Raw genomic sequence first — 113,216 nt, forward strand, 5'->3', positions numbered from 1 at the left:
AACCGCGAGCGGATCGAGGACAACGCCTTCGCGCTGCTGTCCCTCCAGCAGCCGGTGGCCGGCGACCTGCGGATGATCGTCTCCGCGCTGCGGATGGTCAGCGAGCTCGAGCGGATGGGCGACCTGTCGGTCCACGTCGCCAAGATCGCCCGCCTCCGGGTCCCCAACGTGGCCGTGCCGGACGAGATCCGCCCCACCCTGGAGCGGATGGCCGAGGTGGCCGAGGACATGGTCCGCCGGGTGCACTCGATCATCCGCGACCGCGACGTCGAGGCCGCCATCGAGCTCGGCCGCGACGACGAGATCATGGACCAGCTCCGCCGCCGCTCCTTCGCCCAGCTGCTCAGCGACGACTGGTCGCACGGCGTCGAGGCGGCCGTCGACATCGCTCTGCTCGGCCGCTACTACGAGCGGATCGCCGACCACGCCGTGTCGGTGGCCAACCGGGTGGTCTTCGTCGTCACCGGCCAGCAGCTCAACCGCAACGACGACTGAGCGTCGTACGCCGGGTCGGCTGACCGGATTTCGACCCGCCGTCGCGACCTCGTTCCTCGGTCGCGGGCCCGCTCGATCTCGGTGAGGGTCGTCGGCGCGAGCGCCGACGACTCACCGACCCTGGTTGGCGACGGCTGCGGCCGCGGCCGCGGCGGCCTCGGGGTCGAGGTACTCGCCACCGGGGACGGTGGGGGCCAGCGACTCGTCGAGGCGGTAGACCAGCGGCATGCCGGTGGGGATGTTGAGCCCGGCGATGTCCTCGTCGGAGATCCCGTCGAGGTGCTTGACGAGGGCACGGAGGCTGTTGCCGTGCGCGGCGACGAGCACCGTCTTGTCCGCCTTGAGGTCGGGCACGATCTCGGCCTCCCAGTAGGGCAGGAAGCGGGCGATGACGTCCTTGAGGCACTCGGTGCGTGGCATCTCGGCGCCGAGGCCGGCGTAGCGGGGGTCGCCCACCTGGGAGTACTCGTCGTCGTCCTCGATGGGCGGCGGCGGGGTGTCGAAGGAGCGGCGCCAGAGCATGAACTGCTCCTCGCCGTACTCCTCGAGCGTCTGCTTCTTGTCCTTGCCCTGGAGGGCGCCGTAGTGGCGCTCGTTGAGCCGCCACGACCGCTTGACCGGGATCCAGTGGCGGTCGGCCGCGTCGAGCGAGAGGTGCGCGGTGGTGATCGCGCGGCGCTGGAGGGAGGTGTGCACGATGTCCGGGAGGAGCCCGGCCTCGACCAGCAGCTCACCGCCCCGCACCGCCTCGGCGCGGCCCTTGTCGGTGAGGTCGACGTCGACCCAGCCGGTGAAGAGATTCTTGGCGTTCCAGTCGCTCTCGCCGTGGCGGAGCAGGACCAGGGTGTACGTCATGGGTGGATCTCCTCCGTGCGGGGCGGGATCAGTGCGAGGACTCGGTCTCGGCGCTCTCCTCGACCGGGAGCGGCTCCCCGTCGAGACCCTCGAAGTAGCCGTGGTTGTCCACGACCGGGACCTCGACGACGGTGTTCTCGCCGTTGTCGAAGCCGAGGCTGACCTCGACGAAGTCACCGGCCTCGAACTCACCGGTGACCTGGATGTCGGCCGGCGGCTCGGCGAGGTTGACCAGCGCTCCGGGCGCGATCTCGACGGGCTCGAACTCGGCCGCCGTCACGTCGCCGCCCTCGGTGGCACCGAGCTCGGTGAACGTCGCCGGCTCGGTGGTCGAGTTGTTGGAGAGCGACGCGATGAAGGTGCCCGAGCCGGGCTCGGTGGACACGACCACGGCGCCCAGCACGTCGACGGCGCCGTCGCGGTTGTTGGCGCCGTTGGCGGGCGTGTAGTACCGGTCGGTGGCGTAGTCGAACCCGCACGACGTCAGGGCCGGCGCGGTGAGGGCCAGCGCGGCGGCGGTGAGCGCGAAGGAGCGTCGGAGCTGCATGGCGCACAGCCTAGCGCCGAGTCAGGTCAGGCCGACGGCCTGCCCGACAACCAGCATCGCGACGACCACCACACCGGTCAGGACGCTGGCCAGCACGAGGAGTCGCGGGGCGCCGGTGCGCAGCGCGATCCGCATCGGGAGGTGGCGCAGGCCGTCCTGGTGGTCCGGCACCAGCCCGGGCAGCGCCCGCAGCACGTGGACGCAGACGCCGAGCAGCGCGGCCAGCACGGTCATCGCCACGGTCGGGGGCGTGTCGCTGCCCTGGCCGTCCCACCCGCCGTACGCCAGGTAGGCGGGGTAGAGCGCGAACTGGACCGCCCACGGGAGCCACGACAGGACGCCACCGCGCAGCAGGCGGTTGCCGAGGAGGCCCACGACCACCGCGAGGAGGTAGGCGCCACCGGCGACGACCCCCGCGGACACGGAGAGGGGTACGACGAGCAGTGCCGCGCACAGGACGGTGAACCACACGGTCCCGGTCTCGAGCAGCCCCGCGGCCACCGGCTTGCCCGGCGTCTCGTGCCGTGCGTCGCGCTCCCGGTCGACCAGGTCGTTGTCCCAGCCGAGGATCGCCTGCCCGACCAGCACGGTGACTGCGACGAGGCCGATCTCGCGCAGCGGGCGCCCCGCCAGCGCCGCGGCGGCACCCATCGCGAGGGCCGTCAGCATCGCCTGCCGGGGGTGGGCGGCCCGCACCAGCAGCACCGGCAGGGTGCGGGCGAAGCGGGAGCCGCGACGGGCGGTCTCGGCCTGGGTCGACATGCCCCGAGTATCGGACACTTCGGCCGATCGGTGGGGACATCCGGACCGATCCGTGACCGTCGGGGAGGCCCGTCACGGGCCTCCCCGAGCCCGCCCACAGGGCGGCCCGCACCACACGATCCACAGTCTGTCAACCCCCGAGAGGGCCTCTGACCTGCACAAACGATGAGGGAGGTCCTCGGAACGCGTGTTAAGATGGTCACCTAGAAAGAGGGGTACAAGTACATGACTTTCACCGTCGGCGAAACGGTTGTCTACCCGAATCACGGGGCTGCTGTCATCGAGGAGATCGAGACGCGCACCATCAAGGGAGAGGACAGGGAATACCTGGTCCTCCGCATCGTGGCCCAGCAGGACCTCGTGGTCCGCGTCCCGGCCTGCAACCTCGACCTGGTCGGCGTCCGCGACGTCGTCGACAAGGAGGGCCTCGACCGCGTGTTCGACGTCCTCCGGGCCGCGCACGTGGAGGAGCCGACCAACTGGTCGCGCCGCTACAAGGCCAACCTCGAGAAGCTGCACTCCGGCGACGTCATGAAGGTGGCCGAGGTGGTCCGCGACCTGTGGCGCCGCGAGCGCGACCGCGGCCTGTCGGCCGGCGAGAAGCGGATGCTCGCGAAGGCCCGCCAGATCCTGGTCTCGGAGCTGGCCCTGGCCGAGCACACCAACGAGGACAAGGCCGAGGCCATCCTCGACGAGGTCCTCGCCTCCTGAGCAGGTCCTGACACACCTCTGACGAGGCCCCCGGCACACGCTGCCGGGGGCCTCGTCGCATGTCCGGGGCGGGGTCGCCGTGGAGCGGCCGGTGGTCCTACGGTGGACGCACCATGAGCGAGCACCCGTACGACGAGCGTGAGCTGCCCCCGGCCCTCGGCCTGGTGCTGGACGAGGGGCGCGGAGCCCTGCCCTACGCACTGATCCACGGTGAGGCGCTCGTCGCCTGTGCCGCGTGGGCCCTCGGTGACGCCGGGGTGACCCCTGTCGACGTGGGGGTCCCGTGGTCCAGCGTGCAGACCGCCGACGAGGCCGTGGTGCTGCACGACGCGCTCTGCCCGATGACGCCGGCCGCCTTCATCGCCGACTGCGTCGAGAGGTCGCTCGCGCACGACGCCGTCGTGGTCGCCGTCCGCCCCGTCACCGACACGGTCAAGCGCGTCGAGGGGGACCTGGTGGGCGAGACGGTGGACCGCGAGTCGCTGCTGGCCCCCTCGTCGCCGGTGGTGCTGCCGCCGTCGGTGGTCCGGGCCCTCGACGACTTCCCGGGCCACGACCTGGCCGCCATCGTGGCCCGCCTGCGCGAGCACCACGACGTCGAGACCGTCGAGGCGCCGCCGGAGGCCCGCCGGGTCACGTCCGCCGAGGAGATAGCGCTCCTCGAGGCGCTCACCGGTGAGGCCCCGCGACCCTTCTAGGGTCGCGCTGCGACGAGCCGGCCCGCGAGGGCGACGTCCTCGGGGAAGGTGATCTTGAGGTTGAGCGGGGTGCTCGGCACCGCCGCGACGTCGCCGCCCGCGTAGCGGACGAAGCACGCCGCGGTGTCCGTGCCCTCGAAGCCGTCGCCGGCCGCCGCGCCGTACGCCGCGAGGAGGGGGCCGGCGCGGAAGGCCTGCGGGGTCTGCACCGTCCCCAGCCGACCCTCGAGCCGGTCCAGGCCGGTCGTGAGCAGGCCCGGGGCGGGCACGACGGGGATCGCGCCGCCGTGCTCGCGGGCGGCCGCGACGGTGGTGGTGAGGAGGTCGCGACCGGCGAGGGGGCGGGCGCCGTCGTGGATCGCGACGACGTCGATCTCACCCCGCTCGATCTCGCGCGCGAGGACCCGCAGGGCGGCGTGCTCGGACCGGTGGCGGGTGTCGCCACCGGTGACGACGAGCACCTCGTGGTCGCCGAGGTGGGGCCCGAGGGCCTCGCCGACCGCGGCCTGCTCGCCGTCGCGCACCACCACGACCACGCGTCGTACGTCGTCGAGGGCGAGCGCGTCGCGCACCGACCAGGCGAGGACCGGGGCGTCGCCCAGCGGGAGCAGGACCTTGTTGACCTCGGCCCCGACACGGGTGCCGGAGCCGGCGGCGAGGATCACGACTGCGGCGGGCACGGGGTGATCGTGCGGCCCGTGAGGTCGTGAGGACAAGTTGACACGTCGGTGAAACAAACCGGCGGGGGCGCGAAACGTGGGCTGCCTAGCGTCCACGGCATCCGCTCGAGAACCCCCGAGGAGCCCCCGTGTCCACCACCACCGACACCGCCCCCACCGCCGTCGCCATCCCCCCGGTCCCGCCGCGCGGCGGGGTCACCATCGACGACTGGCACCCCGAGGACGAGGCGTTCTGGGAGTCGGTCGGCCGGCCCGTCGCCCGCCGCAACCTGATCTGGTCGATCTTCTCCGAGCACCTCGGCTTCTCCGTGTGGCTGCTCTGGTCGGTCAGCGCGGCGATGCTGCCGCGGATCGGCTTCGACTTCGCCGTCTCCCAGCTCTTCGTGCTGGTCGCGATCCCCAACCTGGTGGGCTCGCTGATCCGCCTGCCCTACACGTTCGCCGTGCCGAGGTTCGGTGGCCGCAACTGGACGGTCATCAGCGCCTCGCTGCTGTTGGTGCCGACGCTGCTCTTCGCGTGGGCGGTGCAGACGCCGGGGACGCCGTACTGGGCGTTCTGCCTGATCGCCGCGACCGCCGGCCTCGGGGGCGGCAACTTCGCCAGCTCGATGGCCAACATCAACTTCTTCTACCCGCTGCGCAAGAAGGGCACCGCGCTCGGCCTCAACGCCGCGGGCGGCAACATCGGCGTGGCGTTCATCCAGTTCTTCCTGCCGATCATCGTCGGCGGCGCCGGGATCTTCGGGCTGGTCCAGGCGAAGGACGAGCTGCACCTCGAGCGGGCCGGTTACGTCTACGCCGGGCTGGCGATCGTGGCCGCCGTCGCGGCCTGGCTCTTCATGAACAACCTCACCGGGGCCAAGTCGTCGCCGCGCGAGCAGCTCGCCGTGGTCCGCTACCACCACACGTGGGTGATGTCGTTCCTCTACATCGGCACCTTCGGCTCGTTCATCGGCTACTCCGCCGCAATGCCGCTGCTGATCAAGATCAACTTCTGGAACCAGCCCGTGCCCGAGGTCCCGGGGATCGGCATCAACTTCGCCTACTACGCCTTCCTCGGTGCGCTCGTGGGCTCGATCGCCCGACCGTTCGGCGGCTGGCTCGCCGACAAGTACGGCGGCGCCCGGGTGACCTTCTGGACCTTCGTGGCGATGATCGTCGGCACCCTGGCCGTGATCGTCACCCTGCGCCAGCTCACCCCGGTCCCGCCGTCCGAGGTCCCCGCCGACCCGAGCACGTTCGTCCACTCCGAGGCCACCCGGGCCGCGGTCGAGGCCAACTCGGCGATCTTCCCGTGGTTCCTCGCGGCGTTCCTCTTCGTCTTCGCCGCGACCGGCATCGGCAACGGCTCGACGTACCGGATGATCCCGCTCATCCTGCAGCGCCAGGCGGAGCACACCACGACCCCCGCGACCCGCCGGGCCGACATGGCGCGGGCCACCAAGGAGTCCTCGGCGGTCATCGGGATCGCCGGCGCGGTGGGCGCGATCGGCGGCTTCCTGATCCCGCTGACGTTCGGCTCACCCTGGGTGACGGACCCGGTCGAGGCGGTCAAGATGGCCTTCGGGGTGTTCACCGGGTTCTACGTCGCGTGCCTGGCGACCACCTGGTTCTTCTACACCCGTCGCGTCACCGTGGCCGGGCGGGCACCCGAGTTCGCCACCGCCGACGTCTGACCGGCCCCTCCACCCATCCCAGCCATCCCTCCGACCGATCCGGGGACACCGTGACCGACACCCACTGCCCCTACTGCTCGCTGCAGTGCGGCATGCGGCTGACCGGGCGTCGTACTCCCCAGGTCGAGGAGTGGCCGGAGTTCCCCGTCAACTCCGGGGCGCTCTGCCGCAAGGGGTGGAGCGCGGCCGGCCTGTACGGCGGTCGCGAGCGGCTCACCACCCCCCTCGTGCGGGACCGCGCGACGGGCGAGCTGAGCCCGGTCTCGTGGGAAGAGGCGCTCGACCTGGTGGCCGGCCGCCTCGCCGCACTACGCGCGGAGCGGGGCGCCGACTCGGTCGCGGTGTTCGGCGGGGGAGGGCTGACCAACGAGAAGGCCTACCAGCTCGGCAAGCTCGCCCGGGTCGCGCTCGGCACCTCCCAGATCGACTACAACGGCCGCTGGTGCATGTCGTCGGCGGCATCCGCCGGGATGCGTGCCTTCGGCCTGGACCGGGGCCTGCCGTTCCCGCTGGCCGACGTCGAGCAGGCCGACGTCGTCGTCCTCGTCGGCTCCAACCTGGCCGAGACCATGCCGCCGGCCGCGCGCCACCTCGACGCGCTCCGGGCCCGCGGCGGGCAGGTCGTGGTCATCGACCCGCGGCGTACGCCGACCGCGGACCGCGCCGACGTCTTCGTGCAGCCGGTGCCGGGGTCCGACCTCGCCCTGGCGCTCGGCGTGCTGCACCTGCTCGTGGCGGGCGGGACGGTCGACGAGGAGTACGTCGCCGCCCGCACCACCGGCTGGGCGGAGGTCCGCGAGTCGGTCACCGGCTGGTGGCCCGAGCGGGTCGAGCGGGTCACCGGGGTGCCCGCCGACGAGGTCCGGGCGCTGGCGGAGCTGCTGGCCGGCAAGCCCCGGGTCATGGTGCTGACCGCCCGCGGGGCCGAGCAGCACAGCACCGGCTCCGACACGGTGCTGGCGTGGATCAACGTGGCCCTCGCGCTCGGGATGCCGGGGACGCCGGGCGCGGGCTACGGCTGCCTCACCGGGCAGGGCAACGGCCAGGGCGGGCGCGAGCACGGCCAGAAGGCCGACCAGCTGCCCGGCTACCGGATGATCGACGACCCGGCCGCCCGGGCCCACGTGGCCGGCGTCTGGGGCGTCGACCCGGACTCGCTGCCGGGCAAGGGGCGCTCGGCGTACGAGCTGCTCGACGCGCTCGGGCAGCCCGACGGTCCGTCGGCGCTGCTGGTCTTCGGCTCCAACATCGTCGTCTCCGCGCCGCGGGCGACCCACGTGACCCAGCGGCTGGAGTCGCTGGACCTCCTCGTGGTCGCCGACATGGTGCTCTCCGAGACCGCGGCGCTGGCCGACGTGGTCCTGCCGGTCACCCAGTGGGCCGAGGAGACGGGCACCATGACCAACCTCGAGGGCCGGGTGATCCTGCGGCAACGGGCGATCAGCCCGCCCGCCGGCGTCCGCTCGGACCTGGACGTGATCGCGGGCCTGGCGTCGCGCCTGGGCTCGCCGGGTGTCTTCTCCACCGACCCCGAGGCCGTCTTCGAGGAGCTCGGCCGGGCGTCGGCCGGCGGGAAGGCCGACTACGCCGGGATCACCTACGACCGGATCCGCGACGAGCACGGCGTCTTCTGGCCGTGCCCCGAGCCGGGGCACCCGGGCACCCCGCGGATGTTCCTCGACGCCTTCGCCCACCCCGACGGCCGGGCGCGCTTCCTCGCCGTCGACCACCGCGGGCCCGCCGAGGTGCCGGACGCGGACTACCCGGTGCACCTCACGACCGGCCGGGTGCTCGCGCAGTACCAGTCCGGCGCCCAGACTCGGCGGGTCCGCGACCTGCCCGACACCGGGCCCTTCGTGGAGATCCACCCGATGCTCGCCGGACGGATCGGCGCCGTGGACGGCGAGCCCGTCACCGTGGCGACCCGGCGCGGCACGATGACCGCGCCGGCCCACGTGGTCGCCACCATCCGGCCGGACACCGTCTTCGTGCCCTTCCACTGGGTGGGGGCCAACCGGCTCACCAACGACGCGCTCGACCCCGCGTCCCGGATGCCGGAGTTCAAGGTGTGCGCGGCGGCGGTGAGCGCATGATCGAGGGCACGAGGGAGCGCCTGGTCGTCGTCGGGGGCGGGATGGCGGCCGTCCGGCTCGTGGAGGAGCTGTGCTCGCGCGGGTACGACGGCGCGGTCACCGTCCTCGCCGACGAGGACCACGCGCCGTACAACCGGATCCTGCTGTCGGCCGTCCTCGAGGGCACCCACGGCCCCGACGCACTGACGCTGCGTTCGGCCGCCTGGTTCGCCGACCGGGGCGTCGACCTGCGCCTCGGCGCCCGGGTGCTCGAGGTCGACCGCGACGCCGGTGAGGTGATGCTGGTCGACGGCGAGCGCCTCGGCTACGACCGGCTGGTGCTGGCCACGGGGTCCATCCCCACCCTGCCGCCGATCCGCGGGCTGGTGCGCCGCGACGGCTCGCTGCACCCCAAGGTCCACGCCTTCCGCTCGCTCGCCGACTGCCGGCGCCTCGACGACGTGGTCGCCCCCGGCCAGCGCGCGGTCGTGGTCGGCGGCGGCCTGCTCGGCCTCCAGGTCGCCCGGGCCCTCACGGTGCGCGGCGTGGAGACGGAGGTGGTCGAGGGCGCCCCGCACCTGTTGGCCTCCCAGCTCGGCGCCGCCGGCGGCCGGGTGCTGGCCCGCGACCTGCGCCGGCTCGGGACCGAGGTCTACACCGGGTCGCGGGCGGTCGCGATGACCGAGGAGGGGCTACGGCTCGACACCGGCTACGAGCTGGGTGCCGACCTCGTCGTGCTCACCGCCGGCGGTCGGCCCTCCACGGCGCTCGCGCGCCGGGCCGGCCTCATGGTCCGCCGCGGGATCGTCGTCGACTCCACGCTCGCCTCGGTCACCGACGACCGCATCCACGCCATCGGCGACTGCGCCGAGCACCGCAACCGCACCACGGGCTTCGTGCCGCCCGCCTGGGAGCAGGCCGGGGTGCTGGCCGCCGTGCTCTGTGGCGAGGACGCGGCGTACGACGGCTCGCGCAGCGTCGCCCGGCTGCGCGCCACCGGCCTCGACGTGGCCGTGCTCGGCGACCCCGAGCACGCGCAGGGCGAGGTCGTCGAGATGACGAACCCGATCGCCGGCTCGCACCGGACGCTCGTCGTGCACGGTGGCCGGATCGTCGCGGCCGCGCTCGTGGGAGACCTCTCGCGCGTCGGCCTCATCACCCAGCTCTACGACCGGGGCACGGTGCTCGGCCCCGACGAGCCCGGCCAGCTGCTGCTGGGGGAGCCGGCCTCGGCGCCGGTCAGCCTGCCCGACGACGCCGAGGTCTGCGCCTGCGCGGGGGTCAGCGCGGGGGCGATCCGCGCCTGCTCGTCCTACGCCGCGTGTCGCGAGACGACCCGGGCGACCACCGGGTGCGGCGGCTGCGAGCCCGTCGTACGACGCCTGCTCGGCGAGGACCTCGCGGTCCCGGTCGGCTGAGCGAGCACGACGAAGGCAGTTCATGCCCGGCGCCGGCCGCGCCGAGCGTGGACGGTGGATGACGGCCGGCGAACTGCCTTCAGTGTGCGCAGGGCGGTCAGTCCCGGGCGAGGGACTCGTCCTCGGGTGCCGACAGGGTGAGGACGGCACGCTCGACGTGCTCGTGCTCCTCGATCCGGGCGGTGACCGCGTGCAGGCGCCGGGCCACGGCGGGCTCGGGGTCGTCTCCGGCCAGGTCCACCGCCGCGATGAGCAGAACCTTGCCGGGGCCCACGAACTCGAGGTGGAGGAACGTCACCCGCTGCACGTCCGGGTCGTCCCGGAGGGCCTCGAGCCCGGCGGCGCGCATCTGCGGGGAGACGGCCTGCCCGACGAGGAAGTCCCGGTTGCGGCTGATGAGGAAGACGGCCACGCAGGCGAGGAGCACCCCGACGAGCACGGACCCGGCCGCGTCCCAACGGGCGTCACCGGTCGCCTGGTGCAGCCCGATCCCGCCCGCGGCGAGCACGATCCCGACGAGGGCGGCTGAGTCCTCGGCGTAGACGGCTCGCAGGGTCGGGTTGGAGGTGCGCGCGAGGTAGCGCAGCGGGTGCAGGCCGGCGACCCCGGCCGCGGAGCGGGTCTGGCGCCGGGCCTGGAGGAAGGACACGCCCTCGAGGACGAAGGCGAGCGCCAGCACGGCGTAGGCCCAGGTGTAATCGACCTCCTCGCCCCCGTCGCTCCAGCTCGTGATGCCGTGCCAGATCGACACGACGGCACCGGCCGTGAACAGCCCGAACGCCGCGAACATGGACCAGACGTAGGCCTCGCGCCCGTACCCCAGCGGGTGGGAGTCGTCGGCGTCCCGGCCCGCTCGTCGCTCGGCCACCAGGAGGAACACCTCGTTGCCGGCGTCGGACCACGAGTGGGCGGCCTCGGCGACCATCGACGCCGATCCGGTCACGACCGCCACGACCGACTTGGCGATCGCGATGAGGACGTTGGCGCCGAGGGCGACGAGCACGGTGAGCAGGCTCTCGCTCCCGGCGGACGATGCCGCGGTCTCGTCGGAGCCGGGCTCGCCCGTCACCGGCTCGGGGGTCGCGTTGGGGTGGGCCATGGAGCCAGTCTGTCCCCCGGGTGCCGTCGGCCGACGCGTCAGCGGCGGGTGGGGTGCGGCCGGCGAAGCGTGTCGGGGAGGAGCCGGGCGCCCGGACCCTGCTCGTCGACGATGTCCCCGGGGTTGGAGAAGGCGCAGCTGCGCAGGCTCAGGCACCCGCAGCCGATGCAGCCGTCGAGCCCGCTCTTGAGCCGCTCGAGGGCCGCGATCTGGTCGTCGAGGCGCTGTCGCCAGTGCTGTGAGATCCGGTGCCAGTCGGCCTTGGTGGGGTTCCTGTTGCCCGGGAGTCGGGAGAGCTCGTCCCGGATCTCGCCGATGGTGAGCCCCACGTTGGAGGCGGCCCGGATGAAGGCCAGCCGCCGCAGCACGCTGCGCTCGAAGCGCCGTTGGCCGCCGGAGGAGCGGTCCGCCTCGATCAGGCCCTCGGCCTCGTAGTAGCGGATCGCCGACGCCGCGAAGCCGCTGCGGCGGGTGATCTCGCCCATCGGGAGCAGGTCTCTGGGGTCCATCGCTTCACACCTCCAAACCTCAACCTCACGTGAGCATGACCTATCGTGCCACGGCCCCCGAGAGGAGTGTCGCCCCGAAGCGCACGTGGGCGAGCGCGCCGCGTGTCAGCGATGGCGGGACAGTCCCTCCAGCACGGCCCGCAGCGGCGGCCACTGGTCGCGCCCGCGGCGGGTCACGGCGTACGCCCGCAGGCGCGCGCCGGGATCGGCGAGCGGCACCACCGTGACGCCGTCCCGGGTGGTGCGACCGAGGGGGAGCAGGGCCAGGCCGAGCCGGGCCACGATCAGCCCCTCGACCAGGTCGAGGGAGTCGATGCGGTGCGCGACGCGCGGGGTGAAACCGGCCAGTGACGCCAGCGTGCGCAGCACCTCCTCGTCGGCGGTGTGCCGCGAGTTCACGATCCAGTCGCGGTCGGCGCAGGCCGCGAGGGGGAGCGGAGGCTCGTGGGACGGCATGCCCACGCCCCACTCGACCTGCCACAGGGGGACCACGTCGTACTCGGGTCGCCACGCGGCGGGTGCGATGTCGTAGTCGTAGACGAGCGCTAGGTCCACGTGGTCCCGGGCCAGGAGGTCGAACGCCTCGAGCGGCTCGTGCTCGTGCACCCGCACGTCGACGCCCGGGTGGCGCCGCCCCAGGTCCGCGACGGTCGGCAGCAGCGAGCGCTCGATCGCGGTCGCGAACCCCGCCGCGCGCAGGACGCCGGCGGGCTCGGCGGTCGGGTCGAGATCGAGCCGCGCGGCGTCCACCGCCGCCAGGATCGCCACGGCGTGCTCGGCCAGCCGGTGCCCGGCCGGGGTGAGGCGCACCCGCCGCCCGTCCGGCTCGACCAGGGCGGTGCCGGCCTCGCGGGCCAGGGCGGCGATGCCCTGGGAGACGCTCGAGGTGGACGTCCCCATCACGGCCGCCACCTCACCCATCGACCCCAGGCGGGAGAGCTCGAGCAGCAGCCGGAGCCGGCGGACGTCCATGGCGACATTGTGCTGGATCCGTGAACGATGTGTCACGAATTCTCACGTGGACGCACACGGTGGTGCGGGTGTCGACTGGTGCCATGACCTCGTCGCCCGCCCGCTCCGGTGCCTCCATGGCCGTGGCGTCCATGCTCTGCGTCCAGCTCGGCCTCGCCGCCTCCGTCGGTCTCATCGACGACGTGGGTGCGGCCGGCGCCGCCTGGCTCCGGCTCTTCTGGGCCGGCGTGCTGCTCCTCGTCATCGTCCGTCCGCGTCCCGCGCTCTTCGACCGGGAGGCGGTCCGGGCGAGCGTCGCCCTCGGGGTCGTGACCGCCGGGGTGACCCTGCTCTTCATGGCCGCGGTCGCCCGGCTGCCCCTCGGGACCGCCAGCGCCCTCGAGTTCCTGGGACCGCTCGGCGTCGCGATCGCCCGCAGCCACGGGATCGCCCGCGCGTGGGCGCTCGTGGCGGCGGTCGGGGTCCTCTGCCTGACCCAGCCGTGGGCCGGGACGGCCGACCCGGTGGGGGTCGCGTTCGCCCTCGCGGCCGCGGTCTGCTGGGCGGCGTACATCCTGCTCACCCAGAAGGTGGGCGACTCCGTCAACGGGATCGCCGGGCTCGCGATCTCCATGCCCGTCGCGGCCCTCGTCGCGACCGTGGTCGCCGGCCCCGGACTGGTCGGGCAGCTCACCCCGGAGCTGATGGTCGCCGGGCTCGGCCTCGCCATCCTCCTGCCCGTGGTGCCCTTCACCCTCGAGCTGCTGGCGCTGCGCCGCCTGACGACGGGGGCGTTCGGCACCCTGATGGCGCTCGAGCCGGCCTTCGCCCTGGTCATCGGGCTGGTCGTGCTCCACCAGGTCCCCAACCTGCTGGCCGTGGCGGGGATCGGGTTCGTCGTCGCGGCGGGCATCGGCGCCGAGCGCAGCGGGGCGCGCACGCCGGCCGCCGCGCCGGCAGCGTCCGGCGGCCCGGAGGGCGTCGGCGTGCCGACCCAGCTGTGAGGGACGTGAGTGAGGGTTTTCCTCCCTGAAACATGAGGTAACACCCACCACAACATCGCGAACCTAGCGTCGTGGCATGAGGCACACGCGCTCCACCCTCGTCGTCGTCGGCCACGGAATGGTCGGCCATCGTTTCGTCCAGGCTGCCATCGAGCGCGGCCTCACCGAGACCCACGACATCGTGGTGATCGGCGCTGAGCGTCGCCCGGCGTACGACCGCGTCGCCCTCACCAGCTTCTTCGCCGCGGAGAGCGCCGACGAGCTGTCGCTGCTGCCCGAGGGGGCGTACGACGACCCGCGCGTCACCCTGGTCCTCGACGCCGAGGTGACCGAGATCGACCGCGCCGGCCGTGCGATCACCTACGTGTCGCCGGCCCCCGGCAACGTCACCGAGCCGCTCACCAACCCCGGCCGCGTCGAGACGATCGCGTACGACGCGCTGGTGCTGGCCACCGGCGCCGCGCCGTTCGTCCCGCCGGTCGAGGGCCGCGACAAGGACGGCTGCTTCGTCTACCGCACCATCGAGGACCTCGAGGCCATCCGGACCGCCAGCGGGTCCGCCACCAGCGGGATCGTGATCGGCGGGGGACTGCTCGGGCTCGAGGCGGCCAACGCGCTCGTCCAGCTCGGCCTGGAGACCCACGTCGTGGAGATGGCGCCGCGGCTGATGCCCGTGCAGCTCGACGGCTCGGGTGGCGCCACCCTGGTCCGCCACATCGAGAAGCTCGGTGTCCGCGTCCACGCCGGCGTGCTCACCGAGGCCATCACCGGCGACGAGGCGGTGACCGGGCTGCGGGTGCGTCCCGCCGGGACCGAGGAGGGGGCCGAGACGACCACGGTCGACGCCCAGGTCGTGGTGTTCTCCGCCGGCATCCGCCCCCGGGACGCGATCGCCCGCGAGTGCGGCCTCGACCTCGCCGAGCGGGGCGGCGTGCTCGTCGACGAGCAGTGCCGGACCTCCGACCCCCACATCTTCGCCATCGGCGAGTGCGCCGCCCCGGGCGGGCGGATGTACGGCCTGGTCGCCCCCGGCTACGCGATGGCCGAGGTCGTCGTCGATGCCCTGCGCGAGGGCCCCGGCACCTTCACCGGTGCCGACATGTCCACCAAGCTCAAGCTGCTCGGCGTCGACGTGGCCAGCTTCGGCGACGCCTTCGCGACCACGCCCGACGCCCTGGAGCTCGTCTACTCCGACGCCGTCGCGGGCGTCTACAAGAAGCTCGTCGTGGCCGAGTCGGAGGACGGCACCTTCCGCCTCCTCGGCGGCATCCTGGTCGGCGACGCGTCGGCGTACGGCGTGCTGCGACCGCTCGTCGCGAGCGGCATCGCGCTCCCGGCCAACCCGGAGGAGCTGATCCTCCCGGCCAGCCGCGGGGGCGTGGAGCTCGGCATGCCCGACGAGGCGCAGGTCTGCTCGTGCAACGACGTCACCAAGGCGCAGATCGTCCACGCGGTTGCCGAGGACGGCTGCGAGACGGTGGCGGACGTCAAGAAGTGCACCCGCGCCGGCAGCACCTGCGGCAGCTGCGTGCCGCTGGTCAAGAACATCATCGAGGAGCACTTCGCCGCGGTCGGCAAGGTCGTCGACAAGGGCCTGTGCGAGCACTTCCGGCTCACCCGCCAGGAGCTCTTCGACGTGGTCGCGGTGCACGGCTACCGCCGCTTCGACGACATCGTCGAGGCGCACGGCACCGGGCGCGGCTGCGACGTCTGCAAGCCGGTCATCGCGAGCATCCTGGCCAGCCAGTTCAACGGACACGTGCTCGACACCGACAACCGCCAGCTCCAGGACACCAACGACGCCTACCTCGCCAACATCCAGCGCAACGGCACCTACTCGGTCGTCCCGCGCATCCCCGGCGGTGAGATCACCCCCGACAAGCTCATCGTGATCGGCGAGGTCGCCCGCGACTTCAACCTCTACACCAAGATCACCGGCGGCCAGCGGATCGACCTCTTCGGCGCCCGCATGGAGGAGCTGCCCGCGATCTGGCGCCGGCTCGTCGACGCCGGCTTCGAGTCCGGCCACGCCTACGGCAAGTCGCTGCGCACGGTGAAGTCGTGCGTCGGCTCCACCTGGTGCCGCTTCGGGGTCCAGGACAGCGTCGCCCTCGCGATCGCCCTCGAGCTCCGCTACCGCGGGCTCCGCAGCCCCCACAAGCTCAAGGGCGGCGTCAGCGGTTGTGCCCGCGAGTGCGCCGAGGCCCGCAGCAAGGACTTCGGGATCATCGCCACCGAGAAGGGCTGGAACCTGTACGTCGGCGGCAACGGCGGCGCCGTACCGGTCCACGCCCGGCTGCTGGCCGGCGACCTCGACACCGACACCCTGATCTCCTACCTCGACCGCTACCTCATGTACTACATCCGCACCGCCGACCGGCTCCAGCGGACCGCCGGCTGGGTCGACTCCCTCGAGGGCGGGCTCGACCGGGTGCGCGAGGTCGTCGTCGAGGACTCGCTCGGCCTCGGCGCCGAGCTCGAGGCCGAGATGGCGCGCCACGTCGGGTCCTACTTCGACGAGTGGAAGGCCACCCTCGAGGACCCGGCCAAGCTGTCGCGCTTCGTGTCGTTCGTCAACGCGCCGGACACCCCCGACCCGGCCATCTCCTTCACCGAGGAGCGTGGCCAGATCAAGCCGGCCGACAGCGAGGGCCCGGTCGTGCTCGGCGCCACGATCCCCGTCGGCGCCCCCGACGCGGCCCGGGTGTCGTGATGGGCGCCGAGTGGGAGCGGGTCTGCCCCGTCGACGACCTCGAGGTGGAGCGCGGCGTCACGGCGCTGGTGCACGGCCAGGCGATCGCGATCTTCCGCACCCACGACGACGAGATCCACGCGCTGGGCAACTACGACCCCTTCGCCCGCGCCTCGGTGCTGGCCCGGGGCATCGTCGGCACCCGCGCCGGGGTGCCGTTCGTGGCGAGCCCCATGCACAAGCACGCCTTCGACCTGCGGACCGGCCGCTGCCTCGACGACGAGACCCACAGCGTCCCCGTGTACGACGTCGTGGTCGAGGACGGCGTCGTCCTGGTCGGCCGCCGCAAGCAGGCCGTCGCGTGACGGTGCGTCCCCTGCTGTCCGAGCCCGCGGTGGACTCCTCGGTGACCCCCGAAGACGCTCCAGCCGGGAGCCCGCGACCTCTCGAGGGCTACCGGGTCGGCGTCACCGCCGCCCGCAAGGTGGACGAGCAGATCGCGCTGCTCGAGCGCCGCGGGGCGCGCGTCGAGTGGGCGCCGTCGCTCTCCCAGGACCCCAACCAGGTCGACGACGCCGAGCTGCGCGCGGCCACCGAGCGGTTGCTCGCCGAGCCGGTCGACATCTTCGTCGCGACCACCGGGATCGGCATGCGGACGTGGTTCGACGCCACGGAGGCATGGGGCCTCCACGACGCCCTCGTCGAGGCGATCGGGGCCGCCGAGGTGCTGGCCCGCGGGCCCAAGAGCGTCGGGGCGCTGCGGCGCCGCGGGATCCGCGAGCTGTGGTCGCCGGGCTCGGAGTGCTTCGAGGACGTGCTCGCGCACCTGCGGGGGCGCGACCTGCGTGGCCGGCGGATCGTCGTACAGGAGCACGGGCAGTCGCTGTCGATGGTGGCCCACGCGCTCCAGCGCCAGGGTGCGCGCGTCGAGGTGGTCACGGTCTACCGGGTGCAGAGCGCCGAGGACCCCGAGCCGATGTTCCGGATGGTCGACCTGATCGCGGACCGCGAGCTCGACGCCGTCACCTTCACCTCCGCTCCCGCGGTGGCCGCGCTGATGGAGGCGGCGGGTGTGACAGGGCGCCGCGACGAGGTGATCGCGGCCTGCCAGGCCGACGTCATCGCGGCCTGCGTCGGTCCGGTGACGGCCGCGGCGTTCGAGATGTGGGGGGTCCCGAGCATCACGCCCGAGCGGTCGCGGCTGGCGGCCATGATCAAGCTGCTCGAGACCGAGCTGCCGTCGCGCAAGGACGGGCTGTCGCTCGAGGTCGCCGACCACACCCTGCTCATGCACGGCGACCTGGTGCTGGTCGACGGGGTGGAGGTCCACCTCTCGCCCGCGCCCCTGGCCGTGCTGCACGCCCTGGTCGTCAACCCGGGGCACGTCGTCTCCCGCTCGGAGCTGCTCGCCGCCCTGCCCAGCGGCACCGCCGGGTCGGAGCACGCCGTCGAGATGGCGGTCGCCCGGCTGCGCGCCGCGCTGGGCACCCGGGTGGTGCAGACCGTGGTCAAGCGGGGCTACCGGCTCGCGGTCGGCTCGTGACCTCGCCGTGACCGTTTCGTGACCTCCGCGCCCGGACGTCGTACGGCTGGCATGTAACGCGCTGATGCACCAGCTCCACCGCCCGTCGGTGGGGTGCGGAGCGCTGGTAACAGCGCGTTACATGTGCAGGGAGGCGGCGGGTCGGCGGGTCGGCGGTGGGGAACCAGGTCGGCGTACAGCGATCCGGCCCTGCGGCCCTCGTTCCCCACCTGCCTGCCGCGACCGGTTGCGCGTGCTGGGGTGGGGCGACTGACCCGACGAGTGTGCGTGGATGCACCATCCGAGGTCGTCCGGAGGTGCATCCACGCACACTCGTGGCCACAGCCGGACACGGCCAGCCGTCGTACGCCGCGCGGCGAAGCGGCGGGATCGGCGTGGGGAACCAGATCGGCGTACGACGACGCGGCCCGGCAGCTTTCGTTCCCCACCCGCCCCCAGCGGCCCGCCGTCGTACGGCTCACATGTAACGCGCTGTTACGGGAGCTTCGCCACCCACCGGTGGGGTCCGGAGCACCCGTAACGGCGCGTTACAGCGGTGGCGGCGCGGCGGGCGTCACGCGCGCGGGGCCACCAGCGCGGTCGCGATGGCGGCGACGCCCTCACCGCGGCCGGTCAGCCCGAGACCGTCGGTGGTGGTCGCGGACACCGACACAGGCGCCCCGACGGCGGCGGTCAGGGCCGCCTCGGCGTCCGTACGCCGCGGGCCGAGCCGCGGCGCGTTGCCGACGACCTGCACCGCCACGTTGCCGATCTCGAAGCCGGCCGCGCGGACCCGGCGGGCCGCCTCGGCGAGCAGGGTGGCCCCGGAGGCACCGGCCCACTCGGGCTCCGAGGTGCCGAAGTGCGAACCGAGGTCGCCGATGCCCGCCGCGGAGAAGAGCGCGTCGCACGCCGCGTGCGCCGCCACGTCGGCGTCGGAGTGGCCCTCGAGGCCACGCGGCTCGTCCGGCCATGACAGTCCGGCCAGGTGCATCGGCACGCCCTCGACGAGGCGGTGGACGTCGGTGCCGATGCCGGTGCGCGGGAGGGTCACGGGGCCCATCATGCCGCCTGGTCGTCCGCCGACCTCCCGTGAGGCGCCGTCGGACAGAATGGCCCCATGAACCCCTCGTCGCGCCTGCCCTGGGCGCTTGCGGGCATCGTCACCGGCATCGCGGGCCTGGCGACGAGCTATGCCGTGGCGATGGTGCTCACGATCCGCGAGTCGCCCGTGGTGGCCGTCGCGGAGCTCGTCATCCGGCTCACCCCCGGGGCCCTCGCCGAGCAGGCGATCAGCCTCGTCGGCCAGCTCGACAAGCCGTTGCTGGTCGGGGGCATCGTGCTCTTCCTGCTGGCGATGTTCGCCCTGGCCGGACTGATGGCCCGCACGTCGTGGCTGAAGCCGCAGCTGGTGTGGCTCGGCCTGGCCACGGCCGGCGTCGTCGCGGTGCTGCTCCAGCGGGGCGCGGGCGGGGTCGACGTCCTCCCCGTCCTCGTCGGCCTCCTCACCTGGGTGGCGCTGCTCCCCGCACTCACCGCGCCGCTGCGGATGGGGGAGTCGCACCCCGAGCTGGAGTCACGCGAGCGGCGGGTCTTCCTCATGGTCGCCGGCGTGCTCGGCGTCGCCGCCGTGGGGGTCGCGGTCGCCGGCCGCGTCGTCGGCGCCGGTCGCCGGCACGTCATCGAGAGCCGGCGGCTGCTGCGCCTCGACGAGGTGACGCTCCCCGAGGTGCCGGCCGCTGTCTCGTCGGGACTGGCGGAGGTCACCCCGTGGCAGACGCCCAACGACGACTTCTACCTGATCCACACAGCCATCTCGGTGCCGGCGATCGAGCCCAAGGACTGGCGCCTGCGCATCCACGGGATGGTCGACCGCGAGCTGGTGCTCACCTACGACGACCTCATCGCCCGGGGGCTGACCGAGTCGTGGGTGACCCTCAACTGCGTCTCCAACGAGGTCGGCGGGGACCTGATCGGCAACGCCTGGTGGAGCGGCGTACGCGTCGCCGACCTGCTCCAGGAGGCGGGTGTCCGAGGGGATGCCGACTGCGTCCTCCAGACCTCGGAGGACGGGTGGAACTGCGCCACCCCGCTCACCGCCCTCACCGACGACCGCGGCGCGATGCTGGCCGTCGCCATGAACGGCCGGCCGCTGCCCATCGAGCACGGCTTCCCGGTCCGGACCGTGGTCCCGGGGCTCTACGGCTACGTCTCGGCGACCAAGTGGGTCGTCGACTACGAGGTGACGCGCTTCGGCGACGTCGCGGCCTTCTGGACCGAGCGCGGGTGGTCCGAGCTCGGGCCGGTCAAGATCGCCTCCCGCATAGACGTGCCCCGCTCGGGCGCCGACGTCGACCCGGGCACCCTCGACGTGGGTGGCATGGCCTGGAAGCAGCGCACCGGCATCGAGGCCGTCGAGATCGCCCTCGACGGCGGCGCCTGGGAGCGCGTCTCGCTGGCCGCCGCCCCCACCGAGGACACCTGGGTGCAGTGGTCCGGCACCGTCGACGTCACGCCCGGCGACCACACGCTGCGGGTGCGCGCGATCGGCAAGGACGGCGACGTGCAGACGGGCGCGATCGCGGACGTCGTACCCGACGGCGCGACGGGCTGGCACACCGTGGACTTCAGCGTCCGCGACGAGTGACGTGCGGCGTCAGCGGTTGATGACGTACGTCGTCCCGCCGCTGGCGTTGATCCAGATGTCCTCGAGCTGGTCGCGGTCGTAGACCCGGCGGACCGCCCCGTTGGTGGCCCCGGCGGGGTCGTTGACCACCACGTCGCCGTCGGCCTCGAAGCCCACGACCACCAGCAGGTGGCCGTTGCTGGACGAGATCGGGGCGCCGGTGAGCTGCCGGGCGCCGAACGCCACCGAGATCACCAGCGGGACGCCGGCCACGATGTAGTCCTCGGCCTCGCGCAGGTTGCGCAGCCGGGTGACGTAGGCGTCGCCGGTGGTGAGCGTCGCGGCGTACGCCGTGTTGAACGCCCAGTTGCCGGTGCCGCCGTAGCGGTGGTCGTAGACGAGCCGGGCGGTGTGGTCGACCTGCGGGTCCGCGTGCCCGGCCGTGACCGCGGGGAAGGGGCCGGGCTGGAGGCCGTAGTGGCCCAGCACCATCGCGGTGGAGGTGGGCGAGCACCAGGCCTCGCCGCCGCCTCCCCACTGCGGGTAGTGGCCGGAGTGGGTCATCTGGGAGTACGTCGGGACGTCGAGGACGGTGCCCGCCGCCGGGCCGGGCGCGGACGTGGGCGTGCTGCCGCGCGGCGCGATCGCGCTGGCGACGGCGCCGACGCGGTCGACGCGCACCAGCGGCTTGGTCGTGGCGCTGCGGTAGAGCGTCACCCGCACCTGCCACTGGGTGACCGGGGCTGCGGCGACCCAGGTGTCGACGTTGACCCGGCCGAGGTCGTCGGACTGCGAGGCCAGGGACTGGCGACGGACGGCCGGGTTGTCGAGGGCCCACTCGGCCATCGAGTCCCAGCTGGAGGTCCGGCCGTCGGCGGTGCGAGCCCGGACGGCGAACTTGACGACGCTGTCGCCGGTGGTGACGGCCTCCCACGACGGGATGAGCTCGGTGGCGCCGAAGCCGGGCGACGCCCAGGGGGAGGTCCAGCTGCCGGCCTGGTAGGCCCGGCCGTGCAGCTTGCCGGTGCGGGGCTTCTTGAGCAGCAGCGAGCCCTTGGCGGTGCGGACCCCGCGCATGGTGCCGGCGCGCCAGTCGCGGCCCCGGCTCCACGAGGTGTGCTGGATGCTGGAGGCGGCGCGACGCTCGGCAACGCCCTGAGCACCGGGCTCCGCGGCGGACACGGTCACCGGGGAGAGGGCGCCCGCGAGCAGGGCGAGCGCCGGGACGGCGAGGAGCGGACGTCGTACCAGGTAAGGGGCCACCCGACCACGCTAACCCGCAGATGCCCCACCTGTCCCACGAGTCACAGCGCCCGGTCGAATCGTTGTGTCGACGCGCCGCCCCTAGACTTGCCGGGTGAATCTGAGGCTCCACGACACTGCGACCCGCGAGGTCCGTGACTTCGTCCCCCTCGAGGAGGGGAGGGCGGGTATCTACGTCTGTGGACTCACCGTGCAGTCGGAGCCGCACGTCGGCCACGTGCGCTCGGCCGTCAACTTCGACGTGCTGCGCCGCTGGCTGACCGCGAGCGGCTACGACGTGCACTTCATCCGCAACGTCACGGACATCGACGACAAGATCCTCGCGAAGTCCGCCGAGCAGGGCCGCCCTTGGTACAACCTCGCCTACGCCATGCACGCCGAGCTCACCAAGGCGCTGGCCAGCATCAACGTGCTCCCGCCCACCTACGAGCCCGGCGCCACCGGCACGGTCCCGGAGATGGTCGAGCTCATCGAGACGCTCATCGAGCGCGGTCACGCGTACGCCGCGGAGGACGGGTCCGGCGACGTCTACTTCGACGTGCGCTCCTGGCCGTCGTACGGCGAGCTCACCCGGCAGGGCCTCGACGACATGGAGCCGGCGGAGGACGCGGACCCCCGCGGCAAGCGCGACCCCCGCGACTTCGCCCTGTGGAAGGGCTGGAAGACCACCGAGCCCGAGTCCGCCGCCTGGCCCGCCCCGTGGGGCCGCGGCCGTCCGGGCTGGCACATCGAGTGCTCGGCGATGGCCAGCAAGTACCTCGGCCCCGCCTTCGACATCCACGGCGGCGGCGTCGACCTGCGCTTCCCCCACCACGAGAACGAGCTGGCCCAGTCCCGCGCGGCGGGCAAGCCCTTCGCGTCGTACTGGATGCACAACGCCTGGATCACCACGGCCGGCGAGAAGATGAGCAAGTCGCTCGGCAACTCGCTGCTCGTGCCGTCGGTGCTGGAGCGGGTGCGTGGCATCGAGCTGCGGTTCTACATGGTGAGCGCGCACTACCGCTCCCACGTGGAGTTCAGCTTCGAGGCGCTCGACGAGGCGGCCACGTCGTTCCGGCGGATCGAGAACTACCTCGAGCGGGCGGCCGCGCTTCTCGGCGAGGTCCCCGCGAACGGCATCTGGTGCGCGGAGTTCGTCGCGGCCATGGACGACGACCTCGGGACTCCCGCGGCCGTCGCCGCGATCCACGACGTGGTCCGCGAGGGCAACAAGCTGCTCGCCGACGGTCCCTCCGACGCGCTGCGCGGCAACGCGGCCTCGGTGCGCGCCATGCTCGGCGTGCTCGGGCTCGACCCGGCCGACCCCGGCTGGTCCGACGGCAGCAGCGGCGCCGAGGCCGAGCAGCTGCGCGGCGCCGTCGACGTACTCATCACCGCACTGCTCGAGGACCGGGCCCAGGCACGCGCCGACAAGGACTGGGGTCGCGCCGACGCGATCCGGGACCGGATCAAGGCCGCCGGCATCGAGATCGAAGACACGCCCTCCGGGCCGAAGTGGAGCATCTGACATGCCAGGGATTTCGAGGCTCACAAGCTCGCACCTCAATCACCGAGAAGGACACTGACGTGCCAGGTAATAGCCAGCGCAAGGGCGCGATCCGCAAGACGGGCAAGGGCCCGACGGCCGGATCGGGCGGGCGCGTCAAGCGCGGCCTCGAGGGCAAGGGCCCCACGCCCAAGGCCAAGGACCGGCCGTACCACAAGGCCCACAAGGACGCGAAGCGCGCCGAGCGCTCCGGGCGCACCGAGACCACCCGTCCCAAGCGGCGTACGACGAAGTCGACCGAGGCCGAGTGGGTGGCCGGGCGCAACTCCGTCGTCGAGGCGCTGCGGGCCGGGATCCCGATCACGTCGGTGTACGTCGCCGAGGGCGCCGAGCGCGACGGCCGGCTGCGCGAGGCGTTCAAGATCGCCGCGGAGCAGGGCTACTCCATGATGGAGGTGACCCGTGGAGAGATGGACCGGATGACCGGTGGCGCGGTGCACCAGGGCCTCGCGGCCCGCCTGCCGTCCTACGAGTACGCCCACCCCGACGACCTCCTCGACCGTGCCGCCGAGATGGGCGAGAAGCCCCTCATCGTGGCCCTCGACTCGGTCACCGACCCGCGCAACCTCGGTGCCGTCATCCGGTCGGCGGCAGGCTTCGGCGCCCACGGCGTCCTGATCCCCGAGCGCCGGGCGGCCGGCATGACCGCGTCGGCGTGGAAGACCAGCGCCGGTGCCGCGGCCCGCATCCCGGTCGCGCAGACGGTCAACCTCACCCGACAGCTCAAGGCCTACCAGGACGCGGGCTGCATGGTGGTCGGCCTGGCCGCCGACGGCGACGTCGCGCTGCCCGACCTCGAGCTCGCCGACGGCCCGCTCGTCGTCGTCGTCGGCTCCGAGGGCAAGGGCCTGGGCCGCCTCGTGACCGAGACCTGCGACCAGCTCGTCTCGATCCCGATGGCCAACCAGCTGGAGTCGCTCAACGCGGGAGTGGCCGCGTCGGTGACGCTGTACTCGATCGCGCAGGCGCGCGCCCGGGCGTGAGTCGCACCCGCACCATCACCACCGTCGCCGTGGCGGTGGGCTGCCTCGTCGTCGCGGTGGTCGCGACGGTCACCCTGTTCCTCTCCGGGAGCAGGACGATCGTCGTGGCCAGCCACGACGCGACGGTGCAGCCGACCCTCGACGGGGACGTGGTGGTGCGCACCGGGCCGCTGCTGCCGGACGTACGCCGCCAGGGCGACGGGCCGGTCGGCGTCGAGCTCGTGCTCGGCAAGACCGAGGCCGGGTCCGCCGACGAGCTGATCGACCGCTACGCCTTCATCGCCAGCCAGCCCGAGGCGCAGGTGGCCAAGGTGGAGGCCGCGGTCCGGGACATCGCCCTGTCGGCGGCCATCCGCGGCCTCGGCATCGGCCTGGTGCCCCTCGCCGTCTGGCTGCTCCTCGGACCGCACCGGCGCGGCGAGCTCTTCCGCGGGCTGCGCACCCGCCGCGGCGCCGTGGCCGGGGTGCTCCTGGTGGCCCTGCCGCTCGCCCTCTGGCAGCCGTGGGACGGAGACGCGGAGACCCAGGAGGCCGAGCAGGACTGGATCCCGCTGGGCACCTTCCTCGGCGCGGCCGTGCCACTGCCCTCCGAGGCCGACGGCATCGAGGTCCGCACCGGCCCGACGACCACCCAGACCCGCCGCCTGATCGGCAGCGCGGTGAGCACCTACGACAAGAGCAAGGCGTTCTACGCCGAGGCGGCCGAGGCGGCCGCCGACCTCGAGCTGCGCCAGCCCGAGGAGGGCGAGACGGTGGCGCTGCTCGTCAGCGACCGCCACGACAACATCGGCATGGACCCGGTCGCCCGCGCGATCGGCGTCGCGGGCGGGGCCACGGCCGTCCTGGACGCCGGGGACGACACCTCGACCGGCCAGCCGTGGGAGGCGTTCAGCCTGGACTCGCTCAACGGCGCGTTCGACGACCTCGACCGCTGGGCGATCGCCGGCAACCACGACAACGGCCCGTTCGTCATCGGCTACCTCGCGGACCTGGGCTGGACGACCTTCGACGGCGAGCCCGCGGAGGGCCCCGGCGGCGGGTTGGTCCTGGGCGTGGACGACCCCCGCGCCAGCGGGCTCGGCGACTGGCGCGAGGAGACCGGCCTCAGCTTCACCGAGGTGGGCGAGCGGCTGGCCGACGCGGCCTGCGCCTCCGAGGAGCGCATCGCCACCCTGCTCGTGCACGACGCCAACCTCGGCCGCGAGACCTTGGCCCGCGGCTGCGCCGACCTCGTGGTCGGTGGCCACACCCACGTCCAGCGCGGGCCGGAGGCGGTGCTCGGCGAGGACGGGCAGGTCGGCTGGACCTACACCAACGGCACCACCGGCGGCGCGGCGTACGCGATCGCGGTCGGCAGCAAGCCGCGGCGCGACGCGGGCGTCAGCCTGGTGACCTACGGCGAGGACGGCCGCCCCGTCGGGGTGCAGCCGGTCCGGCTCCAGACCGACGGGACCTTCGTCGTCGGCGACTTCGCACCGCTCGAGTACGCCGAGCCCGCGGCGGACTGAGGAGTCACCGGCACGTCGTACGTCGCGTCGTCGGGGTGATGTCGGTGGTCCGTGGTGATACTCGGACCATGTCGGGGGGCCGCACGATCACCGTGGACGACGCGACCGCGCTCGACGGTCCCGAGATCGACGTCGCCGCGCGGGTGGCCTGGGTGCTGCGGATGGCCCGGACGACCTCGGCGAGCGGCATCCAGCTGCGTGCCCTGGCCGACGAGCTCGGGACCAGCGCCGCCCGCCTGTCCCGCATGGAGACCGGCCAGCTGCGCGACGGCCGGGTGGTCGACGGCTACGAGTCCGCGCTCGGCCTGGTGGAGGGGTCGCTGCGGGCACCCATCGACATCCTGTGCCGCACCTTCCCGCAGGTCAGCCCGCGCGACGCCGACCCGGGCAGCCGCATCGAGACCGTCCGCGAGCTCTCCCAGCTCACCGAGCGGCTGCAGGGCGCCGTCCCCGTCACGGGCGGCGAGTGGCTGCGCTGGGCACGGGCCACCGCGTCCCCGGGCAACATCGGCCTGCCCGAGCGGCAGGGCCTCGAGCTGCTGACCCGGCTGGTCTCCGAGCTGGCCCGGTCGGTCTCCCACGGCTACCCCTTGCGCTACGAGGCGTTGTCCCTCGTCCGCTGCAGCGCCTACGGCCACCTCGTCCTCTCGGTGACCCAGGAGGAGGTGGCCCGCACCCACGCGCAGGGGCTCGGCGACCTGATGAGCGCGGTCGGCGAGGCGGTCACCGACGACGCCCTCGACTGGTGCCTCGCCCTGCTGGTCGACGAGCGGGAGTACGTCGCCCGGTGCAGCGCCCTGGCGATCGAGAACATGGGGCAGATCAGCGGCACCTTCTTCTGGGAGGGCGTGGGGCCCCGGCTCCTCGACGCCCTGGAGGCCACCGAGGCGGGCTCCTCGCAGGAGGAGTGGGTCACCCACCTCGTCCGGCTCGTCCCACGCGACGTCTGGCGGAGCAACGGCCTCGTCCCGGGGCGACCGCTCCCGCCGGCCGCCCCGGTGCCGACGATGAGCCGTGACGAGTCCAACGCGCTGTGGCGCGAGTGCGTCTCGGCGGCCCGGGTGATCGGGGACGAGACGGGTGTCGGCGAGCAGCCGATGCTCGCGCGCCTGCTCTACGACATCTCCTTCGGCCACTGGGAGACGCGCGCCGTCACCTCCTACATGCTGCTCAGCGGCCTCCCCGTCCTCGCCGGCCCCGCCGGCCAGCGGGTGGCCGCCCTGGTCGAGGCGACCGAGGACCCCCGGATCCGGGCCCGCGGCGCGCGCCGGCTCCTCGGCGTGCTGCACGGGCACGACATCCCACTGGTGCAGCGATGGTTCACCGATCCCGACCCCGGCCTGAGGGGCGCGGCGCTGGGCGTGGCCGGGTCCGCCGGACGCGGCATCCCGGCGGACGTCCTCCACACCGGGCTGCGCGACCCCGAGACCCGGCGCCTCGCCATCTACGCCGCCGGGATGAGCGGCCACCCCGGGCTCGCCGGGATCGCCGTGGCCCCGGACCTGCCCGCGGACGTCCGGGCGGCTGCGCGCTGGTGGCTGGAGCAGGGCGGCCGGGTGGTCGAGTGAGCCCTCAGAAGTAGTCGCGGACGTGCACGCGCCGGCCGCCGAAGAGGGTGTCGAGCACGGGGTCCGAGGTCGTGTCGCCGTCCATCAGCCCGGCCGACCGGATCGCCGCGCACGCCTGGGCGCCGGACACGAGCAGTGCGAGCCCTCTCGGGGACAGCTCCGGCCCGCCGTACGACGCGTCGCCGGGCGTGCAGGTCGAGACCCCGCCGGCGGTGGTGAGCACCCAGGCCCCGTCGGTCGTGCCCAGCGGGTCTCCCGCCACGGTGAAGGGGACCCGGGCGTCCAGCGGCCCGAGCCGCAGCCCGGTGAGGGCGCCGGCCACGTCGTGGACGCGCAGCATGTAGGGCATCTGCCGGGAGACCCGCCACTCGGAGAAGGGCAGCGCGAGCCGCACCGGGTCGTCGCCCGAGGTGCTCAGCCGCACCCGGCCGGTGACCGAGGCATGGCTGCCGAGCATCGCCCACAGCGAGCGGGTGGCGCCCGCGTGCAGCGAGACCAGGTCGTCGACCACGATCGTCGCGCTGTCGTCGTACCCGGTGCCGCGGTGCCAGCTCGCACAGCCGACCACGGTGTCGTCGACCACCGCGAGGGTGATCGCCGTGAACGCTGCGACCAGCTCGGCGGGGTTGGTGGGGAAGGACGGGCCGGTGCGGGTGAGCGGGCCGTTGTGGGCGGACGCCCAGGTCGCGTAGAGGCGGCGTACGTCGTCCACGTCGGCGGCCGTGGCGCGGCGCAGGGTGACCGCCGGGTCGGGGCTGACACGGCTCAGCCGGTCGGTCGCGAGCTCGACCTCGAGCAGGCTGGTGACGATCTCGTAGCCGTAGCGGCGGTAGATGGCGGGCGCCGTCGGGTAGAGCGTCGACACGACCTCGCCCCGCTCCCGCAGCCCCTCGTCGAGCACCGTCGCCATCAGGGCGTCGAGCAGGCCCGCACCGCGGCTCTCCGCCGCGACCGCGACGCCGGCGATGCCGCAGGTCGGGACCTCCCGACCGTGCCACCAGGAGTGGTACTCGCGGCCCATCACGCGCGCGACGAGGCGGTCGCCGTCCCACGTGCCCCACGAGTGGCGGCCCGGCAGAGGCCAGGTGTCCGGCGAGGGCGGGGTGAAGTCGGCGGGCAGGTCGCCGAAGGCCTCGGCGCTGAGGGTGATCGAGGCGCCGATGTCGTCGGGGCCGAGAGGACGCGGGGCGGTCATGCGTCCTCTGCGGCGCCGGAGTCCGTGCCGCCACCGGTCCCGCTCGCGCTCCCGCCGCTCCCCGCGACGTCGGTGTCGGCGGCGATCAGCTCGTCGGGCTTCTTCGTGAGCACGGTGTCGATGTAGTCGCGGGCGGTCTCGAAGATGCCGACCTCGTGCCCGGCCCGCTCCGAGAGGTACCACCGGTGGACGAGGATCTCGTGGTAGATCTCGGCCGGCTCGAGCTTGCCGCGGGCGTCGCGGGGGACCATCTCCATGATCGGCTCGAAGAACTGCGTCATCCAGCGACCGGCGACCAGGTGCCGGTCCTCGCGACCCAGGTCGTAGTGGGCGGTGAAGGACGCGAGGTCGTTGAGCAGGCGCCGGGCCTGGTTGTCCTCGACGTTCATGCCGGTGAGGGACTGCAGCTCGCGGCGGTGGTGACCTAGCTCGACGACCTTGGGCTGGATGCGCACCCGGTCGCCGTCGAAGTCGGTGACGATGTCGAGCTCGTCGACGTCGAAGCCCATGTCGTTGAGCCGCTCGATGCGGCTCTCGATGCGCCACATCTCGTCGGCGGTGAACTCCTCCTCGCTGGTGAGCTCGGCCCAGAGCTTGTCGTACTGCTCGCGCAACCGGGTGATGACGGCGAAGTTGTCGAAGTCCTCGCTCACCGTGCCGCTCGCCTGGAGGTCCATCAGCTCGGCGAAGATGTTCTCGGTGCCGACGGTGAGGTCGTAGTCACGCATCCGGTCGCTGATGTCGTGGTGCAGCTCGCCGGTCTCGGCGTCCACGAGGTACGCCGCGAAGTCGCCGGCCGCCCGCCGGAACAGCACGTTGGACAGCGAGACGTCGCCCCAGTAGAAGCCGGAGAGGTGCAGGCGCACGAGCAGCACCACGATGGCGTCGATGAGGCTGGGCAGGTTGTCGGCGGTCATGCCGTGCGAGAAGAGGCTGCGGTAGGGCAGCGAGAACCGCAGGTGCTCGGTCATCAGGGCTGCCGGCAGCTCCTCGCCGTGGTCGTCGACCCGGCCGGCGACCACGCCCTGCGGCACCACCGCGGGCAGGCCCTCACGCTGGAGGTCACGCAGCAGGCGGTACTCCCGGAAGGCGATGTCCTCCTGCGTCTCCTTGACCGCGTAGGTCCGGTTGCCGAGCCGGACGATGCGGACGACGTGACGGCTCAGGCCGCGCGGGAGCGGGACGACGTACTCGTCGGTCCACTCCTCCAGGGGCGTCGACCACGGCAGCTTGATGATCGCCGGATCGGGACGACTCGCCACGATGCGCAGGGCCATGGTCGGCAACCTACTCCCCGGCGGCCCGGTGGGGCGCGGTCATCCGTCGAGGCGCCAGACGTCCAGCCGGGCACCGGGGGTCGCCGGGACGACGACCTCGCCGCCGGGCCCCTCGAGGTCGGCGCCGCCCGGCTCGGTCCCCAGCAGGTGCGTCGCGCGGTCCGCGGTGGTCAGCGTGAAGGCGTCGCCACCGGCGCGTCGGGCGACCACCAGCAGGCGCTGGCCGTCGAGCTCGCGCACGAAGGCGATGGTGTCGTCGTCGACGTGGGCCCAGCGCAGCCCGCCGTGGCGCAGCGCGCCGTAGGAGCGGCGCAGGCGGGCGAGGTGGGAGTACGCCGCGAGGGTGTCGGTGTCCCACTCCTCGCGGCGGTGCCACGGCATGGTGCGGCGCGAGTCCTCGCCGGTGACGCCCTCGAGGCCGATCTCGTCGCCCGCGAAGACCATCGGGACGCCCGGCATCGTGAACTGGAGGCCGGCCGCGACCCGGTGCACGTCAGCGCGGCCGACCATGGTGCGGATCCGGGCGGAGTCGTGGGAGCCGAGGATGTTCCACGACTGGGAGGTCGCCCGCCAGCCGAAGGCCGCGTGCCAGGCGCGGAACGTCTCGACGACCGCGCCGCCGGGTCGCCGGGGGACCTGCACCGGTCGGCCGAAGGCCCGCGCCGGGGTGGCGGGGTCGCGCAGCCAGGACCACAGCGGCCAGGAGAAGCCGGAGTAGTTCATGGTGCCGTGCCAGCCGTCGCCGTCGATGTCGCCGGTGGCGTCGTGGTTGTGCTCGCCGATGACGAGCGGGTCGTCGCGGAGCTCGGCGGCCGTGTGTCGCGCGGCACGGGCCACGTCGTGCGCGACGTCGAGGGCGCCGAGGCGCCCGGTCATGTTGGCCACGTCGATCCGCCAGCCGTCGACGTCGTACGGCGGCCGCAGCCAGCGCCCGACCACGGAGTCCGGGCCCTCGACCATCGCGGCCCGCAGGTCCGGGTCGCCGTGGTTGACCTTGGGCAGCGTGGTGTGGCCCATCCAGGTCGCGTAGGTGCCGTCCGGCTCGAAGTAGTAGTAGGACCGGGTCGCGGCGGTGGGGTCGGCGGCCGCCGCGGTGAACCACTCGTGGGTGTCGCCGGTGTGGTTGGTGGTGAGGTCGCCGAGGATCCGCCAGCCGCGGGCGTGCACCGCGGTGGAGAGCCGCTCGTAGGCCTCGTCGCCACCGAGCAGCGGGTCGACCCGGTCGAAGGTGGTCGCGTTGTAGCGGTGGTTGCTCTCGCCGGGGAAGACCGGGGTCGTGTAGACGATGTCGGCGCCGACCTCCTCCACGTGGTCGAGGTGCTCGGTGATGCCGTCGAGGTCGCCGCCGAAGAGCTGGAGCGGGGTGCGCGGGTCGAACGGCTCGAAGATCACCTCGTCGTCCCAGCCGGCCGCGATCGCCCACTCCGGGGTCGGCCGCTCGTCGGCCGCGGCGGAGCGCGCGAAGCGGTCGGGGAACACCTGGTAGACCACGCCGTCGCGACCCCAGTCCGGTGCGGCGGAGTAGGCGCTGATGATGTGGTCGGTCGCGTCCGGGACGTCGATGCCCACGATGCCGGACGCCGTGAGCCACTCCTGCTCGTGCTGTCCCTCGACTGCGTCGCCACCCTCGCGGACGAGGAGGAAGCGGTAGTGGGTCACCGGGTTGTGCACCGGCAGCTCGCCCGACCACCACGTGGTGTCGCCGTCCGTGGTGGCGGTCATCGGGTGGAAGACCGGCTCCGCGTCGTACGTCGTCCGCAGCCACACCGCGTCGACGGGATCGGCGGCGCTGGTCCGCACCCGGACGGTCACCACGTCCCCGAGGCGCGGGGACTCGTCGGAGACGTGGAGGGGGGAGCCGTCGTGGTGCGGCAGGTCGAGCAGGGACATGCCCGCATTCTCGCAGGGGCCGGCGTCTAGGATTGCCGGCGCTGCGTCCGCGCAGCAGGCCGCGTTAGCTCAGGGGTAGAGCACCAATCTTGTAAATTGGGTTGCGAGAGTTCGAATCTCTCACGCGGCTCCGATCTTCTGTGTGGCTTCAGTGCCACCTGGTGACACCGAAGCCACACACAGCTCCGTGATGTCAGTCAGCGGACCTGCTTGACCTCGAACTGCAGCTGCGGGTGCGCGAAGGCGTCCTGCGACTGGATGAGGCGCAGCTCGCGCTCGCCGGAGTCGAGGGTGTTCTGCAGGAGGTCGAAGACCGAGCTGACGGTCGCGGCCAGGGCCTCGGCCGGCGAGCCGGTGGAGTGCAGGTGCGCGGTGAAGAGGGCGGCCGTCACGTCGCCCGAGCCGTTGGCCTTCATCGGCAGCCGCGGGGTCTGCACGATCCAGGCACCTTCGTGGGTCACGGCCATCATCTCGAGGGTGTCGGCGGGCGCGTCCGGGCGCTGGACGCTGGTGACCAGCACGGTCGACGGGCCCATGGCCATCGCCCGGTCGGCGGAGGCGAGGGTCGACTCGAGGTCGGCGGGTGCGGTGTCGGTGAGGAAGCCCAGCTCGAACTGGTTGGGCGTGATCACGTCGGCCGCCGGCACGACCCGCTCGCGGATGATCGGGGGGATGGCCGGGTCGACGAAGCAGCCCGACGTCGCGTTGCCCATGACCGGGTCGCAGGTGTAGGTCGCCGCCGGGTTGGCCGCCTTGACCCGGGCGACGGCGTCGAGGATGACGTCGGCGATGCCGGCGCCGCCCTGGTAGCCCGAGAGCACCGCGTCCACCTGGCCGAGCACGCCGCGGTCCTCGATGCCGGTGATCACCTCGGCCACGTCGGTCGGCGGGATGAGCGGACCGCGCCACGCGCCGTACCCGGTGTGGTTGGAGAAGTTGACGGTGTGGACCGGCCAGACCTCGTGCCCGAGCCGCTGGAGCGGGAAGACGGCCGCGGAGTTGCCGACGTGGCCGTAGGCGACCGAGGACTGGATCGAGAGGACCTTCATCCCACCGAGACTAGTGACGGGGCGCCTCGGGGTGTGAACCCACGGGCCGGGCGACCGGCAGCGAGCGGCCGCGGTTACCCGGGGAGCCGCCAGGCCACCGGCGTCCCGCCCTGCTCCTCGAGCAGCCGGTCGACGCGCGAGAACGGGCGGGAGCCGAAGAAGCCCCGCGACGCGGACAGCGGGGAGGGGTGCGCCGACTCGACCCACGGGATGGACCCGAGCATCGGCTTGAGCGACTGGGCGTCGCGGCCCCAGAGGATCGCCGCGCACGGTCCGCCCCGGGCGGCGAGCACGTGGATCGCCCGCTCGGTGACCTCCTCCCACCCGCGGCCGCGGTGCGACGCGGCCTGGCCGGGAGTGACCGTGAGGACCCGGTTGAGCAGCATCACGCCCTGGTCGGCCCAGCCGGTGAGGTCGCCGTGCGGGGCGGGCGTGATGTCGAGGTCTGCCTGCAGCTCGGCGTAGATGTTGGCCAGCGACCGCGGCACCGGACGCACGTCGGGGGCGACGGCGAACGACAGCCCGATCGGGTGGCCGGGGGTCGGGTAGGGGTCCTGGCCGACCACCAGCACGCGGACGTCGGCCAGCGGGCGCTCGAAGGCCCGCAGCACGTGGTCGCCGTCCGGCAGGTAGCCACGCCCGGCGGCGATCTCCTCCCGCAGGAAGCGCCCCATCGCCTCGATCCGGTCCTCCACGGGGGCCAGCGCCTCCGCCCAGTCGGCCGCCACGAGTCCCCGGTCCACCAGTCCCTGCAGAGTGCTCACGCGACGACGCTAGCCGGTCCGTACGACGCGGGGCCGCGGCCCGGCGCGCGGCCGGCGGGCGGTCCTACACTGGCGGGCATGCTGGAGGGGAACCGCGGGACCGGGGTGGCCGCGCGCCGCAGCGCGACCCGGCGCGTGCCACGCCAGGAGCGGAGCCGACGACGCGTCGAGCAGATCCTGGACGCCGCCTCCCGCCTCGTGCTCGAGCGCGGCGTCGATGCACTGACGACCCGGGCGATCGCCGAGGCGGCGGACGTCCCGGTCGCGTCGCTGTACCAGTACTTCCACGACAAGGAGGACATCCTCCTCGCCCTCGTCGAGCGGGACCGGGCCGAGATGGACGAGCAGCTGCTGGCCGACCTGGCCGGTATCGACGAGCTCTCGCTCCCGGCCCTCGTCGAGACCGCGATGCGGGCCTTCACCAAGGTCTACGCACGCCGCCCGGCCTTCGTGGAGATCTGGCTGCGCGGTCGCGACAACCCGGCGATCCGGGAGCGCGGTCGCGAGCACAGCGTCGAGATCGCCTCGAACCTCCTGCAGTTCGCCGAGGCCGCCGGGCTGCTGTCGCACGACGTGCCGCCCAAGATCGCCCTGCTCGCCGTCGAGGTGGGCGAGCGGGTCTTCCAGCTCGCCTACGCCCAGGACCTGGAGGGGGACCAGGAGCTGGTCGAGGAGGGCATCCGGATGGTCTCCGGCTACCTCGCGCCCTACTCCCGCTGAGTCGTCCGGCGGACCCTCGGAGCGCCGGCCTCAGCGCGCCGGCCTCAGCGAACCGGCCGCGACAGCCGGTCCAGGAAGGCGACGAGCAGCGCCTCGCGCATGGCGGGCGCGGCCACGTCGAGCATGGCGTTGACCCCGGCCATCCGCCCGGGCAGGGCGAGCGACCCGTCCGCGGACTCGCCGACGAGCCCCGAGGCGGCCAGCAGCCCGTCGAAGTCGTCGTCGCCCAGGGTGGCCGGGTCGAGCGACTCGATGAACGCGACCACGCCCTCGTCCACGGCGACCGGCCCGGCCGCCTGCGCCGCGGCGACCGACTCGCCGAGGGCGGTCGTGAAGTCGTCGAGCCCGGCGAGCGTCGCCGCGCTCACCGAGAGGTGCACGCTGGCCGGCTGCCCGTCGTACGACAGCTGCGGCTGGACGTACCAGCCGCGCGCGACCATCTCGTCGGTGAGCGTGAAGGGGTCGCACGAGTCGTCGGTGGCCAGCGCCACGAGCGTCGACTCCGGGGGCGCGACGACGCGCAGCGCGGGGACGGCCTCCACGGCGGCGACGATCCGGTCGACGGCCTCGAAGACCTGCGCGGCCAGCCGGAGGTAGCCCTCGTCGCCGATCGCGGTCACCACTGCCCAGGTGCCGGCGATCGGCCCGCCGGAGCGGGTGGACTGGGTCGTCTGGTTGAGCATCGTGTAGCCCGGCCACGCGGCCGAGGCGAAGAACTGCGGCTTGCGCAGCGCCGCGTCGCGGTGCAGCAGCAGCGAGGTGCCCTTGGGGGCGTAGGCGTACTTGTGGGTGTCGACGCTGATCGACGTCACGCCCTCCACCGCGAACGTCCACGGCGTGACCGGCCGCCCCAGCCGGGCGGCGTACGGCAGCACCCAGCCACCGATGCAGGCATCGACGTGGCAGCGGACGCCGGCGGCGTGCGCGGCGGTCGCGATCTCGGTCACGGGGTCCACGACCCCGTGGGCGTACGACGGCGCGCTGGCCACCACGAGCACCGTGCGGTCGTCGATCGCCGCGGCCATCGCGGCCGCGTCGGCCCGGAAGTCGGCGCCGACCGGCACCAGCACCGCCTCGACGCCGAAGTAGTGCGCGGCCTTGTGGAACGCCGCGTGCGCGGTGGTGGGCAGCACCATCGTCGGCCGCTCCACGTCGGGTCGGGAGTCGCGCGCGCCCTGCACGGCCAGCAGGATCGACTCGGTGCCCCCGGACGTCACCGTGCCGACCGCGGAGTCCGGGGCGTCGAGCAGGCCGCAGGCGACCCCGACGAGCTCGTTCTCCATCCGGAGCAGGCTGGGGAAGGCGGTCGGGTCGAGGGCGTTGGAGCCGGCGTACGCCGCCACCGCCTCGCGGCCGATCCGGTCCACCTCGGCGTCGCCGCCGTCGTACACGTAGGCGAGCGTGCGGCCGCCGTGGACGGGCAGGTCGTCCGCCTGCAGCTCACGCATCCGGTCCAGCGGGTTCATGTCGGCGGGGTTCATGTCGTGGCCTCCGTGGTCGCGCGGGCGACGGCGTCCGCATCGAGGGTGTAGCGGCGCAGCCAGAGCAGGCTGAGCAGGGTCAGGGCGGCGGGGAGCAGTGAGAAGCCGAGCGTGATCGCGGTGCGGGCCGACCCGGGCTGGGTGACCTCGCCTCCCTGCGACGAGACGTACCCGCCGAGGGCCAGCACGACCGCGAAGACCGCCGGCCCCAGCGCCAGCCCGAGGGTCTCGCCCGCGGTCCAGACGCCGGTGTAGACGCCGGCGCGGTTCTCGCCGGTCCGCGCGGCGTCGGTCGCGGCCGCGTCGGGCAGCATCGCCATCGGGAAGACCTGGCACCCCGCGTAGCCCACGCCCACCAGTCCGACCGCCGCGAAGGTGACCGCCGCCGGCGCGTACGGCGCGAGGACCGCCGTCGCGGCACCGGTCGCGAGCACCAGGGAGGAGGCGGTGTAACCGCGCTGCTTGCCGACGCGAGCGCCGTACCGCGCCCACAGCGGCGTGAGGACCAGCGCGGGGCCGACGAAGCAGACGAAGAGAATCGTGGCGGCGCCGCTCGACTCGAGCACGTCCGAGGCCAGGTAGTCGACGCCGGCGAGCATGCAGCCGGTGGCCAGCGCCTGCAGGACGAAGGTCGTCAGCAGCAGCCGGAAGTCGCGCGCGGTGGCCACGATCCGCAGCTGCTCGCGCAACGACCCCGCCCCGGCCGCGACCGCGCCGATCGGTGCGCGCCGGGTGCCGACGTAGGCCGCCAGGACGCCGACGCCGATGAGGACGGCCATCACCACGCCCATCACGCGGTAGCCGTCCCGCCCGCCGACGGCGTCCCGGATGAGCGGAGCCGTGGCGCCGGCCAGCATGATCGTGAAAGCGAGGATCGCCACGCGGGCGGTCATCAACCGGGTGCGCTCGTCGTACGACGAGGTGATCTCGGCGGGCATCGCGACGTAGGGGACCTGGAAGAAGGCGTACGCCGTCGCGGCCAGCACGAAGAACACCAGCACCCAGCTGGCCTCGAGGACCTGCGAGCCCAGGTCGGGGGGCGCGAAGATCAGCGCGAAGGCCCCGGCCAGCATCACCCCGGCCCGCAGCAGCCACGGGCGCCGGGGCCCGGCGGGGTCGACGGTGCGGTCGCTGATCCGGCCCGCGACCGGGTTGAGCACGACGTCCCACGCCTTGGGGGCGAAGACGATGAGGCCGGCCCACAGGGCGGCGATGCCCAGGGTGTCGGTGAGGTAGGGCAGCAGCATCAGGCCGGGCACGGTGCCGAAGGCACCCGTCGCGACCGACCCGGACCCGTAGCCCCAGCGCACGCTGCGCGGCAGCGTGCCGCCGGTGTCGTCCATGCCGCGACTCTAGGGCCGCGCGACCGCTCAGGTGCCGAGCGAGCGGGATCCGGCCGAGCCGTAGCGACGGGTGGGGTTGGCGCCGATGGCGTCGGGGCCGGGGGTCGCGTCCTTCGCGGGTGCCTTGTGGGTGGTGGTCTTGCGGACCGCCGGCGGCTTCTTCGCCGCCTTCTGCCCCGCTGTCTTCGGGGCGGCGTCCAGCTTCCGCTTCTTCGTCTTCTTCGTACGCCGCGTGGTCGGGGCCGGCGCGTCGTCGCTGGACCACTGCTCGATCCACTCGTCGAGGACCCGCCAGGTGCTGCCGCGGGCGGCCCGGCCGGTGAGCATGCCCAGGTGCCCGCCGGGCACGATCTCGAAGCGGACCTCGCGGGCGGCCTTCAACAGGGCGAGCACCGGGCGCACGGCGGCCACGGGCGCGATGCCGTCGGTGGCGCCGGCGAAGACCAGCACGGGGGCGGTGATGGCGGACAGCTCGATGGTCCGGTCGCCGAGCTCCATCGCGCCGGCCGCGAGCGAGTTGCCCTTGACGAAGCGGTGGTAGAGCTGGCCGAAGGTCCGGCCGGGGTAGGCGATCATGTTGGCCGTGAAGCGGTCGACCGCCTCGAGCTGGGCGAGGTAGTCGGTGTCGTCGAGGTGCGTCACGACGGCCACCGGCTTGGTGACGACCTTCTGCACGGACGCCGCCGTGAAGGCCCAGTTGACCAGCGGCTGCGGGATCCCGCCGAGCGCGCGGTAGCTGCGGGTGAGCAGGCCCCGCCCGTCGGTGAGGTTGAGCAGGGGGCGCATCGGCGCCACCAGGGGCACCTTCTTCACGTCGACCGGCGAGCCGACTACCGTGAGGGACGCGATCGGCAGCTCGGGCTGGTCGGCGGCGGTGAGCATCGCGAAGATGCCGCCGAGGCTCCAGCCGACGACGTGCACCGGACGGCCTCCTGCGTGCGCCGACACCTCCCGGATGGCCTGGGGGAGGACCTCGTCGACCCAGTGCTCCATGCCGAGGCTGCGGTTGCGGAAGGACACCTGGCCGTACTCCACCAGGTAGGTGCGGCGGCCCAGGGAGACGAAGTGCTCCACCAGCGAGCAGCCCCGGCGCAGGTCGTAGCAGATCGCGGGCGCGGCCAGCGGGGTCACCAGCAGCACCGGGTCGCCCGACTCGTGGACGGTCGCCGCCGGCCGGTAGTGGTAGACCTCGCGCAGCTCCCCGTCGTCGATCAGGGTGCGCGGCATCGGGCGCAGGTCGGCCAGACCGCCGTACAGCACCTTGTGGGCGACGTTGCCCGCCGCCGCGACCAGCTGGTCGGGCTTCGGGGGGAAGAGGTCCATGGGGGCGAAGATACGCCGGGTCACCACGCCCCGGGGGATGTTGCCCGCGGACCGGGTCAGGACTAGACACGACCCATGAAGTGGAACCTCGCCGCCCTCGGCGCCGGCGCCCTCGCCGGCCTCGTCGCGCACGACGTCACCCAGCGTAACCACGCGATCATCCGCAACTTCCCGGTGGCCGGGCACCTGCGGTTCTTCCTGGAGCGCTTCGGACCCGAGCTGCGGCAGTACATCGTCACCAGCAACGACGAGGAGCGGCCCTTCAGCCGCGATCAGCGGCGGTGGATCTACGCGAGCTCCAAGCTGGAGAACAACTACTTCGGCTTCGGCACCGACAACGACATGGAGCGGGTCGAGGGCTACCCGATCATCAAGCACCGGACCTTCATGGGCCCGGGCGCGGCGACCATGCCGCACGCCGACGACGAGATCACCCTGCCGAGCGCCAAGGTGATGGGGGCCGCCCGCGGCCGCCGGCACGCCTTCCGGCCCGCCTCGGTGGTCAACATCTCGGGGATGAGCTTCGGCTCGCTCTCCGGCAAGGCGATCGAGGCGCTCAACCAGGGTGCCGCGATGGCGGGCTGCTTCCAGAACACCGGCGAGGGCGCGCTCTCGCCGTACCACCGCAACGGCGGCGACATCGTCTTCCAGATCGGCACCAGCTACTTCGGCTGCCGCGACGAGCAGGGCCGCTTCGACCTGCCCCGACTCGTCGACCTGGTCCAGTCGGCGCCGGTGCGGGCCATCGAGATCAAGCTGTCCCAGGGCGCCAAGCCCGGCCTCGGCGGCATGTTGCCGGGGGAGAAGGTCAGCGCCGAGATCGCCGAGATCCGCGGCATCCCCGCGGGCGAGGACTGCGCCTCCCCGAGCCGGCACGCCGTCTTCGACGACGTCGACTCGATGCTCGACTTCGTGGAGACCGTCGCGGACGCCACCGGCCTTCCCGTCGGCGTGAAGTCGGCGGTCGGCAACATGACGCTCTGGGACCAGCTGGTGGAGGCGATGGCCGCGGGCGGCCGGGGCGTCGACTTCGTCAACATCGACGGGGGCGAGGGCGGCACCGGCGCGGCGCCGATGATCTTCGCCGACTCGGTGGCCTACCCGTTCCGGATCGCCTTCAGCCAGGTCTACCGGCGCTTCGCCGCGGCCGGTCTCACCGACGACGTCACCTTCATCGGGGCGGGCAAGCTCGGCATCCCGGAGAACGCCGTCGTCGCCTTCGCCCTCGGCGCCGACATGATCAACGTCGGACGCGAGGCGATGATGTCGATCGGCTGCATCCAGGCCCAGAAGTGCCACACCGACCACTGCCCGGTGGGCATCGCGACGCAGAACCCGCGCTACACCTTCGGCCTCGACGTCGAGCTCAAGAGCGTGCGGGCGGCCAACTACGTCCGGTCGCTGCGCCGGGACCTGCTCAAGGTCTCCGAGGCCGTGGGGGTCGTGCACCCCGGGCTCATCACGCCGTGGGACGTCGACATCCTCACCGGGCACCGCTCCACCGAGGCGCTGCACGACGTCTACGGCTACGAGGACGACTGGGGCGCGATCGGCCCGGACCTGCGCACCACGATCGAGGAGATCATGATGGCGCAGGGCGAGTCACCGCTGCCCCGCCCGACCACCCGCTGAGGCGGGCCCGGACGCGGCACCGGGCGCCCGTCGTACGCCGCTCAGCTGCGGCGGGCGGGTCGCACGCTCTTGTCGTGCTCGTGCTGCCCGGTGGCCAGCTCGGTGAGGAACTTGTCGGCCCACGCCGCGACGTCGTGCTCGACGACGGTCTTGCGCATCGCCTTCATCCGGCGGGTGGTCTCCTTGGGCTCGGCGTGGAACGCGTCGAGCAGCGCCTGCTTGATGCCGTTGATGTCGTAGGGGTTGACCAGCCAGGCCTGCCGCAGCTCGTCGGCGGCTCCGGCGAACTCCGAGAGCACCAGCGCACCGTCGGACTCGTAGCGGCAGGCGACGTACTCCTTGGCGACGAGGTTCATGCCGTCGCGGAACGGCGTGACGACCATGATGTCGGCGGCCCGGTAGAGCGCCGCCATCTCCTCGCGCGGGTAGGAGGAGTGCAGGTAGGAGATGGCCGGCTTGCCGATCTGCCCGAGGTCGCCGTTGAGCCGGCCCACGAGCCGGTCGATGTCGTCGCGGAGGATGCGGTACTGCTCGACCCGCTCGCGCGACGGGGTGGCGACCTGGACGAAGACGGCGTCCTCCACGTCGAGCTCGCCCTCGGCGATCAGCTCGCCGAAGGCGCGCAGCCGGGCCACGATGCCCTTGGTGTAGTCGAGCCGGTCGATGCCCAGGAAGACCTTGCGGGGGCTGCCGAGGGCCTCGCGGATCTCGTCGGCCCGCTCCTGGACGGCCTCGGAGCGGGCAAGCTCCTCGAAGCCTGCGGTGTCGATGGAGATGGGGAACGCCGCGGCCTTCACGGTCCGGCCGTCGGGCAGGTAGACGAGGTCGCGGTGCGTCTTGTGGCCGACGCGGTGGCGGACGAGGCGCACGAAGTTGCCCGCGCCGCCCGCGAGCTGGAAGCCGATCAGGTCGGCGCCGAGCAGCCCCTCGAGGATCTGCCGGCGCCACGGCAGCTGGCTGAAGAGCTCGGCCGGGGGGAAGGGGATGTGCAGGTAGAAGCCGATGCGCAGGTCGGGACGGAGGTCGCGCAGCATCTGGGGCACCAGCTGCAGCTGGTAGTCCTGGACCCAGACGGTGGCGCCCTCGGCGGCGACCTCGGCGCTCTTCTCGGCGAAGCGCCGGTTGACCGTGACGTAGGAGTCCCACCACTCGCGGTGGAACTCGGGCTTGGCCACGACGTCGTGGTAGAGCGGCCACAGGGTGCCGTTGGAGAAGCCCTCGTAGAACTCCTCGACCTCCTGGGCGCTCAGGTGGACCGGCACCAGCTGGAGCCCGTCCTCGACGAAGGGCTCGAGGTCGTCGTCGGGGGCGCCCGGCCAGCCGATCCAGGCGCCGTCGTTGGCCCGCATCACCGGCTCGAGGGCCGAGACCAGGCCGCCGGGGGAGCGCCGCCAGTCGTTGGTGCCGTCGGGATTGGTCACCCGGTCGACGGGGAGTCTGTTGGCGACGATCACGAGGTCGGCGCGGCCTGGAGTGGTCACGGGCCTCACCCTAGCGAGCCGCACAGCACCCCTGAGGGGGTCGCTACTGCACCGACACGCCACAAGCCCGTGCGACTCGCCGAAGGCGAATGACATCGCTGTGGTTCGTCACCTAGAGTGGTGCCACAGCAGTTCCTTCGAAGGGGAGACCGACATGGCCGACGCCGTCCAGCACACCGGCGCGCACGAGCCGGGTCACGAGCCGGGAGCGCCGGGCCTGACCCAGCGCGACAGCGACATCCTCGAGTTCGAGCGCCACTGGTGGAAGTACGCCGGCGCCAAGGAGCAGGCGGTCCGCGAGAAGTTCGACATGTCCTCGACGCGCTACTACCAGGTGCTCAACGCCCTCATCGACCGTCCCGAGGCCCTCGAGGCCGACCCGCTGCTGGTGCGTCGCCTGCGCCGGCTGCGTGCCTCCCGCCAGCGCCAGCGCTCGGCCCGCCGCCTCGGCTTCGAGCTCTGAGCAGACCGATGACCGCCTCTTCCCCGCTCCGGTCCCGCACGTCCTCCGCCTCCTCCCGCCGCCGTGACGAGCGCGGCGTGGCCTTCCCGTCGCCCGTGGTGATGCTCAGCATCATCGCCGTCGCGATGGCCGGCTTCGCCTTCGTCGCCACCTCTGACGAGGAGCCCACGGAGCGGCGCATCACCACCGCGTCGGCCCCCGCCACCGAGACCCCGACCCCCGAGGTCGTCCCGACGACGCCTGCCCCGACCAAGAAGCCCAAGCCCAAGCCCGAGGTCCAGCGCGGCGAGGTCTACGTCGAGGTCTACAACAACTCCGGCATCAAGGGCCTTGCCGCCGGCACCGCCGCCAAGGCGACCCAGGTCGGCTGGCAGGTCGTGGGCGAGGACAACTGGCAGGGCGTCATCCCGGCCTCCACGGTCTACTACCCGGCCCGCCTCGAGGCCGCGGCCAAGCTGCTCGCCCTCGACCTGGGCATCCAGCGGACCGCGCCCGCGGTCGTGCCGATGCGGATGGACCGCCTCACCGTCATCCTCACCGTCGACGCCGCCTGACCGGTCCCGACGACCCCACGGACGGGACTGGTTGTCCGGTCTTCAACCGGTCGTGGTTGGCTGAGGGGCATGGAGTTCACCTCCCCCGAGGCCCGTGAGCGGTACGACGCCGTCGTCCGCGCCGTCGACCAGGTCGTCGTCGGCCTCGACTTCGACGGCGTCCTCTCGCCGATCGTCGACGAGCCGAGCGAGGCGCACATCCACCCGGACGCGCCGGAGGTCCTCGTCGCGCTGAGCGACGTCGTGCGCGCGGTCGCGGTGGTCACGGGACGTCCGGCCCGCCAGGCGCTGGCCCTCGGCGGTCTCGACGAGGTCGGCGACGCCATCGGCGACCACGGCAAGGAGCTCTTCCTCTTCGGTCAGTACGGCAACGAGCGCTGGTCCTCGACCAGCCGCCGGGTGATCTCCCCGCGACCCCCGCACGGCCTGTCCACCTTCGAGCGCGAGCTCCCCGGCCTGATGCGTCGTGCGGACGCCGGCGACGCGCACGTCGAGGAGAAGGGGCTGGCGGTCGCCGTGCACACCCGTCGTCTCGAGGACCCGGCGGCGGCGTTCGAGCGGTTGCTGCCGCCGATGCGCGAGCTGGCCGCCCGCCACGGCCTCGTCGTCGAGCCGGGTCGCAACGTGATCGAGGTCCGCTCGGACGGCATGCACAAGGGGCACGCGGTGGAGACCCTCGTGCGCGAGCAGTCGGCCGGCGGCTTCCTCTTCGCCGGGGACGACCTCGGCGACATCGAGGCCTTCGAGGCCGTCGCCGCCCTCCGCGAGCAGGGACTGCCGACGCTGCTGGTGGCCGCCGCGTCCGACGAGCAGTCCGCCCTGGTGCCGCTCGCCGACGTCGTCGTACCCGGTCCCGACGGGGTGCTCGACCTGCTGCGCCAGCTGACGGCCGACGCCGTCGCCCGCACCTCCTGAGTGGCGTGCGGCACGCCTCTCCAGCATGTGGACTCGATGTGCACATGCTGAGACGACCTGCCTAACCTAGAGACCTCATCACGAGGGACTGAGGGAACGGCCCGACGACGTCCCGGCAACCGCCACGAACCTCCTGCCGCACGCGGCAGTCGTGGAAACGGTGCCAATTCCGTCCCGGAGCGAAAGTCGCCCGGGGTAGATGAGAAGGAGGACGAGTCATGACTGCCGTTGCAGAGAACACCAGCCAGAAGACCGGCCACACCCTGCGCGAGGGAGCCTTCGGCAACGCCCGGGCGCTCGCTTGTCGCGAGTGCGGCCACGAGGTCGAGCTCGGCCCGTTCTACGCGTGTCCGGAGTGCTTCGGCCCGCTGGAGGTCTCCTACGACTTCCCGGTCGTCACCCGCGAGGAGATCGCCGCCGGGCCCAACAACATCTGGCGCTACAAGGCGCTGCTGCCGGTGCCCGACGACATCGAGCAGAGCAAGAACACCGAGCCCGGCTACACCCGGCTGCTCAAGGCCCACAACCTCGGCCGCGAGCTCGGCATCGACAACCTGTGGGTCAAGGACGACTCGACCAACCCCACCAACTCCTTCAAGGACCGCGTCGTCGCCTGCGCCCTGAGCGCGGCCATCGAGCTCGACGCCAAGGTCTTCGCCTGCCCCTCGACCGGCAACCTGGCCAACGCCGTCGCCGCGGCCGGGGCCCGGGCCGGGATCAAGACGGTCGTCTTCATCCCGAGCAACCTGGAGAAGCCCAAGCAGGTCAACTCGGCCGTCTACACCGACAACCTCGTCGCGGTGAACGGCAACTACGACGACGTCAACAAGCTGGCCTCCGAGATCGCCGGCGAGGAGGAGGGCTGGGCGTTCGTCAACGTCAACGTCCGTCCCTTCTACGCCGAGGGCTCCAAGACGCTGGGCTACGAGATCGCCGAGCAGCTCGGCTGGCGGCTGCCCGACCAGATCGTCATCCCGGTGGCGTCCGGCTCCCAGCTGACCAAGGTGCACAAGGCCTTCCAGGAGCTCATCACCCTCGGCCTCGTCGAGGACAAGCCCTACAAGGTGTACGGCGCCCAGGCCACCGGCTGCTCGCCGGTCTCGGTCGCCTACAAGGCCGGCGTCGACGCGATCCGCCCGGTCAAGCCCGACACCATCGCCAAGAGCCTGGCCATCGGCAACCCCGCCGACGGCATCTACGTGCTCGACATCTGCCGCCAGACCGGCGGCGCCGTCGAGGACATCAGCGACGACGAGGTACGCGAGGGGATCCTGCTCCTGGCCCGCACCGAGGGGATCTTCACCGAGACGGCCGGCGGCACCACGGTCGGCGTGCTCAAGAAGCTCGTCGAGAGCGGGCAGCTCGACCCCACCCTCGAGACCGTCGTCATCAACACCGGGATGGGCCTCAAGACCCTCGACGCGGTCTCCGACCACGTCGGCCCGCGCGCGACCATCGACCCGTCGTACGGTGCCTTCACGGCCGCCGGCATCGTCTGATTCGTCCAGGAGAGACACCCGTGAGCGTTTCCGTCCGCATCCCCACCATCCTGCGCACCTACACCGGCGGCGAGTCCGAGGTGAGTGCGTCCGGCACCACGCTGGCCGAGGTGCTCGACGACCTCGACGCCCGCTACGCCGGGATCAAGGGCCGCATCCTCGACGAGGCGGGCAGCCTGCGCCGCTTCGTCAACGTCTACGTCGGCAACGACGACGTGCGCTTCCTCGACAACCTCGACACCGCGACCCCCGACGGCACCCAGGTCTCGGTCATCCCGGCGGTCGCGGGGGGCTGAGCTCCCCCCGCGGGCGCTCACTCAGCGCGGACGTCCATGAGCGCGGCGTTGCCGCGGGAGTCGATCCGCACCTCGGCGACCGCGCCGTCGCGCAGGACCCGCTCCATCTCGGCGGCCTCGTCCTGCGGGAGGAACCAGCTCTCGATGCCGCAGCGGATCTGCCACACGGAGTCGTCGCAGGCGAGGTAGGTGCCGGAGTCCGGGCGCTCCCGGAGGTAGTCGGTCGCCACGCTGTGGCCGTCCTCCTCGGTGAGGACGATGTAGAGCGCGCCGCTCTCGCCGTCGTCCATCGAGCCCTGCCCGCCCCCGCCGTCGGAGGAGCGGTCGTGCCGCAGGTCGGGGTAGCCGAGGGTCACGTAGGCCCCGCGGAAGGGGTCGATCGGGTCGACGGGCTCGACGCGGAAGGTGTGCGTCTCACCGGTGGCACGGGCCGAGATCTGGGGGGCGACGCCGACGACGACCAGGGCGGCCTGGACGGCGACGACGACCCCGACGGTGAGCAGACGGTTCATGAGTCGGCTCCTTCGAGGTTGGCGGAGATCCCACGGCGGGCCCGGTCGAAGAGGAACCCGGTGCCCAGGAAGACCAGGCCCAGGACGACGAAGAGCCACGCGCCCTGGATGATCGCGGCGAAGACCGCGAAGCTCTGGAAGGTCGTGAAGACCACCAGGGCGGTCATCGCGATCGCGGTGAGGGCCGGGGTGTCGCGCAGCGTGCCGAGGGCAGCGAGGCCGACGGCCACGACGACGTACGCCGCGACGCCCACGGCGGCGTGCGCCCAGTCGGCCGCGTCCACCGACGAGGTGTCGGTCCCGGTGTCCCAGAGCACCATCAGCACGGAGAACGCGAGGACGCCGAGCGCCCCCAGCGGCTCGAGACGGGCGGTGCCCCGGGCGAGGGCGAGCGCCGCGGTGGCCGCGGCCAGCGCGGCGACCAGGCCGAGGACGAGCCACACGTTCCACTCGAAGCCGTCGGTGGTCGTGTAGGGGATGGCCGCCGCGAACAGGGTGACCATGGCCAGCGCGCAGCCGACGGTGCGCCAGACGGCCGCGAAGCGCTCCAGCCCGCGGTCGTGCACGACGGCCAGCGACACGGCCAGCACCGATGCCGTGCCGATCGCGAGCACCGCACCGGCACCGCTCCCGGCCCCGGCCAGGGGCTGCCAGATCCACCAGACGAGACCGGTGGCGATGCCGACCAGCAGCGGCGTCACCGCGCGGGTCAGGTAGGCGTGCAGGAGGGTGCCGGCCGACCAGAGCCCGAGGAGCAGCGGCTCGTAGGCCGGCACCTGCATCGACTGTGCGGCCTGGAAGATCGTCGCACCGAAGGTCAGCGCGGCGAGCAGCCGCAGCGCGCCGAGCACGCCCGGCGTCAGCCGGGGTGCCGCGAGCTCCCCGCCGACGAGGAAGGCCAGCCAGAACGCCGCCACGACGGCGAAGCGGAGCAGGGGCGGCAGCTGGTCGAGGTTCGCGGCGACCAGCCAGATGAGGCCGACGCCGACGAACAGCGCCCCGAGGGCGAGGAGGAGGCGCCCGAGCGAGAAGCGCCGGGTCTCCGAGACGGTGCGGTAGCGATCGGAGATGGCGGCGGCCTGGGTGGCGTCGACGATGCCGGCGGACTGCCAGTCGGCGAGCTCGCGACGCAACCAGCCGAGCTGGACCGCGGTCGCGTCGCGACGGTGGTCGTGCGGTTCCCTCTGCGGGGTGGAGGTGGTCATGCGTTCACCATCTCTCTTCCGGGAGGCCCGCACATGAGTACGAAGTCCTGTTCCGCTCGTCCGTTCGGACCAGTCCCGTCGCGTCCCCGACGGCCGCCCCTCGACCGCCGTTGGCCCGGCGTTGGGTCGCGTCTGGTTGAAAGCGCCCATGACGACGAGCGGGACCGCGCGAGGCTGGGCACGGCTGGGACTGGGCGCGGCGACCCTCGGCGCGATCGCCGGCGCCGCGGCGTACGGCGCGCGCGAGCTGCTCACCCGCCAGGCCGCCGTCGCCCGCACCCGCATCAACCACCACGCTCTCGGGGAGGTAGCCCCGGACGCGGACAAGGTCTGGAAGAAGCGGTACGGCGACCCGGTCGAGCTGCTCGTCCTCGGGGACTCGATCGCGGCCGGGCTCGGTGCCGACGCGCCGAAGCACACGCTCGGAGGTGGCCTGGCCAGGCGCGTCGCCAAGCGCACCGGGCGCGCCGTCCGCCTGCACACCGCGGCCCGGGTCGGGTCGGAGAGCTCCGAGCTGGCGGGGCAGCTGGCCGGACTCCCGCCGGGCTACCGCGCCGACGTCGCCGTCGTCGTGGTCGGTGGCAACGACGTGACCCACCGGGTGCCCACCGCAGACTCGGTGCGACACCTCACCGACGCGATCGAGCTGCTGGGCGCGCGGGGGACCCCGGTCGTGGTGGGGACCTGCCCGGACCTCGGCGCCCTGCGGCCGGTGCCCCAGCCGCTGCGCTCCCTCGGGTCCCGGGCGTCACGCCAGCTGGCGGCCGCCCAGCGCGACGCCGCCCTGGCGACCGGTGCCCGCGCGGTGTCGCTGGCGCACGTGGTCGGCCCGTTCTTCATCACCAACCCCGACGAGATGTTCAGCCTGGACCGGTTCCACCCCAGCACCCACGGCTACAAGCGGACGGCGTCGGCGATGCTGCCGTCGGTGCTGGCCGCGCTCGGGTACGCCGAGACGGTGCCGTTCGGGCACCACGCGCCGGCGCGGTCACCCGGGCAGGGGTCTCAGCCGGACGGTTCGGCAGTCTCGTAGCCCCACCCGGCGCTGCCGTCGTCGCGCCACCGGTCGCGGGGGTCGACGTCGGGCTCGTCGGTGACGGCTCGCAGGAGGTCGGCGGCGGCGTGGGAGTTGCCGGGCGTGGCGGCCGCGAGCAGGGCCTCCTCGCCGTCCGCGTCGTTGAAGTCCGGCGGCACGACGAGGAGTCGCAGCGTCGTGCCGTCCGTCGTCCGTACGTCGACGTGGTGCGTGTCGTCGTGCGGCAACGCGCCGGTCTCGACCTGACGCCCGGTGACCGTCACGTGGGGGACGGCGCCGTCCCAGTCGGGCGGTGAGAACAGCACGCGGGTGATCCGCCCGACCTGGGCCGGGAAGTGGTCGACCAGGTCGGCGACCTCGGTGGCGAGGTCGCGACCCCGTGGCCACCAGCCACCGTCGAGGTGGCCGGCTCCGGCCGGAGTCACGAGGCGGAGGCGGAGGGGACCGCGGGAGACCGCCGTCGTGGACGCAGGGAGGGACGGGGTGGGCGTCGGCATGGCGACCGCCTTCTCGACCGGTGGCCGCGCTCCGGCGGAGGCGGTGGGCGGGTCGTTGTCCTCGACCCTACGTCCTCGGCGATCAGGCCGCCGGGCGGCTGGCCACGGTCGGGAGGCCGATGGACTCGATGGCGTCCCAGTCGTCGGTCACGAGCACGACGTCGCGACCGCGGCGGGCGAGCAGGCTGGCCGCGATGGCGGCCCGGAAGCCGCTCCGGCAGTGCACCCACACCTGGCCCGCGGGGAGGCGCCCGATCGCGCCGTCGAGGTCGTGCAGGGGGATGTGCATCGAGTCGGGCAGGTGCGAGGCGTGGTACTCCGCGTCGAGGCGCACGTCGAGGGTGACGCTGCCACGCGGGCTGCGCGAGTACGTCGCCCAGTCGGCGACGCGGTAGTCGGTGCTGTCGAGCCAGGTGTCGACCGGGCCGAGGAGGTGCGTGGCCCGCACCGTCATCCCGATCTGGGCGAGGTCGTGCACCCCGGCGGCGAGGTCGTCGGTGGAGTCGCTGACCAGGACGACGTCGGTGCCCCACGGCACCAGCCACCCGGCGTACGTCGCGAGCTGCGGGCAGTCCTCGATGTTCACCGAGCCGGTGAGGTGGGCGCGGGCGAAGTCGTGCCGCGAGCGGAGGTCGAGCACCCAGGAACCCGCGCGGACCGCGGCGTGCACCGCGACCTCGTCGACCTCGCTCGGCGGCAGCACCGGCGTCGCCCCCGCGCCGGCCCGGTTGAGGGCGGACATGTGGCGGTAGTAGCGGGGGACCGGGCCGAAGCCGGCCACGAGCGCCTCGACGTAGGTGTCCCGCGTGGTCCGGAGCACGGGGTTGGTCTCGCGCTCGTCGCCGATGGTGCCGTGCACGCCGTCCCCGGGGACGGTGGCGGCACAGAGGCTGCCGAAGCCGTGGGTGGGGTGGAGGGCCACCCTGTCGTCGAGGGCACCGAGCTGGCGGGCGCTCTCCCACTGGGCGCGCCCCATCATCCGGCTCAGCAGCGGGTCGACCAGGTCGGTGCGACCGACCGTGCCGTGCAGCAGGCTCCCGCCGGAGAACACGGTGCGGGCCCCGGACTCGGGATCGGTCACCAGGAACGACTGGTGGTGCAACGTGTGGCCCGGCGTCGACAGGACCTGGACGACCAGGTCGCCGACGCCGAGGATGTCGCCCCCGCGCACGCCCAGGCGGTCGACGTGCACCCGCTCGTCGGCGGAGAGCCAGTAGTCGGCCCCGTGCCGTCGGGCGAGGGCCGGGGCGCCGGAGACGTAGTCGTTGTGCACGTGGGTGTCGGCGACCGCCGCGATGCGGACGCTGGCCTCCTCGGCGGCGAGCTCGAGCGGGCGCCAGTCGCGCGGCGGGTCGACGACCAGGGCGTGCGCCCCGTCGTGGACCAGGTGTGCGTGGTTCCCCAGCTCCGGGACCTCGACGACGATGACCTCCATGACGCTCCCCACTGTCTAAAGTCAACCAACTTACTTATATTAAACCAGACGCGAGCCTCGTTCCGGCGCAGCGGTGGCGGAACGGCGTGCGCCGCCTAGCCTCGGGCCGTGCCCACCACCGTGCTCGCCGGCTTCCTGACCGGTCTCTCCCTCATCGTCGCCATCGGGGCCCAGAACGCCTTCGTGCTGCGGCAGGGGATCCGGCGCGAGCACGTGGGAGCGGTCGCACTGCTGTGCTCGGCCGCCGACGCGGCGCTGATCCTCGCCGGGGTGACCGGCGTCGGCACGATCGTGGAGCGGGTGCCGGTGGTCCTGGACGTGGTCCGCTGGGCGGGGGCGGCCTTCCTGCTCGGCTACGCCGTCCTCGCCCTCCGGCGCGCGGTGCACCCCGGCGAGCTGCACGCGGCCACCGGGGGCGCGCGGGTCGGGCTGCGCCCGGTGCTGACCACGGCCGCCGCGCTCACCTTCCTCAACCCGCACGTCTACCTCGACACCGTCCTGCTGCTCGGCTCGATCGCCAACCAGCACGGCGACGACGGGCGCTGGTACTTCGCGGCGGGGGCGGTGCTGGCCAGCTTCGTGTGGTTCTTCGGGCTCGCGTACGGCGCGCGCCGCCTGGCGCCGCTCTTCGCCCGGCCCGCGGCCTGGCGGGTGCTCGACGGGGTGATCGCCGTCGTGATGGCCGCCATCGCGCTCTCCCTCGTCCTCGGGGGGTGAGGGCGGCCGGCCCCCGGTCGTTAGGGTTCCGTCGTGGTCTCCCTCTCCCCGCACAAGGTCGTCTCCGCCGTGCGCCGCCGCCTCCCCGGCGCGACGCCCGAGGGCGCCGTACCGCCCGCCAGCGAGACGGCGGAGCCGACACCGGAGCAGCGGCGTCGCGAGCGCCGGCGCCGGCTGCGGGCGATGTCCCTCACCGAGCTGGCCGAGGAGTTCGGCACGGACAAGTGGGGCGTGCACCGCTACACCCCGCACTACGAGCGCCACCTGCAGCACCTGCGCCGTCGGGAGTTCACCCTGCTGGAGATCGGGGTGGGCGGCTACGCCCGGCGCAAGCGCAGCGGGGCGTCGCTGAAGATGTGGCGCTGGTTCTTCCCGCGGGCGACGATCGTCGGTCTCGACATCGAGGACAAGTCCTTCATCGACCAGGGCCCGATCGTGACCTACCGCGGTGACCAGACGGACCCCGACGTCTTCCGCCGGATCTTCGAGGAGCGGGGCGTCCCGACGGTCGTCATCGACGACGGCAGCCACGTGCCGGCCCACGTCCGCGAGACCTTCTCCATCGTCTTCCCGCTGCTCCCCGACGGCGCGATCTACTGCATCGAGGACACCCAGACGTCGTACTGGCCCGCCTGGGGCGGCCAGCTCGACCCACGGGCCCGGGGGACGTCGATGGACATGGTCAAGGACCTCGTCGACGGCCTCAACCACGAGGAGCTGCTCGTCGAGGGCTACGAGCCGACCTACACCGACACCCACGTCCGGGCCGTGCACTGCTACCACAACCTCGTCGTCATCGAGAAGGGTGACAACCGCGAGGGCACCAACCGCGACACCAGCTCCGGGCACTTCCACGGCAGCTCGCCCGACCCGGCTGCCAGCCCCGCTGGAACCCCCGTTGCGACCCCGGAGGAGACCCCGTGACCGTCCTGCTGGCCACGTGTGCCGACCTGCCCCACGGCGAGCCCGGCAGCGAGGCGCTCGACGCCGCCCTGGCCGCCCGCGGGATCGACCACGCGTGGGCGGCGTGGGACGACGACGCCGTCGACTGGGACGCCGCGGACCTGGTCGTCGTCCGGTCCACGTGGGACTACGCCACGCGCGCCGGGGAGTTCCTCGACTGGACCCGCTCGCTCGACCAGTCCCGCCTCCTCAACGGGGCCGACGTCTTCTCGTGGAACCACGACAAGGCCTACCTCGCCGACCTCGGGACGCTCCCGGCGGTCCCGACCCGCCTCGCGTCCTCGTCGACGGAGTTCGCCGCCGCGATCGACGAATTCGGCACGGCGGTCGTCAAGCCGCGCGTCAGCGCCGGCGGCGCCGGCCTGATCGTGGTCTCGGACCCGCTCGACCCCCGCCTCGGCCAGACCCTCCGCAGCCACCCGACGTACCCACCGGTCGGCGGGCCGTGGATCGCGCAGCCGCTCGTCGAGTCGGTGCGCACCCGCGGGGAGGTGTCGGTCTTCGTCATCGGGGGCCGGGTGGTCTCCCAGGTCGACAAGCTGCCCGCCGGCGACGAGGTGCGGGTGCACGAGGAGTTCGGCGGGGCCTCCCGGCCGGTGCCGATCGACCCGGTGGTCGCGGAGGTCGCCTCGCTCGCGGACGCCTGGCTGGCCGAGCGCTTCGGACGCCCGCTCGACTACGTCCGCGTCGACCTGCTGCTCCACGACGACGAGTGGGTGGTCTCCGAGCTCGAGCTGATCGAGCCCGGCCTCTACCTCGACGTGCTCCCCGCCAACGCCGACCCCTTCGCCGACCTCGTCGCCGCCCGGTTGGGGTGAGCCGCATGGAGCACACCTACGCCCTCGACCTCGAGTGGCAGGGCAACCGGGGCAGCGGCACGAGCGGCTACCGGGACTATGCGCGCGACGTGGTGCTGCGGGCGGCCGGCAAGCCGGCGCTCGAGGGCTCGGCGGACCCGACCTTCCGCGGTGACGCCTCGCGGTGGAACCCCGAGGAGCTGCTCGTCGCGGCGCTGGCCCAGTGCCACCTGCTGTCCTACCTCCACATGGCGGTCACCCACGGCGTCGTCGTGACGTCGTACGCCGACTCGCCCGTCGGCACCATGGCGCAGCAGGGGATCGGCGGACACTTCACCCGGGTGCTCCTGCGCCCGGTGGTGACCGTCGCCGACGAGTCCCAGGTCGAGGTGGCCCTGCGGATCCACCGCGAGGCGGGCGAGGCGTGCTTCATCGCGTCGTCGGTGAACTTCCCGGTGGAGCACGAGCCGACGGTCCACGTCGGGCCCTGAGCTGTTTGCACTCGCCCGGGTCGAGTGCTAAACATGAGGCTGGCACTCTCATCAGGAGAGTGACAACTCGGCATCGGTGATCGCTGAGGTCCGCACGTCGACGGGAATGGTCCGTCGGTCCGTGCGGGTCGTCCGTCGCGGGCAGCCCACCGACGCCACCCACACAGACTCATCACGAAGGAAATCGCTGAGTATGGCCAAGCTGATTGCTTTCAACGAGGAAGCCCGTCGCGGCCTCGAGCGCGGGATGAACACCCTCGCCGACGCGGTGAAGGTGACCCTCGGCCCCAAGGGCCGCAACGTCGTCCTGGAGAAGAAGTGGGGCGCCCCCACGATCACCAACGACGGTGTCTCGATCGCCAAGGAGATCGAGCTGGAGGACCCCTACGAGAAGATCGGCGCCGAGCTGGTCAAGGAGGTCGCCAAGAAGACCGACGACGTCGCCGGTGACGGCACGACGACGGCCACCGTGCTGGCCCAGGCCATGGTGCGCGAGGGCCTGCGCAACGTCGCGGCCGGCGCCAACCCGATGGGCCTCAAGCGCGGCATCGAGGCTGCGGTCACCGCGGTCTCCGAGCAGCTGCTCTCGATGGCCAAGGAGGTCGAGACCCGCGAGCAGATCGCGGCCACGGCCACCATCTCCGCCGGTGGCGACACCACCGTCGGTGACGCCATCGCCGAGGCGATGGACAAGGTCGGCAAGGAAGGCGTCATCACCGTCGAGGAGTCGAACACCTTCGGCATCGACCTCGAGCTGACCGAGGGCATGCGCTTCGACAAGGGCTACATCTCGGCCTACTTCGCCACCGACCTCGAGCGCATGGAGGCGGTGCTGGAGGACCCCTACATCCTCATCGCCAACTCCAAGGTCTCCACGGTCAAGGACCTCCTCCCGCTGCTGGAGAAGGTCATGCAGTCCGGCAAGCCGCTGCTGATCATCGCCGAGGACGTCGACGGCGAGGCGCTGTCGACCCTGGTCGTCAACAAGATCAAGGGCACCTTCAAGTCGGTCGCCGTCAAGGCTCCCGGCTTCGGTGACCGCCGCAAGGCCATGCTGCAGGACATCGCCATCCTCACCGGTGGCCAGGTCATCTCCGAGGAGGTCGGCCTCAAGCTCGAGTCGGCCGGCATCGAGCTCCTCGGCCAGGCCCGCAAGGTCGTCATCACCAAGGACGAGACCACCATCGTCGAGGGCGCTGGCGACCAGGGCCAGATCGAGGGCCGGGTCAACCAGATCCGCGCCGAGATCGAGAAGTCGGACTCCGACTACGACCGCGAGAAGCTGCAGGAGCGCCTGGCCAAGCTGGCCGGCGGTGTCGCGGTGATCAAGGTCGGCGCGGCCACCGAGGTCGAGCTCAAGGAGCGCAAGCACCGCATCGAGGACGCCGTCCGCAACGCCAAGGCTGCGGTCGAGGAGGGCATCGTCGCCGGCGGCGGCGTGGCCCTCGTCCAGGCGGGCACCGAGGCCTTCGTCAAGCTCGACCTGTCGGGTGACGAGGCCACCGGCGCCAACATCGTCAAGGTCGCCATCGAGGCCCCGCTCAAGCAGATCGCGATCAACGCCGGTCTCGAGGGTGGCGTCGTCTCGGAGAAGGTGCGCAACCTGACCCCGGGCCACGGCCTCAACGCGGCCACCGGCGAGTACGTCGACATGATCGCCGAGGGCATCATCGACCCCGCCAAGGTGACCCGGTCCGCCCTCCAGAACGCCGCCTCCATCGCGGCGCTCTTCCTCACCACCGAGGCCGTCGTGGCCGACAAGCCCGAGAAGGCTCCCGCCATGGGCGGCGGCGGTGGCGACATGGGTGGCATGGGCGGCATGGACTTCTGAGTCCACTGCTTCACTTTTCACTGCTCCACCAGCAAGGCCCTCACCTCCGGGTGGGGGCCTTGCTCCATCTCCGGTGGCCGGGGGTTTGGCACAGTGCCCCCATGAGCCCTGTCGAGCTGCTCCGGTCCCCGACCCTGACCGACTCCGCGCCCTACGCCTACGCGTCCCGTGTCGGCGACCTGGTGTTCACCGCAGGGGCCTGCCCGCTGGACGACGACGGCGACGTGGTCGCACCCGGTGACGTGGCCGAGCAGGCGCGGCAGGTGATGGCCAACCTGGTCACCGCCCTGGCCGACGCCGGCTGCGGCCTCACCGACGTCGCCCGGACCACGGTGTACGTCGCGTCCCCCAACCGTGCCGACCTGGTGGCCGCGTGGGACGTGGTGCGCGCAGCCTTCGGCGACCACGACGCCCCGAGCACCCTGCTCGGCGTCGCGGTGCTCGGCTATCCCGACCAGCTCGTCGAGGTGGAGGCGATCGCCGCCCGCTCGTCCTGAGGCTCGCCTGCGCGCCTCAGTCGGTGACCCGCAGGATGCCGTGGGCGCCACGCTCGGCGTCCACCATCACGTGCGAGACGAACGGGTAGTCCCCGGGCTCGTCCAGCGACAGCTCGACGAACCCGCCCTGCGAGGGAGCGAGGGCCAGGCTCTGAGCCCCACCGCTTCCGCCGCGCAGCAGCCAGGAACCCTCGGCGTACGTCGCGTCGAGCTGCGCCCCGACGACGTGGAACGACGTGGCCCGGCTGGGACCCGCGTCCAGCACCCAGATCCGGACCCGGTCGCCGGCGCGCACTCGCAGCGGCCGGTGGTCGTACTGGTCGGCGTAGCCGTTGAAGACCACCAGGTCCGGATCCTCGGCGCTCGCCTTGTCGGCATCCACCTCGCCACCCTCTGGCCCCAGGTAGAGCTCGGACTGCACGAGCAGGAACGACCGGTCCACCGGCGCGAGGTCGCGCGGCTCGATGACGACCGCGCCGAAGAGCCCGTTCGCGATGTGGGCCGACATCGGCATCGTCGAGCAGTGGTACATCCACACTCCGGCCCGCTCGGCGGTGAACCGGTAGACGAGCCGACCACCCGGCGGGATCGTGCGCATCACATCGTCGGGGGCGCGCTCGCCGGCGTGGAAGTCGATGGAGTGTCCCAGCGTGCCGTCGTTGACCAGGGTGATCACGAACCGGTCGCCCACCCGCCCGTGCAGCGTCGGGCCGGGCACGGATCCGCCGTAGGTCCACAGCTGCTGGGTGATCCCCGGAGCGACCTCCCGTACGACGTCGCGCATGTGCAGTGTGCGCCGGTGCACGCGTCCCTGCGGCTCCAGTGGCAGCGCCGGGTCGTGGGGCCGGAACGACGAACCGGGGGTCGTCCCGGGATCCGGGCCGGACCCCTCGTGCTCGGAGTGCTCAGAGTGCTGGGAGTGCGCGGCCGGCGCGGCGGGACCGTCGCCGGACGTACCGCCGACGACGCGGACGGCGAACGCCATCCCCATCTGGTGGTGGCCGACGACCGAGCACCAGCCGGCGACGTCGCGCCCCACCACGCCGACGTCCAGCGTGGCCGACTCGCCGGGGGATAGCCGCCCGGTGTCGCTGCCGTCGTCGAGGACCAGGTCGTGCACGTCCTCGTCGTCCGTGTTGCTCAGCTCGATGACCAGCCGGTCACCGGCGGGCACGTCGACGGAGGCGGGGTGGAAGCGCATGTCCCGGGCCTCGACCTCGACCACGGTCGTGTGTCCGGTCGGCGTCGCCCGGGCGGCGACCGGTGTGCCGACGAACGTTCCCAGGCCACGGTCCACGGCCACGCCTCCCGCCGCGGCCACGAGCACCACCGCCACCCCGAGGGCCGCCTGGCGACGTCGGTGCCCCACCGGGGACGCCTGGGGCGGCGGCTCGCGTCGACCCGACCGCACGGCCCGGGACGCGCGGAGGGCGAGCGCGAGGAGGGGCAGGAACGACGCCAGGGAGACCAGGGCGACCGTGGACGCCAGCACCCGGACGGCGGGAGCCACCGGCAGCACGCACACCAGCAGGGCGGCGTTCGTGGCCGCGACGCGGAGCAGCCCGCACCGGTCGAGCACCGTGGTGGCGGCCCGGACCGGTCCGGGGCCGCCACCGAGCGCGACCGGGACCAGGTAGGACAGCGCCCCGAGGAGCAGCTGGGCCCCGAAGCCGGCGGCGAGGAAGGGGGTGAACCACGTGAACCGGGAGTCGACGTCGGCCCAGGAGCCGGCGGTCAGCACCACGACGACGAGGGAGACGAGGCAGCCGGTGAGCCACACGACGGCAGCGGCCACCGAGTACGCCGGGAACGAGCGCGGCGGGGCGGAGCGGGCCGCCGACACGAGGCCGCGTACGAGCAGGCCCAGCCCGGCGAGGTACGCGAGGTAGCCCAGCCCGGTGACCGGGCGGAGGTCGGCGACCGCCCCCGCGGCCGCGGCCAGGACCCCGGCCACCAGCAGGGGGAGCGCCCGGGCGGCCGCCTGCTCCGCCCCGTCCGCGATCCGGGTCCGGAGGATCGTCGGCCCGAGCGTCACCAGGGTGCCCAGTGCGGTGATCCCGATCCAGCCGAGGACGTTGACCGAGGCGTGCGCGACCAGCAGGCGGGTGTGCCACGGATCGGCCTGGACACGGGCGAGCGCAATGCCCAGCCCGGCACCGACGGCCAGCAGCGCCGCCGCCGCGACGTAGTACCGGACCGTCAGGTCGAACCGGCCGGGCAGCGCGGCCCGCAGCCTGGCCACGAGCGTGAGGGCGTGCCATCCGACCGCCCCCACGACGGCCGCCGCGCCGGCGACCGTCACCGGCCACACGGTGCTGACGATGCCGACGCCGACCAGGAGCACGCCGACGTTGAGCAGCGCCAGCCGTCGGTCCTGCCCCGTCCGGTCCCGGTCCTCGCTCCGCGTGCGCAGCAGTGCGTCGGTGAAGTAGCGGCTCCACACCACGATGGCGTGGGTCGCCGCGCCGAGCAGCAGGAGGTGGATCAGCAGCCAGCGTGGCACCGGCAGGAAGGGGTGGGCGAGCGCCACCAGGACCGTGGCCGCCAACCAGCCCACCACCGGCAGGTCGCGCATCGGCCAGAAGCCGCGGCCACGTGCGACGGCCATCAGGGGGCTTCGTCGAGGGGCGGGACCACGAGGAGGCACGCGCCCGGCGCCGCGAAGGGCACGAGGTCGCTGCCGGCGGGGTCAGCGCCGTACTCCTCCAGTGCGCCCCGGACGAGCCCGAGGTGCACCCCGCACACGACCTCGGGGTGCCGGTGGGCCGCCGCGAGGAGCGGGCAGCGCGCCAGTCGGACGCGCGACGGGTCTTCCGCGTCCTGGTGCGGGTCGAAGCCCAGGTCCTCCAGGAGATCCAGAACGGCACCCCGGGCGGCCGCCGGATCCGGCGCCGCCCCGGCCCGGTCGCGGGCGAGCTCGTGCCCCCACGCCTCGCCGGCCGCGGCGGCGTCCTCGCCGGGGTGCCGACTGGTGCGGGCGATGGACGCGGCCAGGGCGGCCGCGAGGCCGGCGTACTCGCTCGTGGACTCCTCGGAGATGGCGTCGTAGAGCCAGGCCGGCCGGCCGCGGCCGTTCGGCTCGGCGCGCACGCGGCGGGCCAGCCCCGACCGGACCAGGGCGTCGAGGTGCTCGCGCACCGTGTTGCCGTGGAGCCCGGTGATCGTCACGAGGGCGGCCTGGGTGACCGGCTCGGGCTGGGCGCGCAGGTGCTCGAGGATCGCCGACCGGGAGAGGGACAGCGGCCGACGGGGGGTCGCGGGACGCGGCCCGAGACCGGCTCGGGAGCGCTGATTATTTTCCACGGAGTAGATTGTAGTAAAAAGAATCACGGGTCGCACCCCCGGACCCCCGGACGAAGGAGAGGGACCATGACCGAGAACCTGACCATCGCCACCGACGAGGCCGACGCGCGAGCCGCCGAGGCGGTCGAGCGGCACCACGCGCAGATGGCGGGTGCCCTCGCGCTGAAGGCCGAGTCGCTGGCTGCTACCGCCCGTGCCAATCGGCCCGATGACCTCGAGGAGGTGCGCCTGGACCTGGTCCGGTGGTGCCGCGACGAGCTCGTGCCGCACGCCCTGGCCGAGGAGTCGACGATGTACCGGGCCGCCGGCGAGATGCTGCCGGCCCGGCTGCTCGTCGAGGCGATGCTGGTCGAGCACCAGCGGATCATCGCCCTGGTCGACGCCCTGGAGGCCACCACGGAGGCCGTCACCGCAGCCGGCCTCGCCCGGGCCCTGCGCGAGCTGTTCGAGGCGCACCTCGCCAAGGAGAACGACCAGGTCCTCCCGCTCCTCGTCGCCAGCCCCGACGTGTCGGTCGCGGAGCTGCTGGGTGGCCTGCGCGAGCTGCTGGGTGGCGAGGACGCCGCGACCGGCGTACGGGACGAGGCAGAGGGTGGCTGCGGCAGCGACGGCCACGCCTGCGGCTGCCACGAGGCCGACGCCGCGGGGCATCCCGAGCTGGACGCCAGGGCGGTGCCGCACGCGATCCGGCACGCGACGATCTTCGGCGCCCTCGACGCCGTGCGGCCGGGCTCGGGACTGGTCCTGGTCGCTCCGCACGATCCGCTGCCCCTGCTGGCGCAGCTCGAGCACCGGGAGCAGGGCGCCTTCGACGTGGACTACCTGGAGCGTGGACCCGAGGCGTGGCGACTGCTGCTGGTACGACGTGGCTGATCCGGGCCGTCCGGCGGTGCCGAGGGGACGTAGGTCCCTGTGACGCGCCCGCACCGACCGCGATGGTGGACAGGCCGCGCCGCAGGCGTTAGGCATGGGACACGAGGGGAGATTCGATGAGTCAACGATCCGCACGACGCCACACGGGCGAAGCTCTTTCCGCGACCGGCGAACGCGCCGGTTCGCCCACGCTGATGCTGGCCATGGCGACGCTGGGATTCGCCGTCAACTTCTGGGCGTGGGCGCTGATCAGCCCGCTTGGCCCGATGTTCCGCGAGACGGGCTCGCTCGGCGAGCTGAACGAGTCCGACGTGGCGCTCCTGGTCGCGGTCCCGGTGCTGGTCGGCTCCCTCGGGAGGATCGTGGTGGGAGCGCTGACCGACCGTTACGGCGGTCGCGTGATGTTCCCGCTCATCTCCGCGATCACCATCGTGCCGGTCCTGTTCATCGCCTTCGTCGCCCTCGACTCCTACGCCCTGCTGATCGTCGGCGGTTTCTTCCTCGGCATCGCCGGCACCGCGTTCGCCGTGGGAGTGCCGTTCGTCAACGCCTGGTTCCCGCCCGAGCGCCGGGGCCTGGCCATCGGCGTCTTCGGCGCCGGCATGGGCGGCACCGCGATCAGCGCCCTCACCACGGTCAAGCTCTACACCAACGTGGGCGAGACGGCGCCGTTCCTCATCACCGCGGCGGTCCTGGCGGCGTACGCCGTCGCCTCGTGGCTGGTGCTGCGCGACGCCCCGGGCCGCGTGGTGCCCACCACCTCGCTCGCGTCGCGCCTCGTCGCCAACGCCAAGCTGCCGATCACGTGGCAGGCCTGCATCCTGTACGCCGTCGCGTTCGGCGGGTACGTCGCCTTCTCCGTCTACCTCCCGGCGTACCTGAAGACCGCCCACGGGCTGACGCCGGCCGACGCCGCGAACCGGATGGCCGGCTTCGTCGTCGTCGCCGTCATCATGCGTCCCGTCGGCGGCTGGCTCTCCGACAGGTTCGGACCGATCCCGGTCCTCGCCAGCGTGTTCGGCCTCGTCACGGTCTGCGCCGCGATCTCCGCCGGGACCCCGCCGCTCGAGGGCATCGGGACCGTGGCCTTCCTCCTGATGGCCGGCGCCCTCGGCGCCGGGAGCGGCGCGACGTTCGCCCTCATCGCCCGGGCCACCGACCCCAGCCGGGTGGGCGGGGTCACCGGGCTGGTCGGCGCCGCGGGCGGGCTGGGCGGGTTCGTCCCGCCGCTCATCATGGGCTACGTCTACGGCCAGACCGACTCCTACGCCATCGGCCTGTGGCTGCTGGCGGCCACCGCCGCACTGACGCTCCTGCTGACCCTCACCGTCGTCCGTCGTACCGCCACCGCATCGGAGACCGCATGACAGCGCTCGAAGGCCCCCTCACGTCGGCGCTGATCGGGGGCCGGACGTTCTTCACCAAGGCGACCGCGTCCGAGGACGGCCGGGCGCTCTTCAAGAAGGGGGGTCGCCAGGGGGACGCGTTCTACCGCGACCGCTGGAGCCACGACAAGGTGGTCCGCTCGACGCACGGGGTCAACTGCACCGGCTCCTGCTCGTGGAAGGTCTACGTCAAGGACGGGATCATCACGTGGGAGGCGCAGCAGACCGACTACCCCTCCACGGGCCCCGACAAGCCCGAGTACGAGCCCCGCGGCTGTCCCCGCGGTGCGGCCTTCAGCTGGTACACCTACAGTCCGACCCGGGTGCGCTACCCCTACGTCCGGGGCGTGCTGCTGGAGCTCTTCCGTGCCGCGAAGCAGAAGTACGGCGACCCCGTGGTCGCGTGGGGCTCGATCGTCCAGGACGAGGAGCAGGCCCGGCTGTACAAGAAGGCGCGCGGCAAGGGCGGCCTGGTCCGCGCGTCGTGGGACGAGGTGGCCGAGATCGTCGCGGCGGCCCACGTCTACACCGTCAAGCGCTGGGGCCCGGACCGGATCGCCGGGTTCTCCCCGATCCCCGCGATGTCGCCGGTCTCCTACGCCTCCGGGTCGCGCTTCCTGGAGCTCATCGGCGCCCCGATGCTGTCCTTCTACGACTGGTACGCCGACCTGCCCAACGCCTCGCCGCAGATGTTCGGCGACCAGACCGACGTGCCCGAGTCGGGGGACTGGTGGGACGCCGGCTACCTCATCATGTGGGGCTCCAACGTCCCGATGACCCGCACCCCGGACGCGCACTGGATGACCGAGGCGCGCTACCGCGGCCAGAAGGTCGTCGCCGTCGCCCCCGACTACGCGGAGAACGTGAAGTTCGCCGACGAGTGGGTCACCACCGCCCCCGGCACCGACGGGGCCCTCGCGATGGCGATGGGCCACGTGGTGCTCAAGGAGTTCTTCGTCGACCAGGACGTGCCGTTCTTCACCGACTACAACAAGCAGTACACCGACCTGCCGAACCTCATCTGCCTGGAACGGGTCGACGACGGCGGCGGCGGCACCCCGGTCTGGCGTCCCGGCAAGTACCTCGTCGCCGGCGACATCGAGCACCCCGAGGGCGGCACCGAGAACGCCATGTGGAAGCCGGCGGTCATCGACGCCCGCACCGGCGAGGTCCGCATCCCGCAGGGCGCCATCGGCCACCGCTTCGGTGACGAGGGGCTGGGCAGGTGGAACCTCGAGCTGGGCGACATCGACCCGGCGCTCACGATGTACGCCGACCACGAGGGCGGGACCCGCGAGTCCGTCGAGGTGGAGCTGCCCCGCTTCGACGACCCCGACGGCAAGGTCCGCCGGCACCGCCGCGGCGTACCGGTCGCGCGGGTGGGGGACCGGCTCGTGACCACGGTCCTGGACCTGATGCTCGCCCAGTACGGCGTCGCCCGCGACGGCCTCCCGGGGGAGTGGCCGACGGGCTACGACGACCCGACGGACCCCGCGACCCCCGCCTGGCAGGAGACCCACACGGGCGTCCCGGCGGCCCAGGTCGAGCGCCTGGCCCGCGAGTGGGCGCAGAACGCCATCGACACCGAGGGCCGCGGCATGATCCTGATGGGGGCCGGCGTCAACCACTGGTTCCACTCCGACCAGATCTACCGCGCGATGCTGGTGCTCACCACGATCACCGGCTGCCAGGGCCGCAACGGCGGCGGCTGGGCGCACTACGTCGGCCAGGAGAAGATCCGCCCGATCATGGGCTTCCAGCACATGGCCTTCGCGCTGGACTGGCACCGCCCGCCGCGCCACATGAACCAGACGGCGTACTGGTACGTGAACACCAGCCAGTACCGCTATGACACCTTCAGCGCCGACGACCTGGACGCCGGCACCGGCATCTTCGCCGGCCGGACCGTGATGGACCTGCTGGCGCAGTCGGTGCGCCTGGGCTGGAGCCCGAGCTACCCGACGTTCGACCGCAGCTCGCTGGCCCTGGCCGACGACGCGGACGCGGCGGGCATGGAGGCGCCGGCGTACGTCGCCCAGGAGCTCAAGGCGGGCACCCTGAAGTTCGCGGTGGAGGACCCCGAGGCGGAGGACAACCACCCGCGCATCCTGTCGCTGTGGCGCTCCAACCTGCTGGGCTCCTCCGCCAAGGGCAACGAGTACTTCCTGCGCCACCTGCTCGGCACCGACAGTGCGGCGACCGCGGTGGAGGCGCCGCCCGAGATGCGACCCCGGGACGTCGCGTGGCCCGACGAGGCTGCCGAGGGTCGTCTGGACCTGCTCACCACGATCGACTTCCGGATGACGAGCAGCACGATCTTCAGCGACGTCGTCCTGCCCGCGGCCACCTGGTACGAGAAGCACGACCTGTCGACCACCGACATGCACCCCTTCATCCACTCGTTCAACCCCGCGATCGCCCCGCCGTGGCAGACGAAGTCGGACTGGGACACGTGGAAGGTCATCGCCGAGAAGTTCTCCGAGCTCGCGGTCACCCACCTCGGCACCCGCAAGGACGTGGTGGCCAAGCCGCTGTGGCACGACACCCCCGAGGCGATGGCGACCGAGCACGGCGTGGTCAAGGACTGGAAGCTCGGTCCCGACCACCCGGACGGCTGCGACCCGGTGCCCGGGAAGACGATGCCCGTCATCGCGGTCGTCGAGCGCGACTACACCCAGGTCTTCGAGAAGATGACGTCCATCGGCCCGCTGCTCGAGAAGGTCGGCATGCTGACCAAGGGCGTCGCGTACGACGTGAAGCGCGAGGTGGACATCCTCCGCACCCGCAACGGCGTCGTCCACGGGGGCGCCGGGGACGGCCAGCCGAAGGTCGAGACCGACGTGCAGATGGCCGACGCGATGCTGCACCTGGCCGGGGTGTCCAACGGCCACCTGGCGACCCAGGGGTTCCGGTTCCTGGAGAAGCGCACCGGCACCGAGCTGGCCGACCTCGCCGCCGAGCACGAGGGCAAGCAGATCACCTTCGCCGACACCCAGGTCGCGCCCGTCCCGGTGATCACGTCACCGGAGTGGTCGGGCTCCGAGTCGGGCGGTCGTCGCTACGCGCCGTTCACCATCAACATCGAGCGGCACAAGCCGTTCCACACCCTCACCGGCCGCCAGCAGTTCTACGTCGACCACGACTGGTTCCTCGGGATGGGCGAGATGCTGCCGGTGTATCGGCCACCCCTCAACATGACCGCGTTGTTCGGGGAGACGCCGATCGGTGAGCAGAACGAGCTCGGCGTGTCCGTGCGCTACCTGACGCCGCACAACAAGTGGTCGATCCACAGCGAGTACCAGGACAACCTCTTCATGCTGTCCCTCTCGCGCGGCGGCCAGTCGGTGTGGATGTCCGACCGGGACGCGGCCAAGGTCGGGATCAAGGACAACGACTGGATCGAGATGGTCAACCGCAACGGCGTGGTCGCCGCCCGGGCGATCGTCAGCCACCGGATGCCGGAGGGCACCGTCTACATGCACCACGCCCAGGACCGGCTCATCGACGTGCCGCTCACCGAGCGGGACGGCAAGCGCGGCGGGATCCACAACAGCCTCACGAGGATCCTGATGAAGCCCAACCACATCGTGGGGGGCTACGCCCAGCTGTCCTACTTCTTCAACTACATCGGCCCGATCGGCAACAACCGCGACGAGGTCACCATGATCCGCAAGCGGACCGCGAAGGTGGAGTACTGACATGCGTGTGATGGCGCAGATGGCCATGGTCATGAACCTCGACAAGTGCATCGGGTGCCACACCTGCTCGGTCACCTGCAAGCAGGCGTGGACCAACCGCTCCGGCACCGAGTACGTCTGGTTCAACAACGTCGAGACCCGCCCCGGCCTCGGCTACCCGCGGACCTACGAGGACCAGGAGGAGTGGCAGGGCGGCTGGGTGCGCAAGCCCAACGGCCGGATCGCGCTCCGATCCGGCGGCCGGCTCAAGAAGCTCCTCACGATCTTCTCCAACCCCAAGCTCCCGTCCATCCAGGACTACTACGAGCCGTGGACCTACGACTACGAGACGCTGCTCAACTCACCGCAGACCGACACGTTCCCCGTCGCCCGGCCCAAGAGCCTGCTCACGGGCAAGGACATGAACGTCGAGTGGTCGGCCAACTGGGACGACGACCTCGGCGGCTCGCAGGAGCACGCCGTGCGCGACGTGATGCTCCGGGGCATCGAGGACAAGGTCAAGATGGAGTTCGAGCAGACCTTCATGTTCTACCTGCCCCGGATCTGCGAGCACTGCCTCAACCCGTCCTGCGCGGCCTCCTGCCCCTCCGGCGCCATCTACAAGCGCGAGGAGGACGGCATCGTCCTCGTCGACCAGGACCGCTGCCGCGGCTGGCGCATGTGCGTGTCCGGCTGCCCGTACAAGAAGATCTACTTCAACCACAAGACCGGCAAGGCCGAGAAGTGCACGTTCTGCTACCCGCGCATCGAGGTCGGCATCCCGACCGTGTGCGCGGAGACGTGCGTGGGCCGGCTGCGCTACATCGGCCTCGTCCTCTACGACGCCGACAAGGTGCTCGAGGCCGCGTCGATCGAGGACGAGCACGCCCTGTACGACGCCCAGCGCGGCTGCTTCCTCGATCCCGAGGACCCCGACGTACGACGTGCGGCCGAGGTGGCCGGCATCCCCGCCGACTGGATCGAGGCCGCCCGGAAGTCGCCGGTGTGGGCGCTGATCAACAAGTTCGAGGTCGCTCTGCCGCTGCACCCGGAGTACCGCACGATGCCGATGGTCTGGTACATCCCGCCGCTCTCGCCGGTGGTCGACGTCGTCCGGGACACGGGCGAGGACGCGGAGGAGCGCGGCAACCTGTTCGCCGCCATCGACACGCTGCGCATCCCCGTCGAGTACCTCGCCAACCTGTTCACCGCCGGTGACCCCGAGCCCGTGACCCGGGTGCTCAAGAAGCTCGCGGCGATGCGTTCCTACATGCGCGACATCAACCTCGGACGCGACCCGGACGACTCCATCCCCGCGTCCGTGGGCATGTCGGGGGAGACGATGTACGAGATGTTCCGGCTGCTCGCCATCGCCAAGTACGACGAGCGCTACGTCATCCCGTCGGCGCACGCGGAGCAGGCGCACGCCCTCGAGGAGCTGGCCACCGACTGCCCCGTCTCGGACCAGGGCGGCGGCCAGCAGGACCTGTTCGGCGAGGGGTCGGGCTACCCGACGCCGGTCGCGGTGGAGAACTTCCGGATGCTCCAGGACCGGCAGACGTCCGACACGCTCGCCTCGCCGGGCGACAAGGCGTCGCGGGTCAACCTGCTCAACTGGGACGGCAAGGGTGCCCCCGACGGCCTCTTCCCGGCGCGGAAGGACGACTGATGTTCCCCTTCACCCGCACGCATGCCAGGCCCGACACCGCACGCCCGGTCTGGGCAGCCCTGTCGGTGCTGCTCGACTACCCGACGCCCGCGCTCGTGGCATCGCTGGACGCCGTCGAGGCGCTGGTGCCCGGCCACGCACGCCTCGCGCCCCTCATCGCCCACCTGCGCGACACCGAGATCGGCCAGCTGCAGGAGGAGTACGTCGCCACCTTCGACCACACCCGCAAGTGCGCGCTCTACCTCACCTACTTCTCGTACGGCGACACCCGCCGTCGCGGGATGGCGCTGGTGCACTTCAAGGAGGCCTACCGCGCGGCGGGGGTCGAGTGGGACGAGTCGACCGGCGAGCTGCCCGACCACCTGTGCGCGGTGCTGCAGTTCGGCGCGACCGTGGACGCCGACGCGGCGTGGCGGCTGCTCCTGGACCACCGGGCGGCAGTGGAGATGCTGCGGCTCGCGCTGACCGGCTGGCGCAACGACGACGGCACGACGGGGTCCCCGTGGGCCGGGGCGCTGGTCGCCCTGTGCGACACCCTGCCGACCCTCCAGGGGGACGAGGCCGACGCCGTACGACGCCTCGTCGAGCAGGGGCCGCCGGCCGAGGAAGTCGGCCTGGAGGGCTACGGCTCCACGCCGATCATCGCGCCCGCCACCATCCCCGTGGGAGCACCGAGATGAACGTCTTCCTGTGGGTCATCGTCCCCTACCTGTGCCTGGCGACCTTCGTGGTCGGTCACGTCTGGCGCTACCGCTACGACAAGTTCGGGTGGACCACCCGGTCCTCCCAGCTCTACGAGGACCGGCTGCTGCGGCTCGGCTCGCCGCTGTTCCACTTCGGCATGCTCGGCGTCGTCGGCGGCCACGTGATCGGGCTGCTGGTGCCGCGGTCGTGGACCGCGGCGATCGGCATCGACGACCACCTCTACCACTACGTCGCGGTGGGCGGCGGGCTCGTTGCGGGGGTGGCCGCGCTCGTCGGGATGACGATCCTGATCTACCGGCGACGCACCGTCGGCCCCGTGTTCTCGGCCACCACCGTGATGGACAAGGTCATGTACGCCTTCCTCGGCGCGGCCATCGTGCTGGGCATGTGGAACACGATCGCGGGCTCGATCTTCAGCCTGGGCGGGGAGTACAACTACCGCGAGGGTGTCTCGGTCTGGTACCGCTCGTTCCTCGCCTTCCAGCCCGACGCCGAGCTGATGGCCGACGCGCCGATCGGGTTCCAGCTGCACGCCCTGGTCGCGTTCGGGCTCTTCGCGCTCTGGCCGTTCACCCGGTTGGTGCACGTGTTCAGTGCCCCGATCGGCTACCTGACCCGGCCCTACATCGTCTACCGGTCCCGTGACTCCCGGCCGGGCCAGCCCGGCAGCACGCCGTCGCGGCGCGGGTGGGACCGGGTGGGCTGACGTGTGTGAGTACTGCGGCTGCCGCGGCGTCCCCCCGATCGCCGAGCTCATGGAGGAGCACGACGTCATCCTCGTGGACGCCCACGAGGTGCGCACGGCCCTGCGCACCGGCGACCGCGCCGAGGTCGTCGAGCGGCTGCGGCACCTGGCCTCGCACCTCGACCCGCACGTCCGCCGGGAGGAGCAGGGCATCTTCACGGCGCTGCGTGACCAGGGCGACTGGGCCGACGAGGTGGCCCAGCTCGAGGGCGAGCACCGGGGCCTCGACTCCGCCATCGCCGGCCTCGACGTCCTCGACCCCGACTTCGACCGCGACGTCCTCACCCTGCTGCTGGAGCTCGAGCGTCACGTCGAGCGGGAGAACCTCGGCATCTTCCCGGTCTCGGTGGTCACCCTCGGTGCCGCCGGCTGGGAGCTCGTCGAGCGCGCACGTGACGACATCCCGACCTTTCTGCCCGACGTACCCCGATCGGCCCTTCCGGGCCGGTGACACCCCACGACGAGGAGACACCCATGGAATCCACCTCCCTGACCCACCTGGCCGAGGAGCAGCTCGCCAAGGCCCGCGACGCCAGCAGCGGACGCGCCGCCGTGACCGTCTACGGCGGCCACGAGCACGACATGCGCCAGACCCTCATCGTGCTCGTCGGTGGGCGCTCGCTCGGCGAGCACGACGCCCCGGGCGAGGCCAGCCTGCAGGTCCTGGCCGGCACGGTCCGCCTCACCGCGGGCGACGAGATGTGGGAGGGCACCGCCGGCGACTACCTGGTCATCCCGCAGCACCGGCACGACCTGCATGCCGACACCGACGCCGCGGTCCTGCTGACGGTGGCGACGCGGGCCTGACGGGCCGCGCCGGCGACTCACAGGTCGCGAGGGCCGAGGATCGTCGCGCCGAAGTCGTCACGGGCGCGGTCGAGCACGTCGGGGTCGACACGCGTGCCCGGCCGGCCGTCCCGAGCCGGCAGGAACCAGCGGGAGGGCTCGGGGTGCGTCACGACGTAGCGGTCGGTCGCCACCTCCTCGACCTGCCAGCGGCCCAGGTCCCGGGCCGCGTCCAGGTGGGCGCCGGTCAGCACCTGCTCGACGCACGCGTCGGGCACCCGGCGGTCGTCGAGGTGCCGGCCGTGCGGGTAGTAGCTCTTCTCCAGCTTCCGACGTCCGAGCTCGACCGTCCACGACGGGTTGCTGCCTCCGACGTCGCCGGTGGAGCGGGCGTGGTCCACGCGTGCCGCCCACGGTTGCCACGCCAGCCGCAGCGCGGCCAGGCGGTCGGGGAGCGGCAGGCTCGACCGCTCCTCGAGCGTCACGTGGCCGTAGGAGGAGAACCGCACCCGACGCTCCGCGTCGGTGCCCTGGCGGTGCACCTCCGAGAAGCCCCGGCTGTCGGGCTCGACGAACCTCGCACGCAGTGCCCGGGCCACGGCCTCCGGCTCGCCGCGCGCGGGGCTGGTCCGCGTGAACCACAGTTCACCCTCGACGCCACCGGTCCACGCCATCGCCAGGTCGACCACGTCCGGGACGAGGCCCGGGTCCACGGTCCAGGGCGGGACGACCACCTGGCGCGCACGGTGCGCCCACCCGCTCAAGGCCATGGTGACGACGAGCCAGGGCGCAGCGTGCGGACGGTCCTCAGGTCGGTCCCCCCAGCGTTGGGGGAGCAGCACGCCCGACCACCCCCACTCAGCGAGGGTGTCGGCCAGCTGCCGGAACCACCAGGCGATCCTGTCGTCCTCCAGCTCGTCGTAGAGGCCGAACACGGATGCCGGCCCGTTCGGGCTCACGTGCGGTTGTTCGGCTGCCGCCACAGCCAACCCGGGATCGACCAGGGCCGCCCTGGTGTGGGTCGCCTCGATCGCCCTCCCCAGGGCGGCGAGCGCGTCGAGATCGTGTGGGTGCGTCGCCTCGGTGAGCACGAAGGGGCAACTGTCTGCGTTGACGGTGTTCGCCACCAGCCCAGCCAGGTCCGCCTCGACAGTCATCCGTCGTCATCCCCTCGTCCGCGACCCGGAGCATGTGGCTGCCCTCACCCCCGGGTCGGCTCGCAGCTGCTCATCGTGCCGCATCGTGTGGCTTCGGTGTCACCAGGTGACACCAAAGCCACATCCACGGCCGGTGGCCGCCGGTCTACGGTGGCGCCATGACGGTCGGACTGCTGCTCGCCGCCGGCGCGGGCCGCCGGATGGGCACCCCCAAGGCCCTGGTGCACGACGCCGACGGCACCTCGTGGTTGCAGCGCTCGGCCCGGGCCCTGCTCGACGGCGGCTGCGCCCCGGTCCTCGTGGTGCTGGGAGCCGGGGCCGAGGAGGCGTTCACCCTGCTTGCGGACCTGCCGGTGGAGGCGGTCGTCGCCGACGACTGGGACGAGGGGATGGGCGCCAGCCTGCGCGCGGGGCTCCTCGCCGTGGGCGACACCGACGCGGTGCTCGTCTCGCTCGTCGACCTGCCCGACGTCGGCGCACCGGTCGTGGCGCGGGTGCTGGAGGCCGGGACCGGGCGTGCGGTCCTCGCGCGGTCGGCGTACGACGGGGAGGCGGGGCACCCGGTCCTCCTCGGCGCCGACCACCTCGCGCCCCTCGTCGCGGCGCTGCACGGCGACGTCGGGGCGAAGCCCTACCTGGCGGCGCACGAGGTCACCCTCGTCGAGTGCGGGGACCTCGCCACGGGCGCCGACCGGGACACCCGGTGACCGTTCCTCGGCTGCAGCCGCTCACCCAAGCCAAGCTGGCCGGTCAGGGTGAGGAGGGAGCGGCCTGGCACCGCGACCTGCCCGGGGTCCTCGCCGCGCTCGAGAAGCGCTGGCAGGTGGCGATGGGCCGCCCGCTGCCCGGCGGGAGCGCGTCGTACGTCTGTTGCGCGACGACCCGTGACGGGCAGGAGCGCGTGGTCAAGGTCGGGGTGCCCGGCCACGACCTGGTCGCCGAGGCGCGGGTGCTGGGGGCGGCCGAGGGACGGGGCTACGCGCTCCTGCACGGCCATGCCCCCGAGCACGACGCGGTGCTGATCGAGTCGCTGGGCCCCGGCCTCGCGCAGTCCGGCGCTCCGCCCGAACGGGTGATCGCCCTGCTGGCCGACACCCTGCGGGAGGCGTGGCGGCTGCCGCTGGACGCCGTCCCGCCGGGGGAGGACAAGGCCGTGACCCTCCGCGCCCTGGTGGTCGACCTCGACGAGCGCCTCGGCCGGCCCACTGACCGCCGGGTGCTCCGCGCCGCGCTGGACAACGCCGACGCGCTGGCCGGGCACGATCCGGCCACCACCGTGGTCCTCCACGGCGACGCCCACCCGGGCAACGCGCTGCCGGTGACGGCACCACGCGAGGGTGCCCCGACCGGGTACGTCTTCGTGGACCCCGACGGCTTCCGCGGAGACCCGGCGTACGACGCGGGTGTGGTGCTGCGCGACTGGTGCTCGCACCTGACCGGTCCCGACGCGCGCACGCGTCTCGACGGTTGGTGCGACCTGGTCGCCGAGCGCACCGGCACCGACCGCGACCGGGTCCGGGCCTGGGCGTTCCTCGAGCGCGTCTCCACCGGGCTCTACGTCACGTCGTTCGGCGCCGAGCGGGTGGGCCGGCCGTTCCTCGAGACCGCCGCGCACCTGCTCCCGCGACGGTGAGCGCGGACGCCAACGTCCGACCAACGTGGAGGTCGTAGCCTGACCGACATGGACACCGGTCTGAGCTCCGCCGCCGACGTCGCAGCACGCCTCGGCGCCACCGGCTATCTCGCCGACGAGGAGCTCGCCACGATCGTCTTCCTCGCCGACCGGATGCAGCGGCCGCTGCTGCTGGAGGGCGAGCCCGGCACCGGCAAGACCGCGCTCGCGGAGGCCCTGGCGGCGACGCTGGACCTGCCGCTCATCCGGCTCCAGTGCTACGAGGGCATCGACGCCACCCAGGCGCTCTACGACTGGGACTTCCCGCGGCAGATCCTGCACCTGCGCGCCCTCGAGGCGGCCGGCGCGGAGAGCAGCGCGGAGGAGGCCGAGAAGAGCCTGTACGACGAGCGCTTCCTGCTCGCCCGCCCCGTCCTCGCCGCGCTCCAGCAGTCCCCGGCTGTGCTGCTCATCGACGAGGTGGACCGTGCCGACGACGAGTTCGAGGCGTTCCTGCTCGAGGTGCTCTCGACCTGGCAGGTGACCATCCCCGAGCTGGGCACGGTCAGCGCGCCGACGCCGCCGATCGTGGTGCTGACCTCCAACCGCACCCGGGAGCTCCATGACGCGCTCAAGCGGCGCTGCCTCTACCACTGGATCGACCACCCCGGCCTCGAGCGCGAGGTCGAGATCGTGCGCTCACGGGCGCCGGAGGTGTCGGAGACCCTGGCCCGCCAGGTGGTCAACGTCGTCCAGCAGCTGAGGGACCGCGACGACCTGCTCAAGCCGCCCGGCGTTGCGGAGACCCTCGACTGGGCGCGGGCGCTGCACCACCTCGGCACCACCGACCTCGACCTGGCGACCGCCGCCGCCACCCTGGGCGCGCTCGTGAAGTACCGCGAGGACGCCGACCGGGTGCGCCAGGCGCTCGACCGGATGCTCACGCCGTGACCGGCACCGCCCTCACCACGAGGCCCGGGGACGCCGGCCCCGGCGACGCGGTCCCGGTGCTCCTCGGCTTCACCCGGGCCCTGCGCGCCGCCGGGGTGCCGGTCACCCAGGACCGCTCCCACGCCTTCCTCGAGGCCACCGCCCTGGTCGGCCTCGACGACCGCCGCGCGACCTACTGGGCCGGCCGCGCCACCCTGTGTGCCGGCCCCGACGACCTGGCCCGCTACGACCAGGTCTTCGAGGCGTGGTTCGACCCGCGCGGCGAGCTCCCGCGCCGCCGAGACAGCGGACCGCCGGTCCCCGCCGCGACCGCGCTGCCCAGCATCGACGCGCCGGGCGAGGGGGACGCCGACGAGGACGACGAGGTGCTCCGCGCCAAGGCCACCACCTCCGACGTGCTGCGTCACCGCGACGTGGCCACCCTCGACGCCGCCGAGAAGCAGCGGCTCGCCGCGATGTTCGCGACCCTGCGGCCCACCGCGCCCACGCGTCGTACGGCCCGGCACGAGCCCTGGCACCGAGGCCGCCTCGACGCGTCGCGCACGCTGCGCGACTCGCTGCGCCGGATGGGGGAGCCCGGCGACCTGGCCTGGCGCCGCCGCAGGGTGCGCCCGCGTCGCATCGTGCTGCTGGTCGACGTGAGCGGCTCGATGAGCGGGTACGCCGACGCGCTGCTGCGCCTCGCCCACCGCTTCGTCACCGCCCAGCCCCGGGTCGAGGTCTTCACCCTGGGCACCCGGCTCACCCACGTCACCCGCGCCCTGCACCACCGCGACCCGGACCGGGCCATCGTGGCCGCCGGCGAGGCCGTCCCCGACTGGTCCGGCGGCACCCGGCTCGGCGAGACCCTCCGGGTCTTCATGGACCGCTGGGGGCAGCGCGGGATGGCCCGCGGGTCGGTCGTCGTGGTCTTCAGCGACGGCTGGGAGCGCGGCGACGCCGCCCTTCTCGGTGAGCAGCTGGCCCGGCTGCAGCGCGTCGCCCACCGGGTCGTGTGGGTCAACCCGCACCGCGGCAAGGCCGGTTACGAGCCGGTCCAGGGTGGCATCGCGGCCGCCCTCCCGCACTGTGACGACTTCGTGGCCGGCCACTCGCTGGCGGCCTTCGCCGAGCTCGTGGAGGTGGTCGGTCGTGCGTGACGTCCTGGGCGAGCTGATGGCGTGGTGGGAGGCCGGTGAGACCGTCGGCGTCGGCACCGTCGTGGCGACCTTCAGCTCCGCACCCCGTCCCGCGGGTGCCTCGATGCTGGTCGGCCCCGACGGCACCGCCGTCGGCTCGGTGTCCGGCGGCTGCGTCGAGGGCGCGGTCTACGAGCTCGGCCAGGCGGTCGTCGACTCCGGCGCGCCGGTCCTCGAGCGGTACGGCGTGTCCGACGACGACGCGTTCGCTGTCGGCCTCACCTGCGGCGGCATCCTGGACGTGTACGTCGAGAAGGTCTCGCGCGACACCTTCCCCGAGCTCGGTGCGATCGCCGCCGACATCGCGGCCGGTCGCCCGGTCGCCCTCGCCACCGTCATCGACCACCCGGACCCCGCGTGGCTCGGTCGCCGCATGGTGGTCCGTCCCGACCGGGACGCCGAGGGGTCGCTGGGGTCGCCGCGCGCCGACGACGCCGTTCACGACGACGCGCTCGGCCTGCTCGCCGCCGGCAGCAACGCGACGCTCACCTACGGCCCCGACGGCGAGCGCCGCGGCGAGGGGATGCGGGTCTTCGTCTGGGGCTTCGCCCCCAAGCCCCGGATGCTGGTCTTCGGAGCGATCGACTTCGCCGCCGCCGTGGCCCGGGTGGGGTCCTTCCTCGGCTACCACGTCACCGTGTGCGACGCCCGGCCCGTCTTCGCCACCACCAGCCGCTTCCCCGACGCCGACGAGGTCGTCGTCGACTGGCCGCACCGCTACCTCGACGCCGAGGTCCAGGCCGGGCACATCGACCGGCGCACCGTGGTCTGCGTCCTGACCCACGACCCCAAGTTCGACGTGCCGCTGCTCGAGGTCGCGCTGCGGCTGCCCGAGGTGGCGTACGTCGGGGCGATGGGCTCGCGGCGCACCCACGACGACCGGATGCAGCGGCTCCGCGACGCCGGGCTCACCGACGAGGAGCTCGACCGGCTGAGCAGCCCGATCGGCCTCGACCTCGGCGCCCGCACCCCGGAGGAGACGGCCGTCTCCATCGCCGCCGAGATCGTCGCCCGGCAGTGGGGCGGCACCGGCCACCGGCTGGCCACGTCCAGCGGCCGCATCCACCAGGACCCGCACACCCCCCGCTGACCGGGCCCGCATTGACCCTGAATTGGTGATGCCTTGACTCTTTCTTGAGAGAAAGGTGGGTCGGAGTGCCGGATCCGGGAGGGAGCCGGCTCCACTCGTAGGAGGACCCCATGCCCCGACACGGGCTGCTCGCCACCTCATGCACCCTCGCGGTGGTGGCCGCGGGCGCACTCGTCGCTCCCGCCCTGGCCAGCGCGGGCGACGATGCCGACCGCGCCGCGCCGAAGCCGCAGACCATCGCCAAGGGACTGCTCAGCCCGCTGAGCCTCGCGATCTCCCGCGACGGCACGGCGTACGTCTCACAGAACTTCGCCGGGATGCTCATGAAGATCCCGCCCGGTGGCAAGCCGGAGGTCGTCTATGCCGCCAAGAAGAAGGGCACCGAGGTCGGCGCGGTCTCCGAGCACCTCGGATCGCTGCGCTTCGCCACGACCAAGGGCCGCAAGGCCTTCCTCTGGGCCGTCGGCGGCAACGGCAAGGCGGTCAAGATGGCCGACCTGGGTGCCTTCGAGGAGAAGAAGAACCCCGACGGCGCCGTGAGCTACGGCTTCGAGGGCCTCGACGCCGCGTGTGAGGCCCAGATCCCGCCCGACGTGCCGGCGGGCTACACGGGCATCGTCGAGTCGCACCCCTACGCCACGGCGATGAAGGGCGAGACGACGTACGTCGCCGACGCGGCCGGCAACGACATCCTGTCCGTCTCCCCGAAGGGCAAGGTCAAGGCCGTGGCGGTGCTGCCCTCGGTCCCGGTGGTGGTGACCGCGGAGATCGCTGCGGGGGCCGGTGTGCCCGCGTGTGCGGTCGGCAAGACCTACCGCTTCGAGCCGGTGCCCACGGACGTCGAGGTCGGCCCGGACGGCAAGCTCTACGTGTCGACCCTGACCGGCGGACCGGAGGACGGGAGCACGGGGGCGCAGTCGAAGGTCTACCGCATCCACCCGAAGACCGGTGCGACCAAGCTCCTCGTCGAGGGACTGGTGGGCGCGACCGGGCTGGCGGTCAACAAGAAGGGCGACATCTTCGTCTCCCAGCTCTTCGCCGGCCAGATCGCCAAGGTCAAGAAGGGCTCCAACACCCCGCGACCGTGGCTGGCCCAGCCCCTGCCCGGTGACGTCGAGTGGACGTCGCGAGGGGTCCACGCCACCGTCAACGTGCTGCCGCCCGAGCAGGGCAAGCCCAACGGCAAGGTGATCCACGTCCGTTGAGCCCCACGCTCAGGTCCCTCGCGCTACCGTGACCGTCGTCACACCACACCGTCGCCCCACGGAACAGCGCGAGGGACCATGAGCACAGACCGCGACCTGCGGGACCGCCGGCTCGAGGCCGTGCAGGCCTGGACCGCCTTCGTCGAGCTGGGCGACGAGGCGAGCGACCGGGTGCGTCCCGAGATCCGCGACAGCTGGCAGCTCTCCACCGGGGCGGTCACGCCGGACCTCACGGAGGCGCCGCTGGCCGACGAGTCGGACACCGCCGCCTACTGGCGGCAGTCGCCGCTCCAGACCGCAGTCGAGCGCGTGGAGGCCGACCTGCGGCGCACCGCCGAGGACGGCGACCTGGTCATCGCCATCACCGACGCCGAGACCCGCATCCTGTGGACCTACGGCGGTCGGGTGATGCGCCGCAAGGCCGAGACCGTCAACTTCGTGCCCGGTGGTCGCTGGGACGAGCGCAGCGTCGGCACCAACGCGCTGGCCATCGCCAGCCGCACGGGCGACCCGTCGATGGTCTTCAGCGCCGAGCACTACGCCTCGATCGTGCACAACTGGGTCTGCTGGGCCGCGCCCCTGCACGACCCGGTGAGCGGCGAGCAGCTCGGTGTCATCGACCTGTCGACCACGTGGGACCGCACCCACCCGATCGGACTGGCCACGGCGCGCGTGATGGCGCGCCTCATCGAGACCGCGATGCCGACCGGGCGGCGTACGGGCCTCACCGCCGTCGCGCCCTCCGAGCCCGGCCTGACGCTGTCGCTCCTCGGCACCGCCGAGGCCTGGCTCGACGGACGCCGGCTGCTGCTCAGCCGGCGTCAGACCGAGATCCTGGCCCTGCTCGCCATGCACCCCCAGGGCCTTTCCCTCGAGCACCTCCACACGTTGGTCTACGGCGACTCCGCGGTCACCACCTCGACCCTCAAGGCCGAGGTCTCCCACCTCCGCGCCGCCCTCGGCGGACAGCTGGCGTCGCGCCCCTACCGGCTCACCCTGCCGGTCGTCACCGACATCGACGAGGTGCAGCTGCTGCTGCGTCGCGGCGACGTGCGTGGGGCCGTGGCGGCGTACGGCGGCGACCTGCTGCCGGGCACCAACGCCCCGGCCCTCGTCGAGATGGGCGACTACCTGGCGGTGAGCATGCGCGAGGCGCTGATCGCGCACCCCGACCCCGAAGCGGTGCTGCGCTACAGCGAGCTCGCGCCCTACGACACGCACGTCGTCGAGGTCTGCCTCGACCACCTCGGCCTCCGCGACCACCCCGCCAAGGCCCTGCTCCGGGGCCGGCTGGCCGTCGCCGAGCGCTGATCCCGCCCCGCTCCGGGCCGGTGGTAGGCGGTGCTTGATAGGAAGTGCTCATGCGCCTGCCCGTCCCCGGACCCCGTGACCTCCTCGCCGTGATCGAGAAGGGCGCGGACCAGGTGGACCAGCTCCTCGGGGCCGTGCCACGGGTGCTGGCCCTGCTCGACCAGGCCGAGGTGCTCCTCGTGCGCGCCTCGGCGGCCGTCGACGCCGTGGAGGCGGTGACCCGCGAGGCCGAGACCGTGGTCGTGCACACTGACTCCGTCGTCGACCGGGCCGAGGAGCTCCTCGTCCGCACCGACTCGGTGGTGGGCACGGCCGACGCGCTCGTCAGCCGGTCGGTCCCGTTGCTCGACGCGCTCGAGCCGTCGCTGGTCAAGCTCCAGCCGACCCTCGACACGCTGGCCGAGACGACCCACCCCGAGGAGGTCGCCGCCCTCGTGCAGCTCATCGACCACCTGCCCGAGCTGACCGAGCGCGTCGAGCGGGACGTGCTGCCGGTGATGGCGACGCTGGGCACGGTCGCTCCCGACATCCACGACCTGCTCGAGGTCTCCCGCGAGCTCAACGACATGCTCGCCAAGCTCCCCGGCATGGGCCGGATCAAGCGCCGCATCGACGAGCAGCAGGGCGAGGACGGCACCAGCGCCACGGTCCGCGACGACTGAGGTCCGCCTCAGTCAGGGGCCTGCCGGGCCAGGGCAGCGGCGAGCTCGGTGCGCGACCGGAACCCCCGCTTGCGGTAGACGCTACTGAGGTGTCGCTCGATCGTCTTGGGACTCAGGAAGAGCGAGGCCCCGATCTCGCGGTTGGAGAGGCCCTGGGCGGCGAGCAGCGCGACGCGGGTCTCCTGGGAGGTCAGCGGCGCCTCGCCGGGGGTGTGCCGGCGGTGGGCCGTGGCCCCGGTGGCCGCCAGCTCCCGCGCGGCGAGGTCGGACCAGTGGTCGAGGTCCATGGCGGCGAAGGCGCGAGCCGCCGCGTCGAGCTGCTCGCGGGCGACGATCCGCTGTCCGGTGCGTCGCAGCCGCCCGCCGTACGCCAGTCGGGTCCGCGCCTCCTCGAACGGGTCGTCGGCCGCCGTATGTGCCTCCAGGGCTGCCTCGAACGCGTCCCGGGCCGCGGCGTCGTCCACGGCGCTCCAGCCCTCGCACCGGTGCAGCAGGGCGCGGGAGAGCGCGGGTGCCGCCGCCGGCGTCGCGGCGGCGTACTGCGCGGTGAGCGCCCGGGCGTCGTCCGTCCGCCCGAGACCGGTGTAGGCCTCCACCAGGAGAGGCGCGACCCCGAGCGGCTCGCCCGACGATCCCACGCCACCGTCGATCCCGAGACGCGCCTCGAGCAGCTCCACCGTCGCGTCCAGGTCGCCGCGGCAGACCGCGCAGAACGCCGCCGTCAGGGCCTGGTGCGCGGCGGCCGTCGTCGTCCCCGCCCGGTCGGTGAGCGTGCGGGCCCGGGCCAACGAGGCGCGGGCGTCGTCGTGCAGGCCCCGCGCGGCCTGCTGCCACGCGAGTATCTCCTCGGCGACCGCGGCGTCCGCGGCGTACCCCAGGTGCTGTGCCAGCTCGGCGGCCTCGCCCGCGTCCGCGAACGCGCCGGTGTGGTCGCCCAGCCAGGCCCGGCCGGAGGCCCGGATCGTCAGCAGCGGCACCAGTACGCCGACCGATCCCCGTCGCCGCAGCTCCTCCAGGCGAGGGGTGCCCGCGGTCACCGCGTGCCCGACCTGCCCGGTGAACGCGCTTGAGATCGCCATCAGCAGCAGCGCCAGGGCGTCGTGCCGCAGGGCGGGCAGGTCCGCCAGCCGTCGTACGTCGTCGAGCCGGGCCACGCCGGCGACCGGGTCCCCGGTGAGGACGAGGGCGACACCGCCGGTGAAGGCGGCGAGCAGCTGCTGCTCGGGGTCCGCGATGTCGGCGACCGCGTCGATCCGGTGGGCGCAGTCGACCATCCCGGCGACGTCGTTGAGGCGGAAGCGGGCCACCGCCAGCTCGGCCAGCACCCGGACCAGGGGCGGGCCGTCGAGCAGGAGGGACGCGGCGTCCAGGTGCTCGACCGACCGGGGGACCGACCCGGCGTACTCCTCCAGCATCCCGAGCGTGAAGAGCGCCTCGCCGCGGGCGCGGTCGGGTGCTCCGTCGGCGAGCACCCGGGCCACCAGGCGGCGGACGCGGCTGATGTCGCCGGCCACGAAGGCGTCGTGGGCGGCACCGGCCAGCCGCCGGGCCGCCAGGTCGTGGTCGTCGGTGAGCGTCGCGGCGCGCTCCAGCGCCGCGGCGGCCGCGGCGTACCCGAGCCGGTGCCGGTCCATCTCCGCCAGCCGCTCCAGCTCGTCGGCCACCCGGGCGTCGGTGCCGACCGTGGACTCGGCGCGGTGCCAGGTCCGGGCCCGGTCGCCGGCGGGCAACGCCTCGGCGAGGGCCGCGTGCGCTGCCCGCCGCTCCGCGGGCGTGGCCAGCTCGAGCGCGGTGCTGCGCAGCAGGGGGTGTCGGAATGCGAGCACCCCGTCCTCCTGCACGAGCACGCCGCGCTCGCGGGCCTCGTCGAGGTGCCGTGCGGCCTCGTCGGGACCGGCGAGGGCGGCGACAGCGACGGTCCCGGTCGCCGACGACGGGCCCGACAGTGCCAGCAGCAGGACGGCACGCCCGGCCCCGGGCGAGAGCCCGGCCACCGCCGCCTCGTGCCACCGCCGCACCACCTCGCCGGCGGGCAACGCGTCGGGGATCGGGGCCGTGCCGAGCAGCTGTGCGGCGTCCAGCCGCGCCGACACCTCGAGCAGGGCGAGGGGGTTGCCGGACGTCTCGGCGATCAGCCGGCCGAGGACCGCGGGGGAGGTGGCGTGCGGGAGCAGGCCCGCGGCGGCGTGGGCCGGGAGTCCGCCGAGCGTGAGGGCGGGCACGTCGTGCACGAGCCCGGACGGGACCGAGCCCGCGCGGCCGGCCAGCAGGAGGGCGACGGCGTCGGGACCCAGCCGGCGGGCGGCGAAGAGGACGGCCACCGACGACTCCTCGTCCAGCCACTGCAGGTCGTCGACGACCACCAGGACGGGGCGCCGCTCCGCGGCCGCGGCGAGCAGGGAGAGGGTCGCCGCCCCGACCAGGAAGCGGTCCGCCGCACCGGCCCGGGGTGACCAGCCGAGCGCGGCCCGCAGCGCGGAGGCCTGTGCCTCGGGCACCTCGGCCAGCAGGTCGCGCAGCGGGTGCAGCAGCTCCAGCAGGCCGGCGTGGGCGAGGTGGGACTCGGACTCGACCCCGGTCGCGGTCAGCTGGGTGAAGCCGCTCGCGCGGGACCGGGCGGCGCCGAGCAGCGTCGTCTTCCCCGCCCCGGGGTCGCCCTCGAGGAGCAGCGTGGCGCTCCCGTGGCTCGTGGCCTCCGCCAGCAGGGCGTCGATCCGGGCGAGCTCCGTCTCGCGCCCCACCAACCCGGGGGTCGGGGTGAGGGATTCCCCGGACGCGACGCGGTCGCTCCCGGTGCGACCTTCGACCGGTGAGCCGTCGTCCTGAGGAGGCCCTGGTGCTGACATCGACATCGATCCTAGAGATGCTCGGCCGGTCACTCCGGCATCCCGGCTGGGCCTACGTCAACACCTGGCAGCACCCGCCGCTGCTGGGGCTGCGGCAACCGCCGCACCGCGACGTCGTACGACGGGATGCGCGCGCCACGGGGGAGGACGGTCGCCGTGCCTGACGCTGCGGCGATCGTCCCCGCCGGGTCCGTCGCCGTCGGGTCCGCCATGGCTGGACCCGCCTTCTCCGGCGTCGTCGACCACCTGGGCCTGTCGGTCACCGACCTCGACCGCAGCGAGGACTTCTACACCTCCGTCCTCGGCCTGCTCCGCCTCGCCGACTTCGGCCACGCCCGGATCCTCGTCCACCGGCCGACGTCGTTCATGCTCGCGCTCGTCCGGCACGAGGGAGGCGACCCCGGGGCGTTCACCGAGCTGCACACCGGGCTCGACCACGTCGGGTTCTCCGTCGGCAGTCGCGACGAGCTGGTGCGGTGGCAGCACCGGCTGGAGGAGCTCGGTGTCGAGCACACCCCGGTCCGGGACATGGAGTTCGGCCACCACCTCAACTTCCGCGACCCCGACCGCATAGCCCTGGAGCTCAGCGCCTCCAACGACATCGCCCTGGGGTGGCTCGCCGAGCTCCGGGACCGGGAGATCCCGCGCGAGGAGATCGACGCGCGGCTGGGGGACTACCTCGCGTCGCTCGCCCCGACGTGAGCCGGTGCTACGCCGTCTCGATCACGGAAGCCGTCAGCAGGTCGCGCAGCTGCGCCAGCCCGTCACGCATCCGGGCGGCGGCGGCGCCCGAGGGTGCCTGTGTCAGCATCCCGACCTCGGTGTGGGTCCGTCCGTCGTAGTAGGCGAGCTCGACCGCCTCGCGGCGGACGTCCGGCAGGAGCGTGAGAGCGGTCCGGAGTGACGGCCTGGACGACTGGTCCCGACCCCTCGGCGCGTCGGAGCGCAGGCGGTCGACCGCACGCCGGTGGGTGGTGGCCATGGCCCGGGCGAGGGCGCTGCCCTGCGCCGGGTCGAAGCGAGGGGCGGTCCGCCACATCTCGAGGAACGCCTCCGCGGCGACCTTCTCCGCCCGGCGCGGGTCGCCGAGGACCTGCAGGGCCAGTCCCAGCACCCGCGGCGCCAGCGCGTCGTACAGCTCGGCGAACGCGGCGGTATCAGACCGACCGGCCGCCACCAGCAGTCGGTCGAGGTCCCGCACCCGAGCGCCACGGGGAGGTGGGGAGGGAGAGAAGGGGGTGGCGTCCATGGGGTCCTCTTCTCCGTCCGTGCATCGACAAGTACCTCGCGCACAAGTGGATTGGGCACAAGGTAGCGCATGGCGTGCGAGGATGGGCGCATGGCGGAGACCGACGCACCGGCACTGTCGGGGACCGACGCCCCGGCGCTCTCGGAGCAGCTCTGCTTCGACCTGTACGCCGCGTCGCGCGCGGTCACGGCCGCCTACCGTCCGGTGCTGACCGACCTGGGTCTCACCTACCCGCAGTACCTCGTGCTGATCGTGCTGTGGGACGAGGGGTCGTGCACCGTCCGGCACCTGGCCGACGAGCTGCGGCTCGACCACGGCACCCTCACGCCGCTCCTGCGCCGGATGGAGGTCGGCGGGCTGATCGCCCGCAGGCGCGACAACGCCGACGAGCGCTTCGTCGTCGTCACGCTCACCGACCGGGGCGACGCACTGCGCCAGCACGCCTCCCGGATCCACTGCGACATGAAGGACGCGCTCGGTCTCGACGAGGCCGAGTTCGCGGCGCTCCAGACCACCCTGCGCCTGCTCACCGCCCGCGTGGGCGACTGAGTCCCCACCCTCCGGCACTCCAACCTTCCTCCAACCACGCGCACCTAGCGTGACGGGCATCACAGCCCGTCACCTACGTGAAGGCAGGAACTCGATGGCCAGGATCGATCTCACCGTCGACGGAGCAAAGGTCTCCGACGACGTCGAGCCCCGCATGCTCCTCGTGCAGTACCTCCGCGAGAAGCTCGGCAAGACCGGCACCGTGATCGGGTGCGACACCAGCAACTGCGGCGCCTGCACGGTGCACCTCGACGGCCGGAGCGTGAAGAGCTGCAACGTGCTCGCCGTCCAGGCCAGCGGCCACGAGGTGACCACGATCGAGGGCCTCGCCGACACCCACGAGGGCGGCGACCTGCACCCGGTGCAGGAGGCGTTCCGCGAGTGCCACGGCCTCCAGTGCGGCTTCTGCACCCCGGGCATGATCATGCAGGCCGTCGACCTGCTCGCCGAGAACCCGTCGCCCACCGAGGCCGAGGTCCGCGAGGGCATGGAGGGCAACCTCTGTCGCTGCACGGGCTACCACAACATCGTCAAGAGCGTCCTGCACGCCTCCTCCAGCACCGCGGGAGGTGCCCAGTGACCGCCGTCGAGGACCGCCCCGACACCTCCGCCAAGGAGATCGGGCGCGACCGCCGCCGCAAGGAGGACCAGCGCCTCATCACCGGCCGCACCCGCTGGACCGACAACATCGCGCTCCCGGGCATGCTGCACATGGCGATGGTCCGCAGCCCCTTCGCCCACGCGAGGATCGTCTCCATCGACACCGAGGCCGCCAAGGCCTCCGAGAACGTCGTGACCGTGCTGACCGGCGCCGACCTCGGCGAGGCCCAGGGCGTCTGCATCAACGCCTGGGCGATCACCACCGACCAGGTCGCCCCGACGCACGTGCCGATGCCGACCGACCGGGTCGCCTTCGCCGGCGAGACCGTCGCGGTCGTGGTGGCCCGCACCATGGCCGCCGCCCGGGACGCCGCCGAGCTCGTCGACGTCGAGTACGACGAGCTGCCGGCCGCGCTGGACCTCAAGAAGTCCGCGGCGGACGAGGTGCTCGCGCACCCCGACCTCGGCACCAACAAGTCCGCCTTCTGGAAGTTCGACTCGGAGGAGGCCGGCACCGGCGGCAACGTCGACCAGGCCATCGAGAAGGCCCGCGGCGACGGCATCGTCATCGAGCGCGAGTACCGCCAGCAGCGCCTCATCCCGGCGTTCATGGAGCCCCGCTCGACCGTCGTCGACCCGACCGGCGAGCAGATCACCATGTGGTCGGCGACCCAGATCCCGCACATCCTGCGCTTCGCCCTCGCGGCGACCACCGGGGTGCCCGAGTCCAAGATCCGGGTCATCGCGCCCGACGTGGGCGGCGGCTTCGGCGGCAAGCTCCAGCAGACGCCGGAGGAGATGATCACCTTCGCGGTGGCCCGCCGGCTCGGCAAGCCGGTGAAGTACACCGAGACCAGGTCCGAGTCCCTGATGACCGCCCACCACGGGCGTGACCAGTGGCAGAAGCTCACCCTCTCGGCCGAGAAGGACGGCACCGTGACCGGCCTCAAGGTCGAGCTCACCGCCGACCTCGGCGCCTACGTGTCCCTCGTCGGCGGCGGCGTGCCGGTGCTCGGCGCGTTCATGTTCAACGCGATCTACAAGTTCCCGGCCTACCAGTTCAACTGCCAGACGGTCCTCACCAACAAGACGTGGACCGACGCCTACCGCGGCGCCGGGCGACCCGAGGCGACGTACGCCATCGAGCGGCTGATGGACGAGCTGGCCGCCGAGGTGGGCGTCGACCCGCTGGTGGTCCGCGAGAAGAACTGGATCACCCACGAGGAGTTCCCGTTCACCACCGTCGCCGGGCTCGAGTACGACACCGGCAACTACGAGGCCGCGACCGAGAAGGCCAAGGCCAGCTTCGGGTACGACGACCTCCGCGCCGAGCAGAAGCGGCGCCGGGAGGCCGGTGACCGGATCCAGCTCGGCATCGGCGTCTCGACCTTCACCGAGATGTGCGGCCTCGCCCCCAGCCGGGTGCTCGGCCAGCTCAACTACGGCGCCGGCGGCTGGGAGTACGCCAGCGTGCGGATGCTCGCCACCGGCAAGGTGGAGATCACCACCGGCACCTCCGCGCACGGCCAGGGCCACGAGACGGCGTTCAGCCAGATCGTCGCCGACCGCCTCGGGGTCGCCTTCGAGGACGTCGAGATCCTGCACGGCGACACCCAGGTCTCGCACCGCGGCCTCGACACCTACGGCTCGCGCTCGCTCGTCGTCGGTGGCGAGGCGCTCGTCCGGGCCGCCGACAAGGTGATCGAGAAGGCCAAGCCGATCGCGGCCCACCTGCTCGAGGCCTCGGTGGACGACATCGAGTTCAGCGCCGGTCGCTTCGGCGTCCGGGGCACCGACCAGGGCCTGGCCATGGCCGACATCGCGATGGCCGCCTTCGCGGCGCACAACCTGCCCGACGGCGTCGAGGCGAGCCTCGACAGCGACGCGACGTACGACCCGGTCAACTTCAACTACCCCCACGGCACGCACCTGTGCGCGATGGAGGTCGACACCGAGACCGGCGGCGTGCTGATGCGCAAGTACACCTGCGTCGACGACATCGGGACCGTCATCAACCCGATGATCGTCGAGGGCCAGGTGCACGGCGGCCTCGCCCAGGGCATCGCCCAGGCGTTGTGGGAGGAGGCGGTGTACGACGACTCCGGGACGCTGGTGTCCGGCTCCTTCGTCGACTACCTGCTGCCCACCTCGGCGGACACGATCAGCTTCGACGTGCAGCACAACTCGACGGCGTCGACCACCAACACCCTCGGCACCAAGGGCGTCGGCGAGGCCGGCACCATCGCCTCGACCCCGGCCGTCGTCAACGCCGTCGTCGACGCGATCCGGCACCTCGGGATCAACGACATCCAGATGCCGTGCACCCCCGAGCGGGTCTGGCGTGCCATCCACGACGTGGGTGGCAGCGGCACCACGGACACGGAGGGGGCGGCCATGCCGCACTTCGACGAGTCCACCGGCATGCAGGGCACGACGGACCGCACGGACGGAGCAAGCTGATGATCCCCACCCAGTTCGAGTACCTCGCGCCCACCAGCGTCGAGGACGCCCTGGCGGCGCTCGCCCAGCACGGGGACGAGGCCAAGGTGATCGCCGGCGGGCAGAGCCTGCTCCCGGTGCTGCGGATGCGGCTCAACGCCCCCGAGGTGGTCATCGACCTCGGCGGCATCGAGGGCCTGCGCGGCGTCCGCGAGGACGGTGACGCCCTCGTCATCGGCGCCATGACCACGCACCACGCCGTGCTGCACGACCCGTTGGTCGGCCAGCACGCGGCGCTCCTGGTCAAGGCCGAGCACCAGCTCGCCGACGCCCAGATCCGGCACCGCGGCACGATCGGCGGCGCGCTGGCGCACGCCGACCCGGCCGGTGACCTGGGGGCCCCGTCGCTGGCGCTCGGCGCCGAGTTCGTCATCGCCGGACCCGGCGGGACCCGCACGGTCGCGGCCGACGACTTCTTCGTCGACCTCTTCGAGACCGCGATCGCCGAGGGTGAGCTGCTCACCGAGATCCGGGTGCCCAAGCACACCGGCTGGGGCGCGCACTACGAGAAGTTCGTGCGCGTCGCCCACCAGTGGCCGATCGTGGCCGTCGCCGCCGCGGTGCGGGTCGAGGGAGGCACGATCGCCGAGGCCCGGGTGGGCCTGACCAACATGGGGTCCACCCCGCTCCGGGCCCGCGCGGTCGAGGAGGCGCTGGTCGGGCAGCCCGCCACCGAGGACGCCGTGGCCACGGCCGCGGCCCGTGCCGCCGAGGGCACCAACCCGCCCTCCGACCTCAACGGTGCCGCCGACTACCGCACCCACCTGGCCAAGGTCCTGACCCGGCGCGCCGTGCTCGCCGCCGCGGGGGCGTGAGCGGATGGAGCTGACACACCGGTTCACCGTCCCGACCGGCGTCGAGGAGACCTGGGCCCACTTCGAGGACATCGCCTCCGTGGCGGAGTGCTTCCCCGGTGCCCAGGTGACCTCGGCGGACGGCGACTCGTTCGCCGGGTCGGTCAAGGTCAAGCTGGGTCCGATCGCCCTCGTCTACAACGGCAGCGGCACCTTCGTGGAGAAGGACGAGGAGGCCAAGCGCTTCGTCGTCGACGCCAAGGGCAAGGACAAGCGCGGCAACGGCACGGCGGGCGCCCATGTCACGGTCTCGATGGCCGACGCGGACGGCTCCACCGACGTGTCCGTCCAGACCGACCTGGCGATCACCGGCAAGCCCGCGCAGTTCGGGCGCGGTGTCATGCAGGACGTCTCGGACAAGCTGCTCGGCCAGTTCGTCGCCTGCCTCGAGCAGCGGCTGACCGGTGGCGACGAGCCGGACGACGTACCGCAGCCGGTGGTGGCTGCCGCCCCCGCGGCGGCGGCCGAGGACGGGCCTCCGGCCGCGGAGCCTCCCCCTCCTGCTCCGCGGCCGGTCCCGCCGCCGCGACCCCAGCAGCCGCCCGCCCAACCGGAGGCCCTCGACCTCGGCAGCGCCGTCCTGCCCGTGCTCGCCCGGGCCTACTGGAAGCAGGGGGTCGGCGCGCTGGTGGTCCTCGCCCTGCTGTGGAGGCTGCTGCGCCGGTGATCTTGCCCGGTGTGGGAATCTGAGGGCATGAGGACGACGCGGGGGACCGCTGGCCTGGCCGTGACCGTGCTGACGGGCGCCCTGCTCCTGGGCGCCTGCGGTCGCGGGGTCGACGGCCCCGACCCCTCCACCGAGGTCACCCCGGTGACCTCGGGGGAGGGCAGCGTCACCTCGCTGGAGGTCACGCCCGCCGCTGCCGACGCGCGGTGCGCCGTCCCGAGCGTGGAGCTGCTCCAGACCCAGGACACCGCCTTCGAGGGCACCGTGACCGAGGTCGGCGACGGGACCGCGACGCTCGACGTCGACACCTGGTACGCCGGGGAGGACGAGACCGACCGGGTGCGCGTCTCGACGCCCAGCCGCGAGATCGTCGACCTGCTGCTCGCCGTCGACTTCCAGGAGGGCGGCACCTACCTCGTCAGCGCCAGCGACGGACAGGTCAGCCTGTGCGGCCTCAGCGCCGAGAAGGACGACCTCCTCGCCGGGCTCTACGACGAGGCGTACGCCGGCTGAGCGCCGCCTGCCCTCAGAAGACGTTCAGCGGGCGGAACTGCACCGACATCCGGGGCCCGGCGTTCGCCACCTTGGGGACGGCGTGCTCCCACGTGCGCTGGCACGAGCCGCCCATGACGACGAGGTCGCCGTGGCCCAGGGTGACCGCGATCGAGTCACCCCCGCCGCGCGGGCGCAGGGCCAGCCGGCGCGGGTCGCCCAGCGAGACGATGGCGACCATCGTGTCCTGGGTGCGGCCCCGGCCGATGGTGTCGCCGTGCCAGGCCACGGAGTCCCGGCCGTCGCGGTAGTAGCAGCACCCGGCGGTCACGAACGGCTCGCCGAGCTCGGGGAGGTAGTGCGCGCTGAGGGCCTCGCGGGCCTCGGTCAGCACCGGGTGCGGCAGCGCCTCGCCGACGGCGTACGTGTGGACCAGGCGCGGGACGTCGACCACCCGGTCGTACATCTGCCGGCGCTCGGCCCGCCACGGCACGACGTCGGCCATCGCGGTGAGCACGTCGTCGGGGGCGAGGAGGAAGTTGCGCTGCACGTCGATCCACGCGCCGCGGGTGAGGACCCGACGGTCGGGGGCGAGCGGGGAGACGGCCGGAACCTCGGCCGTGTCGAAGAGCGTCGACTGGAAGTCCACACGACGACGATACACCCGTGGTCGAACAGGTGTTCGTAGGCGCACGCGTGTCGGGGTGGGTGTCGGGGGCGGCTCAGGGGGATACCCGGTGGCGACGAGTTGGAGGTGTGCGGGATCGTTTCCACCATGACGACCACCGGGGACCGACCCGTCGCGGCACGGGTGCGCAACCTCACCAAGACCTACGGCTCCGGCGACGCGATGGTGCGGGCGCTGGACGACGTGAGCCTGGACCTCGTCGAGGGCGAGTTCACCGCGATCATGGGCCCGAGCGGCTCCGGCAAGTCGACGCTGATGCACTGCTGCGCGGCCCTCGACAACGCGACGTCGGGCGAGGTGTGGATCGGCGACCGGGAGCTGAGCGGCCTCAAGGACAAGGAGCTCACCCGGCTGCGGCGCGACGAGGTGGGCTTCGTCTTCCAGAGCTTCAACCTGGTCCCCACCCTGACCGCGGAGGAGAACATCCTGCTCCCGCAGTCCATCGCGCGGCGCAAGCCCGATCGCGAGTGGTACGACTCGGTCATCGACACGGTCGGCATCCGCGACCGCCTGGGCCACCGGCCCAACGAGCTCTCCGGCGGGCAGCAGCAGCGCGTCGCCGTGGCGCGGGCCCTCGCCGGCCGGCCGCGGATCGTCTTCGCGGACGAGCCCACCGGCAACCTCGACTCGCAGTCGGGCGCCGAGGTGCTCGACCTGCTCCGGCGCAGCGCCGGGGACCACGGCCAGACCATCGTGATGGTCACCCACGACCCCGTGGCGGCGTCGTACACCGACCGCGTGGTCTTCCTCGCCGACGGCAGGGTCGTCGACGAGCTGCGCGACCCCGACCGCGACAGCGTCCTCGAGGTCATGGCCCGGATGAGCGCCCCGGTGGCGGACTGATGTTCCGCACCGCGCTCAAGAGCCTGCTGGGCCGCAAGGTCCGGCTCCTGATGAGCACGTTCGCGATCGTGCTGGGCGTCGCGTTCGTCGTCGGCACCCTCGTCTTCAGCGACACCCTCAGCCGCAGCTTCACCGCGCTGATGGCCTCCACGGTCGGCGACGTCGTCGTGCGGCCGGTCGGCGCCTCGGGGGAGTCGGAGCCGTCCGCCCGGACCGTCGACTCCTCGCTCGTCGGCGAGCTCGAGGGCGTCGAGGGGGCCGCCCGCGTCGACGGCAACGTGACCGCCTTCGGCGTCTTCGTCGTGGACGAGGACAACAAGGTGGTCGGCGGACAGGGCCCGCCGGCCATCGGCGCCAACTGGAACGACGCCCCCGCCGGCCACGACCTCGAGGGGATGTCGGTCATCGGCGGCCGCGAGCCGGAGCGGGCCGGCGAGGTGCTGCTCGACTCCAAGACCGCCGGCGAGGCGGGCTACACCATCGGCGAGGAGGTCCACCTCGTCACCAGTGGCGAGCAGGCGGTGCTGCGCCCGACGCTGGTCGGCATCGGAGGCTTCCCCGAGGGGGGCTCGCTCAACGGGGCGACCTTCGCCGCCTTCGACACCCGGACGGCGCAGGAGCTGCTGCTCGAGGGCGAGGACGCCTTCACCGACATCTGGGTCACGGCCGAGCCGGGCACCAGCCAGGAGGAGCTCGCGGACAGCGTCACCCAGCGGCTGCCCGACGGCGTGGAGGCGGTGACCGGCGACGAGGCGGCCGACGAGGCCGCCAGCGCCATCCAGGAGGCGGTCGGCTTCCTCACCACCTTCCTGCTGATCTTCGCCGGCATCTCGCTGGTCGTCGGCGGCTTCCTCATCGTCAACACGTTCTCGATCCTGGTCGCCCAGCGCAGCCGCGAGCTGGCGCTGCTCCGCGCCCTGGGGGCCAGCAAGCGGCAGGTCACCCGGATGGTGATGGTCGAGGCGTTCGTCCTCGGCGCCGTCGGCTCCACCATCGGCCTCGGGCTGGGCATCCTGCTCGCGATGGGCATCCGCACCCTCTTCGGCCAGTTCGGCCTGGACCTGTCGGGGCAGCCGCTGATCGTCGCCCCGCGCACCGTCCTCGCGGCGTACGCCGTCGGCATCGTCGTGACCATGGTGGCCGCGTGGCTGCCCGCCCACCGGACCGGCCGGATCGCGCCGATCCAGGCGATGCGCGACGACGTGGCCATGCCCGAGTCGTCGCTGCACCGCCGGCTAGTCGTCGGCGTGGCGATGATCGTCGCCGGCGGGGCCGCGCTCGCCGCCGGCCTCATGGACGTGGTGCCCCGCCCCGGCTGGTTCGTCGGCGGCGGCATCCTCCTCGTCCTGCTCGGCGTCGCGGCGGCCAGCCCGGTGATCAGCCACCCGTTCCTGGCGGCGGCCGCGTGGGTCTACGCGCGGCTCTTCGGGACCGTGGGCCGGCTCGCCGGACAGAACAGCCTGCGCAACCCACGTCGTACGACGGCCACGTCCTCGGCACTCATGATTGGCCTCTCGCTGGCCTGCACGATGGCGATCGTGGGGGCGTCGGCCAAGGCCAGCGTCGACCAGACCATCGAGGAGAACTTCGTCGGCGACTACGTCGTCAGCTCGCTCTTCGGCCAGCCGTTCTCGCCGCGCATCGCGCGGGACATGGCCGAGGTCGACGGCGTCGACCACGTGTGGGCGCAGCGCTTCGCGATCACCGGGTCCGGGGAGGACTCGCAGGGTGTGGCGGCGCTCGACCCCGCGGCCTTCGAGCAGGGCATCGACCTCACCATGGTGGACGGCTCCGCGGGGGCGCTGCGCGACGGCACGGTGATCCTCGACGAGGAGTACGCCGGCGAGGAGTCGCTCTCGGTGGGTGACACGTACGACGTCGTGCTCGCCGACGGGCCGCGCGAGCTCGAGGTCGTCGGCATCTACGCCGAGAACCCGATCCTGATCTTCCCGGCCGTCACCACGCCGCAGACGCTCATCGACGCGGGCTACCGCGACGCCGACAACTTCCTGATCATCGACACCGACGGCTCTGCGGCGGTGCAGGACGACCTCGAGGCCCTGGTCGCCGACCTCCCGATCGTCACGGTCAAGGACCAGCAGGAGTTCGCCGAGGAGCAGCGGGCGCCGATCGACCAGCTGGTGCTGATGATCTTTGCCCTGCTCGGGCTGGCCCTGCTGATCGCCGTGCTCGGCATCGTCAACACGCTGGCCCTCTCCATCATCGAGCGCACCCGCGAGGTCGGCCTGCTGCGGGCGATCGGGGTGAGCCGGGCCCAGCTGCGCCGGATGGTGACGCTGGAGTCGGTGGTGATCGCCGTGCTGGGCGCCGTCCTGGGCGTGGTGATGGGCATCGGCTTCGGGGTCGCGCTCATGCACGCGCTGCGCGAGGAGGGGCTCGAGGTGATCGACGTGCCGGTCAGCCAGCTCGCGATGTTCCTGGTCGTCTCGCTGGTGATCGGGGTGCTGGCCGCCCTGCTGCCGGCCCGTCGGGCGGCCCGGCTGGACGTGCTCAAGGCCATCAGCACCGACTGACCTTTACCATCCGCTTGTCGAAAACGTGTTCACGACCCTCCGGTCCGACTTACCCTTCCTAGCGTGGACACCGTGGACGTCAGGCCTGCCGAGCGCAGCCTCAAGCACGTGCAGGTGCGGGAGTACGTCCGGGACCTCCTCGCCGCTGCAGAGCCCGGCACCGCCGCGCCTTCCGAGCGTGAGCTGGTCGCCCAGTTCGGCGTCGCCCGGATGACGGTGCGCCAGGCGCTGGACGCACTGGTCGGGGAGGGCCTCCTCGAGCGGGTCCCCGGCCGGGGCACGTTCGTCGCCCAGCCGCGCCACCGGATCGGCCAGCTGACCTCCTTCACCGAGGACATCCGGCGCCGCGGCATGCTCCCGGAGTCCCAGACCCTCCTCGCCCGCCGCGAGCAGGCCGGCCCGGGCGTCGCCCGCGCGCTGTCCATCACGCCGGGTGACGCGGTCATCCACTGGAAGCGCCTGCGCCGCGCCGACCAGCAGGTCGTCTGCATCGAGGACGCCTACCTCAACGAGGTGCTGCTGCCCGGCTTCCTGCAGAGCGGGATGCCCACCAGCCTGTACGACGCCCTCGAGGTCCGCGGCCTGCGTCCCAACTGGGCCGAGGACTCCATCTGCGCCGACGGCGCCGACGCCGAGGAGGCCGGGCTGCTCGAGCTGACGGTCGGCGCCCCGGTGCTCCGCCACTCGCGACGCGGATTGCTCGGCGACAAGCCGGTCGAGGTCTCGCGCACCGTCTACCGCCCCGACCGCTACACGGTCTACGTGCAGCTCGGCGGGGACTCCTAGGTCCTCAGGCCCGGTCCTCGAGCCTGCCGATCTCGGCGGTCGAGTTGGCGCGCGCCGCCCCCTCCCACAGCCGCGCCCCCGCGTCGGTGGCGAACAGCCGCGGGCCGTCGAGCAGGTCGCGGAGCACCGCCGCCCTGCCCACGGCGAAGTCCTCGTCGCCGACGCTGGCGTACTCCCGCCGGACCCCGAGCGTGTACTCCCGGTACCGCTCCTCCGGCGCCGCCAGGATCGCCAGGTCGGCGTCGCTGAGCACGCACGCGTTGCGGTCGTCGGGGAACGGCCGGTGGTGCTCGGTCATCCGCACCAGGCGGGCGACCTCCGCGGCCGGTGGTTCCGGGAGAGCGTGCTCGGCCCACTGCGCCGAGCGCTCCTCGGCGTCCGGGAGGGCGTCGTACACGGCGTCGTGGAACCACGCCGCCAGCACCACCGGCACCCGGTCGAACCGCTCGCCCGCCCGGTCCAGCTCGTCGATGCGGTCCAGCACCTCGGTGAGGTGCCTCAGGTCGTGGTAGCCGTCGCGGTCCCACGCCGTGAGGAGGGCGTCGCGTACGTCGTGCAGCGCCGGGATCGGCCAGCGGTCGGCGAGGTCGGGCACATCCCCGACCCTAGCCGCGAGTCCGCCCGACCGCCGAGGTCCAGACCCAGTCGCACCACGAGTGTGCGTGGAAGCACCGGAAGGTGCCCGGTGATGGTGCATCCACGCACACTCGTCCGGGGGTCGTGATGCGCCCGCCACCGCGTCGAGCCCCGACCGCCCAGGTCAGGGTCAGAACTCGTCGACCGGCCGGATCTCCACGACCGGGTGGGCGCGGGTGAGCACCTGCGCGGCCTCGACCAGGGCGTCGTAGTCGTCGCAGGTGACGATGTAGAAGCCGGACAGCTGCTCGACGGTCTCGGCGTAGGGCCCGTCGGTGACGAGGACCTCCGACCCGGCACCGCGTCGGAGCGTCCGCGCCCGGCTGCTGTCGTCGAGCCCGGCACCGCCCGTGACCGCCCCGCCTCGCGCCCTGAGCCGTTCGGCGAACTCGCGGTCGGTGTCGAAGGTGGCCTGGTGGTCCGCATCCGTGCCGGCCAGCCAGGCGGCCTCGTCATCGGCGGGGAACAGGACGACGTACTCGCTCATGGGCTTCCTCTCGTTGATGTCCTCACCCGAGTGACGGGGGAGCGGGCCCGGGATCGACACGCGGTCGCGGGCCGGTCGGTCAGAGGTGCCTCGAGGTGACGAGCGTCGTCCCGCGCTCGGGGTCCACGACCGTCCGACCCGTCTCGGTGAAGCCGAGCTTCTCGAGCACCCGCCGAGAGGCGGTGTTCCAGTCCCACACCGTCGCCCACAGGCGCTGATGACCGGACGACCTCGCCCAGTCCAGGACCGCCAGCGCGGACTCGGTCGCGTACCCCTGCCCCCAGGTCCGGCGCAACAGCTCGAAGGCCAGCTCCGGTTCGTCGCCCGCACCCCGCCCGCTGTCGACCAGCCCGCAGTACCCGATCACGTCGCCGGCAGACCTCCGCTCGACCGCCAGCAAACCGGTCGCGCGCGGCGAGCCGGTCGTGGACGCCGGCGAGCCGGCGCGGATGGCCTCCTCGAGCTCGGCCACCGTGGGTCGTCCGTCCGCGCCTATCCGGCGGTGCGGAGGCACCCGCGGGTCGCGCTCGGTCCACAGCTCCCGCTGGACGACGGCCTCGCCTGCCCGCCACGGCCTCAGCACCAGACGGTCCGTCTCCAGAACGACCTCGCGGCCCGGTGCTGCCGGTGCTGTCCCCTCGGTGCCCACCTCAGCTCGCCGGGTCCGCCTCGAGGTCATCGCTGTCGATGATCCGGTAGGCGTAGCCCTGCTCGGCGAGGAACCGCTGCCGGTTCTGCGCGAACTCCGCGTCCACCGTGTCGCGCGAGACGATCGTGTAGAAGTGCGCGGTCTTGCCCTCCGCCTTCGGCCGCAGCAACCGGCCGAGGCGCTGGGCCTCCTCCTGGCGGGAGCCGAACGACCCGCTCACCTGGATCGCCACCTCCGCCGAGGGCAGGTCGATGGAGAAGTTGGCGACCTTGCTGACCACCAGCAGCGAGATCTCGCCCGAGCGGAACGCCTCGAAGAGCCGCTGCCGCTCCTTGACGGGCGTCTCGCCCTTGATGACCGGGGCGTCGAGCATCGCGGCGAGCTCGTCGAGCTGGTCGATGTACTGCCCGATCACCAGCGTCGGCTGCGTCGAGTGCTGCTCCACCAGCTGACGGACGACGTCGATCTTCTTGTGGGTGCACGACGCGAGCCGGTAGCGCTCCTCGGGCTCGGCGGTGGCGTAGGCCAGCCGCTGCCCCTCCGGCAGGGTGACCCGCACCTCGACGCAGTCGGCGGGCGCGATCCAGCCCTGCGCCTCGATGTCCTTCCACGGGGCGTCGTACCGCTTCGGCCCGATCAGCGAGAACACCTCGCCCTCCCGGCCGTCCTCGCGCACCAGGGTCGCGGTCAGTCCGATCCGCCGCCGAGCCTGGAGGTTGGCCGTCATCCGGAAGATCGGCGCCGGCAGCAGGTGCACCTCGTCGTAGACGATGAGGCCCCAGTCGCGTGCGTCGAGCAGCTCGAGGTGCGTGTAGACACCCTTCCGGCGCGTGGTGAGGACCTGGTACGTCGCAATGGTCACCGGCCGCACCTCCTTCACCGACCCGCTGTACTCACCGATCTCGTCGGCGGTCAGCGACGTGCGCTTGATGAGCTCGTCCTTCCACTGCCGCGCGCTGACGGTGTTGGTGACCAGGATCAGCGTCGTCGCCTGGGCCTGCGCCATCGCGGCCGCGCCGACGATGGTCTTGCCGGCACCGCAGGGGAGGACCACGACGCCGGAGCCGCCGTGCCAGAACGACTCGGCCGCCTCCCGCTGGTAGGTGCGCAGCTCCCACCCGTCCTCGTCGAGGGCGATCGCGTGCGCCTCGCCGTCGACGTACCCGGCGAAGTCCTCCGCCGGCCAGCCGAGCTTGAGCAGCGCCTGCTTGAGGTTGCCGCGCTCGCTGGGGTGCACGGCCACCGAGTCGTCGTCGAGCCGCTCGCCGAGCATGCCGGCGATCTTCTTGGCGCGCAGCACCTCCTCGAGCACCGGCCGGTCGTTGCTGCTCAGCACCAGGCCGTGCATCGGGTGCTTCTCCAGCCGCAGCCGGCCGTAGCGGGCCATCGTCTCGGCGACGTCCACGAGCAGCGCGTGCGGGACGGCGTACCGGCTGTAGCTGAGCAGCGCGTCGACCACCTGCTCGGCGTCGTGGCCGGCGGCGCGCGCGTTCCACAGGCCCAGCGGCGTGAGCCGATAGGTGTGCACGTGCTCGGGGGAGCGCTCGAGCTCCGCGAAGGGGGCGATCGCCTTGCGGCAGTCGGCGGCCCGTTCGTGGTCGATCTCCAGCAGCAGGGTCTTGTCGCTCTGCACGATCAGGGGGCCGTCATTCACCGCCCCAGCCTACGGAGGCCCGCAACGCGGGCACCCGGCGTACGCCGCGTGGTCAGCTCGCGGCGGCCTTCTGGCGGGCGCGGTACGCCGCGACGTTGGCGCGCGAGGAGCACCGGTCGGAGCAGTAGCGCCGGGACTGGTTGGGCGAGGTGTCGACGAACACGTTGTCGCACGAGCTGGCGTGGCACACCCCGAGCCGGGTCGCCCCGAGGTCGCAGACCAGGGTGGCCAGGCCCATGAGGGACTCGCCGATGAGCAGCTCGGCCACCGACGCCGACCGGTTGGCGACGTGCATGTGCAGGTGCGACGGGTCGTGGTCGCTGATCATCGGGGTGACCGGGTGGAGGGCCAGCAGGTCGTTGAGGTGAGACACCACGACCGGCACCTCACCGGCCTCGGAGGCCTCGAAGACCGGCCGCAGCTCGACCTGGAACTCCTGCAGGGCGGCCACGTCACCGGGGGTGACCGACGCGTGCAGCCAGCTGCGGTCGGCGAGGTGGGCCACCAGGGCGTCCGGGTCGGCCAGGTCCGCGTTGAGCAGCGCCGCCGACGCCTCGGCGTACCTGATGAAGTCCACGTCCCCAGCCTACGGACGGGCCGGGAGCGGGGCGACGGACGTGATGCGGTGCACGGCGAAGGCACGGACGTCGTCGGCGCGGTGGTCGTGGGCCGTGAGGGTGCCGCCCTCGAGGCGGACCGGGTCGACGACGCGGTCGGAACGGGCGCCGTGGTTGTCGACGTAGCCGATGACGACCGTGCTGCCGGCCTCGATCGCCTCCCGGAGTGCGGCCAGCGCGCTCGTCGGGGTGGTGGTCACCGTCGGCGTCTCGGGACGGGACGCGACGGCCCGGTCGCCGCTGCGGATGGCGGTCACCACGGCGGCGACCCCGGCGTGCGTCCGGGCGAGAGCGGCCGCGCGGCTGCGCCCGGAGCGCGGACGCCGGGCCCGCAGCAGGTCGCGGCGGGCGACCCGCACGGTGCCGTCCGGTGCCTCCACGACCGGGGCGGCACCCAGCTCGCGCAACCGGGGGAGCAGCACGTCGACGGACACGGTGCTGATCAGCACGGTCGGCGCGATGCGGCGCAGGTTGAGCGACCCTGCCCTGGGGTGGTGGAGCAGCTCGGTGAGCGCACTCTCGTCGTCGGCGCGCAGGAACGACTCGGCCTGCCCGACCCGCACCGTGCCGAAGGTCCGCGACACGTCGTCGACGAGGTAGGACAGCGGCTGGGGGACCGGCGTCCGCGACACCGAGCCCACGAAGTCGTGCACCTCCAGCGCCGTCCAGCCGGCGTCGAAGGCCCGGCGCACGGAGCCCGGGGTGAAGCGGTAGACGGTGGCGCCGCCCCGGGACTCGACGTCGGCGACGAGGTGCAGGGTCCGGGCCAGCTCGGCCTCGAGCGGACCCGGTGCCACCGCGGTGAGGTCGGCCTGGAGCAGCACGTGGTCCACCGGGTGGGGGAGGTGCGGCGTGATCGCGGCGACGGCGGCGTCGTGGTCACCGGCGAGCACCGCGCGGCCGGCCTCCGACAGTGCGCCGGCGCCGGTGAGACCGAGGACCGCGGCCTCGGAGACCGCCGCGGCCACCAGGTCGCGGTGGACGGAGGGGCGACGGGGTCGTCGCCACGCGACGCGCTCGACCATGGACGGGATGCCGGTGCCGGTGGCCAGGGCCGCACCGGCCGGCAGCGCGGCGAGCTCCTCGAGGGCGAGGCGCCGTGCCTCCGGGGCCATCTGGCTGGACAGGTCGGGGGCCAAGGCGTTCCACGCGCGACCGGCGGGGTCGCGGGTGCTGATGAGGGAGGCCACCCGGGTGGTGTCGAGCCAGGCGAGCGCGAGGGCGGCCCAGCGCTCGGCGACCGAGCCGGCCGACCAGGCGTCGAAGGCGTCGGTCGGCAGCCACACGGCCTCGCCGTCCTCGTCGACCCCCTCGGTGAGCAGGCCCGCGACCGACGCGACCTCGACGAGCAGGCCCGCCCCGGCCTCGTCGACCTGGAGGTCGCGGGCGGTCGCCTTGAGGTCGCGGACCGACAGCCCGCCGCCGCGCAGCACGCCGGGCGGCTCCAGGCCCCAGTGGTCGAGCACGAGCTCCACGCGGCGGACGACCTCGAAGGCCTCACCCGCCGCGCTGCGCGCGACGAGCGCCACGTCGCGGTCGGTGGTCGCGACCTCGGGCACCTCGTCGCGGGGCGTGCGCGTCGTACGCCCGCCGCGCAGCGCCAGGCCCACCTCGCCGGGCAGGACCAGGGTGCCGCCGTCGCGGGGCAGGAGCAGGCGGTGGGCGATCAGCTCCTCGACCGGGGTCGCGGCGTCCGCCGGCGAGACCGTACGACGCGCGCTGCCGGTGGTGCCCTCGCCGCCGTGGTCGTCGACATGGGCGAGCAAGGCGCGCGCGGCGGGGGAGAGCGCCTCGAGGCGGGCGGCGACGTCCTCGGGGTCGGGTGGCTCCGGCGACATCGGGCGCAGGCCGCTCACCCCCGCGGCCTCGTCGCCGCGCAGCGCGTCGGACACCCCGCTCAGCGGACGCAGCCCGCCGGGCGACTCCCAGGCGAGCGCGAGGTCCACCACGCGGGCGACCGCCGCGGCCGCCGCGGCGGGCTCGGCGTGCACCATCGAGATCAGTTGCTCCGATGTGGTTTGACCTGCAACCACGAGGGCATCAAGCACCGAGAGCTCGAGGCGCGTGAGACTGTCGAGCGCGCGGATGACCGAGCTGCGAGTCGCTGCCCGTGAGGCCAGCTGGGCGGAATCGTGAGGTGCAGGAGTGGCGAGATCGGGACGGTCCGCGAGCAGGCGGGCGAGACGCTCGTCCGGCCAGCCACGCAGCTGGTCCGCGAGCGTGCGTGGGAGCGCCGCCTGCTGTGTCCTCGACATCCCTTCTACGCTACTCGCCGAGCCCACCCCGGGGCTCATCGTCGGAGAGCGTGAGGACAGGGCATGAAGCCGGTCGACCTGCATCACGGAGCCGCCACCGACGTGGGACACGTCCGCACGGTCAACGAGGACTCCTTCCTCGTCGCGCCGCCGGTGTTCGTCGTGGCCGACGGCATGGGCGGGCACGCGGGTGGCGACGTCGCCAGCCGGATCGTGGTCGAGGAGTTCGCCCGGCTCGTCGAGGAGGGCTACGACCCGGGCCGCGGCGCCGAGCAGGTGGCCGACACCATCGCCCGGTCGCAGGCCCGGATCGTCGAGTACGGCGACGGGCAGCGCGCCGAGCACCCCCGCTGGCACGCCGGCACCACCGCCGTGGTGGCCGTGCTCGTCGACGACGGCGGCACCACCAAGTGGCTGCTCGCCAACCTCGGCGACTCCCGCATCTACCGCTTCACCGACGGCCGGCTCGACCAGGTGAGCGTCGACCACTCGGTCGTCCAGGAGCTCGTCGACGCCGGGACGATCACCGCCGAGGAGGCCTCGGTCCACCCCGAGCGGCACGTGATCACCCGGGCCCTGGGCAGCCCGGAGGGCGTGCGCCCCGACTTCTTCCTGCTGCCGCTCCCCGCGGTCGAGCGGCTCCTCCTCTGCAGCGACGGGATCTCCGGGATGATCACCGACGCCGACATCGCCGCCATCCTCGACTCCGTCCCCGATCCCCGGGACGCCGCCGACGCCCTCGTGCGTGCCGCGCTCGACGCCGGGGGTCGCGACAACGCCACCGCCGTCGTCATCGATGTGGTGGGATTGGTGCACGACGATTCATACGACTCCGAGCGCCAGCTCGCGAGTCTCGAAGACAAGTTGGGGGCCCGTCCGTGAGTGAGTCCACAGGTCATCGTCGACAGCTGTCCGAGGGGCACTGGTACGCCGTCCTCGGTGACCGCGTCTCGCTGGTCCTCCCCGCCGCGGAGCGCCCGCGCGTCGCCGGCCTCTGGGAGCTGGTGGACGGCGGCGCCGACTTCGACGAGGTGCTCGACGGCCTGCTCGCCGGGGGCATCCGCACGCTCACGGGCTTCGTGCTCGTCGGGCACGACGACAGCACCCGGGTGCTGGTCCGTGGCCAGGCGACCGTCACCGTCGCCACCACCGGCGGCGACGTCACCGTGTCGGGGGCGGGGGAGTCCATGTGGGCCGACCGCACCCTCGACGGCGTCACGGGCGGCACCGTCGTCCTGGAGGGCGCGGCTCCGGCCGACCTCGCCCTCACCTCCGGCATCGCCCGGGTGGGCTCCCTGGTCTTCGGCGACCCGGCGTCGGTGGACGGTGCGGCCGCCGTGCCACCCGCCCCGGAGGCACTCGTCGCCGATCGCGACGAGGTCGCGGACACCGGCCCCGACACCCAGGACGACCCGGCGGCCCGCCCCGAGCCGCTGCCGGCCGAGCCCGCCGGGGACTCCGACCCCGGCGACCACGAGGCCGACCCGGAGCCCGACGCCGGGCCCGTCGCGGACGTCGTACCCATCGAGTCGGCCGCCTCGGGCGGGAGCGACGCGGGGGAGCCGCTGACCTTCGGGGCTCCCGACGACGACGACCCCACGCCCACCGGCGAGCAGCCCCCCGTGCTCGACGACGACAGGTCCGACGACGACGTGGCGGATGACGACGTCGCCGACGACCACGACGGCCAGACCACGGTCGGCCCCTCCGCCGACGAGTTCGTGCGACCCGGCGTCCCGGGTCAGGAGCTCGCGCCGGCCGTCGTGTCCCGTCCGGTCGCCAAGCTGGTCCTCTCGACCGGCGAGGTCGTCGAGGTCGACCGCACGATCGTGGTCGGCCGGGCCCCCGAGGCCCGTCGCCTGGCCTCCAGCGACCAGCCCCAGCTGGTCACCGTCGCCAGCCCCAACCACGAGATCTCCTCCACCCACCTCGAGATCCGCCCCGGCGCCGGCGCCGACCACGGGAGTGCCGTGGTCACCGACCTCGGCTCCACCAACGGCACCGTCCTGGTGCAGCCCGGCCTCCCACCCGAGGACCTCCAGGCCGGCATCGCGGTGTCGCTGATCCCCGGTGCCATCCTCGACCTCGGTGACGGCGTGACCATCCAGACCACCAACCCCTGACGCAGGACCGACCCCACGTGACGCAGCAGCAGGCCGACGCCCCGGCCACGACCTACCCCGTCGCCGAGCTCGAGCGCCGGTTCTATGCCTTCGCCATCGACCGGCTGGTCACCTGGGGCCTCTACCTCCTGATCGGCGTCGGCGCCTGGCTGGCGCTCGGCGACGAGCCGTGGGTCATCGCCGGCATCGTCGGCGGAGCCATGGTCATCGGCTGGCTGGTGCTCGCCGTGATGACGGGCGTCTCGGGCAACACCCCGGGCAAGTCCGCGGTCGGGCTTCGGGTCGTGCACCACGGCACCGGCACCCCGATCGGCGTCGGACCGGCCCTGGGCCGCTCGCTCGTGCTGGCCGCAGCCTCGCTGCCGACCTTCGGGATCGGCCTCGCCACCCTCGCCTGGACCGCCGTGGAGGACCCGGGTCGCCAGCGCCGCGGCTGGCACGACCACCTCGCCTCCTCGGTCGTGGTCGACGTCCGACCGGCGGAGGTCGTCGCCGAGACCGTCGACGACAGCCCGCGCCACGTCGTCAACCTCACCGCCATGCGGCTGGTCCCAGCCCCGGCGGTCGAGCCCCCCGTCTTCCAGGCCCCGCCGCCGCCCACCCGGCCGGCACCCGAGGCGCGCGCCCCGCAGGCCCCCGCCGCCCCCCAGCAGCCACCTGCCCACCAGCAGCCACCTGCCCACCAGCAGCCACCCGCGCGCCAGCAGCCCCCGGCCCACCCGGCGCCGCAGCGCGCCCCGGCGTACCCGACCCCCCAGGTGCCCGCGTTCGCGCCGGCCCCCGAGGGTCGCCAGCAACCGCCCGCCCCGGCCCGTCCGCAGCCGCCCGCCCAGCACCAGCCCGCCCCGCAGCCGGCGATCCAGCGTCCGCCGGCGGACGACCCGGGCCGCACCGTGGTCCGCTCGCGTCCCGACGGCGCCGCTCCGGCCCGCCCGGCCGGCCCGCGCTGGCGGGTGACCTTCGACGACGGGCACTCCTTCGTGGTCGAGGGCATGGTGCTGGTCGGTCGGCGCCCCGAGCCCCGCTCCGGCGAGCCGGTCTGGCACCTGGTGCCCCTCGCGTCGGCGGACATGTCGGTCTCCAAGACGCACGCCCAGTTCTCGCCCGCGCCCGACGGCGCCCTCGTGGTGATGGACCGTGGCTCCACCAACGGGTCGACCCTGACCCGCCAGGGCGTCTCGCGCCAGCTGTCACCGGGCAAGCCCGCGACCCTGGTCGACGGCGACACGGTCGCGTTCGGCGACCGCTCCATGGACGTACGCCGGGAGGCGTGAGCCCCCGCCCGGTCAGCGGGTGATGGCGACCGGGATCCGGGTGACCGAGCCGCGGGCGCCCCGCCAGCGGATCCACCCGTCGTCCACCCCGCCCGGCGTGCCCGGACCGGTGACCGTGACCCTGAAGGTCGCGGACTCCCCGGGGCTCAGCCGGGCGGCCAGCGGCGCCACCCGGACCTGGTGTCGGGTGAAGCCGAAGGCCTGCGCGGAGAAGTACTCCGCCCGGGAGCCGAGGTTGGTGACCCGGCGGGTGACGGTGCCGGTGCCGCGGACCATCACGGACGACAGGTTGAGGTCCGACCACGAGCCCGCCTCGAGCGCCTCGCGGTAGCGGGAGGTGCCGACCACCAGCGCGAGCCGTGCGCCCCGCACGTCGGCGCCGGCGCGACCGGCGCCCTGGCGCAGGGCCGAGTCGGAGCCCAGCGGGACGGCGGTGGTGGCGAGCACGGACCGGACGACCGGTGCCCGCCAGTCGTGCCGGGAGCGGAGCAGCGCAGCGGCGCCGCTGACCCGGGCCGTGGCCGCGGAGCTGCCGCTGAAGAGCGCCCAGCCGCGGTCGCCGGGCACGGCGCCCAGGACGCCGTCGCCGACGGCCACCACGTCGGGCTTGACCAGGCCGGCGCGGGGGTCGCCCGGCGGGGACCAGGCGGCGGTGCGGCCGGCGGCGGGGGAGGGCGCGATGCCGGACATCCGGATGGTGGTGCGGTCGTGGGTGCGGACCCAGCGCGTGAGGCGGGCCGCGTCGGAGGCGTCGAGGTGCACGGTCGGCACCGCGTGGAAGTCGTCGACGGGCTGGCCGGGCCGGACGTTGCCGAGGACCATGGCGACGCCGTCGGCGCGGGCCACCGCGTCGGACTTGTCGATGCGGCCGATGCCGCCGCGCTCGCAGTAGATCGCCCGTCCCGCGGTCCGGGCGGCGTCGAGGGAGCCCGGGCGGCACTGCGCGGCGTCGCGGCGGCGGGCGCCGGTGGCGGCCACGTCGGAGCCGAGGACGAGCCGGACGGGTCCGGACGTACGCCGCGACCTGCTCGCACCGGTCAGGGTCGGGCCGCCGGCGACGGACACGCGGCCCTGCCAGGTGCTCCCGAGCGAGGCGCCGACCGTCGTGACCCACGGGCTGTCGTGGGCGGCGTACTGCTCGCGCCCGTCGTTGCCGGCGGCGGCCACGACGACGATGTCGGCCTCCGCGGCGCCGAGCAGGGCGCGCTCGACGGTGTCGGTGCCGGGCGGACCGGCCACGGCGAGGTTGAGCACGTCGACCCCGTCGGCGGTGGCGCGGTCGATCGCGGAGACCAGGTCGGCGGTCGCGCAGCCGTCGTCGCCCGGGTCGGGGGCGCCCCAGCACGCCTTGTAGGCAGCGATCCGGGCCTGCGGGGCGATGCCGCCGAACCGGCCGACGGTGCGGCCCTGCATCCGCACGCTGACCCCGGCGTTGCCGGCCGCGACCGAGGCGACCTGGGTGCCGTGGCCGACGGCGTCGCGCGGCGACAGGTGCTCGGAGCTGCGCACCCGGTCCTCACCGAAGCCGGCGACCCACCATCCCGACGCCACGACCTTGCGGTTGCAGGTGGACGCGGGCCACTCCTCGCCCTCCTGGCACGTCCCGGAGAAGTCCTGGGGGGCGCGGCCGAGGCCGGGGACACCGGCGAACAGCGGGGACTCGGGTGCGAGGCCGGAGTCGACGACACCGATCACGACGCCGGCGCCGCCGGTGGCGCGCGGCTGCCCGACCTGGCCGGACGCGAGGGCCGTGCCACGGCGGCCCGTCATGGCGCGCACCTCGTTGACCTCGACGGACTCGACCTCGGGGTCCGCCTCGATCGCCGCGACCTGCTCGGGGGTGAGCGGGGCGGCGAAGCCGTTGAGCGCGGTGGTCCAGCGGTAGGTCGTCGCCGGGTTGCCCACCCGGGCCAGCACGGCGTCCTGGCGGGCCAGCAGGCCGGCCGCGCCGGCCCCTCCCGCGGACGTCCCCGGACCGGTCAGGGTGACGAGCCGGAGCGCCGGGACGCCCTCGCCGTCGGCGACCGCGGGAGCCGAGATCGATGCGGCGGACAGGCCGGCGGCCACGGTGGCGAGCACGGCCGCGACCGACGCACGGCGGAGGCCGCCGCGCGGGGTGCGGGTTCGTCGGTGGTGAGGCACGGCAGGCTTCCGGATCCGGCTGGGAGTGGAGGGGCAGGAGCGCCCATGGTCTCGCGAACGGCCCATCGTGTCAGGCGGTCGGGGGTGAATCAATGCGGGCGTCGTCCGGCCAGCCGCACCGTGCGCCGTACGCTGACGTGCATGACGTCGCAGCCCCCGGATCCCGCTCCCGGACCCGTGGTGGGGTTCGACCTCGACATGACCCTCATCGACACCGTGCCGGGCTTCTCCGCCACCCTGGCCGTGCTCGCCGACGAGCTCGGGATCGACCTGCCCGTGGGGGACCTGACCTCGCGCCTGGGCCCCCCGCTGGACCACATGCTGACCCCGCACCTGGCGGCCGAGGCCGTCGCGCCGGCCATCGCCCGCTTCCGCGAGCTCTACGCCGACCACTCCATCCTCCCCGTCCCCGCGTTCCCCGGGGCGCACGAGTCGCTCGCCGCCGTGCGCCGCCACCGCGGCCGCACGCTGCTGGTGACCGGCAAGTTCACCCCCAACGCCCGGCGCCACGTCGACCACCTCGCGCTCGACGTCGACCTGGTGGCCGGCGAGGTGTGGGGGGTCGGCAAGGCCGACGTGCTGCGGGACGAGGGCGCCTCGGTCTACGTGGGCGACCACGTGCACGACGTCGAGGGGGCGCTGGCCGCCGGCGTCGTGAGCGTCTCGGTGCTCACCGGCGGCTGCACCCGCGACGAGCTGGTCGACGCGGGCACCCACGTCGTCCTCGACTCGCTCGAGGACTTCCCCGCATGGCTCGACGACCACCTGCTCGACCTCCGCCTGGCCGCCCTGGAGGCGCGGCTGCGCGAGCTCGGCTCCGTGGTGGTGGCCTTCAGCGGCGGCGCCGACAGCGCCCTCCTGCTGGCCGCGGCGGTGCGCGCGCTGGGCGCCGACCGGGTCGTCGCGGCGACCGGCTACTCCGACTCGCTCCCGGCCGTCGAGCGCGACCCGGGTCGTGCCTTCGCGGAGTCGCTGGGGGTGCCGCTGCTGACCCCCCGCACCCACGAGATGGAGCGCGAGGGCTATCGCGCCAACTCCGGCGAGCGCTGCTACTTCTGCAAGGCCGAGCTCATCGAGACGCTCCGGCCGCTGGCCGACGAGCACGGCATCGCGCACGTGGCGACCGGCACCAACGCCGACGACGCGGTGGCGGGGTTCCGTCCCGGCATCCGGGCCGCGGCGGAGCGCGGCGCCGTGACGCCGCTGCTCGACGCAGGCCTCACCAAGGACGACGTACGCCGCGCCTCGCGCCGCTGGGGACTGCCCACCTGGGACAAGCCCGCCGCCGCCTGCCTCTCCTCGCGGGTGGCCTACGGCATCGAGGTGACCCCGCACCGGCTGGCCCGCGTCGAGCGCGCCGAGGCGGCCGCCCGGGCCGCGCTGGACGACCTCGGCCTCGAGAGCCGCGACCTCCGGGTCCGCGACCTCGGGGGCCGGGCCAGCATCGAGCTCGACCGCGACCTGATCCGCGGACCGCTGTCCGAGGGGGCCCGGGGTGAGGACGCGGTGGTGGCCGCCGTGGTCGCCGCGGGGTTCGCCGAGGCCGGGATCGACCCCCGCGGCTTCCGCTCCGGCTCGCTCAACGAGGCGCTCGCCGCGGAATAGCGGATGTCGATGGCGGGTTGTCCGTCGGCACCCATAGTCTGTGCGCGCTCGGGACCCCTGTCCCGGCGACCATCGATACACGCAAGCAGGAATGAAGAGGTCAAGGCCGTGCCCAGTGGCAAGGTGAAGTGGTTCGACGCCGACAAGGGCTTCGGGTTCCTGTCCCAGGACGGCGGCCCCGACGTCTACGTGCACTCCGACGCGCTCCCCGAGGGGGTCACGGTCCTCAAGGCCGGCACCCGCGTCGAGTTCGGCATCGCCCAGGGCCGCCGCGGGGACCAGGCGCTCCAGGTCAAGGTCCTGGATGCTCCCGCCTCGGTGACGCGCAACCAGCGCAACGCCCAGCGCAAGGACCCGGACGCGATGGTCGCCATCGTCGAGGACCTCATCCGGCTCCTCGACGGCGTGGGCGAGACCTACCGCCACGGTCGCCACCCCGAGGCGAAGACGGCCCGGCCCACGGCCAAGCTGCTGCGGGCGCTGGCCGACGAGCTCGAGCTGTAGCGGCCCTCAGGCCCCGCCGGGCGACGTCCCGACCCGGGGCGGTCGCGTGAGCAGCACGTAGGCGCCCCAGGCGACGAGCACGCCGGTGGCGATGCCCAGGCCAAGGCGCGGCATGAGCGGCATCGCGATCCCGGCGAAGCCGCCGATCACCCAGGCCAGCTGCAACGACGTGTCCGAGCGCGCGAAGGCGCTGGCCTGGACCCGCTCGGGCACGTCGCGCTGGATGGTCGAGTCGAGCGAGAGCTTGGCCAGGGACTGCGCGAGACCGGCGGTCACGCCCAGCAGCACCAGCGGCAGCAGCCCGTAGAACAGCGCCGCGACCAGGACCGCGACCGCGTCGGCGACCAGGGCCAGCACGACGGTCAGCGCCGGGTCGATGCGCCGCAGCAGGGAGCCGAGGGCGATGCCCAGCGTGTTGCCGAGGCCCGCGGCCCCGATCACCAGCCCGAGGAGCACCTCGGGCCGATATTCGCCGATCGGGTTCTCGCGCAGCAGGAACGCCATGAACATCACGAGGAAGCCGCTCAGCCAGCGAGGTCCGCAGTTGGCCTTGAGGGCGAACGCCACCGCGCTGGGCATCCGCCGCCGGTTGCGGGTTCGTGACCGTGGACCGGCGCTCGGCCCGGGCAGCAGGACGAGCTGCTCCTCGCCGGCGCTCGAGTCGACCCGCTCGGGCAGCCGGATGGCCCAGATCGTGGCCAGCACGAAGAGCACGAAGGCGTAGCGCAGCGACCACTCCGACCCGGCCGTGGACGCGAGCACCGCGATCGGCGCCGAGAGCGCGGCCCCGACGACGCCGGCCAGCGACACCCGCGCGTTGGCCTTGACGAGGGTGAGCGCCGGCGGCAGCAGGCGGGGGACCGCGGCGGCCCGCGTCACGCCGTACGCCTTGGACGCCACCAGCACGCCGAGCGCGGCCGGGAAGAGCCAGTCCGAGCCGGTCGCGACCGCCGTGGCCAGCGCCCAGCAGAGGAAGGCGCGGACCGCCATGGTCGAGCCGATGGCCCACCGGCGACCGTGGCTGAAGCGGTCGAGGAACGGGCCGATCAGCGGGGCCACGATGGCGAAGGGGAGCATCGTGAGCCCGAGGAAGAGCGCGACCTGGCCCCGCGCCTCGCCGGTGGGGACCTGGAAGAACAGCGTCCCGGCCAGTGAGATCGCCACGGCCGCGTCGCCCGCGGCGTTGAAGGCGTGCAGCTCGATGAGGCGGGACAGGCCGGAGTCGCCGGCGCCCTCGGCGCGGGAGGCGCGCCGGGCCTGCTGCATGGTGAAGCGGCTGGCGCGACCGGTGGCGCGGGTGGCTCCGGCGACCCCACGGCCCATCCCGCGGCCGGCGGCCTTCATCCCGCGGCCGGCTCCGCCGAGGCGCGTCCGACCGGTCCCGTCGGGGCGGGGTGGGTGGTCGGCGGTCATGGGCCAATCCTGCCGTGTGGGTGGTCCGCAGGTACGCAGCAGGGACCCCGTGGGCCGGTCGACCTGACAGGAGCCCGTGGGTTTGTCATGATTCGCCGGTGATCGCCCTCGCCGAGACCTCGCCCGACGCCACCCTGGCCGCGGCCGCCGACCTCGCGCGCGCCGTGGTCCTCGACCTCGCCGACGCCACCGACGTCGGTGAGCACCTCGGTGCCCAGGGCGAGGGTGAGCTCGTCGTCACCCACCTCCTCGCCTGCACGCGCCCCGGCTACACCGGGTGGCGCTGGTCGGTCACCCTGAGCCGGGCGGCCGACAGCAGCGAGCCCACGGTCAACGAGGTCGTGCTCATCCCGGGCGCCGAGGCGATCGTGGCGCCCCCGTGGGTGCCCTACAAGGAGCGGCTCCAGCCCGGCGACCTCTCGCCCGGCGACCTGCTCCCCGTCGAGGACGAGGACCCGCGCCTGGTGCCGACCTACTCCTTCGGCGACGACCCGCTGGACCCCGACGCCAAGGCGCAGGTGCGCCAGGTCGCCCAGGACCTCGGCCTCGGCCGGGTCCGCACGCTGTCCCCGGAGGGCATCGACATGGCCGCCGAGCGCTGGTACGCCGGCGACGGAGGTCCCGAGGCGGCCCTCGCCAAGAGCGCTCCCGAGTCGTGCTGGTCGTGCGGCTTCCTCGTGCGCCTGTCCGGTCACCTGGCCGGCACGTTCGGCGTCTGCGCCAACGGCAACGCCAACGACGACGGTCGCGTCGTGTCGGTCGACCACGGCTGCGGCGCCCACTCCGAGGTCAAGCTGGCCCGCAAGCAGCAGCCGATCCCGGTGCCGGACCACGTCTTCGACACGCTGACCGACGACGGGTTCGACACGCTCTGAGGGCTGTCCCTCAGCCCGGCCCCATCGCGTGGCCGTACGACGTCGCGGCCTGCGGGGCGTCGTCGCGGGCGAGCAGCCACACGGCGTACTCGTCGGACGGCGGGTGCAGCTCGTAGGAGCCGAACCGGGCGTCCACGCGCAGGCCGCTCGCCGTGACGTCGGCGACGAACTCCTCCGGCGGGTAGTCGCGCGCCGTGGCCGGCCCGTCGACCGGGTGGAAGCCGGCGAGCACCCGACCGCCCGGTGCGAGCAGGGCCCGCAACCGGGTCAGCACCGCTCGCTCGGTGTCGGGCGCCAGGAAGACCATCACGTTGCCGACGGTGACGACGAGGTCGAACCCACCCTCGAGCGAGGCGGCGAGCACGTCGGCGTGCTGGACCTCGAGGTCGGGGTAGGTCGCCCGGCACTGGGCGACCAGGGCGGCGTCGGGCTCGACCGACACGACGTCGTGGCCGCGGGCCACCAGCGCGGCCGAGACCCGGCCCATGCCGGACCCCACGTCGAGGATCCGGGCCCCGCGGGCCACGAGCGTGTCGGCCAGCCGGGCCTCGCCGTCGACGTCGGCGCCCTCGGCGACGAGCCGGCCGAACTTCTCGCCGTAGCCGCGGTTGCCCTCGCCGGCCAGCTCCCACCGGGTGCGGGGGAGGCTCACGCCGTGCCCTGCGCCGGGTCCGGTGCGGCGTCCTGCTCCGAGCGCGCCCGGCGACGGCGGCGGACGTACTCGAGGCCGCACAGGCCGAGCCCGAAGCCGGCCAGGCAGGTCCACAGCCACCAGGTGCGACCGGTGTCGGCGAGGGTGCCGTAGAACGGGAGGAGGCCGATGAAGGCGAGCAGCCAGAGCCCCGTGCCCACCTCGACGGTGCGGACGCCGTCGACGTCCAGCGGGGCCACGTCGGCCACGATGTAGGTGCGGTTGCCGATCTCGTGCTGCGTCGGCTGCTCGTCCCTGAAGTCCACGCCGCCACGCTAGCCGCTCGCCCGGGGCACCGAAACACCGCCGCAACGCGCTTCTGCCACACTGCCGCCCGTGAGTGACAAGACCCAGACCGCGCAGCGGTCCGCCCAGTCGGGCCTCGACGGCTACTTCAAGATCTCCGAGCGCGGCTCGACCGTCGGCCAGGAGGTGCGTGGCGGTCTCGTCACGTTCCTGACGATGGCCTACATCATCGTGCTCAACCCGCTCATCCTCGGCTTCGTGCCCGACTCGACGGGAGCGTTCCTCGGTGGCGGCTCCGAGCCCGGCAGCGGCATCCCGGCGATCGCGGCGGGCACCGCGCTCATCGCGGGACTGCTCACCATCCTGATGGGCGGTGTCGCCAACTTCCCGCTGGCACTGGCCACCGGCCTGGGCCTCAACGCCTTCGTCGCCAACTCCATCGCCCGGCAGTCCACGTGGGGCGACGCGATGGGCCTCGTGGTCCTCGAGGGCATCGTCATCCTCGTGCTGGTGCTGACCGGCTTCCGCAAGGCGGTCTTCCACGCGGTCCCGCAGCAGCTCAAGGTCGCGATCTCGGTCGGTATCGGCCTGTTCATCGCCCTCATCGGCTTCGTCGACGCCCGCTTCATCACCCGTATCCCCGACGCCTTCCAGACCACCGTGCCCGTCCAGCTGGGGGCCGACGGCCACCTGGTCGGCTGGCCGGTGTTCGTCTTCTGCCTCGGCCTCGCGCTCATGGTCGGCCTCTGGGTGCGCCAGGTCCGCGGCGCCATCCTCATCTCGATCGTCGTCACGACCGTGGTCGCGGTGGTCGTCGAGGCGGTCGCCGACCTCGGTGCGGCCTCCGCCGACAACCCGGGCGGCTGGTCGCTGAGCGTCCCGACGCTCAGCGGTGACGTGGTCGCCTGGCCCACCTTCGACACCCTCGGCGAGTTCAGCCTGTTCGGCGCCTTCAGCACCATCGAGGGCGGCGTGCTCGCGGCCCTGCTGCTGGTCTTCTCGCTGCTGCTGGCCGACTTCTTCGACACGATGGGCACGATGACGGCGATCGGTGCCGAGGCCGGCCTCAACGACGAGGAGGGCACGCCGCCGCACGCCCAGCGCATCCTGGTCGTCGACTCCGTGGCCGCCATCGCGGGTGGCGCGGGTGGCGTCTCGTCCAACACCTCCTACATCGAGTCGGCATCCGGCGTGGGGGAGGGGGCGCGCACCGGCCTCGCCTCCGTGGTCACCGGCGTGCTGTTCCTGCTCGCGACGTTCTTCACCCCGCTCGTCTCGGCCATCCCGTCCGAGGCGGCCGTCCCGGCCCTGGTCCTGGTCGGCTTCCTGATGATGCAGCAGGTCAGCGAGATCGACTGGCGCGACGTCGAGCTGGCGATCCCGGCCTTCCTGACCGTCGTGCTGATGCCGTTCACCTACTCGATCAGCGTCGGCATCGGGGCGGGCTTCGTCGCCTTCGTCCTGATCAAGGTCGTCGTCGGCAAGGCGCGCGAGGTGCACCCGCTGATGTGGGTCGTGGCCGCGCTGTTCGTCGTCTACTTCGCCTACACGCCCATCAACGGCTGGCTCTCCTGACCCCCGGACGCCCCTCTCCGCCTCGAGCGGGGGGGCTTCCTTCGGCGGAATAGTTAGCATGGGTAATGAGTTATGCTCACGACATGCCCACCACAGCAGCTGTTGCCCGCACCGACGCGGGGCTCGCCGCAGAGCTCCGCGTGGGAGTGATGCGCCTGCGTCGCCGCCTGGCCGGCGAGCGGCACCCCGACAACGACCTGAGCCTCGGCCAGATGGCCGTGCTCGGGCTGCTGTTCCGGCGGGGTGACCAGACCGTCGGCGACCTCGCCCGGCTGGAGCACGTGCAGCCGCCGTCCATGACGCGCACCGTGACGTGCCTGGAGGGCGACGGCCTCGTCGTACGCCGTCCGCACGAGACCGACGGCCGCGTGGTCATCGTCTCGCTCACCGACCGCGGCCGCGAGGTCGTCCTGGCGGACCGCAAGCGCCGCGACGCCTGGCTGGCCGTCCAGCTCACCCACCTGACCCCCGACGAGCGCAACGTCCTGCGTCGCGCCGCCCCCCTCCTCGACCGCCTCTCGCAGGCGGACTGACCCGAAGGAGACACCACGAGTCCCCGATTCCGCTCCCTGTCCAACCCCAATTACCGCCTGTACGCCGCCGGAGGCGTCGTCTCCAACACCGGCACCTGGATGCAGCGCGTCGCCCAGGACTGGCTGGTGCTCCAGCTCACCGCCAACAGTGGCGCCGCCCTCGGCATCACGACCGGGCTGCAGTTCCTGCCGTTCCTGCTCATCGCGCCCTTCGCCGGCCTGGTCGCCGACCGGATGCCCAAGCAGCGGCTGCTCCAGCTGACCAACCTCGGCATGGCCGTGCCCGCCGCGATCCTCGGCGTGCTCGCCGTGACGGGCACCGCGCAGATCTGGCACGTCTACGTGCTGGCCTTCGTGCTCGGCACCGCCTCCGCGTTCGACGCCCCGGCGCGCCAGTCCTTCGTCTCCGAGATCGTCGACCCCGACGACCTCACCAACGCAGTCGGCCTCAACTCCGCCAGCTTCAACGCCGCGCGGCTCGTCGGCCCCGCCGTCGCGGGCCTGCTGATCTCGGCCTTCGGTGGGGGAGTGGTCGGCACCGGCTGGGTGATCCTCATCAACGCCGTCTCGTACGTCGCCCCGGTCCTGGCCCTGCGCGGCATGGACGCCAGCCGCCTCGACAGTCCCGTCCCGGGCATCCGCGGGCCGGGGGCGATCCGCGAGGGCGTGGCCTACGTCCGCGCCCGGCCGGACCTGCTGCTGATCCTCGCGATCGTCTTCAGTGCGGGCACCTTCGGCCTCAACTTCCAGATGACGTCCGCCCTGATGGCCACCGAGGTCTTCGGCAAGGGCCCGGCCGAGTACGGCCTGCTCGGCACCTTCCTCGCGGTCGGGTCGCTCACCGGGGCGCTGGTCGCCGCCGGTCGCACCCACGTGCGGCACCGGCTGGTGATCGGCGCCGGGCTCGTGTTCGGCACCGTCGTGACGATCGCGGGACTGATGCCGTCCTACCTCACCTACGCCCTGGTCACCCCGCTCATCGGCCTCAGCGCGCTCACCCTCATCACCAGTGCCAACGCCTACATGCAGCTCAACACCGAGCCGGGCATGCGCGGGCGGGTGATGGCGCTCTACATGATGATCTTCATGGGGGGCACGCCCGCCGGGGCCCCGGTCATCGGCTGGATCGGCGAGACCTTCGGAGCCCGGTGGACGCTGGTGCTCGGAGGGCTGCTCACCATCGCCGGAGTGGGTCTCGCGACCCTCGTGTTCGCCCGCACCAAGGGCATCTCCGTCATCCCCCACCGCACCCCCGCGGTGCCCGACCGGGTGGGCGGCTGAGGTGGGCTCCGAGCGGGGTCCATGGCGTTTTGACCCGCCTAGGGGCGGCCGGTAGATTGACTCCTCGTGTTTGGCCTGCCCTCAGGCCTGTCCAGTTCCGGACGGGCCGGGCGCCCATCCACGACAGCGCACAGCACGTCGTGCGCCGGGCACCACCGCTTCACGCGGCAGTTCCCGAACGGACCGCCTCGGCAGGTTGCCGTTGCGAGAGAGTCATCAAAGAAAGGGAACCACTCGGTGCCCACCATCAATCAGTTGGTCCGCAAGGGCCGCCAGGACAAGGTGTCCAAGAGCAAGACGCCTGCCCTGAAGGGTTCGCCCCAGCGTCGCGGCGTCTGCACCCGCGTCTACACGACCACCCCCAAGAAGCCGAACTCCGCCCTCCGCAAGGTCGCCCGCGTGCGCCTCAGCAGCGGCGTCGAGGTCACGGCGTACATCCCGGGTGTCGGTCACAACCTCCAGGAGCACTCGATCGTGCTCGTGCGCGGCGGCCGTGTGAAGGACCTTCCCGGTGTCCGCTACAAGATCATCCGCGGCACGCTCGACACCCAGGGTGTCAAGAACCGCAAGCAGGCCCGCAGCCGCTACGGCGCGAAGAAGGAGAAGTAATGCCTCGCAAGGGTCCCGCTCCCAAGCGCCCTCTCGTCGTCGACCCGGTCTACGGCTCGCAGATCGTCACGCAGCTCGTCAGC

Annotated in this window: 105 protein-coding genes, 1 tRNA gene and 1 riboswitch (2 of these 107 only partly in view); of the genes, 68 read left to right on the forward strand and 38 right to left on the reverse strand. The window is 73.1% G+C overall.

Annotation, left to right across the window (positions count from 1 at the left end):
- Positions 1–495: the 3' portion of a phosphate signaling complex protein PhoU gene (gene phoU, locus DAE25_RS12930; protein WP_107766596.1), read on the forward strand. It extends 162 nt beyond the left edge of the window; only the last 495 of its 657 coding nucleotides appear in the window; its start codon lies off the left edge, out of view; it ends in the stop codon at positions 493–495.
- A 111-nt stretch (positions 496–606) separates the two neighbouring features.
- Here phoU and DAE25_RS12935 read toward each other — a convergent pair whose 3' ends face one another.
- The 3 genes from DAE25_RS12935 to DAE25_RS12945 are packed head-to-tail and all read right to left on the reverse strand — an operon-like array spanning position 607 to position 2,659.
- Positions 607–1,350 (reverse strand): phosphoglyceromutase, encoded by a 744-nt coding sequence (locus DAE25_RS12935; protein ID WP_107766597.1) that lies wholly within the window; start codon positions 1,348–1,350, stop codon positions 607–609.
- Between the two features lie 28 nt (positions 1,351–1,378).
- Entirely contained in the window at positions 1,379–1,897 is a 519-nt protein-coding gene (locus DAE25_RS12940; protein WP_107766598.1) for a copper chaperone PCu(A)C, read from the reverse strand.
- Positions 1,898–1,918: 21 nt separating this feature from the next.
- Positions 1,919–2,659, reverse strand: coding sequence for a UbiA family prenyltransferase (locus DAE25_RS12945; protein ID WP_107766599.1), 741 nt, complete (start codon positions 2,657–2,659; stop codon positions 1,919–1,921).
- 225 nt (positions 2,660–2,884) lie between these two features.
- On the opposite strand from DAE25_RS12945, the gene DAE25_RS12950 reads away from it, so the two are divergent.
- The gene (locus DAE25_RS12950; protein WP_056887017.1) at positions 2,885–3,370 is read left to right on the forward strand and encodes a CarD family transcriptional regulator; all 486 of its coding nucleotides are present in this window, start codon (positions 2,885–2,887) and stop codon (positions 3,368–3,370) included.
- 113 nt (positions 3,371–3,483) lie between these two features.
- Positions 3,484–4,068, forward strand: coding sequence for a 2-C-methyl-D-erythritol 4-phosphate cytidylyltransferase (locus DAE25_RS12955; RefSeq protein WP_107766735.1), 585 nt, complete (start codon positions 3,484–3,486; stop codon positions 4,066–4,068).
- Here the strand turns inward: DAE25_RS12955 and DAE25_RS12960 are convergent.
- Complete coding sequence (locus DAE25_RS12960; protein ID WP_107766600.1) at positions 4,065–4,748, reverse strand: IspD/TarI family cytidylyltransferase; 684 nt, start codon at positions 4,746–4,748, stop codon at positions 4,065–4,067. The two genes, DAE25_RS12955 and DAE25_RS12960, sit on opposite strands and share 4 nt — an antisense overlap.
- A 128-nt stretch (positions 4,749–4,876) precedes the next feature.
- On the opposite strand from DAE25_RS12960, the gene DAE25_RS12965 reads away from it, so the two are divergent.
- Genes DAE25_RS12965 through DAE25_RS12975 form a run of 3 tightly spaced genes read left to right on the forward strand, consistent with a single transcriptional unit; the run spans position 4,877 to position 9,914 of the window.
- Positions 4,877–6,424 (forward strand): MFS transporter, encoded by a 1,548-nt coding sequence (locus tag DAE25_RS12965; protein WP_234411024.1) that lies wholly within the window; start codon positions 4,877–4,879, stop codon positions 6,422–6,424.
- Positions 6,425–6,474: 50 nt separating this feature from the next.
- Positions 6,475–8,517 carry a molybdopterin oxidoreductase family protein gene (locus DAE25_RS12970; RefSeq protein WP_107766601.1) on the forward strand — a complete coding sequence of 681 codons (2,043 nt, stop codon included), beginning with the start codon at positions 6,475–6,477 and terminating at the stop codon, positions 8,515–8,517.
- Complete coding sequence (locus tag DAE25_RS12975; RefSeq protein WP_107766737.1) at positions 8,514–9,914, forward strand: FAD-dependent oxidoreductase; 1,401 nt, start codon at positions 8,514–8,516, stop codon at positions 9,912–9,914. The genes DAE25_RS12970 and DAE25_RS12975 overlap by 4 nt, the downstream gene beginning before the upstream one ends.
- A 97-nt stretch (positions 9,915–10,011) precedes the next feature.
- Here DAE25_RS12975 and DAE25_RS12980 read toward each other — a convergent pair whose 3' ends face one another.
- The 3 genes from DAE25_RS12980 to DAE25_RS12990 all read right to left on the reverse strand — a co-directional run bounded on the left by DAE25_RS12980 (position 10,012) and on the right by DAE25_RS12990 (position 12,494).
- Positions 10,012–11,013, reverse strand: a complete 1,002-nt coding sequence (locus DAE25_RS12980; RefSeq protein WP_107766602.1) for a cation diffusion facilitator family transporter — start codon at positions 11,011–11,013, stop codon at positions 10,012–10,014.
- Positions 11,014–11,051: 38 nt separating this feature from the next.
- Positions 11,052–11,522, reverse strand: coding sequence for a redox-sensitive transcriptional activator SoxR (gene soxR, locus DAE25_RS12985; protein ID WP_107766603.1), 471 nt, complete (start codon positions 11,520–11,522; stop codon positions 11,052–11,054).
- 105 nt (positions 11,523–11,627) lie between these two features.
- Positions 11,628–12,494 carry a LysR substrate-binding domain-containing protein gene (locus tag DAE25_RS12990; RefSeq protein ID WP_107766604.1) on the reverse strand — a complete coding sequence of 289 codons (867 nt, stop codon included), beginning with the start codon at positions 12,492–12,494 and terminating at the stop codon, positions 11,628–11,630.
- 83 nt (positions 12,495–12,577) lie between these two features.
- Between DAE25_RS12990 and DAE25_RS12995 the strand changes: the two genes are divergently transcribed.
- The 4 genes from DAE25_RS12995 (at position 12,578) to DAE25_RS13010 (ending at position 17,712) form a co-directional block, all read left to right on the forward strand.
- Positions 12,578–13,477 (forward strand): EamA family transporter, encoded by a 900-nt coding sequence (locus DAE25_RS12995; RefSeq protein ID WP_107766605.1) that lies wholly within the window; start codon positions 12,578–12,580, stop codon positions 13,475–13,477.
- 76 nt (positions 13,478–13,553) lie between these two features.
- Positions 13,554–16,190, forward strand: coding sequence for a nitrite reductase large subunit NirB (gene nirB / locus DAE25_RS13000; RefSeq protein WP_107766606.1), 2,637 nt, complete (start codon positions 13,554–13,556; stop codon positions 16,188–16,190).
- Positions 16,190–16,534, forward strand: a complete 345-nt coding sequence (nirD, locus tag DAE25_RS13005; RefSeq protein WP_056887024.1) for a nitrite reductase small subunit NirD — start codon at positions 16,190–16,192, stop codon at positions 16,532–16,534. Before nirB ends, nirD begins: the two co-directional genes overlap by 1 nt.
- Positions 16,531–17,712, forward strand: coding sequence for a uroporphyrinogen-III synthase (locus tag DAE25_RS13010; protein ID WP_234411025.1), 1,182 nt, complete (start codon positions 16,531–16,533; stop codon positions 17,710–17,712). Before nirD ends, DAE25_RS13010 begins: the two co-directional genes overlap by 4 nt.
- Positions 17,713–18,265: 553 nt before the next feature.
- On the opposite strand, the gene ispF is transcribed toward DAE25_RS13010, so the two are convergent.
- Positions 18,266–18,754: a 2-C-methyl-D-erythritol 2,4-cyclodiphosphate synthase gene (ispF, locus tag DAE25_RS13015; RefSeq protein WP_107766739.1), complete on the reverse strand. Its 489-nt coding sequence runs from the start codon at positions 18,752–18,754 to the stop codon at positions 18,266–18,268.
- Positions 18,755–18,811: 57 nt separating this feature from the next.
- On the opposite strand from ispF, the gene DAE25_RS13020 reads away from it, so the two are divergent.
- Positions 18,812–20,338: a molybdopterin-dependent oxidoreductase gene (locus DAE25_RS13020; protein ID WP_107766607.1), complete on the forward strand. Its 1,527-nt coding sequence runs from the start codon at positions 18,812–18,814 to the stop codon at positions 20,336–20,338.
- A 9-nt stretch (positions 20,339–20,347) separates the two neighbouring features.
- Here the strand turns inward: DAE25_RS13020 and DAE25_RS13025 are convergent, their stop codons facing one another.
- Entirely contained in the window at positions 20,348–21,580 is a 1,233-nt protein-coding gene (locus DAE25_RS13025) for a C39 family peptidase (RefSeq protein WP_107766608.1), read from the reverse strand.
- A gap of 94 nt (positions 21,581–21,674) precedes the next feature.
- Between DAE25_RS13025 and cysS the strand changes: the two genes are divergently transcribed.
- From cysS to DAE25_RS13045, 4 genes are all read left to right on the forward strand, one after another.
- Positions 21,675–23,087 carry a cysteine--tRNA ligase gene (gene cysS / locus DAE25_RS13030; RefSeq protein ID WP_107766609.1) on the forward strand — a complete coding sequence of 471 codons (1,413 nt, stop codon included), beginning with the start codon at positions 21,675–21,677 and terminating at the stop codon, positions 23,085–23,087.
- Between the two features lie 59 nt (positions 23,088–23,146).
- On the forward strand, positions 23,147–24,109 hold the full coding sequence (gene rlmB, locus DAE25_RS13035) for a 23S rRNA (guanosine(2251)-2'-O)-methyltransferase RlmB (RefSeq protein ID WP_056887030.1): 963 nt from the start codon (positions 23,147–23,149) through the stop codon (positions 24,107–24,109).
- Positions 24,106–25,617: a metallophosphoesterase gene (locus DAE25_RS13040; protein WP_234411026.1), complete on the forward strand. Its 1,512-nt coding sequence runs from the start codon at positions 24,106–24,108 to the stop codon at positions 25,615–25,617. The genes rlmB and DAE25_RS13040 overlap by 4 nt, the downstream gene beginning before the upstream one ends.
- A 68-nt stretch (positions 25,618–25,685) precedes the next feature.
- Positions 25,686–27,185: a HEAT repeat domain-containing protein gene (locus DAE25_RS13045; protein ID WP_107766610.1), complete on the forward strand. Its 1,500-nt coding sequence runs from the start codon at positions 25,686–25,688 to the stop codon at positions 27,183–27,185.
- Between the two features lie 4 nt (positions 27,186–27,189).
- On the opposite strand, the gene DAE25_RS13050 is transcribed toward DAE25_RS13045, so the two are convergent.
- Genes DAE25_RS13050 through DAE25_RS13060 form a run of 3 tightly spaced genes read right to left on the reverse strand, consistent with a single transcriptional unit; the run spans position 27,190 to position 31,547 of the window.
- On the reverse strand, positions 27,190–28,380 hold the full coding sequence (locus tag DAE25_RS13050) for a GNAT family N-acetyltransferase (RefSeq protein ID WP_107766611.1): 1,191 nt from the start codon (positions 28,378–28,380) through the stop codon (positions 27,190–27,192).
- Positions 28,377–29,657, reverse strand: coding sequence for a DUF4032 domain-containing protein (locus tag DAE25_RS13055; protein WP_107766612.1), 1,281 nt, complete (start codon positions 29,655–29,657; stop codon positions 28,377–28,379). The genes DAE25_RS13050 and DAE25_RS13055 overlap by 4 nt, the downstream gene beginning before the upstream one ends.
- 39 nt (positions 29,658–29,696) lie before the next feature.
- A complete protein-coding gene (locus tag DAE25_RS13060; RefSeq protein WP_107766613.1) occupies positions 29,697–31,547 on the reverse strand; it encodes a glycoside hydrolase family 13 protein in 1,851 nt (616 codons plus the stop codon).
- Between the two features lie 58 nt (positions 31,548–31,605).
- Here DAE25_RS13060 and DAE25_RS13065 point away from each other — a divergent pair.
- Positions 31,606–31,677 (forward strand) — tRNA-Thr (locus DAE25_RS13065).
- A gap of 67 nt (positions 31,678–31,744) precedes the next feature.
- On the opposite strand, the gene pdxY is transcribed toward DAE25_RS13065, so the two are convergent.
- Complete coding sequence (pdxY, locus tag DAE25_RS13070; RefSeq protein WP_107766614.1) at positions 31,745–32,596, reverse strand: pyridoxal kinase PdxY; 852 nt, start codon at positions 32,594–32,596, stop codon at positions 31,745–31,747.
- Positions 32,597–32,670: 74 nt separating this feature from the next.
- Positions 32,671–33,360, reverse strand: a complete 690-nt coding sequence (locus DAE25_RS13075; RefSeq protein WP_107766615.1) for a uracil-DNA glycosylase — start codon at positions 33,358–33,360, stop codon at positions 32,671–32,673.
- A 78-nt stretch (positions 33,361–33,438) separates the two neighbouring features.
- On the opposite strand from DAE25_RS13075, the gene DAE25_RS13080 reads away from it, so the two are divergent.
- Positions 33,439–34,080 (forward strand): TetR/AcrR family transcriptional regulator, encoded by a 642-nt coding sequence (locus DAE25_RS13080; RefSeq protein ID WP_107766616.1) that lies wholly within the window; start codon positions 33,439–33,441, stop codon positions 34,078–34,080.
- Positions 34,081–34,124: 44 nt separating this feature from the next.
- Here the strand turns inward: DAE25_RS13080 and DAE25_RS13085 are convergent, their stop codons facing one another.
- From DAE25_RS13085 to DAE25_RS13095, 3 genes are read right to left on the reverse strand one after another with little or no spacing between them, the layout of a single operon-like run.
- Positions 34,125–35,561: a pyridoxal phosphate-dependent decarboxylase family protein gene (locus tag DAE25_RS13085; RefSeq protein ID WP_107766617.1), complete on the reverse strand. Its 1,437-nt coding sequence runs from the start codon at positions 35,559–35,561 to the stop codon at positions 34,125–34,127.
- Positions 35,558–36,904 (reverse strand): MFS transporter, encoded by a 1,347-nt coding sequence (locus DAE25_RS13090; RefSeq protein ID WP_107766618.1) that lies wholly within the window; start codon positions 36,902–36,904, stop codon positions 35,558–35,560. The genes DAE25_RS13085 and DAE25_RS13090 overlap by 4 nt, the downstream gene beginning before the upstream one ends.
- A 27-nt stretch (positions 36,905–36,931) precedes the next feature.
- A complete protein-coding gene (locus DAE25_RS13095; protein ID WP_107766741.1) occupies positions 36,932–38,227 on the reverse strand; it encodes an alpha/beta fold hydrolase in 1,296 nt (431 codons plus the stop codon).
- A 75-nt stretch (positions 38,228–38,302) separates the two neighbouring features.
- Here DAE25_RS13095 and DAE25_RS13100 point away from each other — a divergent pair, with 75 nt between their 5' ends.
- Positions 38,303–39,859: an FMN-binding glutamate synthase family protein gene (locus DAE25_RS13100; protein WP_107766619.1), complete on the forward strand. Its 1,557-nt coding sequence runs from the start codon at positions 38,303–38,305 to the stop codon at positions 39,857–39,859.
- A 41-nt stretch (positions 39,860–39,900) separates the two neighbouring features.
- Here DAE25_RS13100 and DAE25_RS13105 read toward each other — a convergent pair whose 3' ends face one another.
- A complete protein-coding gene (locus DAE25_RS13105) occupies positions 39,901–41,340 on the reverse strand; it encodes an alpha,alpha-trehalose-phosphate synthase (UDP-forming) (RefSeq protein WP_325050373.1) in 1,440 nt (479 codons plus the stop codon).
- 154 nt (positions 41,341–41,494) lie between these two features.
- Between DAE25_RS13105 and DAE25_RS13110 the strand changes: the two genes are divergently transcribed.
- The 5 genes from DAE25_RS13110 to DAE25_RS13130 all read left to right on the forward strand — a co-directional run bounded on the left by DAE25_RS13110 (position 41,495) and on the right by DAE25_RS13130 (position 45,067).
- Positions 41,495–41,803 carry a DUF3263 domain-containing protein gene (locus tag DAE25_RS13110; RefSeq protein ID WP_056887043.1) on the forward strand — a complete coding sequence of 103 codons (309 nt, stop codon included), beginning with the start codon at positions 41,495–41,497 and terminating at the stop codon, positions 41,801–41,803.
- Between the two features lie 8 nt (positions 41,804–41,811).
- On the forward strand, positions 41,812–42,357 hold the full coding sequence (locus tag DAE25_RS13115) for a LytR C-terminal domain-containing protein (protein ID WP_107766621.1): 546 nt from the start codon (positions 41,812–41,814) through the stop codon (positions 42,355–42,357).
- Between the two features lie 69 nt (positions 42,358–42,426).
- Positions 42,427–43,272, forward strand: a complete 846-nt coding sequence (otsB, locus tag DAE25_RS13120; protein WP_107766622.1) for a trehalose-phosphatase — start codon at positions 42,427–42,429, stop codon at positions 43,270–43,272.
- Positions 43,273–43,344: 72 nt separating this feature from the next.
- Positions 43,345–43,478, forward strand: a riboswitch (SAM riboswitch).
- Positions 43,479–43,490: 12 nt separating this feature from the next.
- Positions 43,491–44,771 carry a threonine synthase gene (thrC, locus tag DAE25_RS13125; RefSeq protein WP_107766623.1) on the forward strand — a complete coding sequence of 427 codons (1,281 nt, stop codon included), beginning with the start codon at positions 43,491–43,493 and terminating at the stop codon, positions 44,769–44,771.
- Between the two features lie 20 nt (positions 44,772–44,791).
- A complete protein-coding gene (locus DAE25_RS13130; RefSeq protein WP_056887047.1) occupies positions 44,792–45,067 on the forward strand; it encodes a MoaD/ThiS family protein in 276 nt (91 codons plus the stop codon).
- 17 nt (positions 45,068–45,084) lie between these two features.
- On the opposite strand, the gene DAE25_RS13135 is transcribed toward DAE25_RS13130, so the two are convergent.
- Together DAE25_RS13135 and DAE25_RS13140 are read right to left on the reverse strand one after the other, a co-directional pair.
- Positions 45,085–45,579: a GDYXXLXY domain-containing protein gene (locus DAE25_RS13135; RefSeq protein ID WP_107766624.1), complete on the reverse strand. Its 495-nt coding sequence runs from the start codon at positions 45,577–45,579 to the stop codon at positions 45,085–45,087.
- Entirely contained in the window at positions 45,576–46,784 is a 1,209-nt protein-coding gene (locus DAE25_RS13140) for a DUF2157 domain-containing protein (protein WP_159083721.1), read from the reverse strand. Before DAE25_RS13140 ends, DAE25_RS13135 begins: the two co-directional genes overlap by 4 nt.
- Positions 46,785–46,932: 148 nt before the next feature.
- Here DAE25_RS13140 and DAE25_RS13145 point away from each other — a divergent pair, with 148 nt between their 5' ends.
- A complete protein-coding gene (locus tag DAE25_RS13145) occupies positions 46,933–47,817 on the forward strand; it encodes an SGNH/GDSL hydrolase family protein (protein ID WP_107766626.1) in 885 nt (294 codons plus the stop codon).
- Here the strand turns inward: DAE25_RS13145 and DAE25_RS13150 are convergent.
- On the reverse strand, positions 47,790–48,317 hold the full coding sequence (locus tag DAE25_RS13150) for a DUF5994 family protein (RefSeq protein WP_107766627.1): 528 nt from the start codon (positions 48,315–48,317) through the stop codon (positions 47,790–47,792). The two genes, DAE25_RS13145 and DAE25_RS13150, sit on opposite strands and share 28 nt — an antisense overlap.
- Positions 48,318–48,399: 82 nt before the next feature.
- On the reverse strand, positions 48,400–49,764 hold the full coding sequence (locus DAE25_RS13155; protein ID WP_159083722.1) for a rhodanese-like domain-containing protein: 1,365 nt from the start codon (positions 49,762–49,764) through the stop codon (positions 48,400–48,402).
- Positions 49,765–49,860: 96 nt separating this feature from the next.
- On the opposite strand from DAE25_RS13155, the gene DAE25_RS13160 reads away from it, so the two are divergent.
- The 6 genes from DAE25_RS13160 (at position 49,861) to DAE25_RS13185 (ending at position 55,048) form a co-directional block, all read left to right on the forward strand.
- Positions 49,861–50,469 (forward strand): LysE/ArgO family amino acid transporter, encoded by a 609-nt coding sequence (locus DAE25_RS13160; RefSeq protein ID WP_107766629.1) that lies wholly within the window; start codon positions 49,861–49,863, stop codon positions 50,467–50,469.
- A gap of 33 nt (positions 50,470–50,502) precedes the next feature.
- The gene (locus DAE25_RS13165; protein ID WP_107766630.1) at positions 50,503–51,393 is read left to right on the forward strand and encodes a methyltransferase; all 891 of its coding nucleotides are present in this window, start codon (positions 50,503–50,505) and stop codon (positions 51,391–51,393) included.
- Positions 51,390–52,250, forward strand: coding sequence for an ATP-grasp domain-containing protein (locus tag DAE25_RS13170; RefSeq protein WP_107766631.1), 861 nt, complete (start codon positions 51,390–51,392; stop codon positions 52,248–52,250). Before DAE25_RS13165 ends, DAE25_RS13170 begins: the two co-directional genes overlap by 4 nt.
- A gap of 5 nt (positions 52,251–52,255) precedes the next feature.
- Positions 52,256–52,720 (forward strand): OsmC family protein, encoded by a 465-nt coding sequence (locus tag DAE25_RS13175; RefSeq protein ID WP_107766632.1) that lies wholly within the window; start codon positions 52,256–52,258, stop codon positions 52,718–52,720.
- Positions 52,721–52,913: 193 nt separating this feature from the next.
- Positions 52,914–54,551, forward strand: coding sequence for a chaperonin GroEL (groL, locus tag DAE25_RS13180; protein WP_107766633.1), 1,638 nt, complete (start codon positions 52,914–52,916; stop codon positions 54,549–54,551).
- 101 nt (positions 54,552–54,652) lie between these two features.
- On the forward strand, positions 54,653–55,048 hold the full coding sequence (locus tag DAE25_RS13185) for a RidA family protein (protein WP_107766634.1): 396 nt from the start codon (positions 54,653–54,655) through the stop codon (positions 55,046–55,048).
- 16 nt (positions 55,049–55,064) lie between these two features.
- Here the strand turns inward: DAE25_RS13185 and DAE25_RS24145 are convergent, their stop codons facing one another.
- Positions 55,065–57,656 carry a multicopper oxidase domain-containing protein gene (locus DAE25_RS24145; RefSeq protein ID WP_199907571.1) on the reverse strand — a complete coding sequence of 864 codons (2,592 nt, stop codon included), beginning with the start codon at positions 57,654–57,656 and terminating at the stop codon, positions 55,065–55,067.
- Entirely contained in the window at positions 57,656–58,351 is a 696-nt protein-coding gene (locus tag DAE25_RS13195) for a helix-turn-helix transcriptional regulator (protein ID WP_234411028.1), read from the reverse strand. The genes DAE25_RS24145 and DAE25_RS13195 overlap by 1 nt, the downstream gene beginning before the upstream one ends.
- A 66-nt stretch (positions 58,352–58,417) precedes the next feature.
- Here DAE25_RS13195 and DAE25_RS13200 point away from each other — a divergent pair, with 66 nt between their 5' ends.
- The 8 genes from DAE25_RS13200 (at position 58,418) to DAE25_RS13235 (ending at position 68,212) form a co-directional block, all read left to right on the forward strand.
- On the forward strand, positions 58,418–59,224 hold the full coding sequence (locus DAE25_RS13200; protein WP_107766635.1) for a DUF2249 domain-containing protein: 807 nt from the start codon (positions 58,418–58,420) through the stop codon (positions 59,222–59,224).
- A gap of 116 nt (positions 59,225–59,340) precedes the next feature.
- Positions 59,341–60,591 carry an MFS transporter gene (locus DAE25_RS13205; protein ID WP_199907572.1) on the forward strand — a complete coding sequence of 417 codons (1,251 nt, stop codon included), beginning with the start codon at positions 59,341–59,343 and terminating at the stop codon, positions 60,589–60,591.
- Entirely contained in the window at positions 60,588–64,307 is a 3,720-nt protein-coding gene (locus tag DAE25_RS13210; protein WP_107766637.1) for a nitrate reductase subunit alpha, read from the forward strand. Before DAE25_RS13205 ends, DAE25_RS13210 begins: the two co-directional genes overlap by 4 nt.
- A gap of 1 nt (position 64,308) precedes the next feature.
- Positions 64,309–65,955: a nitrate reductase subunit beta gene (gene narH / locus DAE25_RS13215; RefSeq protein WP_107766638.1), complete on the forward strand. Its 1,647-nt coding sequence runs from the start codon at positions 64,309–64,311 to the stop codon at positions 65,953–65,955.
- Positions 65,955–66,635, forward strand: a complete 681-nt coding sequence (gene narJ, locus DAE25_RS13220; RefSeq protein ID WP_107766639.1) for a nitrate reductase molybdenum cofactor assembly chaperone — start codon at positions 65,955–65,957, stop codon at positions 66,633–66,635. The genes narH and narJ overlap by 1 nt, the downstream gene beginning before the upstream one ends.
- Positions 66,632–67,366 (forward strand): respiratory nitrate reductase subunit gamma, encoded by a 735-nt coding sequence (gene narI / locus DAE25_RS13225; RefSeq protein ID WP_107766640.1) that lies wholly within the window; start codon positions 66,632–66,634, stop codon positions 67,364–67,366. Before narJ ends, narI begins: the two co-directional genes overlap by 4 nt.
- A gap of 1 nt (position 67,367) precedes the next feature.
- On the forward strand, positions 67,368–67,856 hold the full coding sequence (locus DAE25_RS13230; RefSeq protein ID WP_107766641.1) for a hemerythrin domain-containing protein: 489 nt from the start codon (positions 67,368–67,370) through the stop codon (positions 67,854–67,856).
- 23 nt (positions 67,857–67,879) lie between these two features.
- Complete coding sequence (locus DAE25_RS13235) at positions 67,880–68,212, forward strand: cupin domain-containing protein (RefSeq protein ID WP_107766642.1); 333 nt, start codon at positions 67,880–67,882, stop codon at positions 68,210–68,212.
- A gap of 17 nt (positions 68,213–68,229) precedes the next feature.
- Here DAE25_RS13235 and DAE25_RS13240 read toward each other — a convergent pair whose 3' ends face one another.
- Positions 68,230–69,348, reverse strand: coding sequence for a hypothetical protein (locus tag DAE25_RS13240; RefSeq protein WP_107766643.1), 1,119 nt, complete (start codon positions 69,346–69,348; stop codon positions 68,230–68,232).
- A gap of 158 nt (positions 69,349–69,506) precedes the next feature.
- On the opposite strand from DAE25_RS13240, the gene DAE25_RS13245 reads away from it, so the two are divergent.
- From DAE25_RS13245 to DAE25_RS13280, 8 genes are all read left to right on the forward strand, one after another.
- A complete protein-coding gene (locus DAE25_RS13245; protein WP_107766644.1) occupies positions 69,507–70,055 on the forward strand; it encodes a nucleotidyltransferase family protein in 549 nt (182 codons plus the stop codon).
- Positions 70,052–70,981, forward strand: a complete 930-nt coding sequence (locus tag DAE25_RS13250) for an aminoglycoside phosphotransferase family protein (protein ID WP_107766645.1) — start codon at positions 70,052–70,054, stop codon at positions 70,979–70,981. The genes DAE25_RS13245 and DAE25_RS13250 overlap by 4 nt, the downstream gene beginning before the upstream one ends.
- A gap of 48 nt (positions 70,982–71,029) precedes the next feature.
- Positions 71,030–71,911 (forward strand): AAA family ATPase, encoded by an 882-nt coding sequence (locus DAE25_RS13255; protein WP_056887067.1) that lies wholly within the window; start codon positions 71,030–71,032, stop codon positions 71,909–71,911.
- Entirely contained in the window at positions 71,908–73,050 is a 1,143-nt protein-coding gene (locus DAE25_RS13260) for a vWA domain-containing protein (RefSeq protein WP_107766646.1), read from the forward strand. The genes DAE25_RS13255 and DAE25_RS13260 overlap by 4 nt, the downstream gene beginning before the upstream one ends.
- Positions 73,043–74,179 (forward strand): XdhC family protein, encoded by a 1,137-nt coding sequence (locus DAE25_RS13265; RefSeq protein ID WP_199907573.1) that lies wholly within the window; start codon positions 73,043–73,045, stop codon positions 74,177–74,179. Before DAE25_RS13260 ends, DAE25_RS13265 begins: the two co-directional genes overlap by 8 nt.
- A gap of 110 nt (positions 74,180–74,289) precedes the next feature.
- Positions 74,290–75,384: a ScyD/ScyE family protein gene (locus DAE25_RS13270; RefSeq protein WP_107766647.1), complete on the forward strand. Its 1,095-nt coding sequence runs from the start codon at positions 74,290–74,292 to the stop codon at positions 75,382–75,384.
- Positions 75,385–75,462: 78 nt separating this feature from the next.
- On the forward strand, positions 75,463–76,695 hold the full coding sequence (locus DAE25_RS13275) for a helix-turn-helix domain-containing protein (RefSeq protein ID WP_107766648.1): 1,233 nt from the start codon (positions 75,463–75,465) through the stop codon (positions 76,693–76,695).
- Positions 76,696–76,745: 50 nt separating this feature from the next.
- On the forward strand, positions 76,746–77,357 hold the full coding sequence (locus tag DAE25_RS13280) for a hypothetical protein (RefSeq protein WP_159083723.1): 612 nt from the start codon (positions 76,746–76,748) through the stop codon (positions 77,355–77,357).
- Positions 77,358–77,365: 8 nt separating this feature from the next.
- On the opposite strand, the gene DAE25_RS13285 is transcribed toward DAE25_RS13280, so the two are convergent.
- Positions 77,366–80,098: a helix-turn-helix transcriptional regulator gene (locus DAE25_RS13285; protein ID WP_159083724.1), complete on the reverse strand. Its 2,733-nt coding sequence runs from the start codon at positions 80,096–80,098 to the stop codon at positions 77,366–77,368.
- Positions 80,099–80,193: 95 nt separating this feature from the next.
- On the opposite strand from DAE25_RS13285, the gene DAE25_RS23185 reads away from it, so the two are divergent.
- A complete protein-coding gene (locus DAE25_RS23185) occupies positions 80,194–80,367 on the forward strand; it encodes a hypothetical protein (RefSeq protein ID WP_159083725.1) in 174 nt (57 codons plus the stop codon).
- Positions 80,360–80,905 (forward strand): VOC family protein, encoded by a 546-nt coding sequence (locus DAE25_RS13290; RefSeq protein WP_159083726.1) that lies wholly within the window; start codon positions 80,360–80,362, stop codon positions 80,903–80,905. The genes DAE25_RS23185 and DAE25_RS13290 overlap by 8 nt, the downstream gene beginning before the upstream one ends.
- 7 nt (positions 80,906–80,912) lie before the next feature.
- Here the strand turns inward: DAE25_RS13290 and DAE25_RS13295 are convergent, their stop codons facing one another.
- Entirely contained in the window at positions 80,913–81,452 is a 540-nt protein-coding gene (locus tag DAE25_RS13295) for a sigma factor (protein WP_107766652.1), read from the reverse strand.
- A 90-nt stretch (positions 81,453–81,542) separates the two neighbouring features.
- Between DAE25_RS13295 and DAE25_RS24220 the strand changes: the two genes are divergently transcribed.
- From DAE25_RS24220 to DAE25_RS13325, 6 genes are all read left to right on the forward strand, one after another.
- On the forward strand, positions 81,543–82,001 hold the full coding sequence (locus tag DAE25_RS24220; RefSeq protein WP_107766653.1) for a MarR family winged helix-turn-helix transcriptional regulator: 459 nt from the start codon (positions 81,543–81,545) through the stop codon (positions 81,999–82,001).
- Positions 82,002–82,095: 94 nt separating this feature from the next.
- Positions 82,096–82,581, forward strand: a complete 486-nt coding sequence (locus tag DAE25_RS13305) for a (2Fe-2S)-binding protein (RefSeq protein WP_056887075.1) — start codon at positions 82,096–82,098, stop codon at positions 82,579–82,581.
- A complete protein-coding gene (locus tag DAE25_RS13310; RefSeq protein WP_107766654.1) occupies positions 82,578–85,061 on the forward strand; it encodes a xanthine dehydrogenase family protein molybdopterin-binding subunit in 2,484 nt (827 codons plus the stop codon). Before DAE25_RS13305 ends, DAE25_RS13310 begins: the two co-directional genes overlap by 4 nt.
- Positions 85,061–85,915, forward strand: coding sequence for an FAD binding domain-containing protein (locus DAE25_RS13315; RefSeq protein ID WP_107766655.1), 855 nt, complete (start codon positions 85,061–85,063; stop codon positions 85,913–85,915). Before DAE25_RS13310 ends, DAE25_RS13315 begins: the two co-directional genes overlap by 1 nt.
- Positions 85,916–85,919: 4 nt before the next feature.
- A complete protein-coding gene (locus DAE25_RS13320; protein WP_107766656.1) occupies positions 85,920–86,621 on the forward strand; it encodes an SRPBCC family protein in 702 nt (233 codons plus the stop codon).
- Between the two features lie 27 nt (positions 86,622–86,648).
- Positions 86,649–87,134, forward strand: a complete 486-nt coding sequence (locus tag DAE25_RS13325; RefSeq protein WP_157559648.1) for a hypothetical protein — start codon at positions 86,649–86,651, stop codon at positions 87,132–87,134.
- A gap of 13 nt (positions 87,135–87,147) precedes the next feature.
- On the opposite strand, the gene DAE25_RS13330 is transcribed toward DAE25_RS13325, so the two are convergent.
- Positions 87,148–87,762: an alpha-ketoglutarate-dependent dioxygenase AlkB gene (locus DAE25_RS13330; protein ID WP_107766657.1), complete on the reverse strand. Its 615-nt coding sequence runs from the start codon at positions 87,760–87,762 to the stop codon at positions 87,148–87,150.
- 126 nt (positions 87,763–87,888) lie between these two features.
- On the opposite strand from DAE25_RS13330, the gene DAE25_RS13335 reads away from it, so the two are divergent.
- From DAE25_RS13335 to DAE25_RS13345, 3 genes are all read left to right on the forward strand, one after another.
- Positions 87,889–88,644 carry an ABC transporter ATP-binding protein gene (locus tag DAE25_RS13335; RefSeq protein ID WP_107766658.1) on the forward strand — a complete coding sequence of 252 codons (756 nt, stop codon included), beginning with the start codon at positions 87,889–87,891 and terminating at the stop codon, positions 88,642–88,644.
- On the forward strand, positions 88,644–91,178 hold the full coding sequence (locus DAE25_RS13340) for an ABC transporter permease (RefSeq protein ID WP_107766659.1): 2,535 nt from the start codon (positions 88,644–88,646) through the stop codon (positions 91,176–91,178). The genes DAE25_RS13335 and DAE25_RS13340 overlap by 1 nt, the downstream gene beginning before the upstream one ends.
- Positions 91,179–91,241: 63 nt before the next feature.
- Positions 91,242–91,964, forward strand: coding sequence for a GntR family transcriptional regulator (locus DAE25_RS13345; RefSeq protein ID WP_234411029.1), 723 nt, complete (start codon positions 91,242–91,244; stop codon positions 91,962–91,964).
- 4 nt (positions 91,965–91,968) lie between these two features.
- Here the strand turns inward: DAE25_RS13345 and DAE25_RS13350 are convergent, their stop codons facing one another.
- The 6 genes from DAE25_RS13350 to DAE25_RS13375 form a co-directional block, all read right to left on the reverse strand.
- On the reverse strand, positions 91,969–92,559 hold the full coding sequence (locus DAE25_RS13350) for an HD domain-containing protein (protein WP_107766660.1): 591 nt from the start codon (positions 92,557–92,559) through the stop codon (positions 91,969–91,971).
- Between the two features lie 171 nt (positions 92,560–92,730).
- A complete protein-coding gene (locus DAE25_RS13355; protein WP_107766661.1) occupies positions 92,731–93,087 on the reverse strand; it encodes a YciI family protein in 357 nt (118 codons plus the stop codon).
- Between the two features lie 79 nt (positions 93,088–93,166).
- Positions 93,167–93,670 (reverse strand): GNAT family N-acetyltransferase, encoded by a 504-nt coding sequence (locus DAE25_RS13360; RefSeq protein ID WP_199907574.1) that lies wholly within the window; start codon positions 93,668–93,670, stop codon positions 93,167–93,169.
- Positions 93,671–93,737: 67 nt separating this feature from the next.
- Positions 93,738–95,390: a DNA repair helicase XPB gene (locus tag DAE25_RS13365; protein WP_107766663.1), complete on the reverse strand. Its 1,653-nt coding sequence runs from the start codon at positions 95,388–95,390 to the stop codon at positions 93,738–93,740.
- Positions 95,391–95,442: 52 nt separating this feature from the next.
- On the reverse strand, positions 95,443–95,967 hold the full coding sequence (locus DAE25_RS23935; protein ID WP_107766664.1) for a CGNR zinc finger domain-containing protein: 525 nt from the start codon (positions 95,965–95,967) through the stop codon (positions 95,443–95,445).
- A gap of 9 nt (positions 95,968–95,976) precedes the next feature.
- Positions 95,977–98,262: a helicase C-terminal domain-containing protein gene (locus tag DAE25_RS13375; protein WP_107766665.1), complete on the reverse strand. Its 2,286-nt coding sequence runs from the start codon at positions 98,260–98,262 to the stop codon at positions 95,977–95,979.
- Positions 98,263–98,325: 63 nt separating this feature from the next.
- Between DAE25_RS13375 and DAE25_RS13380 the strand changes: the two genes are divergently transcribed.
- From DAE25_RS13380 to DAE25_RS24150, 3 genes are read left to right on the forward strand one after another with little or no spacing between them, the layout of a single operon-like run.
- Positions 98,326–99,144 carry a PP2C family protein-serine/threonine phosphatase gene (locus DAE25_RS13380; protein WP_107766666.1) on the forward strand — a complete coding sequence of 273 codons (819 nt, stop codon included), beginning with the start codon at positions 98,326–98,328 and terminating at the stop codon, positions 99,142–99,144.
- Complete coding sequence (locus DAE25_RS13385; RefSeq protein WP_107766667.1) at positions 99,141–100,385, forward strand: FHA domain-containing protein; 1,245 nt, start codon at positions 99,141–99,143, stop codon at positions 100,383–100,385. The genes DAE25_RS13380 and DAE25_RS13385 overlap by 4 nt, the downstream gene beginning before the upstream one ends.
- A gap of 17 nt (positions 100,386–100,402) precedes the next feature.
- Positions 100,403–101,659, forward strand: a complete 1,257-nt coding sequence (locus DAE25_RS24150; RefSeq protein WP_107766668.1) for an RDD family protein — start codon at positions 100,403–100,405, stop codon at positions 101,657–101,659.
- A gap of 12 nt (positions 101,660–101,671) precedes the next feature.
- Here the strand turns inward: DAE25_RS24150 and DAE25_RS13395 are convergent, their stop codons facing one another.
- Complete coding sequence (locus DAE25_RS13395; protein ID WP_159083727.1) at positions 101,672–103,801, reverse strand: S8 family serine peptidase; 2,130 nt, start codon at positions 103,799–103,801, stop codon at positions 101,672–101,674.
- Positions 103,802–103,942: 141 nt separating this feature from the next.
- On the opposite strand from DAE25_RS13395, the gene larE reads away from it, so the two are divergent.
- Both larE and DAE25_RS13405 read left to right on the forward strand, forming a co-directional pair.
- On the forward strand, positions 103,943–105,406 hold the full coding sequence (gene larE / locus DAE25_RS13400) for an ATP-dependent sacrificial sulfur transferase LarE (RefSeq protein WP_199907575.1): 1,464 nt from the start codon (positions 103,943–103,945) through the stop codon (positions 105,404–105,406).
- 108 nt (positions 105,407–105,514) lie between these two features.
- A complete protein-coding gene (locus tag DAE25_RS13405; RefSeq protein ID WP_056887096.1) occupies positions 105,515–105,910 on the forward strand; it encodes a cold-shock protein in 396 nt (131 codons plus the stop codon).
- Positions 105,911–105,916: 6 nt separating this feature from the next.
- On the opposite strand, the gene DAE25_RS13410 is transcribed toward DAE25_RS13405, so the two are convergent.
- Positions 105,917–107,323, reverse strand: a complete 1,407-nt coding sequence (locus tag DAE25_RS13410) for an MFS transporter (RefSeq protein WP_234411030.1) — start codon at positions 107,321–107,323, stop codon at positions 105,917–105,919.
- A 98-nt stretch (positions 107,324–107,421) separates the two neighbouring features.
- Between DAE25_RS13410 and DAE25_RS13415 the strand changes: the two genes are divergently transcribed.
- Complete coding sequence (locus DAE25_RS13415; RefSeq protein WP_107766670.1) at positions 107,422–108,198, forward strand: DUF3027 domain-containing protein; 777 nt, start codon at positions 107,422–107,424, stop codon at positions 108,196–108,198.
- Positions 108,199–108,208: 10 nt separating this feature from the next.
- On the opposite strand, the gene DAE25_RS13420 is transcribed toward DAE25_RS13415, so the two are convergent.
- Together DAE25_RS13420 and DAE25_RS13425 are read right to left on the reverse strand one after the other, a co-directional pair.
- Positions 108,209–108,850 (reverse strand): class I SAM-dependent methyltransferase, encoded by a 642-nt coding sequence (locus DAE25_RS13420; RefSeq protein ID WP_107766671.1) that lies wholly within the window; start codon positions 108,848–108,850, stop codon positions 108,209–108,211.
- Positions 108,847–109,155, reverse strand: a complete 309-nt coding sequence (locus DAE25_RS13425; RefSeq protein WP_234411031.1) for a DUF2530 domain-containing protein — start codon at positions 109,153–109,155, stop codon at positions 108,847–108,849. The genes DAE25_RS13420 and DAE25_RS13425 overlap by 4 nt, the downstream gene beginning before the upstream one ends.
- A gap of 70 nt (positions 109,156–109,225) precedes the next feature.
- Between DAE25_RS13425 and DAE25_RS13430 the strand changes: the two genes are divergently transcribed.
- The 5 genes from DAE25_RS13430 to rpsG all read left to right on the forward strand — a co-directional run.
- Positions 109,226–110,710, forward strand: coding sequence for an NCS2 family permease (locus DAE25_RS13430; RefSeq protein WP_234411032.1), 1,485 nt, complete (start codon positions 109,226–109,228; stop codon positions 110,708–110,710).
- An 83-nt stretch (positions 110,711–110,793) separates the two neighbouring features.
- Entirely contained in the window at positions 110,794–111,243 is a 450-nt protein-coding gene (locus tag DAE25_RS13435) for a MarR family winged helix-turn-helix transcriptional regulator (protein ID WP_234411033.1), read from the forward strand.
- A 36-nt stretch (positions 111,244–111,279) separates the two neighbouring features.
- A complete protein-coding gene (locus DAE25_RS13440) occupies positions 111,280–112,524 on the forward strand; it encodes an MFS transporter (protein WP_056887100.1) in 1,245 nt (414 codons plus the stop codon).
- A 237-nt stretch (positions 112,525–112,761) separates the two neighbouring features.
- Positions 112,762–113,133 (forward strand): 30S ribosomal protein S12, encoded by a 372-nt coding sequence (gene rpsL, locus DAE25_RS13445; RefSeq protein WP_056599611.1) that lies wholly within the window; start codon positions 112,762–112,764, stop codon positions 113,131–113,133.
- Positions 113,133–113,216, forward strand: the 5' end (the start) of a protein-coding gene (gene rpsG / locus DAE25_RS13450; RefSeq protein WP_056887101.1) for a 30S ribosomal protein S7. The gene runs 387 nt beyond the window's last position; 84 of the gene's 471 nt are visible here — the first part of the coding sequence; the start codon lies at positions 113,133–113,135; its stop codon lies beyond the right edge, outside the window. The genes rpsL and rpsG overlap by 1 nt, the downstream gene beginning before the upstream one ends.

It is taken from the genome of Nocardioides terrigena, from assembly GCF_003047265.1.
Classification (GTDB): Bacteria; Actinomycetota; Actinomycetes; order Propionibacteriales; family Nocardioidaceae; genus Nocardioides; species Nocardioides terrigena.

Bases quoted from the DNA above. Each gene is read 5' to 3' on its own strand.
- DAE25_RS12935 (WP_107766597.1), bottom strand. From the start codon at position 1,350: ATGACGTACACCCTGGTCCTGCTCCGCCACGGCGAGAGCGACTGGAAC.
- DAE25_RS12940 (WP_107766598.1), bottom strand. From the start codon at position 1,897: ATGCAGCTCCGACGCTCCTTCGCGCTCACCGCCGCCGCGCTGGCCCTC.
- DAE25_RS12945 (WP_107766599.1), bottom strand. From the start codon at position 2,659: ATGTCGACCCAGGCCGAGACCGCCCGTCGCGGCTCCCGCTTCGCCCGC.
- DAE25_RS12950 (WP_056887017.1), top strand. From the start codon at position 2,885: ATGACTTTCACCGTCGGCGAAACGGTTGTCTACCCGAATCACGGGGCT.
- DAE25_RS12955 (WP_107766735.1), top strand. From the start codon at position 3,484: ATGAGCGAGCACCCGTACGACGAGCGTGAGCTGCCCCCGGCCCTCGGC.
- DAE25_RS12975 (WP_107766737.1), top strand. From the start codon at position 8,514: ATGATCGAGGGCACGAGGGAGCGCCTGGTCGTCGTCGGGGGCGGGATG.
- DAE25_RS12980 (WP_107766602.1), bottom strand. From the start codon at position 11,013: ATGGCCCACCCCAACGCGACCCCCGAGCCGGTGACGGGCGAGCCCGGC.
- soxR (WP_107766603.1), bottom strand. From the start codon at position 11,522: ATGGACCCCAGAGACCTGCTCCCGATGGGCGAGATCACCCGCCGCAGC.
- DAE25_RS12990 (WP_107766604.1), bottom strand. From the start codon at position 12,494: ATGGACGTCCGCCGGCTCCGGCTGCTGCTCGAGCTCTCCCGCCTGGGG.
- DAE25_RS12995 (WP_107766605.1), top strand. From the start codon at position 12,578: ATGACCTCGTCGCCCGCCCGCTCCGGTGCCTCCATGGCCGTGGCGTCC.
- nirB (WP_107766606.1), top strand. From the start codon at position 13,554: ATGAGGCACACGCGCTCCACCCTCGTCGTCGTCGGCCACGGAATGGTC.
- nirD (WP_056887024.1), top strand. From the start codon at position 16,190: ATGGGCGCCGAGTGGGAGCGGGTCTGCCCCGTCGACGACCTCGAGGTG.
- ispF (WP_107766739.1), bottom strand. From the start codon at position 18,754: ATGGGCCCCGTGACCCTCCCGCGCACCGGCATCGGCACCGACGTCCAC.
- DAE25_RS13020 (WP_107766607.1), top strand. From the start codon at position 18,812: ATGAACCCCTCGTCGCGCCTGCCCTGGGCGCTTGCGGGCATCGTCACC.
- DAE25_RS13045 (WP_107766610.1), top strand. From the start codon at position 25,686: ATGTCGGGGGGCCGCACGATCACCGTGGACGACGCGACCGCGCTCGAC.
- DAE25_RS13050 (WP_107766611.1), bottom strand. From the start codon at position 28,380: ATGACCGCCCCGCGTCCTCTCGGCCCCGACGACATCGGCGCCTCGATC.
- DAE25_RS13055 (WP_107766612.1), bottom strand. From the start codon at position 29,657: ATGGCCCTGCGCATCGTGGCGAGTCGTCCCGATCCGGCGATCATCAAG.
- DAE25_RS13060 (WP_107766613.1), bottom strand. From the start codon at position 31,547: ATGTCCCTGCTCGACCTGCCGCACCACGACGGCTCCCCCCTCCACGTC.
- pdxY (WP_107766614.1), bottom strand. From the start codon at position 32,596: ATGAAGGTCCTCTCGATCCAGTCCTCGGTCGCCTACGGCCACGTCGGC.
- DAE25_RS13080 (WP_107766616.1), top strand. From the start codon at position 33,439: ATGCTGGAGGGGAACCGCGGGACCGGGGTGGCCGCGCGCCGCAGCGCG.
- DAE25_RS13085 (WP_107766617.1), bottom strand. From the start codon at position 35,561: ATGAACCCCGCCGACATGAACCCGCTGGACCGGATGCGTGAGCTGCAG.
- DAE25_RS13090 (WP_107766618.1), bottom strand. From the start codon at position 36,904: ATGGACGACACCGGCGGCACGCTGCCGCGCAGCGTGCGCTGGGGCTAC.
- DAE25_RS13095 (WP_107766741.1), bottom strand. From the start codon at position 38,227: ATGGACCTCTTCCCCCCGAAGCCCGACCAGCTGGTCGCGGCGGCGGGC.
- DAE25_RS13100 (WP_107766619.1), top strand. From the start codon at position 38,303: ATGAAGTGGAACCTCGCCGCCCTCGGCGCCGGCGCCCTCGCCGGCCTC.
- DAE25_RS13110 (WP_056887043.1), top strand. From the start codon at position 41,495: ATGGCCGACGCCGTCCAGCACACCGGCGCGCACGAGCCGGGTCACGAG.
- DAE25_RS13115 (WP_107766621.1), top strand. From the start codon at position 41,812: ATGACCGCCTCTTCCCCGCTCCGGTCCCGCACGTCCTCCGCCTCCTCC.
- otsB (WP_107766622.1), top strand. From the start codon at position 42,427: ATGGAGTTCACCTCCCCCGAGGCCCGTGAGCGGTACGACGCCGTCGTC.
- thrC (WP_107766623.1), top strand. From the start codon at position 43,491: ATGACTGCCGTTGCAGAGAACACCAGCCAGAAGACCGGCCACACCCTG.
- DAE25_RS13135 (WP_107766624.1), bottom strand. From the start codon at position 45,579: ATGAACCGTCTGCTCACCGTCGGGGTCGTCGTCGCCGTCCAGGCCGCC.
- DAE25_RS13140 (WP_159083721.1), bottom strand. From the start codon at position 46,784: ATGACCACCTCCACCCCGCAGAGGGAACCGCACGACCACCGTCGCGAC.
- DAE25_RS13145 (WP_107766626.1), top strand. From the start codon at position 46,933: ATGACGACGAGCGGGACCGCGCGAGGCTGGGCACGGCTGGGACTGGGC.
- DAE25_RS13150 (WP_107766627.1), bottom strand. From the start codon at position 48,317: ATGCCGACGCCCACCCCGTCCCTCCCTGCGTCCACGACGGCGGTCTCC.
- DAE25_RS13175 (WP_107766632.1), top strand. From the start codon at position 52,256: ATGGAGCACACCTACGCCCTCGACCTCGAGTGGCAGGGCAACCGGGGC.
- groL (WP_107766633.1), top strand. From the start codon at position 52,914: ATGGCCAAGCTGATTGCTTTCAACGAGGAAGCCCGTCGCGGCCTCGAG.
- DAE25_RS13185 (WP_107766634.1), top strand. From the start codon at position 54,653: ATGAGCCCTGTCGAGCTGCTCCGGTCCCCGACCCTGACCGACTCCGCG.
- DAE25_RS24145 (WP_199907571.1), bottom strand. From the start codon at position 57,656: ATGGCCGTCGCACGTGGCCGCGGCTTCTGGCCGATGCGCGACCTGCCG.
- DAE25_RS13200 (WP_107766635.1), top strand. From the start codon at position 58,418: ATGACCGAGAACCTGACCATCGCCACCGACGAGGCCGACGCGCGAGCC.
- DAE25_RS13205 (WP_199907572.1), top strand. From the start codon at position 59,341: ATGAGTCAACGATCCGCACGACGCCACACGGGCGAAGCTCTTTCCGCG.
- DAE25_RS13210 (WP_107766637.1), top strand. From the start codon at position 60,588: ATGACAGCGCTCGAAGGCCCCCTCACGTCGGCGCTGATCGGGGGCCGG.
- narH (WP_107766638.1), top strand. From the start codon at position 64,309: ATGCGTGTGATGGCGCAGATGGCCATGGTCATGAACCTCGACAAGTGC.
- narJ (WP_107766639.1), top strand. From the start codon at position 65,955: ATGTTCCCCTTCACCCGCACGCATGCCAGGCCCGACACCGCACGCCCG.
- narI (WP_107766640.1), top strand. From the start codon at position 66,632: ATGAACGTCTTCCTGTGGGTCATCGTCCCCTACCTGTGCCTGGCGACC.
- DAE25_RS13235 (WP_107766642.1), top strand. From the start codon at position 67,880: ATGGAATCCACCTCCCTGACCCACCTGGCCGAGGAGCAGCTCGCCAAG.
- DAE25_RS13240 (WP_107766643.1), bottom strand. From the start codon at position 69,348: ATGACTGTCGAGGCGGACCTGGCTGGGCTGGTGGCGAACACCGTCAAC.
- DAE25_RS13245 (WP_107766644.1), top strand. From the start codon at position 69,507: ATGACGGTCGGACTGCTGCTCGCCGCCGGCGCGGGCCGCCGGATGGGC.
- DAE25_RS13255 (WP_056887067.1), top strand. From the start codon at position 71,030: ATGGACACCGGTCTGAGCTCCGCCGCCGACGTCGCAGCACGCCTCGGC.
- DAE25_RS13270 (WP_107766647.1), top strand. From the start codon at position 74,290: ATGCCCCGACACGGGCTGCTCGCCACCTCATGCACCCTCGCGGTGGTG.
- DAE25_RS13275 (WP_107766648.1), top strand. From the start codon at position 75,463: ATGAGCACAGACCGCGACCTGCGGGACCGCCGGCTCGAGGCCGTGCAG.
- DAE25_RS13280 (WP_159083723.1), top strand. From the start codon at position 76,746: ATGCGCCTGCCCGTCCCCGGACCCCGTGACCTCCTCGCCGTGATCGAG.
- DAE25_RS13295 (WP_107766652.1), bottom strand. From the start codon at position 81,452: ATGGACGCCACCCCCTTCTCTCCCTCCCCACCTCCCCGTGGCGCTCGG.
- DAE25_RS24220 (WP_107766653.1), top strand. From the start codon at position 81,543: ATGGCGGAGACCGACGCACCGGCACTGTCGGGGACCGACGCCCCGGCG.
- DAE25_RS13305 (WP_056887075.1), top strand. From the start codon at position 82,096: ATGGCCAGGATCGATCTCACCGTCGACGGAGCAAAGGTCTCCGACGAC.
- DAE25_RS13315 (WP_107766655.1), top strand. From the start codon at position 85,061: ATGATCCCCACCCAGTTCGAGTACCTCGCGCCCACCAGCGTCGAGGAC.
- DAE25_RS13320 (WP_107766656.1), top strand. From the start codon at position 85,920: ATGGAGCTGACACACCGGTTCACCGTCCCGACCGGCGTCGAGGAGACC.
- DAE25_RS13325 (WP_157559648.1), top strand. From the start codon at position 86,649: ATGAGGACGACGCGGGGGACCGCTGGCCTGGCCGTGACCGTGCTGACG.
- DAE25_RS13335 (WP_107766658.1), top strand. From the start codon at position 87,889: ATGACGACCACCGGGGACCGACCCGTCGCGGCACGGGTGCGCAACCTC.
- DAE25_RS13340 (WP_107766659.1), top strand. From the start codon at position 88,644: ATGTTCCGCACCGCGCTCAAGAGCCTGCTGGGCCGCAAGGTCCGGCTC.
- DAE25_RS13355 (WP_107766661.1), bottom strand. From the start codon at position 93,087: ATGAGCGAGTACGTCGTCCTGTTCCCCGCCGATGACGAGGCCGCCTGG.
- DAE25_RS13375 (WP_107766665.1), bottom strand. From the start codon at position 98,262: ATGTCGAGGACACAGCAGGCGGCGCTCCCACGCACGCTCGCGGACCAG.
- DAE25_RS13380 (WP_107766666.1), top strand. From the start codon at position 98,326: ATGAAGCCGGTCGACCTGCATCACGGAGCCGCCACCGACGTGGGACAC.
- larE (WP_199907575.1), top strand. From the start codon at position 103,943: ATGACGTCGCAGCCCCCGGATCCCGCTCCCGGACCCGTGGTGGGGTTC.
- DAE25_RS13410 (WP_234411030.1), bottom strand. From the start codon at position 107,323: ATGACCGCCGACCACCCACCCCGCCCCGACGGGACCGGTCGGACGCGC.
- DAE25_RS13435 (WP_234411033.1), top strand. From the start codon at position 110,794: ATGCCCACCACAGCAGCTGTTGCCCGCACCGACGCGGGGCTCGCCGCA.